This is a genomic window from Rhodococcus sp. T7 (genome assembly GCF_009872365.1).
Classification (GTDB): Bacteria; Actinomycetota; Actinomycetes; order Mycobacteriales; family Mycobacteriaceae; genus Rhodococcus_F.
The window spans coordinates 1-97863 of sequence record NZ_WXYH01000132.1 but is presented as its reverse complement, the minus strand read 5'-3'; the positions used below and the strand labels follow the sequence as shown (position 1 = coordinate 97863).

General features: G+C 69.3%; 93 protein-coding genes. 71 read left to right on the top strand and 22 right to left on the bottom strand.

The window, feature by feature from the left end; translation table 11 throughout:
- Positions 1–503 precede the first annotated feature (503 nt).
- The 22 genes from mraZ (at position 504) to MLGJGCBP_RS15790 (ending at position 26478) form a co-directional block, all read left to right on the top strand.
- Complete coding sequence (gene mraZ / locus MLGJGCBP_RS15895; RefSeq protein WP_005247637.1) at positions 504–935, top strand: division/cell wall cluster transcriptional repressor MraZ; 432 nt, start codon at positions 504–506, stop codon at positions 933–935.
- 197 nt (positions 936–1132) lie between these two features.
- A complete protein-coding gene (rsmH, locus tag MLGJGCBP_RS15890) occupies positions 1133–2149 on the top strand; it encodes a 16S rRNA (cytosine(1402)-N(4))-methyltransferase RsmH (protein ID WP_160096767.1) in 1017 nt (338 codons plus the stop codon).
- Positions 2146–2823 (top strand): hypothetical protein, encoded by a 678-nt coding sequence (locus MLGJGCBP_RS15885; protein WP_160096765.1) that lies wholly within the window; start codon positions 2146–2148, stop codon positions 2821–2823. The genes rsmH and MLGJGCBP_RS15885 overlap by 4 nt, the downstream gene beginning before the upstream one ends.
- On the top strand, positions 2820–4670 hold the full coding sequence (locus MLGJGCBP_RS15880) for a peptidoglycan D,D-transpeptidase FtsI family protein (protein ID WP_160096763.1): 1851 nt from the start codon (positions 2820–2822) through the stop codon (positions 4668–4670). Before MLGJGCBP_RS15885 ends, MLGJGCBP_RS15880 begins: the two co-directional genes overlap by 4 nt.
- A gap of 170 nt (positions 4671–4840) precedes the next feature.
- Positions 4841–6451 carry a UDP-N-acetylmuramoyl-L-alanyl-D-glutamate--2,6-diaminopimelate ligase gene (locus MLGJGCBP_RS15875; RefSeq protein WP_160096761.1) on the top strand — a complete coding sequence of 537 codons (1611 nt, stop codon included), beginning with the start codon at positions 4841–4843 and terminating at the stop codon, positions 6449–6451.
- A complete protein-coding gene (locus MLGJGCBP_RS15870) occupies positions 6448–7962 on the top strand; it encodes a UDP-N-acetylmuramoyl-tripeptide--D-alanyl-D-alanine ligase (RefSeq protein ID WP_160096759.1) in 1515 nt (504 codons plus the stop codon). Before MLGJGCBP_RS15875 ends, MLGJGCBP_RS15870 begins: the two co-directional genes overlap by 4 nt.
- Complete coding sequence (mraY, locus tag MLGJGCBP_RS15865) at positions 7959–9038, top strand: phospho-N-acetylmuramoyl-pentapeptide-transferase (protein WP_072945365.1); 1080 nt, start codon at positions 7959–7961, stop codon at positions 9036–9038. Before MLGJGCBP_RS15870 ends, mraY begins: the two co-directional genes overlap by 4 nt.
- 4 nt (positions 9039–9042) lie before the next feature.
- The gene (murD, locus tag MLGJGCBP_RS15860) at positions 9043–10542 is read left to right on the top strand and encodes a UDP-N-acetylmuramoyl-L-alanine--D-glutamate ligase (RefSeq protein ID WP_160096758.1); all 1500 of its coding nucleotides are present in this window, start codon (positions 9043–9045) and stop codon (positions 10540–10542) included.
- A complete protein-coding gene (gene ftsW / locus MLGJGCBP_RS15855; RefSeq protein WP_160096756.1) occupies positions 10539–12074 on the top strand; it encodes a putative lipid II flippase FtsW in 1536 nt (511 codons plus the stop codon). Before murD ends, ftsW begins: the two co-directional genes overlap by 4 nt.
- Positions 12071–13219 carry an undecaprenyldiphospho-muramoylpentapeptide beta-N-acetylglucosaminyltransferase gene (gene murG / locus MLGJGCBP_RS15850; RefSeq protein ID WP_160096754.1) on the top strand — a complete coding sequence of 383 codons (1149 nt, stop codon included), beginning with the start codon at positions 12071–12073 and terminating at the stop codon, positions 13217–13219. Before ftsW ends, murG begins: the two co-directional genes overlap by 4 nt.
- Positions 13216–14727, top strand: coding sequence for a UDP-N-acetylmuramate--L-alanine ligase (gene murC / locus MLGJGCBP_RS15845; RefSeq protein WP_160096752.1), 1512 nt, complete (start codon positions 13216–13218; stop codon positions 14725–14727). Before murG ends, murC begins: the two co-directional genes overlap by 4 nt.
- Positions 14724–15608 (top strand): cell division protein FtsQ/DivIB, encoded by an 885-nt coding sequence (locus MLGJGCBP_RS15840; protein WP_236581115.1) that lies wholly within the window; start codon positions 14724–14726, stop codon positions 15606–15608. The genes murC and MLGJGCBP_RS15840 overlap by 4 nt, the downstream gene beginning before the upstream one ends.
- Before the next feature lie 217 nt (positions 15609–15825).
- Positions 15826–17025 carry a cell division protein FtsZ gene (gene ftsZ / locus MLGJGCBP_RS15835; protein ID WP_087556247.1) on the top strand — a complete coding sequence of 400 codons (1200 nt, stop codon included), beginning with the start codon at positions 15826–15828 and terminating at the stop codon, positions 17023–17025.
- Positions 17022–17765 carry a peptidoglycan editing factor PgeF gene (pgeF, locus tag MLGJGCBP_RS15830; protein WP_087556248.1) on the top strand — a complete coding sequence of 248 codons (744 nt, stop codon included), beginning with the start codon at positions 17022–17024 and terminating at the stop codon, positions 17763–17765. The genes ftsZ and pgeF overlap by 4 nt, the downstream gene beginning before the upstream one ends.
- Positions 17766–17837: 72 nt before the next feature.
- Positions 17838–18563 (top strand): YggS family pyridoxal phosphate-dependent enzyme, encoded by a 726-nt coding sequence (locus MLGJGCBP_RS15825; RefSeq protein WP_201453079.1) that lies wholly within the window; start codon positions 17838–17840, stop codon positions 18561–18563.
- Between the two features lie 85 nt (positions 18564–18648).
- Positions 18649–19326, top strand: a complete 678-nt coding sequence (locus MLGJGCBP_RS15820) for a cell division protein SepF (protein WP_072945350.1) — start codon at positions 18649–18651, stop codon at positions 19324–19326.
- Between the two features lie 133 nt (positions 19327–19459).
- The gene (locus MLGJGCBP_RS15815) at positions 19460–19762 is read left to right on the top strand and encodes a YggT family protein (RefSeq protein ID WP_012688051.1); all 303 of its coding nucleotides are present in this window, start codon (positions 19460–19462) and stop codon (positions 19760–19762) included.
- 102 nt (positions 19763–19864) lie between these two features.
- Positions 19865–20716, top strand: a complete 852-nt coding sequence (gene wag31, locus MLGJGCBP_RS15810) for a DivIVA-like cell division protein Wag31 (protein WP_160096750.1) — start codon at positions 19865–19867, stop codon at positions 20714–20716.
- A gap of 49 nt (positions 20717–20765) precedes the next feature.
- Positions 20766–21017 (top strand): hypothetical protein, encoded by a 252-nt coding sequence (locus tag MLGJGCBP_RS15805; RefSeq protein WP_087556250.1) that lies wholly within the window; start codon positions 20766–20768, stop codon positions 21015–21017.
- Positions 21018–21278: 261 nt separating this feature from the next.
- A complete protein-coding gene (gene ileS, locus MLGJGCBP_RS15800; protein WP_160096748.1) occupies positions 21279–24446 on the top strand; it encodes an isoleucine--tRNA ligase in 3168 nt (1055 codons plus the stop codon).
- 31 nt (positions 24447–24477) lie between these two features.
- The gene (locus MLGJGCBP_RS15795; protein WP_442972103.1) at positions 24478–25827 is read left to right on the top strand and encodes a DNA polymerase IV; all 1350 of its coding nucleotides are present in this window, start codon (positions 24478–24480) and stop codon (positions 25825–25827) included.
- 150 nt (positions 25828–25977) lie between these two features.
- Positions 25978–26478, top strand: a complete 501-nt coding sequence (locus MLGJGCBP_RS15790; protein ID WP_087556253.1) for a hypothetical protein — start codon at positions 25978–25980, stop codon at positions 26476–26478.
- Between the two features lie 98 nt (positions 26479–26576).
- Here MLGJGCBP_RS15790 and MLGJGCBP_RS15785 read toward each other — a convergent pair whose 3' ends face one another.
- Positions 26577–27329, bottom strand: coding sequence for a sensor domain-containing protein (locus tag MLGJGCBP_RS15785; RefSeq protein WP_160096746.1), 753 nt, complete (start codon positions 27327–27329; stop codon positions 26577–26579).
- Positions 27329–28282, bottom strand: a complete 954-nt coding sequence (locus MLGJGCBP_RS15780) for a hypothetical protein (RefSeq protein ID WP_160096745.1) — start codon at positions 28280–28282, stop codon at positions 27329–27331. The genes MLGJGCBP_RS15785 and MLGJGCBP_RS15780 overlap by 1 nt, the downstream gene beginning before the upstream one ends.
- Positions 28283–28333: 51 nt before the next feature.
- Between MLGJGCBP_RS15780 and lspA the strand changes: the two genes are divergently transcribed.
- From lspA to dnaE, 5 genes are all read left to right on the top strand, one after another.
- Positions 28334–28930, top strand: coding sequence for a signal peptidase II (gene lspA, locus MLGJGCBP_RS15775; protein WP_179220138.1), 597 nt, complete (start codon positions 28334–28336; stop codon positions 28928–28930).
- Positions 28927–29853, top strand: a complete 927-nt coding sequence (locus tag MLGJGCBP_RS15770) for an RluA family pseudouridine synthase (RefSeq protein ID WP_005260233.1) — start codon at positions 28927–28929, stop codon at positions 29851–29853. The genes lspA and MLGJGCBP_RS15770 overlap by 4 nt, the downstream gene beginning before the upstream one ends.
- 1 nt (position 29854) lies before the next feature.
- Positions 29855–30532, top strand: coding sequence for a hypothetical protein (locus MLGJGCBP_RS15765; protein ID WP_160096744.1), 678 nt, complete (start codon positions 29855–29857; stop codon positions 30530–30532).
- Positions 30529–31446, top strand: a complete 918-nt coding sequence (rarD, locus tag MLGJGCBP_RS15760) for an EamA family transporter RarD (protein WP_160096743.1) — start codon at positions 30529–30531, stop codon at positions 31444–31446. The genes MLGJGCBP_RS15765 and rarD overlap by 4 nt, the downstream gene beginning before the upstream one ends.
- 98 nt (positions 31447–31544) lie before the next feature.
- Positions 31545–35081 carry a DNA polymerase III subunit alpha gene (gene dnaE, locus MLGJGCBP_RS15755; RefSeq protein WP_160096742.1) on the top strand — a complete coding sequence of 1179 codons (3537 nt, stop codon included), beginning with the start codon at positions 31545–31547 and terminating at the stop codon, positions 35079–35081.
- A gap of 18 nt (positions 35082–35099) precedes the next feature.
- Here the strand turns inward: dnaE and MLGJGCBP_RS15750 are convergent, their stop codons facing one another.
- Positions 35100–35336 (bottom strand): hypothetical protein, encoded by a 237-nt coding sequence (locus MLGJGCBP_RS15750; protein ID WP_160096741.1) that lies wholly within the window; start codon positions 35334–35336, stop codon positions 35100–35102.
- 170 nt (positions 35337–35506) lie between these two features.
- On the opposite strand from MLGJGCBP_RS15750, the gene MLGJGCBP_RS15745 reads away from it, so the two are divergent.
- The 3 genes from MLGJGCBP_RS15745 to ilvA are packed head-to-tail and all read left to right on the top strand — an operon-like array spanning position 35507 to position 39166.
- Positions 35507–35947 (top strand): nitroreductase family deazaflavin-dependent oxidoreductase, encoded by a 441-nt coding sequence (locus MLGJGCBP_RS15745; RefSeq protein WP_160096740.1) that lies wholly within the window; start codon positions 35507–35509, stop codon positions 35945–35947.
- A gap of 47 nt (positions 35948–35994) precedes the next feature.
- Complete coding sequence (locus MLGJGCBP_RS15740; protein ID WP_160096738.1) at positions 35995–37770, top strand: pyruvate dehydrogenase; 1776 nt, start codon at positions 35995–35997, stop codon at positions 37768–37770.
- 43 nt (positions 37771–37813) lie between these two features.
- Positions 37814–39166 (top strand): threonine ammonia-lyase IlvA, encoded by a 1353-nt coding sequence (gene ilvA / locus MLGJGCBP_RS15735; RefSeq protein WP_087556394.1) that lies wholly within the window; start codon positions 37814–37816, stop codon positions 39164–39166.
- A 4-nt stretch (positions 39167–39170) separates the two neighbouring features.
- Here ilvA and MLGJGCBP_RS15730 read toward each other — a convergent pair whose 3' ends face one another.
- On the bottom strand, positions 39171–39695 hold the full coding sequence (locus tag MLGJGCBP_RS15730; RefSeq protein ID WP_087556262.1) for a TetR/AcrR family transcriptional regulator: 525 nt from the start codon (positions 39693–39695) through the stop codon (positions 39171–39173).
- Between the two features lie 123 nt (positions 39696–39818).
- Here MLGJGCBP_RS15730 and MLGJGCBP_RS15725 point away from each other — a divergent pair, with 123 nt between their 5' ends.
- On the top strand, positions 39819–41384 hold the full coding sequence (locus MLGJGCBP_RS15725; protein ID WP_160096736.1) for an MFS transporter: 1566 nt from the start codon (positions 39819–39821) through the stop codon (positions 41382–41384).
- Here the strand turns inward: MLGJGCBP_RS15725 and treZ are convergent.
- On the bottom strand, positions 41351–43084 hold the full coding sequence (gene treZ / locus MLGJGCBP_RS15720; RefSeq protein WP_160096734.1) for a malto-oligosyltrehalose trehalohydrolase: 1734 nt from the start codon (positions 43082–43084) through the stop codon (positions 41351–41353). The genes MLGJGCBP_RS15725 and treZ overlap by 34 nt on opposite strands.
- A gap of 40 nt (positions 43085–43124) precedes the next feature.
- Positions 43125–43274 carry a hypothetical protein gene (locus MLGJGCBP_RS50515; RefSeq protein ID WP_179220139.1) on the bottom strand — a complete coding sequence of 50 codons (150 nt, stop codon included), beginning with the start codon at positions 43272–43274 and terminating at the stop codon, positions 43125–43127.
- Between the two features lie 109 nt (positions 43275–43383).
- On the opposite strand from MLGJGCBP_RS50515, the gene MLGJGCBP_RS15715 reads away from it, so the two are divergent.
- Together MLGJGCBP_RS15715 and MLGJGCBP_RS15710 are read left to right on the top strand one after the other, a co-directional pair.
- A complete protein-coding gene (locus MLGJGCBP_RS15715; protein ID WP_005247576.1) occupies positions 43384–43572 on the top strand; it encodes a DUF1918 domain-containing protein in 189 nt (62 codons plus the stop codon).
- 92 nt (positions 43573–43664) lie between these two features.
- Positions 43665–44294: a TetR/AcrR family transcriptional regulator gene (locus MLGJGCBP_RS15710; RefSeq protein ID WP_160096732.1), complete on the top strand. Its 630-nt coding sequence runs from the start codon at positions 43665–43667 to the stop codon at positions 44292–44294.
- 16 nt (positions 44295–44310) lie between these two features.
- Here the strand turns inward: MLGJGCBP_RS15710 and MLGJGCBP_RS15705 are convergent, their stop codons facing one another.
- The 4 genes from MLGJGCBP_RS15705 to MLGJGCBP_RS15690 are packed head-to-tail and all read right to left on the bottom strand — an operon-like array spanning position 44311 to position 51295.
- Positions 44311–45249, bottom strand: coding sequence for an NADP-dependent oxidoreductase (locus tag MLGJGCBP_RS15705; protein WP_160096730.1), 939 nt, complete (start codon positions 45247–45249; stop codon positions 44311–44313).
- A 54-nt stretch (positions 45250–45303) separates the two neighbouring features.
- Positions 45304–47661: a malto-oligosyltrehalose synthase gene (gene treY, locus MLGJGCBP_RS15700; protein ID WP_160096728.1), complete on the bottom strand. Its 2358-nt coding sequence runs from the start codon at positions 47659–47661 to the stop codon at positions 45304–45306.
- 13 nt (positions 47662–47674) lie between these two features.
- Positions 47675–49948, bottom strand: a complete 2274-nt coding sequence (glgX, locus tag MLGJGCBP_RS15695) for a glycogen debranching protein GlgX (RefSeq protein ID WP_160096726.1) — start codon at positions 49946–49948, stop codon at positions 47675–47677.
- 54 nt (positions 49949–50002) lie between these two features.
- Positions 50003–51295, bottom strand: coding sequence for an adenosylmethionine--8-amino-7-oxononanoate transaminase (locus MLGJGCBP_RS15690; protein WP_160096725.1), 1293 nt, complete (start codon positions 51293–51295; stop codon positions 50003–50005).
- Positions 51296–51360: 65 nt separating this feature from the next.
- Here MLGJGCBP_RS15690 and MLGJGCBP_RS15685 point away from each other — a divergent pair, with 65 nt between their 5' ends.
- Both MLGJGCBP_RS15685 and bioD read left to right on the top strand, forming a co-directional pair.
- The gene (locus MLGJGCBP_RS15685; RefSeq protein WP_160096724.1) at positions 51361–52515 is read left to right on the top strand and encodes an 8-amino-7-oxononanoate synthase; all 1155 of its coding nucleotides are present in this window, start codon (positions 51361–51363) and stop codon (positions 52513–52515) included.
- Entirely contained in the window at positions 52512–53207 is a 696-nt protein-coding gene (bioD, locus tag MLGJGCBP_RS15680; RefSeq protein WP_160096723.1) for a dethiobiotin synthase, read from the top strand. Before MLGJGCBP_RS15685 ends, bioD begins: the two co-directional genes overlap by 4 nt.
- 9 nt (positions 53208–53216) lie before the next feature.
- Here the strand turns inward: bioD and MLGJGCBP_RS15675 are convergent, their stop codons facing one another.
- Together MLGJGCBP_RS15675 and MLGJGCBP_RS15670 are read right to left on the bottom strand one after the other, a co-directional pair.
- Positions 53217–53591 (bottom strand): VOC family protein, encoded by a 375-nt coding sequence (locus MLGJGCBP_RS15675; RefSeq protein WP_160096722.1) that lies wholly within the window; start codon positions 53589–53591, stop codon positions 53217–53219.
- Between the two features lie 25 nt (positions 53592–53616).
- A complete protein-coding gene (locus tag MLGJGCBP_RS15670) occupies positions 53617–54003 on the bottom strand; it encodes a VOC family protein (protein WP_160096720.1) in 387 nt (128 codons plus the stop codon).
- A 171-nt stretch (positions 54004–54174) separates the two neighbouring features.
- Between MLGJGCBP_RS15670 and MLGJGCBP_RS15665 the strand changes: the two genes are divergently transcribed.
- From MLGJGCBP_RS15665 to MLGJGCBP_RS15650, 4 genes are read left to right on the top strand one after another with little or no spacing between them, the layout of a single operon-like run.
- Positions 54175–54459 carry a hypothetical protein gene (locus MLGJGCBP_RS15665; RefSeq protein WP_072945279.1) on the top strand — a complete coding sequence of 95 codons (285 nt, stop codon included), beginning with the start codon at positions 54175–54177 and terminating at the stop codon, positions 54457–54459.
- Complete coding sequence (locus tag MLGJGCBP_RS15660; protein WP_160096718.1) at positions 54456–55280, top strand: hypothetical protein; 825 nt, start codon at positions 54456–54458, stop codon at positions 55278–55280. Before MLGJGCBP_RS15665 ends, MLGJGCBP_RS15660 begins: the two co-directional genes overlap by 4 nt.
- A gap of 21 nt (positions 55281–55301) precedes the next feature.
- Positions 55302–57236: a fumarate reductase/succinate dehydrogenase flavoprotein subunit gene (locus MLGJGCBP_RS15655; RefSeq protein ID WP_087556273.1), complete on the top strand. Its 1935-nt coding sequence runs from the start codon at positions 55302–55304 to the stop codon at positions 57234–57236.
- A gap of 1 nt (position 57237) precedes the next feature.
- Positions 57238–57990 (top strand): succinate dehydrogenase/fumarate reductase iron-sulfur subunit, encoded by a 753-nt coding sequence (locus MLGJGCBP_RS15650; RefSeq protein WP_160096716.1) that lies wholly within the window; start codon positions 57238–57240, stop codon positions 57988–57990.
- 43 nt (positions 57991–58033) lie between these two features.
- On the opposite strand, the gene MLGJGCBP_RS15645 is transcribed toward MLGJGCBP_RS15650, so the two are convergent.
- From MLGJGCBP_RS15645 to MLGJGCBP_RS15630, 4 genes are all read right to left on the bottom strand, one after another.
- Positions 58034–58705 (bottom strand): sterol desaturase family protein, encoded by a 672-nt coding sequence (locus MLGJGCBP_RS15645; RefSeq protein WP_087556275.1) that lies wholly within the window; start codon positions 58703–58705, stop codon positions 58034–58036.
- On the bottom strand, positions 58702–59439 hold the full coding sequence (locus MLGJGCBP_RS15640; protein WP_160096714.1) for a FadR/GntR family transcriptional regulator: 738 nt from the start codon (positions 59437–59439) through the stop codon (positions 58702–58704). Before MLGJGCBP_RS15640 ends, MLGJGCBP_RS15645 begins: the two co-directional genes overlap by 4 nt.
- 56 nt (positions 59440–59495) lie before the next feature.
- Positions 59496–60626 (bottom strand): lipase family protein, encoded by a 1131-nt coding sequence (locus MLGJGCBP_RS15635; protein WP_160096712.1) that lies wholly within the window; start codon positions 60624–60626, stop codon positions 59496–59498.
- 77 nt (positions 60627–60703) lie between these two features.
- The gene (locus MLGJGCBP_RS15630) at positions 60704–61333 is read right to left on the bottom strand and encodes a TetR/AcrR family transcriptional regulator C-terminal domain-containing protein (protein ID WP_087556278.1); all 630 of its coding nucleotides are present in this window, start codon (positions 61331–61333) and stop codon (positions 60704–60706) included.
- 154 nt (positions 61334–61487) lie between these two features.
- Here MLGJGCBP_RS15630 and bioB point away from each other — a divergent pair, with 154 nt between their 5' ends.
- The 3 genes from bioB to MLGJGCBP_RS15615 are packed head-to-tail and all read left to right on the top strand — an operon-like array spanning position 61488 to position 63314.
- On the top strand, positions 61488–62501 hold the full coding sequence (gene bioB / locus MLGJGCBP_RS15625; protein ID WP_087556279.1) for a biotin synthase BioB: 1014 nt from the start codon (positions 61488–61490) through the stop codon (positions 62499–62501).
- Positions 62502–62506: 5 nt separating this feature from the next.
- Positions 62507–62746 (top strand): biotin synthase auxiliary protein BsaP, encoded by a 240-nt coding sequence (gene bsaP, locus MLGJGCBP_RS15620; protein ID WP_160096769.1) that lies wholly within the window; start codon positions 62507–62509, stop codon positions 62744–62746.
- 10 nt (positions 62747–62756) lie between these two features.
- On the top strand, positions 62757–63314 hold the full coding sequence (locus tag MLGJGCBP_RS15615) for a DUF2567 domain-containing protein (RefSeq protein WP_160096710.1): 558 nt from the start codon (positions 62757–62759) through the stop codon (positions 63312–63314).
- Between the two features lie 3 nt (positions 63315–63317).
- Here MLGJGCBP_RS15615 and MLGJGCBP_RS15610 read toward each other — a convergent pair whose 3' ends face one another.
- Positions 63318–64130: an SDR family NAD(P)-dependent oxidoreductase gene (locus MLGJGCBP_RS15610; protein ID WP_160096708.1), complete on the bottom strand. Its 813-nt coding sequence runs from the start codon at positions 64128–64130 to the stop codon at positions 63318–63320.
- An 83-nt stretch (positions 64131–64213) separates the two neighbouring features.
- On the opposite strand from MLGJGCBP_RS15610, the gene MLGJGCBP_RS15605 reads away from it, so the two are divergent.
- Together MLGJGCBP_RS15605 and MLGJGCBP_RS51750 are read left to right on the top strand one after the other, a co-directional pair.
- On the top strand, positions 64214–64813 hold the full coding sequence (locus MLGJGCBP_RS15605) for a TetR/AcrR family transcriptional regulator (protein ID WP_072945261.1): 600 nt from the start codon (positions 64214–64216) through the stop codon (positions 64811–64813).
- Positions 64814–65060: 247 nt separating this feature from the next.
- Positions 65061–65252, top strand: coding sequence for a hypothetical protein (locus tag MLGJGCBP_RS51750; protein ID WP_236581114.1), 192 nt, complete (start codon positions 65061–65063; stop codon positions 65250–65252).
- Between the two features lie 9 nt (positions 65253–65261).
- Here the strand turns inward: MLGJGCBP_RS51750 and MLGJGCBP_RS15595 are convergent, their stop codons facing one another.
- Positions 65262–65996, bottom strand: coding sequence for an NUDIX hydrolase (locus MLGJGCBP_RS15595; protein WP_087556283.1), 735 nt, complete (start codon positions 65994–65996; stop codon positions 65262–65264).
- A gap of 78 nt (positions 65997–66074) precedes the next feature.
- On the opposite strand from MLGJGCBP_RS15595, the gene nadA reads away from it, so the two are divergent.
- Genes nadA through nadC form a run of 3 tightly spaced genes read left to right on the top strand, consistent with a single transcriptional unit; the run spans position 66075 to position 69546 of the window.
- Positions 66075–67112 carry a quinolinate synthase NadA gene (gene nadA, locus MLGJGCBP_RS15590; protein ID WP_160096706.1) on the top strand — a complete coding sequence of 346 codons (1038 nt, stop codon included), beginning with the start codon at positions 66075–66077 and terminating at the stop codon, positions 67110–67112.
- On the top strand, positions 67109–68677 hold the full coding sequence (locus tag MLGJGCBP_RS15585) for an L-aspartate oxidase (RefSeq protein WP_160096704.1): 1569 nt from the start codon (positions 67109–67111) through the stop codon (positions 68675–68677). The genes nadA and MLGJGCBP_RS15585 overlap by 4 nt, the downstream gene beginning before the upstream one ends.
- Complete coding sequence (gene nadC, locus MLGJGCBP_RS15580; protein WP_160096702.1) at positions 68677–69546, top strand: carboxylating nicotinate-nucleotide diphosphorylase; 870 nt, start codon at positions 68677–68679, stop codon at positions 69544–69546. Before MLGJGCBP_RS15585 ends, nadC begins: the two co-directional genes overlap by 1 nt.
- Before the next feature lie 51 nt (positions 69547–69597).
- On the opposite strand, the gene MLGJGCBP_RS15575 is transcribed toward nadC, so the two are convergent.
- Complete coding sequence (locus MLGJGCBP_RS15575) at positions 69598–70227, bottom strand: LysE family transporter (protein WP_160096700.1); 630 nt, start codon at positions 70225–70227, stop codon at positions 69598–69600.
- A gap of 35 nt (positions 70228–70262) precedes the next feature.
- On the bottom strand, positions 70263–71540 hold the full coding sequence (locus MLGJGCBP_RS15570; RefSeq protein ID WP_160096698.1) for a glycoside hydrolase family 1 protein: 1278 nt from the start codon (positions 71538–71540) through the stop codon (positions 70263–70265).
- Positions 71541–71627: 87 nt separating this feature from the next.
- Here MLGJGCBP_RS15570 and MLGJGCBP_RS15565 point away from each other — a divergent pair, with 87 nt between their 5' ends.
- The 13 genes from MLGJGCBP_RS15565 (at position 71628) to MLGJGCBP_RS15510 (ending at position 82085) form a co-directional block, all read left to right on the top strand.
- Positions 71628–73571: an acyl-CoA dehydrogenase family protein gene (locus MLGJGCBP_RS15565; RefSeq protein WP_160096696.1), complete on the top strand. Its 1944-nt coding sequence runs from the start codon at positions 71628–71630 to the stop codon at positions 73569–73571.
- Between the two features lie 226 nt (positions 73572–73797).
- The gene (gene hisD, locus MLGJGCBP_RS15560) at positions 73798–75126 is read left to right on the top strand and encodes a histidinol dehydrogenase (RefSeq protein ID WP_160096694.1); all 1329 of its coding nucleotides are present in this window, start codon (positions 73798–73800) and stop codon (positions 75124–75126) included.
- Entirely contained in the window at positions 75123–76265 is a 1143-nt protein-coding gene (locus MLGJGCBP_RS15555; RefSeq protein ID WP_160096692.1) for a histidinol-phosphate transaminase, read from the top strand. The genes hisD and MLGJGCBP_RS15555 overlap by 4 nt, the downstream gene beginning before the upstream one ends.
- Positions 76262–76876 (top strand): imidazoleglycerol-phosphate dehydratase HisB, encoded by a 615-nt coding sequence (hisB, locus tag MLGJGCBP_RS15550; RefSeq protein ID WP_005247522.1) that lies wholly within the window; start codon positions 76262–76264, stop codon positions 76874–76876. The genes MLGJGCBP_RS15555 and hisB overlap by 4 nt, the downstream gene beginning before the upstream one ends.
- A 13-nt stretch (positions 76877–76889) precedes the next feature.
- Entirely contained in the window at positions 76890–77042 is a 153-nt protein-coding gene (locus MLGJGCBP_RS50510) for a hypothetical protein (protein WP_007297398.1), read from the top strand.
- Positions 77042–78223, top strand: a complete 1182-nt coding sequence (locus tag MLGJGCBP_RS15545; protein WP_160096691.1) for an MFS transporter — start codon at positions 77042–77044, stop codon at positions 78221–78223. Before MLGJGCBP_RS50510 ends, MLGJGCBP_RS15545 begins: the two co-directional genes overlap by 1 nt.
- Before the next feature lie 9 nt (positions 78224–78232).
- Positions 78233–78868, top strand: coding sequence for an imidazole glycerol phosphate synthase subunit HisH (hisH, locus tag MLGJGCBP_RS15540; RefSeq protein ID WP_072945244.1), 636 nt, complete (start codon positions 78233–78235; stop codon positions 78866–78868).
- On the top strand, positions 78865–79122 hold the full coding sequence (locus MLGJGCBP_RS15535; protein ID WP_087556294.1) for a hypothetical protein: 258 nt from the start codon (positions 78865–78867) through the stop codon (positions 79120–79122). The genes hisH and MLGJGCBP_RS15535 overlap by 4 nt, the downstream gene beginning before the upstream one ends.
- Before the next feature lie 19 nt (positions 79123–79141).
- Positions 79142–79876, top strand: a complete 735-nt coding sequence (priA, locus tag MLGJGCBP_RS15530) for a bifunctional 1-(5-phosphoribosyl)-5-((5-phosphoribosylamino)methylideneamino)imidazole-4-carboxamide isomerase/phosphoribosylanthranilate isomerase PriA (RefSeq protein WP_012687996.1) — start codon at positions 79142–79144, stop codon at positions 79874–79876.
- Positions 79877–79885: 9 nt separating this feature from the next.
- The gene (locus MLGJGCBP_RS15525; RefSeq protein WP_160096689.1) at positions 79886–80719 is read left to right on the top strand and encodes an inositol monophosphatase family protein; all 834 of its coding nucleotides are present in this window, start codon (positions 79886–79888) and stop codon (positions 80717–80719) included.
- Positions 80716–81489 carry an imidazole glycerol phosphate synthase subunit HisF gene (hisF, locus tag MLGJGCBP_RS15520; protein WP_160096687.1) on the top strand — a complete coding sequence of 258 codons (774 nt, stop codon included), beginning with the start codon at positions 80716–80718 and terminating at the stop codon, positions 81487–81489. The genes MLGJGCBP_RS15525 and hisF overlap by 4 nt, the downstream gene beginning before the upstream one ends.
- Positions 81486–81830 carry a phosphoribosyl-AMP cyclohydrolase gene (gene hisI, locus MLGJGCBP_RS15515; RefSeq protein ID WP_087556296.1) on the top strand — a complete coding sequence of 115 codons (345 nt, stop codon included), beginning with the start codon at positions 81486–81488 and terminating at the stop codon, positions 81828–81830. Before hisF ends, hisI begins: the two co-directional genes overlap by 4 nt.
- Positions 81831–81905: 75 nt before the next feature.
- Entirely contained in the window at positions 81906–82085 is a 180-nt protein-coding gene (locus MLGJGCBP_RS15510) for a tautomerase family protein (RefSeq protein ID WP_005247502.1), read from the top strand.
- Between the two features lie 26 nt (positions 82086–82111).
- Here MLGJGCBP_RS15510 and MLGJGCBP_RS15505 read toward each other — a convergent pair whose 3' ends face one another.
- Positions 82112–82621: a MarR family winged helix-turn-helix transcriptional regulator gene (locus MLGJGCBP_RS15505; protein WP_087556297.1), complete on the bottom strand. Its 510-nt coding sequence runs from the start codon at positions 82619–82621 to the stop codon at positions 82112–82114.
- Between the two features lie 202 nt (positions 82622–82823).
- On the opposite strand from MLGJGCBP_RS15505, the gene MLGJGCBP_RS15500 reads away from it, so the two are divergent.
- Positions 82824–83603 (top strand): dioxygenase family protein, encoded by a 780-nt coding sequence (locus MLGJGCBP_RS15500; protein WP_160096685.1) that lies wholly within the window; start codon positions 82824–82826, stop codon positions 83601–83603.
- Here MLGJGCBP_RS15500 and MLGJGCBP_RS15495 read toward each other — a convergent pair.
- Positions 83591–84055 carry a peroxiredoxin gene (locus tag MLGJGCBP_RS15495; protein WP_160096683.1) on the bottom strand — a complete coding sequence of 155 codons (465 nt, stop codon included), beginning with the start codon at positions 84053–84055 and terminating at the stop codon, positions 83591–83593. The genes MLGJGCBP_RS15500 and MLGJGCBP_RS15495 overlap by 13 nt on opposite strands.
- Positions 84056–84114: 59 nt before the next feature.
- Here MLGJGCBP_RS15495 and MLGJGCBP_RS15490 point away from each other — a divergent pair, with 59 nt between their 5' ends.
- From MLGJGCBP_RS15490 to MLGJGCBP_RS51745, 10 genes are all read left to right on the top strand, one after another.
- A complete protein-coding gene (locus tag MLGJGCBP_RS15490) occupies positions 84115–85701 on the top strand; it encodes an anthranilate synthase component I (protein ID WP_201453078.1) in 1587 nt (528 codons plus the stop codon).
- Positions 85698–86402 (top strand): TIGR02234 family membrane protein, encoded by a 705-nt coding sequence (locus MLGJGCBP_RS15485; RefSeq protein ID WP_087556301.1) that lies wholly within the window; start codon positions 85698–85700, stop codon positions 86400–86402. Before MLGJGCBP_RS15490 ends, MLGJGCBP_RS15485 begins: the two co-directional genes overlap by 4 nt.
- An 86-nt stretch (positions 86403–86488) precedes the next feature.
- Positions 86489–87298, top strand: a complete 810-nt coding sequence (trpC, locus tag MLGJGCBP_RS15480; protein ID WP_012687986.1) for an indole-3-glycerol phosphate synthase TrpC — start codon at positions 86489–86491, stop codon at positions 87296–87298.
- Positions 87299–87360: 62 nt separating this feature from the next.
- Positions 87361–88680, top strand: coding sequence for a tryptophan synthase subunit beta (gene trpB, locus MLGJGCBP_RS15475; RefSeq protein WP_087556303.1), 1320 nt, complete (start codon positions 87361–87363; stop codon positions 88678–88680).
- Positions 88677–89480: a tryptophan synthase subunit alpha gene (trpA, locus tag MLGJGCBP_RS15470; RefSeq protein ID WP_160096679.1), complete on the top strand. Its 804-nt coding sequence runs from the start codon at positions 88677–88679 to the stop codon at positions 89478–89480. The genes trpB and trpA overlap by 4 nt, the downstream gene beginning before the upstream one ends.
- Positions 89477–90559 (top strand): prolipoprotein diacylglyceryl transferase, encoded by a 1083-nt coding sequence (gene lgt, locus MLGJGCBP_RS15465; protein ID WP_160096677.1) that lies wholly within the window; start codon positions 89477–89479, stop codon positions 90557–90559. Before trpA ends, lgt begins: the two co-directional genes overlap by 4 nt.
- Entirely contained in the window at positions 90552–91391 is an 840-nt protein-coding gene (locus MLGJGCBP_RS15460) for a TM2 domain-containing protein (RefSeq protein ID WP_160096675.1), read from the top strand. The genes lgt and MLGJGCBP_RS15460 overlap by 8 nt, the downstream gene beginning before the upstream one ends.
- A 274-nt stretch (positions 91392–91665) precedes the next feature.
- Positions 91666–96249, top strand: coding sequence for a glutamate synthase large subunit (gene gltB, locus MLGJGCBP_RS15455; RefSeq protein ID WP_160096673.1), 4584 nt, complete (start codon positions 91666–91668; stop codon positions 96247–96249).
- Positions 96242–97744 carry a glutamate synthase subunit beta gene (locus tag MLGJGCBP_RS15450; protein ID WP_160096671.1) on the top strand — a complete coding sequence of 501 codons (1503 nt, stop codon included), beginning with the start codon at positions 96242–96244 and terminating at the stop codon, positions 97742–97744. Before gltB ends, MLGJGCBP_RS15450 begins: the two co-directional genes overlap by 8 nt.
- A 37-nt stretch (positions 97745–97781) precedes the next feature.
- Positions 97782–97863 (top strand): pyruvate kinase (locus MLGJGCBP_RS51745; protein ID WP_236581116.1); only part of this gene is annotated, 82 nt, incomplete at its 3' end.

Below are 97863 nucleotides of genomic sequence, written 5' to 3'. Positions count from 1 at the left end.
GTGTAGTACAACCCCCTCGGCCGTGCAGGGGGGGCGGGGCAGGTGATGCCTCGCCGCCACTGCTGTCTCCGGGGCCGGCACCCGGTCACCCGGCGCCCATTCGCCCCGGTTGTGCCCGGCAGGTGGGGCCAGTGAACGCTCCCGCCCACGAATCCCCACCCTCACCCACCCCGTTTCCCCACTTTCCCCCCTCCGGCCCGCGACGAGCCGTGGAGCAGGGGTAACGCACCCTCTCTACGCGCTCTCACCTGGGCCTTTCGGATGCGTCGCGCCGCTGTGTTTCGGAGCGCGATCGACGGTGCCCGTGTCGGTGATCACGTCGGGAATTTTCCCCCACCAACTCCAATTCGCGTTGACCAGCAAGTATTGGGCAAATTGGGTGGCAACACGCCGTTATCTACCTTGTGGGTGGGGGAAAGTGGGGTACTGTGGTGCGCAGCGGGGAGCGAAGGTGAACCGCCCGGGCATGCGGCGTTCGATACGAACGCGGTGGGAGGTGTCGAGTGTTTCTCGGTACCTACACGCCGAAGCTCGACGACAAGGGGCGGCTCACGTTGCCCGCAAAGTTCCGGGACGCGCTGGCGGGAGGGTTGATGGTCACCAAGGGTCAGGATCACAGCCTCGCGGTATATCCCCGGGAAGAATTCACCGCTCTCGCACGCAAGGCCGCGGCCGCGTCGAGAAGTGATCCGGAGGCGCGAGCCTTCGTTCGCGGACTGGCGGCAGGTACCGACGAGCAGCACGCAGATGCCCAGGGGCGCATCACCCTCTCGGCAGATCACCGTCGTTACGCGGGTCTCTCCAAGGACTGCGTAGTGATCGGTTCGGTCGACTTCCTCGAAATCTGGGATGCGCAAGCATGGCAGACCTATGTCGAGGCGAACGAGGAGAACTACTCGCAGGCAACAGGAGTCGCGCTCGGCGAAATCGTCTGAGCGTGAACACGTCCCCGCGAATGCCGCGAGGCCTCTGTCCGACGGAACCCTGACGCACTTCCCCAGCGCCAGGTTTTCATTTCGGGCAGGGACCTCGAAGCATTCGCCTCGGCCACTGGCCGACACGAGAAGTTCGAGCAGTGAACCCCGGCACCGGGCACGTTCACCCGCACCGCAGAGCAGGAGCCGGAGGGATCATGGTGGATCACGAGGGGGAAGATTCCTCGCCCGCCGATGGTTTCGGTCACATCCCGGTACTGCTTCACCGCGCAGACGAACTGCTGGGCCCTGCCCTCACCGTGAACGACCCGCAGGGCGGGGGCGCCGTCATGATCGACGCGACCCTCGGGCTCGGCGGGCATTCCGAGCACTTCCTGCGGACCTACCCCCAGCTGAGGCTCGTCGCCCTCGACCGTGATCCGCACGCACTGGAGATCGCGGGTGGCCGGCTCGCCCCGTTCGCGGACCGAATCACATTCGTGCACACCCGCTATGACGGCATCGAGGATGCGCTCACCCAGGCGGGTCTCGACCCGCAGGAGTCGGTGCACGGCATCCTCTTCGATCTGGGTGTCTCTTCGATGCAGCTCGACGAATCGGATCGGGGGTTCGCGTACTCGATCGACGCGCCCCTGGACATGCGGATGGACCCGACCACCGGCATCACCGCGGCCGAGGTCCTCAATACGTACAGCCACGGAGATCTCGCTCGCATCCTCAGCACGTACGGCGAGGAGCGCTTCGCGGGCAAGATCGCGTCGGAGGTGGTCCGGCAACGCGCGAAGGAGCCGTTCACGACCAGCGCAGCACTGGTCGAACTGTTGTACCGCACCATTCCTGCGGCTACCCGCCGTACCGGGGGACATCCCGCGAAGCGGACGTTCCAGGCCCTTCGAGTGGAGGTCAACGGCGAGCTCGATTCACTGCGCGCCGCGGTACCGGCTGCACTCGACGCGTTGACCGTCGGGGGACGCGTCGTGTTCATGTCGTACCAATCCCTGGAAGACCGGGTCGTCAAGCAGGAAATCACTCCGAGGTCGAAGTCGAAGAGCCCGGAGGGGCTTCCTGTCGAACTGCCCGGGACGGGACCGGAATTCCGGATCCTCACACGAGGGGCGGAGCGCGCGTCCGAACAGGAAATCGAAGAGAACCCACGATCAGCCCCGGTGCGTTTGCGCGCTGCAGAAAGAATTGCCAGGAGGTCGGCGGCATGACGGTTCAGGTGAGTTCCACCGAGATGCGGCCCGCACGGGCGGACAACCGGTCGGGCGCGGCTGAGCGGGCGTACAAGAAGCGCACCCAGCGCGCGGCCGTGCACAACGGATCCGCGATCGCCGTCTCCGGCAAGAACCGCACCGGCACTCTCACCGCCCGCATCCCGTTCGTGGCGACGATCCTCGTTCTGCTCGCGACGGGCCTGGCCGTCACACTGCTCCTCACGACCCGGTCCGCGGAGGACTCGTACCAGCTGAGCGCCGCCCGCGCCCACAACCAGTCGCTCGAAGAGGAGAAGGCAGCGCTCCAGCGTGACGTCGAGACCGCCAACTCCGCCCCGAAACTGGCGGAGGAAGCGGCCAAGCTCGGCATGGTCCCCGCGAACGACCCGGCTCGGCTCGTCGTCCACCCCGACGGCAGCGTCGAGGTCGTCGGAAAGCCGGCTCCGGCGTCGGGTGCGCCCGTGCCTCCGCTCGACGCGGCCGCCCCGAACACCCTGCGTGGCAACTCCGTGGCTACCGCCCCGAACCGGGGGAGTACCACGCAGTCTCCCCGCGCCACGCCGCAGCCCGGCAATGGCGCAGAGATCCAGGCACAGGGTGAACAATTGGTTCCCGTGATCCCATCGGCCGCCGCACCGACGACTGCTCCACCCTCCGGTGGTCGCCGGTGAGTCGAAGCGCACCGAGAAATCGTCCCCGGCGCCCCACGGGCGCCGGGACCGCGTCTTTTCCGTTCAGGCAAAAGATCGGACGCGGTCTGATGTTCTTGGCGCTCGGCCTCGCCGCCGTGCAGCTTCTGTGGATCCAGGTCATCGACGCACCGCAGCTGTCCGCGGAGGCGGCGAACCAGCGCACGACCACCGAGGTGGATCCGGCGCTGCGCGGGTCGATCACCGACCGCAACTCCAATCCCATCGCCTTCACCATGGAAGCGAAGGCGCTGACGTTTCAGCCCGCGCGGGTGCGGAAGGAACTCGAGGAGGCGAAGGGCAAGAGCGATACCGCCCCCGACGTCGATTCGCGACTCGACGCGATCGCGAAGGAGATCCACGACCGGCTCGGCGACGCCGCACCGGAGAAGGATCTGAAGGAGAAACTGCACGGCGACGAGACGTTCGTCTATCTGGCGCGCAGCGTAGACCCGAACATCGCCGCGCAGATCAGCGACAAGTTCCCGGAGGTCGGCCTCGAACGCCAGGACATCCGCGAGTACCCGGGCGGGTCGCTTGCCGCCAACCTCGTCGGCGCCACCGGCTGGGACGGCCACGGACTGCTCGGCCTCGAGGACTCGCTCGACTCCACCCTCGCCGGGACCGACGGCTCCCAGACGTACGACCGCGGTTCCGACGGCGCGGTGATTCCCGGCAGCTGGCGCGACAAGCAACCGGCGGTCGACGGATCCAGCGTCGAACTCACCATCGACTCCGACCTGCAGTACTACGTCCAGCAGCAGGTGCAGATGGCCAAGGACAAGTCCGGCGCGAAGGACGCGTCGGCGGTCGTGCTCGACTCGCACACCGGTGAGGTGCTCGCGATGTCGAACGACAGCACGTTCAATCCGGCGATCGGGGTGGGCAACAACCCGCGAACGGTGGAGATGGGCAACCTGCCGGTGAGCACGCCGTTCGAGCCGGGATCGGTCAACAAGATCGTCACCGCGGCGGCCGCGATCGAGTACGGGCTGACCACACCCGACGAGGTACTCGAGGTTCCCGGCAGCATTCAGATGTCGGGGGTGTCGGTGAAGGACGCGTGGGATCACGGGGTCGCGCCGTACACGGCCACGGGGGTGTTCGGTAAGTCCTCGAACGTGGGCACCCTGATGCTCGCCCAGCGTGTGGGCGAGGACCGTTACGCGGACATGCTGTCCAGGTTCGGCCTGGGCCAGCGTACCGACGTCGGGCTTCCCGGTGAGAGCGCCGGCAACGTCCCCAGCCGGGACCAGTGGTCGGGGGGCACGTTCGCGAACCTGCCGATCGGGCAGGGCCTGTCGATGACCCTGCTGCAGATGACCGGCATGTACCAGGCGATCGCCAACGACGGTGTCCGGATCCCGCCGCGCATCGTCAAGGCGACGGTCGACGCGTCCGGCAACCGGACGGAGACCGAGGCGCCCGAGGAGGTGACGGTCGTCAGCCCGCAGACCGCGGCCACCGTCCGCGACATGTTCCGGTCCGTCACCCAGAACGACACGGGAAACCAGCGCGGTACCGGGGTGCAGGCCGCCGTCGACGGGTACCAGATCAGTGGTAAGACGGGCACCGCCCAGCAGGTCGACCCCGCCTGTAAGTGCTACTCGAACTCGAACTACTGGATCACGTTCGCCGGGATCGCTCCGGCCGACAACCCGCGGTACGTCGTCGGAATCATGCTCAACGCGCCGACACGCAGTGCGGACGGCTCCGGTGGGCAGTCCGCTGCCCCGCTGTTCCACAACATCGCGTCGTGGATGTTGCAGCGCGACAGCGTGCCGATGTCGCCGGACCCCGGACGCAGGCTGGTGCTGCAGGCCGATTGAGCGAAGGTCGGCCGAATCGGGTTCCGGGAGCGCTCACGGTAATCTGACACGTCGGCCGTTCAGTGGACACGCGCATTTGCCGTGGACACAAGGAACTGCCGAGGTAGCACGCTGTATCGAACCGTGCACTACGCCGTTGTCAGTGAGAGTCGACATACGAGAGGAGCCCGGTGCCTGTTCCGTCCCGCCCGCAGTCGGCGTCAGTGGAGGTGAAGGTCACAGACGGTCTTCGCCCCGCCCAGCCGGTCCGTACCACGGTGAGCGCTCTGGCCGCGCTCGCCGGAGCGAGGGTCGAGGCACCCACCGGAACCGCCGAGCACGTGATCGTCACCGGAGTCGATCTCCGCGCCCAGGGGATCGTGGAGGGCGATCTGTTCGCGGCCCTTCCCGGGGCCCGCGCGCACGGCGCGGAGTTCGCTGCCGACGCTCTCGAACGCGGAGCGACCGCGATCCTCACCGACGAGGCCGGATTTGCACTGGTGTCCGCGCTGGGCACCGACGCCCCGGTGCTCGTCCACGACGACCCGCGCGGCGTGCTCGGTGAGCTGTCGGCCACCATCTACGGCCGACCCTCGGAGAAGATGCAGGTCATCGGCATCACGGGGACATCGGGAAAGACCACCACCTCGTATCTCGTGGAAGGCGCGCTCAACGCGGCCGGCCGGACGACCGGTCTCGTGGGCACCATCGAGACCCGGATGAGCGGCCGCCGGGTGCCGAGCGCCCTGACGACCCCCGAGGCGCCGCAACTCCACGCGCTGTTCGCCGTGATGCTCGAGCAGGGGATCGACACCGTCGTCATGGAGGTGTCCAGCCACGCGCTGTCCCTCGGCCGCGTGGACGGAGTCCGCTTCGACGTGGGCGCTTTCACGAACCTCTCCCAGGACCACCTGGACTTCCACCGCGACTTCGAGGACTACTTCGCCGCCAAGGCGCGGCTGTTCGCGGCCGAGTCGTCCGTGCACGCGCAGTACGCCGTCGTTTGTGTGGACGACGTGTGGGGCCGGCGCATGGCCGAGGTCGCGCGCGGCGCCCATTCCATCGTGACGACGGTCGCGACGACGCCGGAGACGGACGCGGTGTGGACGGCGGGCCCGGCGACCGTGTCGGCATCCGGCTCGCAGACGTTCGCGCTCACCACGGCCGAGGGCACGGCTCTCGACGTGGAACTCCGGCTGCCGGGCCAGTACAACGTCGCGAATGCGTCGCTCGCCGTCGCACTGTGCGCCGCGCTGGGCGTCGATCCGCGCGACGCCGTCGCGGGTATCGCCGGGGTCGACGTGCCGGGCCGGGTGCAGCGGATCGACCGGGGGCAGGACTTCCTCGCCGTCGTCGACTACGCGCACAAGCCCGCAGCGGTGGAGGCCGTGATCGCGACGCTGCGCGAGCAGGTACGCGGCCGCGTCGCCGTCGTCGTGGGTGCCGGGGGCGATCGCGACGCGGGCAAGCGGCCGCTGATGGGCGCTGCGGCCGCGCGGGGAGCCGACCTGCTCGTCATCACGGACGACAACCCGCGTACCGAGGATCCGGCGAAAATCAGGGCCGCGATCCGCGAGGGCGCCCTCGGGGTGCCCGAATCGGAGCGGGGACAGGTGTGGGAAGTAGCGGACCGAGCGAAGGCGATCGCCGACGCCGTCGGCTGGGCGCAGGCAGGCGACGTGGTTCTGGTCGCAGGCAAGGGACACGAGATCGGTCAGGAGATACACGGGGTGAAGTACCCATTTGACGACCGCGACGTACTGGGCGACGCGATCGAGCGACAGGTCGGAGGAACGCGATGATCCCGATGACACTGGCTCGGATCGCCGAGATCGTGGGCGGCGAACTGCACGACGTCGCCGACCCGTCGGCCGAGGTGACGGGAACGGTCGAGTTCGACTCGCGCAAGGTCACCGGCGGCGGACTGTTCCTCGCCCTGCCCGGCGCCCGCGTCGACGGACACGATCATGCGGCGGCGGCGGTCGAGGCCGGCGCGGTCGCGGTTCTGGCCGCGCGCCCGGTCGGGGTCCCCGCCGTGGTCGTCACCCCGACGCCCGGCGACGGTCCGAGCAGGGCGATGGCGCTCGAACACGACACCGACGGATCGGGCGCCGCCGTGCTCGCGGCCCTCGCGAAGCTCGCGCGCGCGTCCGTCGACGACCTCACCGCGAAGGGTCTCACCGTCGTCGGCGTCACCGGTTCGGCAGGCAAGACGTCGACCAAGGATCTGCTCGCCGCCGTCCTGCGCCCCCTCGGTTCCGTCGTCGCGCCGCCCGGATCGTTCAACAACGAACTCGGCCACCCGTGGACCGCGCTCCGCGCGGACGCCGGAACGGGATTCCTGGTTCTGGAGATGTCGGCCCGCGACCGCGGCCACATCGCGTCCCTCGCCGCGATCGCGCCCCCGAAGATCGGGGTGGTCCTCAACGTGGGAACGGCGCACCTCGGCGAGTTCGGTTCGCGGGACGCGATCGCCGCGGCCAAGGGCGAACTCCCGGAGTCGCTGCCCTCGGCGGCCGACGGTGGCGTCGCGATCCTCAACGCGGACGACCCGCTGGTGGTGGCGATGGCCCCGCGCACGTCCGCGCGGGTGGTACTCGTCGGCCGGTCGGAGTCCGCGCACGTGCGGGCCACCGACATCGTGCTCGACGAGAGGGCAAGGGCGCGTTTCACTCTCACGACGGCGGCGGGCAGCGTCCCGGTCGAACTCGCCGTGCACGGTGAGCACCAGGTCGGCAACGCTCTCGCCGCAGCCGCGGTGGCGCTCGAATGCGGAGCGGACCTCGACCAGATCGCGCAGGCGCTTTCCGGTGCCGCCGCCGTCTCGGGGCGCCGGATGGACGTCCGCGACCGGCCGGACGGTGTGACCGTCGTCAACGATTCGTACAACGCGAACCCCGACTCGATGCGGGCAGCCATCAAAGCGCTGGTGTCGATGGCCAGGTCGGGCAGGGGGGCGGCGCGCCGGAGTTGGGCGGTGCTCGGAGAAATGGCCGAGCTGGGTCCAGAATCAGTGGTCGAACACGACGCCATCGGCAGATTCGCGGTCCGGCTCGATGTCAGCAGGCTGATTGTCGTCGGAACCGGCAGGCCCGCCCGCGCCATGCATCAGGGTGCGGTCATGGAAGGTTCGTGGGGTGAGGAGTCGATCCTCGTCCCCGACATCGCCGGTGCGGTCGCACTGCTCGAGAAGGAACTGGCGCCGGGAGATCTGGTGCTGGTCAAGGCGTCGCAGTCCATCGGATTGTGGGAGGTCGCGGACACGGTGTTGGCGGGAAGCACGGGACAGAAGGGTTCGGAGGCTACGCGGTGAGACAGATCCTCTTCGCGGCGGGCATCGCGCTCGCCGTCTCGATTCTGCTGACCCCCGTTCTCATCAAGGCCTTCTCCCGTCAGGGGTTCGGCCAGGAGATCCGTGTCGAAGGTCCGGCGAGTCACCAGTCGAAGCGCGGCACCCCGACGATGGGCGGCGTCGCCATCCTCGCCGGACTCTGGGCCGGCTACTGGGGTTCGCACATGATCGGCATCGGCTACGACGCGGACGGTCCGTCGGCGTCGGGGCTCCTCGTGCTCGGGCTCACGACGGCGCTCGGCGGTGTCGGGTTCCTCGACGACTTCATCAAGATCCGCAAGCAGCGGAACCTCGGGCTGAACAAGACGGCGAAGCTCGTCGGACAGCTCATCGCGGCGGTGGCGTTCGGCATCCTCGCGCTCCAGTTCAGGGGCGCGAACGACCTCACCCCCGGCAGTGAGCACCTGTCCTACGTGCGGGACATCGCGACGGTCACGATGGGCTCCGTCGTGTTCGTCGCCTTCTGCTACCTGCTGGTGAGTGCGTGGTCGAACGCGGTCAACCTCACCGACGGCCTCGACGGTCTCGCCGCCGGGTCCATGAGCCTGGTGCTCGGCGCGTACGTGATCATCACGTTCTGGCAGTACCGCAACGCGTGCGAGACGAGCCCCGGCAAGGGCTGCTACGACGTCCGCGATCCGCTCGACCTGGCCCTGATCTGCGCGGCCGGCGCCGGTGCGTGCATCGGATTCCTGTGGTGGAACGCGGCACCCGCGAAGATCTTCATGGGCGACACCGGTTCGCTGGCACTCGGCGGCATGCTCGCCGGACTGTCGATCACGACGCGCACCGAACTGCTGATGGTCGTGATCGGCGCGCTGTTCGTCGCCGAGGCGGCGTCGGTGGTGATCCAGGTGGCGGTGTTCCGGTCGAGCCGAAGACGCGTGTTCCGGATGGCCCCGTTCCACCACCACTTCGAACTCGCCGGGTGGGCGGAAACCACGGTGATCATCCGTTTCTGGTTGCTGGCCGCCATCGCCTCCGCGATCGGGCTCGCGCTGTTCTACAGCGAGTACCTGGCAGCGATCGGGGGCTGACGCCATGACAGAGGAACACGGCGGGCTCGACTGGTTGCGGGGCCGCGGTGTCCTCGTCGCCGGTGCGGGGGTGTCCGGCCGCGCCACCATCGAACCTCTTCGCGACCTTGGAGCCCACGTCACCGTCACCGACGCGAACGTCGACGCCCTCGCCGAGTGCGCGCGACTGGGGGCGGCGACCGTCCCGATCGACGATCTGCTCGCCGAACGCGAGCGGGTCGCCGAGTTCGCGCTGGTCGTGACGAGCCCGGGGTTCCGCCCGGACGCGCCGCTGCTCTCGATCGCCGCCGGCGACGGGGTGCCCATCTGGGGCGACATCGAATTCTCCTGGCACGTGGACCGGGCCGGGCTCTACGGTCCGCCGCGGCGGTGGCTGGTGGTCACCGGCACCAACGGCAAGACCACGACGACCTCCATGCTGCACTCGATTCTCGAGGCGGCCGCGCTGCCGAGCCTCGCGTGCGGCAACATCGGGCTCCCGGTGCTCGACGCACTGCGGCAGACCGAACCGCAGGCGGAGGTGCTGGCGGTCGAACTGTCGTCGTTCCAGCTGCACTGGGCGCCGTCGGTCCGGCCGACTGCGGGCGCGATCCTCAACATCGCCGAGGATCACCTGGACTGGCACGGCGGCATGCAGCCGTACATCGACGCGAAGGCCCGCGCCCTGACCGGTGAGGTCGCGCTGCTGGGCCTCGACGACGACGTCGCGTCCTCTCTCTTCTCCTCGTCCCTCGCAGTGCGCACCCTGGGTTTCCGGCTGGGAGTGCCCGCGCCGGGCGAACTGGGTGTCGAGGACGGGTATCTCGTCGATCGCGCGTTCGCGGACGCCGAGCGGCTGGCCCCGGCCGACGGGATCACCCCGCCCGGGCCCGCCGGACTGCTGGATGCGCTGGCAGCGGCGGCTCTCGCCCGGGCGATCGGGGTTCCGCCGACCGCGGTCGCAGCAGGCCTGGCCGCCCACGTGGTGGGCCCGCACCGGGCGGCGCACGTCGCCGACGTCGGGGGAGTGACGTTCGTCGACGACTCCAAGGCGACCAACCCGCACGCGGCCCGCCCGTCGATCCTCGCCCACGACCGGGTGGTGTGGATCGCCGGTGGTCTGCTGAAGGGGGCGCGGGTCGACGACCTCGTCCGGGAGGTGGCCGGCCGCCTCACGGGCGCTGTCCTCCTGGGCCGTGATGCGAGGCAGATCGCAGAGTCGCTTGCGCGACACGCCCCCGAGGTTCCCGTGGTCACCGTCGAAACGGGAGACGATGCAGGTGTGAGTGCAGTCCCGCAGTCCGCGGCGCACCGGGTGGTGCTGCCCGCGGACACCGACAGCGACGCCGTGATGGGTGTCGTCGTGCGGGAGGCGGCTGCGCTGGCAACGGCAGGCGATGCCGTCGTCCTGGCGCCCGCGGCGGCGTCGCTCGACATGTTCGACAGTTACGGGCACCGGGGGCGCAGCTTCGCGGACGCCGTCGGCAGGCTCGACGAATCGGACATCTCCAGGACGCTGCGATGACCTCCGCCGGAGCCCGCACCCGCCGCGTCCCCGAAGGACAGCGGTCCCCGGCCCGCACCGCCGCCGCACCCGGGGTGGCCAAGCGCGCACCGTCGGGTCCGCGCACGCGGACGGTCCCTCCCCGCAGTCCGCGCACCCGGATCGGGGCGTGGCTGTCGAGGCCGCTGGCGTCGTTCCACCTCGTGGTGACCATCGCGTTTCTGCTGACGGTCCTCGGCCTGGTGATGGTGCTGTCGTCCTCTAGCGTCGAGGCCTACGCCACCGACGGCTCGGCCTACACCCTCTTCACCCGACAGGCACTGTTCGCGGCCCTCGGACTCGGCCTGTTCTACGCGGCGCTGCAGATCCCCGTCCGGGTGATGCGCGCGCTGTCGTTCCCGGCGTTCGCGGTCACGATCATCCTGCTGGTCCTGGTCCTCATCCCCGGCATCGGCACCGTGTCCCAGGGCACCCGCGGCTGGTTCGTGGTCGCCGGGTTCTCGTTGCAGCCCGCCGAACTGACCAAGATCGCGCTGGCAGTGTGGGGTGCGCACATCCTGGCGTCGCGCCGCAGCGACATCTCCAGCGTCCGCGACATGCTGGTGCCGCTGGTTCCGGCCGCTCTCGTCGCGTTCGTCCTGATCATCCTGCAGCCCGACCTGGGCACCACGGTCTCGCTGGCCATCATCCTGATGGCGCTGCTGTGGTTTGCGGGGCTGCCGCTGAAGCTGTTCGTCGCCATCGTCGGCACCGGCGTCGCGGGAATCGTGATCCTCGCACTCACCGCCGGCTACCGGTCCGCTCGCGTGCGCGAGTTCCTCAACCCCGGCTCCGACCCGCAGGGCATCGGATACCAGTCGCGGCAGGCGATGTACTCGCTCGCGGACGGCGGGATCCTCGGACGAGGGCTCGGGCAGAGCCGCGCGAAGTGGAGCTACCTGCCGAACGCGCACAACGACTTCATCTTCGCGATTATCGGCGAGGAACTCGGATATCTCGGCGGCGCCGCCGTCCTCGGCCTGTTCGGACTGTTCGTGTACACGGGCCTGCGCATCGCGGCCCGATCCGCCGACCCGTTCCTGCGGTTGCTCACCGGAACGGCGACGGTGTGGATCACCGGGCAGGCGTTCATCAACGTGGGATATGTCATCGGGCTGCTCCCCGTCACCGGTCTGCAGTTGCCGCTGGTGTCCGCGGGCGGAACGTCGACGGCCACCACACTGTTCATGTTCGGTCTCGTCGCCAACGCGGCGCGGCACGAACCGGAGGCGGTCGCGGCGCTGCACTCCGGGCAGGACGGCCCGTTCGGTCGGCTGCTGCGGCTCCGCAAACCGGAGGCGTATTCACCGGTGCGGGCGGACGCGGCGCGCGCCGAGGCGGTGCGCCGGGCCGAGGCCCGTCGCCGGGCCGGTCGCGAGATGGCCCCGCGGACCCGCAGCATCACATACGAGAAGGGCCGCCCCGAACGCGGCAAGGGCCGCACCCCCGAACGCGGTGCACGTCAACAGCGAAGCTCGGGTGGCCGAGCAGGAGAGCGAGGATTTCGTAGGTGAACGGCGACAAGTCCACCCTGTCGGTGATCGTGGCCGGCGGTGGTACCGCCGGGCACATCGAACCGGCCCTGGCCGTGGCCGACGCGATCAAGGCGATCGACGACACCGCGGTGGTGACCGCTCTCGGCACGGCGCGCGGCCTCGAAACCACGCTGGTTCCCGAGCGGGGCTACCCCCTCGAACTCGTGCCGCCGGTGCCGCTGCCCCGTAAACCCACGCTCGATCTGCTGCGGCTACCCGGGCGCGTGCGCGCATCGGTGCGCCGCACCCGCGAGGTGCTCGACGCGACCGGCGCCGACGTCGTCGTCGGTTTCGGCGGATACGTCGCGCTGCCCGCGTACCTCGCGGCGGGCCCCGGTCTGCTCCGCCGCCGTCGTCGCATTCCGATCGTCGTGCACGAGGCGAACGCCAGCGCCGGGATCGCGAACAAGATCGGTGCCCGCCGCGCCGCCCGCGTCCTGGCCGCGGTCGCCGGTTCCGGAGTGTCGGCGCGGGGGCGCTCGGACGCCGAGATCCTCGGTATCCCGGTGCGGGCGTCGATCACCGGTCTCGACCGGGCCGCGCTGCGCGCGGAGGCGCGCGCACACTTCGGCCTCCCCGCAGACGGCCCGGTGCTGCTCGTGTTCGGCGGTTCCCAGGGCGCGCGGTCGCTGAACGAGGCCGTGTCGGGTGCGGCCGAGTCGCTCGCGGCGGCCGGGGTGGCCGTCCTGCACGCGCACGGACCGAAGAACACCCTCGACGTTCCCGCGACCCCGGGCGGCCCGCCGTACGTGGCCGTTCCCTACCTGTCGCGGATGGACCTCGCATATTCGGCTGCGGACGCCGTGATCTGCCGGTCGGGTGCGATGACGGTGGCGGAAGTGTCGGCGGTCGGCCTTCCCGCGGTGTACGTGCCACTGCCACACGGCAACGGTGAGCAGGAACTGAACGCGCGGCCGGTCGTCGCCGCCGGAGGTGGAATGATTGTGGCCGACGGAGACCTGTCCGCCGGATTCGTCGTGGAGACCGTGATCCCTCTGCTGCGCGACCCCGCACAGCTCGAGGACATGGGGCGACGCGCGGCCGGAGCGGGTCACCGCAGCGCAGCCGCCGAGGTTGCGCGCATCGTGATCGACGTGGCCGCGCAGACGAGGGGAACCCGATGACCGACCTGCCCGCGCAGTTGGAACGTGTCCACATGGTCGGGATCGGCGGCGCCGGAATGTCCGGAATCGCGAGGATCCTGCTGGCCAGGGGTGGCCAGGTGTCCGGTTCGGACGCCAAGGAGAGCCGCGGCGTCCTCGCGTTGCGTGCCCGCGGCGCGCAGGTCCGCATCGGCCACGACGCCTCCGCCCTCGACCTGCTGCCCGGCGGCCCGACCGTCGTGGTCACCACCCACGCCGCCATCCCCAAGGACAACCCGGAACTCGTGGAGGCGGCCCGGCGCGGGATTCCCGTGATCCTGCGGCCCGCGGTGCTGGCCTCGCTGATGCAGGGGCACCGCACCCTGCTGGTGTCGGGCACCCACGGCAAGACGTCGACGACGTCCATGCTGGTGGTGGCGCTGCAACACTGCGGGTTCGATCCGTCGTTCGCGGTCGGCGGCGAACTCAACGAGGCCGGAACCAACGCCCACCACGGCAGCGGCGACGTGTTCGTCGCCGAGGCCGACGAGAGCGACGGTTCGCTGCTCCAGTACGACCCGGACGTCGTCGTCGTCACGAACGTCGAGGCCGATCACCTCGACTACTTCGGCAGCCCCGAGGCCTACATCCAGGTATTCGACGATTTCGCGGCCCGGCTGTCGCGCGGCGGGCTGCTCGTCGCCTGCCTCGACGATCCGGGGTCCGCGGCACTCGCGCAGCGGGTGGCGGCACGCGGACTGCCCGGCGTGCGGGTGCTCGGTTACGGCAGCGCCGAGAACGCGGACGGGGCCTTCGCACCGATCGACGGCGTCGAGGTCGGCGCGCGCCTGCTGAGTTTCGAGGCCAGGGACGTCGGCGGGGTACTGCAGTTCCAGCTGGCCGGGGAGCAGGCACCGAGAACGATCCGGATGAACGTGCCGGGCAGGCACATGGCACTCAACGCGCTGGCCGCGCTCCTCGCAGCCCGGGAGGCCGGCGCCGACGTGGACGAGATCCTCGAGGGCATCGCCGGTTTCGGGGGAGTGCACCGCCGGTTCCAGTTCACCGGCCGCGAGCACGGGGTCCGCGTGTTCGACGACTACGCGCACCACCCGACGGAGGTGCGGGCGGTGCTCGGCGCCGCCGCCGATCTGGTGCGCCAGCCCCACGAGGCCGACCGCCGCGAATCCGAGGACTCGGTGCGCAGCGGGAAGGTCATCGTGGTCTTCCAGCCGCACCTGTATTCCCGCACAGCAACATTCGCGGAGGAATTCGGGCACGCACTCGACCTCGCCGACGAGGTCGTCGTCCTCGACGTGTACGGCGCGCGGGAAGAACCGCTCCCGGGCGTCAGCGGCGCCCTGGTCGCGCTGTCGGTGTCGAAGCCGGTGCACTACCAGCCGGACCTGTCGCAGGCGCCGCGTCAGGTCGCGGCACTCGCGTCCCCGGGTGACGTGGTCATCACCATGGGTGCAGGCGACGTGACGATGCTCGGGAACCAGATCCTCGACGCTCTGCGTGCGGCTCCGCACCACCACCCGTCGCGATGACGCGGGAGCGCCGCGGCCGGTCCGAGCGGCCGGACCGCCCTGTCCGCCGCGACGCCGCGCGCAGTCCGCGACCGGGCACGTCCGGCGCACGCGCGACGGCGGGCGACCGGACGTCCTCGCGTCGGCGCGGCGCGACCGCTACCGACCCCGGCCCGCGGCGCACCCGCGAATCGGCTTCGGCGGCACGGAAGTCCGCGGCGGTGGAGACACCGCGGCGTCCGTGGTACAGGCGGCCGGCGGTGATGGGCGCCGTCGGCGTCGTGGTGGTCGTGGCGCTCGGTCTCGTCGCGTGGTTCACGCCGCTGCTGTCGGTGCGTCAGACGGACGTCGCGGGGGCGACGTCGATTTCCGAGGAGCAGATTCGCCAGGCGCTGGCGGTGCCGCAGGGGCAGCCGCTGCTCCGCGTCGACACCGAGGGCGCGGCCCTGCGGGTCGCCGCGATCCCGAAGGTGGCGTCCGCCCGCGTGCAGCGGGTGTACCCGTCCACCATCCGCGTCACGGTAACCGAGCGGGTGCCCGTCGTGTTCGTCGACAGCCCCGGCGGCACCCATCTCCTCGACTCGGAGGCCGTGGATTACGAGATCGCCCCGCCGCCGCCCGGGGTGCCGAGACTGGTGACCGAGAAGCCGGGGTGGGGTGACCCGTCGACGGAGGCGGCGATCGAGGTGCTGGAGTCGATGCCGCCCCAGCTGCGCGCTCAGGTGGGACAGGTTGCCGCGAAGTCGATTTCGGATATCGCGGTGACGTTGCTCGACGGCCGGATCGTGGTGTGGGGCGGCACGGAGAAGTCCGAGCGCAAGGCCGCGGTCACGCTGCCGCTGCTCACCCAGCCCGGGCAGACGTACGACGTGTCCAGTCCCGACCTGCCGACGGTGCGGTGAGGGGTCGTGACCGGGATGCGAGAGAGTTGCGGGCGAGTTCGTCAAATAACTCGGCGCGTCTCGGCGCGCCTAATGGCGTATCCGTATGGCGGTGCATAGCGTTTCGCTCTAGTCGAGCAGCACTTGACATAACCGTAACCCTATGGTTGAGGTTGAGGGTTCAGGCTGGGCTGATCTGTACGAAAGCGTGATACACACTCATGGAAGGCGAGAGCCGATGACGCCCCCGCACAACTACCTCGCCGTAATAAAGGTCGTCGGCATCGGCGGCGGCGGCGTGAACGCAGTCAACCGGATGATCGAGCAGGGACTCAAGGGAGTCGAGTTCATTGCCGTCAACACCGACGCGCAAGCGCTGCTGATGAGTGACGCCGACGTCAAGCTCGACGTCGGCCGGGAACTCACCCGCGGGCTCGGCGCCGGTGCGGATCCCGAAGTCGGCCGCAAGGCCGCAGAAGACCACAAGGACGAGATCGAGGAAGTCCTCAAGGGCGCCGACATGGTGTTCGTGACCGCAGGCGAGGGCGGCGGCACCGGCACCGGTGGCGCGCCGGTCGTGGCGAGTATCGCGCGCAAGCTCGGAGCCCTCACCGTCGGCGTCGTCACGCGCCCCTTCTCCTTCGAGGGCAAGCGCCGCGGCGGCCAGGCCGACACCGGCATCCAGTCGCTGCGCGAATCGTGCGACACCCTCATCGTGATCCCCAACGACCGTCTCCTCCAGCTCGGCGACGCCGCGGTCAGCCTCATGGACGCGTTCCGCAGCGCCGACGAGGTCCTGCTCAACGGTGTCCAGGGCATCACCGACCTCATCACCACTCCCGGACTGATCAACGTCGACTTCGCCGACGTCAAGGGAGTCATGTCCGGCGCGGGTAGCGCGCTGATGGGCATCGGATCCTCGCGCGGCGAGGGCCGGGCCATCAAGGCCGCGGAATCGGCGATCAACTCCCCGCTGCTCGAGGCGTCGATGGAGGGTGCGCGCGGCGTGCTGCTCTCGATCGCCGGTGGCAGCGACCTCGGTCTGTTCGAGATCAACGAGGCTGCCTCGCTGGTGCAGGAAGCCGCTCACATCGACGCCAACATCATCTTCGGCACCGTCATCGACGATTCGCTCGGCGACGAGGTGCGGGTCACCGTCATCGCCGCCGGGTTCGACGGCGGCACCCCCACCCGCAGGCCGGTCGAGTCGGGTGCTGCCGGTCGCAGCGCCATCGGCGCCGGACGGGCGGGCGAGGTCGGGCAGTCCGCCGAGCAGCAGAACAGCGAGCCGATGTCGGTGACCCGCGAGACGATCAGCTCCCACCAGAGCCCGAGCAGTCTGCCGCCGCTTCCCGGAAACGGGCAGCCCCGCGCGGTGCCGGTGTCCGACGAGGAGGGTGAAGACGAAGTCGACGTGCCCTCCTTCATGCGTCGTTGAGTTCGCCGTCCGCCCCCGAGTTCAGGGTTCGCCGGGTCGTCACCACCCGTGCCGGAGGACACTCCGCCGCACCGTACGACACGTTCAATCTCGGTGATCACGTCGGCGACGATCCGGCTGCGGTGGAGGCGAACCGGCGCCGGCTCGCAAGCGAGATCGGCGTGCCGTTCGACCACCTGGTGTGGATGGAGCAGATCCACAGCCGCAACGTGACCGTCGTCGACGGGCCCACCGACACGCCGGTGCCCGCGACGGACGCGCTCGTGACGACGGTGCGGGGGCTCGCGCTCGCGACCCTCAGTGCCGACTGCGTCCCGGTGCTGCTGTCCGACGACGAGGCCGGGGTGATCGCCGCCGTCCACGCCGGCCGGATCGGCGCCCGCATCGGCATCGTTCCGCGGGTGCTCGACGTCATGGTCGAGCAGGGAGCGCGGATCGACCGGATCGGCGCGTTCCTGGGTCCTGCCGCGAGCGGCAGGCAGTACGAGGTGCCCGCGGCGATGCAGGCGGACGTCGAGAAGTTCCTTCCCGGCAGCGCTGTACGCACCGTCAAGGGGACCCCCGGTCTCGACCTGCGGGCGGGTCTGCGGAAGCAACTGCTCGACGCGGGTGTCGCCGGAGTGGCGGAGGATCCACGCTGCACCATCGAGGATCAGACGCTGTTCAGTCATCGCCGCCAGGCCCCGACCGGTCGGCTCGCGGCGGTGATCTGGATGGATACTGGGCAGGACAGCGTGTGACAACTGCCGGCGGTGCCGGCGGTGGCAACTGCCGGCGTCGCCGGCGAGAGATTCGGTGTGGGAGTGGAAACGATGAGCAGGGTCGGGGACATCGAGGCTGCGCTCGGCGCCGTGCGCGCACGGCTCGACGCGGCGTGCCGGGACGCCGGTCGCGACCCCTCGGAGGTGTCGCTCCTGCCCGTCACGAAGTTCTTCCCCGAATCGGACGCGCGGATCCTGTACGACCTCGGATGCCGTGAATTCGGGGAGTCGCGGGAGCAGGAGGCCACGGCGAAGATCGCGGAGTTTCGCACCGCGGTGCCGGATCCGTCGGTGCGGTGGCACATGATCGGGCATCTCCAGCGCAACAAGGCGAAGGCCGTCGCGCACTGGGCGTATGCGATCCACTCGGTGGACAGCGAACGACTCGTCGGCGCCCTCGGCCGCGCGGCGACCGCGGCCCTGGAGGCGGGGGAGCGGCCCGCGCCTCTTCGGGTGCTGCTGCAGGTCAGTCTGGACGGTGACCCGCAGCGCGGCGGCGCCGCGATCGCCGACCTCGATCGCCTTGCCGCGCAGGTGCAGTCGTCGCCGGGACTCGAGTACCGCGGACTGATGGCGGTTCCGCCGATCGAGGCAGACCCGGACGCGGCGTTCGAGGAACTGCACAACATACACGCGCGGCTGCAGCGCGACCATCCGGATGCGACGGAACTCTCGGCGGGCATGACGAATGATCTCGAGCACGCCGTTCGACACGGGTCCACCTGCGTGCGTGTCGGAACCGCGCTGTTGGGTTCGAGGCCTATAACCTCGAAATAGATCGCTCAGGTGATCGCCAACCCGTCCACACCGCTGCGACCGGTCGCAGTTGGATCCTGTCCGCCGCGCCAAGGAAGGTCGATCAATGAGCAGTCTGCACAAGTTCAAGGCTTACTTCGGCATGGTTCCCCTCGACGACTACGAGGACGAGTACCTGGACGAGCCGGAACCTGCGCGCAGGCCCGCTCGACCGGCCCGCGACAGTGGACGCGATCCGTATCTCGACCGTGACGACCGCGATTTCGCCGAACCAGCCTTCAGTAAGGCTGCCTACGCGCCCGGTCGCCGGGACGATCTGGACGACGACTTCGACCGGTACGAGAGCCCCCGGCACTCGTCCCGGGTGGAACCCGTGGCCGTCCGGTCGGCACGTCCCAGCGCGAGCGGTGCTGTGCGCGGCAGCACCCGCGGCGCGCTCGCCGTCGACACGCGATCCGACCGGGTCGAGAGCCGTCGCGGACCCCTCTTCGACGAAGGTGGCCCCCTGTCCAAGATCACCACGCTCCGCCCCCGCGACTACGGGGAGGCCCGCACCATCGGTGAGCGGTTCCGGGACGGCACCCCCGTCATCATGGACCTGGTCGAGATGAGCAACGCCGACGCCAAGCGCCTCGTGGATTTCGCCGCCGGTCTGGCGTTCGCACTGCGCGGGTCGTTCGACAAGGTGGCCACGAAGGTGTTCTTGCTCTCACCTGCAGACATCGACGTGTCCGCCGAGGAGCGTCGCCGCATCGCGGAAACCGGTTTCTACAGCCAGAAGTAAGCCGGGGAGCGGGGGAAACGACCATCGGGATCCGAACGTCCGACACGACGCGAGCCGCGACGGCTGTGGCGCAGAACGCCCTGGCCACGCGGCTCGTTTTGATCGGCCGGACATTCTCAGGCAGAGTGAAGGTGTGGCCTTGTTCTCGGTGATCTACTTGATACTGTTTGTCTTTTGGCTGCTTCTCATCGGCAGAATCATTGTCGAGTTCGTACGGACCTTCGCACGAGACTGGCGGCCAACCGGCGTCGTGGTCGTCATTCTCGAAGCGATTTTTACGGTCACCGATCCACCGGTCAAACTGCTTCGGCGGTTGATCCCCCCGATCAATCTCGGTGGGGTGCGGTTGGATCTATCCATCATGGTCTTGCTGTTCATCGTCTTCATCCTGATGTCGATCGTTCAGGGACAAGCGCGTGCCACGGGAGTGGTGTGACAGAATGGACCCCATTGATCCAGTCTTGTTTCACCGTTACGTAGACTGCGCTGTAACTGAATGCTTGCTAGACCGCCAAATGACGCGTGAAGGGATCCTTCCATGCCGCTGACTCCCGCTGATGTGCACAATGTCGCGTTCAGCAAGCCACCGATCGGTAAGCGGGGCTACAACGAAGACGAAGTCGATGCGTTTCTCGACCTCGTCGAGCAAGAGTTGTCGCGCCTGATCGAGGAGAACGCCGACCTTCGGCAGCGAGTAGGGGAGCTCGACAAGGAGCTCGCCGATGCGAAGAAGGCTCCCCGCTCCACGTCTGCAGCACCGACTCCTGCCCCCAAGGCGGAGCCCGCTCGCGTCGCCGAGCAGCCCAAGGCGCCGGCTCCGGCGCCCGCCCCGGCCCCGGCCGCTGCGGCTGCGCCGGCTCCCGCTCAGGGCGCCGACGCTCACATGCAGGCCGCCAAGGTCCTGGGTCTCGCCCAGGAGATGGCAGACCGTCTCACGAGCGACGCGAAGACCGAGTCCGAGCAGTTGCTCGGCAACGCACGCACCAACTCGGAGCAGCTGGTCAGCGACGCGCGGAACCGGTCCGAGACGATGATCTCGGACGCACGCCAGAAGTCGGAAGCACTGATCACCGACGCGCAGACCCGTTCCGAGACCCAGCTGCGCCAGGCCAAGGAGAAGGCCGACGCGCTGCAGGCGGATGCGGAGAAGAAGCACACCGAGATCATGGCGACGATCAATCAGCAGCGTTCGGTGCTGGAGGGTCGAATCGAGCAGCTGAAGACGTTCGAGCGCGAATACCGTGTGCGCCTGAAGTCGTACCTGGAGTCGCAGCTCGAGGAACTGGAGCAGCGGGGATCCGCGGTTCCGGTGGACGGCGGTCAGGATTCGTTCGCGCAGGGTGGATCGCAGTCCAATTACAGCCAGTCCTACGCCAAGGGCAATAGCTGACTGAGCGCGCGGTAGTTGCCCAGCCAGCGGCCCGGATAGAGGTTGAGCCGTGCTGGTCGTGACACTCGCTCTTGCAGCGGTGGGGTTCGCTCTCCTGGTGGTGGCTCTCATGACCGGTTCGGTCGTGTGGGCCTGGGGATGCATCGTGGTATGCGTCGCCGGAGCGGTCCTGCTGCTCGTCAGCGCCCTCGCGGGCAAGAAGGCCGCGGTCGTGCCGAGGCAACCCGCGAGCGGCGTCCCCGGTGACCGCGGTCCCGCAGCGGATACGGACACGACGCCCGGATCCGACGAGACCGACTGAGCTGCCGTCCGGCGGTGGCGGCTAGACTGCATTCAGCGAATAATTCAGTAACCGAGTTTCGTGGCGACGATCCGGCCATCACCGGGGAGCCTTCGGAAGAACGGCCGGCACACCGGCTCAGTAGAACCGAACGGGTGGGCCCGTCACAGCCCGGCACCGAGAGGCGCCCTCCGGGGTGCAAGCGGGGTGGTACCGCGGTGGTGACGCAGGAGGCGTCCCCGTCGTCCCCGTGCCGAGTACGTCAGGCACGAGGAGATCGCGGTGACCGACACCAGCAACGTGACCAGCAGCAACGAGTCGTACCCCAAGGTCGATTACGGCGTCTCCCAGGACGCCGGCGTCCGGTTCCCCCAGATCGAGCAGCGGGTGCTGGCCGGCTGGGACGAGGACGACACGTTCCGGGCCTCGGTCACCCAGCGTGACGACGCCCCCGAGTTCGTGTTCTACGACGGCCCGCCGTTCGCGAACGGTCTCCCGCACTACGGCCACCTCCTCACGGGGTACGTCAAGGACCTGGTCCCGCGGTTCCAGACCATGCGCGGGAAGAAGGTCGAGCGCCGATTCGGCTGGGACTGTCACGGGCTGCCCGCCGAACTCGAGGCTGAGAAGCAACTCGGCATCAAGGACAAGTCCGAGATCGACGTCATGGGTCTCGAGAAGTTCAACGAGTACTGCAAGTCGTCGGTGCTGCGTTACACGGACGAGTGGCGCGACTACGTCACCCGGCAGGCCCGGTGGGTCGACTTCGACAACGACTACAAGACCCTGGACCTCGACTTCATGGAGTCGGTCATGTGGGCGTTCAAGGAACTGTTCGACAAGGGCCTGATCTATCAGGGTTTCCGCGTGCTGCCGTACAGCTGGTACGAGCAGACGCCGCTGTCGAACCAGGAGACGCGGCTCGACGACGCGTACAAGATGCGCCAGGACCCGGCCGTCACGGTCGACATGCCACTGCGCGGTGAGGGTCCGCTCGACGGCGCCAACGCCATCATCTGGACCACCACCCCTTGGACGCTGCCGTCCAACCTCGCCGTCGCGGTCCATCCGGACATCGACTACGTGCAGGTCGCGGGTGGCGACGGGAAGCGCTACGTACTGGCGAAGGACCGGCTGGGTCACTATTCCCGCGAACTCGGCGAGGCGCCCGAGGTGCTGTCCGAGCACAAGGGTTCCGAGCTCGTCGGGCTCAGCTACGACCCGCCGTTCGATTTCTTCGCCGGCCACGACAACGCGCACCGGGTGCTGTCCGCCGACTACGTGACCACCGAGTCAGGCACCGGAATCGTGCACATGGCACCGGCTTTCGGTGAAGAGGACTACGACTACTGCGTCCGCAACGGGATCGAACTGGTGCAGCCGCTCGACCCGGGCGGCAAGTTCACGGCGATGGTGCCGCCGTACGAGGGTCTCCTGGTGTTCGACGCGAACCCGGTCATCATCAAGGACCTCAAGGCTGCTGGAAAGTTGCTGCGGCACGAGACGATCGAGCACTCGTACCCGCACAGCTGGCGCAGCGGGCAGCCGCTGATCTATATGGCGGTCCCGTCGTGGTTCGTCGCCGTCACCAAGTTCCGCGACCGCATGGTGGAGCTGAACCAGGACATCACCTGGGTGCCCGAGCACATCCGCGACGGTCAGTTCGGCAAGTGGCTCGAGGGTGCCCGCGACTGGAACATCAGCCGCAACCGGTACTGGGGCAGCCCGATTCCGGTGTGGGTGTCCGACGATCCGGCGTACCCGCGTACCGACGTGTACGGCTCCCTCGACGAACTCGAGCGTGACTTCGGGGTGCGGCCGACGGATCTGCACCGCCCGATGATCGACGACCTGGTGCGTCCGAACCCGGACGACCCGACCGGGAAGTCGATGATGCGGCGCGTGCCGGAGGTCCTCGACTGCTGGTTCGAGTCCGGGTCGATGCCGTACGCGCAGGTGCACTACCCGTTCGAGAACCGGGAATGGTTCGACTCCCATTTCCCGGGCGATTTCATCGTGGAGTACAACGGGCAGACCCGCGGGTGGTTCTACACGCTGCACGTGCTGGCGACGGCGTTGTTCGATCGTCCCGCGTTCAAGACCGTTGCGGCCCACGGCATCGTCCTGGGTGAGGACGGCCTGAAGATGAGCAAGTCCAAGGGCAACTACCCGGACGTGAAGGAGGTGTTCGAACGCGACGGCTCCGACGCCATGCGCTGGTTCCTCATGTCGTCGCCGATCCTGCGCGGCGGAAACCTCGTCGTCACCGAGCAGGGCATCCGCGAGGGTGTCCGGCAGGCGCTGCTGCCGCTGTGGAACGCGTGGAGTTTCCTGCAGTTGTACGCGCCGACGTCCGGTGAGTGGCGCACGGATTCGACGAACGTCCTGGACCGGTACATCCTCGCGAAGCTGGCGGGCACCCGGGACGTCATCACCGACGCGCTCGAGACGAACGACATCGCCGGGGCGTGCGACGAACTGCGCACGTTCTGCGACGCGTTGACGAACTGGTATGTGCGGCGGTCGCGTTCGCGCTTCTGGGACGAGGACGCCGAGGCAGTCGACACCCTGCACACCGTGCTCGAGGTGGTCACCCGGCTCGCCGCTCCGCTGCTGCCGCTGATCAGTGAGGTGATCTGGCGGGGGCTGACCGGCGGACGGTCGGTGCATCTCGCGGACTGGCCCGCGGGAGCGGAGCCTGCGGAGCGACCCGGAAGCTCTGTGGGGGAGCTGCCTGCGGATCCGGAGCTGGTGTCGGCGATGGACGAGGTCCGGTCGGTGTGCTCGACGGTGCTGGGTCTGCGCAAGGCGCAGAACCTGCGGGTGCGGCTGCCGTTGCCCGAGGTGACGGTCGCGGCCGAGGACGCGGAGCGGCTGCGCCCGTACCTCGGCCTGATCGCCGACGAGGTCAACGTCAAGAAGGTCGACCTCACCACCGACGTGGACGTGCACGGCCGGTTCGAGCTCGTCGTCAACGCGCGCGCCGCGGGGCCGCGGCTTGGCAAGGACGTGCAGACCGTCATCAAGGCCGTGAAGGCCGGTGACTGGTCGGAGAATTCGGACGGCGTCGTCGTCGCGGCGGGGATCGAGTTGCTGCCGGAGGAGTACACGCAGCGGCTGGTCGCCGCCGAACCGGAGTCGACGGCGGCCCTGCCCGACGGTGCCGGTCTGGTCGTCCTGGACTCGGCGGTCACCGAGGAACTGGAAGCCGAGGGCTGGGCGAAGGACCGGATCCGCGAGTTGCAGGACGCGCGCCGCGCGGCCGGGCTCGAGGTGTCCGATCGGATCACCGTTGTCCTCGACGTGCCGGCGGAACGGCGGGACTGGGCGCTCGCGCACCGGGACCTGATCGCGGGCGAGATCCTCGCCGTCGAACTGGAACTGGCCGAGGCGCCGGGCGATGCCGTCGAACTCGGTGAGGGTGTGCGGGCGGCGATCACGAAGGCGTGACCTGTCGGACCGGGCGGGTATTTTGCACCAGGTGAGTCGTCGGTGGGTGCTGCACCTCGACATGGACGCGTTCTTCGCGTCGGTCGAGCAGCTCACCCGGCCGACGCTCCGCGGCCGCCCGGTTCTCGTCGGTGGTCTCGGCGGACGCGGTGTCGTCGCCGGGGCCAGTTACGAGGCTCGGGTGTTCGGCGCGCGGTCGGCCATGCCGATGCATCAGGCCCGGAGGCTGGTGGGCCCGGGTGCGGTGGTGCTGCCGCCGCGGGGCCGGCTGTACGGCATGCTGAGCAAGTCCGTGTTCGACGCGCTTCGCGGGCCGATGCCGGTGCTCGAGCAACTGTCGATGGACGAGGCGTTCGGTGAACCCGTGGAACTGGCCGGAGCGGATGCGGCCACGGTGCAACGCTATTGCGAGGGACTGCGGGCCCTGGTTCTCGAGGAGACGGGGCTCGTCGCGTCCATCGGGGCCGGATCGGGGAAGCAGGTGGCCAAGATCGCGTCCGGTCTGGCCAAACCCGACGGGATCACGGTGATTTCGCCGGACCGGCAGCACGCGGTGCTGGACGAGCTTCCGGTGCGGAAGCTGTGGGGTATCGGCCCGGTCGCGGAGGAGAAACTGAAGCGGCTCGGCATCGAGACCATCGGCGGTTTCGCGCGGACGCCCGAATCGGAGGTCGCGTCGATTCTGGGCACCACGATCGGACCGGGCCTGCACCGGTTGGCGCAGGGCATCGACAATCGGCCCGTCGCCGAACGCGCGGAGTCGAAACAGGTCAGTGCGGAGACGACTTTCGCCACCGACATCGTCACGATGGCGGAGTTGCGGGGTGCCGTCGAGTCGAGCGCGGCGTCGGCGTTCGTGCGGCTGCAGAAGGATGGCCGGGCCGCGCGCACGGTGGTGCTGAAGCTGAAGAAGGCGGACATGAGCATCGTGACGCGCTCGGTCACGATGCCCTACGCGACCCTCGACCGTCAGATTCTGGTCGCGGCCGCGCAGCGTCAGGTGATCGACCCGATCGAACTCGGACCGGTGCGTCTGGTCGGGGTGGGATTCGCCGGACTGTCGACGGTGCGTCAGGGCTCGCTGTTCCCCGAACTGGACCTGGACGTCCCGGGCTACCAGGAGTCGAAGATCACGGAGGCGAGCGGTGACGACGGCCTGTCCGCGGCAGTCCCCGCACCCGCCCGGGCAATCGACACGCGGTGGCATCCCGGCCTCGACGTGACGCACCCGGACTTCGGCCACGGCTGGGTGCAGGGTGCCGGGCACGGTGTCGTGACCGTCCGATTCGAAACGCGCACAACGGGTCCGGGAAAGGCGCGCACCTTCAAGGAGGACGACGGGCAACTCGAGACGGCCGATGTGGAAGGCTCGCTCGCGTGACCGGACCCGCCGCCCGGACGAGGGAGTGGAGACCGGCTCCGCGAGAAGGTAGCCTCGGGCGCTGATGCTTACCCTTGGGTAATGTCGCCCGGGTAGCGAACGTGCTCAGATCGTCCGAGAACGAACACCGAGAATGAAGAGGTTATTGAGTTGAAGCTTCGTAAGATCACGGTTGCCGGAGTAGCAATCGCCGCAGCCCTCACGATGTCCGCGTGTGGCTCCGACGACGGCGACACGGCGGCCAAGACCACGACGACGACTTCCGCAGCTGCCGAGACCTCGGAAGCCATCGAGGTGCCCACCGCGGCCGATCTCAACGCGCTTCTGGTGCAGGGCCTCGACCCGGCCACCCCGCTCGAGGTCAAGTCCGCGATGGTCGAGGGCTCGGAACAGGATCCGGAGCTCATCAACCAGGTCGCCGCCGCCGCCAAGGCCAACAACGCCCAGGTCACCGTTCTCGACCCGGTCATCGACAACGGTGACGGCACCGCCAGCGGCCAGCTGCAGCTGACCGTCAACGGCCAGGTCCAGCAGGGTGGCGTTCCGGCCATCTTCGTTCCCGGCGAGAACGGCACGTGGAAGCTGTCGAAAATCACCGCATGCCAGATCGTGTCGCTCGCGCAGCTGACCTCGCCTGCATGTCCTGCCTGATTCCAGGCCGAACCGTGCGGTCCTGACGGATCGCCGCGTTCTCGCACCGATGCCGGTGTCCCCTCGGGGACATCGGCATCGGTCGTTCCGGGGTCGGCTCAGCCGGCGGGTGCGGGCGCGAGCTTCGCCACGGCGGTGCTCGTCAGGTCGCCGAAGACGCCGGCGTCGATCGGATCCTGTCCCGTCGCGACCAGTTGAGTGACGGTGCTGCCGACGACGACCACCACCACGTCCGAGACGAGACTGACACCCTCGCTGGTGGTGACGAGCCGGAACGCCGTCGACGCGTCGCCCGCGGGCTGCTGCTCGCGGCCCCCGATCCGGTACTGCACCTGCACGCCGTCGGCGTCCGTGCCGCTGTATTGGGTGCATCCCGCCAGCCGGTCCTGCACCGCGGCGAAGGCCTGGGCCGCGTCGGCTCCGGTGGCGTAGCTCGCCGCGTCCTGGTCGATGGTCGCGAAGCCCGGGCCGGTGAACCAGCCGGACGCGGACGCCGGCGCTCCCGGGCGCTGGTCCGCGACCGGTGACAGCACCGCGCCGCAGTCCGCGGGATCCGTGCTCGACTTGTCGGAATCCGCCGACTCCGACGCCGGCGGCAACCCCAGATCCTCCTCGGGATCGGGCACCGGGGTGAATCCGACCGGAAGGTCGCCGACGTCGAGGAGCGCCGCCTTCAGCGCGGCCCGATCGGTGAACGGTGTGCCTGCCGCGTCCGGCGCGGCGGTCACGACCGGACCGAGCGGCTCCAGCGATCCGGCGTCGCCTGCGTCGCCGGACGCGTTCGACGAGCAGGCCGACAGTGCGAGCACGGCCAGCAGGGAGCAGGAGACGGCGACGGGTCCGCGGCGCATCAGGACCCCCACCGGACCGAGTTCGACGTGGTCTGGTGCAGGCGGGTGGCGCCGTCGGGGTCGCTGTACTCCTGGTCACCGCCCACGGTCACGGTCCCGGACACCGGCAGCGGAAGGCCCAGGTCGACGGTCATGGTGCCCGAGCCCTGCATCACGTACTGGTCGACGTTCAGCGTGCCTGCCTCTCCGGGCAGTTCCCACACGGGGGACTTCGGCTTCTGGTCGATCGTGTAGTCGACGGTGAGGCGGTTGCCGTCCCGCGCGGTCAGGGTGGCGACGGTCGTCTGGTCGAGCGCGATGCCGCTCATCACCTGCTGGCGGATCGTCCACTGGGCTCCCACACCGACCGGTTCCTCCGGAAACGGGACCGTGCGGTACACGGCCTGGTAGAAGGCCTGCTCGATCGCGGAGCGGGCGATGTCCTGAGCGTCGGCGTCCGGTCGCAGTCGCAGCGCGGTGATCGCACCGGTGGGATCGACGGTGAAGCCGGCGCCGGAACCGGCACTGGCCTCGAGTGCGCTGCCGAGGCGGTCGTCGGGGCTGGTGACGTCGCCGAGCGTGAGGTCGACGGTGGTGCTGCCGTCCGCGTCCTCGGTCGCCCGGCCGACGGCGGCGGTGAGAGGGAGCGTCACCTGGGGGGAGGAGAAGTCCTGGGCGGGCTGGTCGTCGATCTGCTGGAACACCTGCGCGTCCGTGGTCAGCTGGACGTCCTGCGTGACCCCTGCCGGCGGTCTGCGTGAGATCACCTCCCGCGGTTCCTCGCCGGGCTGGATCAGTTCGACGGTGGTGGCGGAGATCGGGACGGTCACTTCGGCGGGAGTGGACGTGGACCCTGCGGGGCTCGACTCCGAGGAGTCGCCGTCACCTCCGCACCCGGCGGTCAGAGCGACCAGGGAGAGGGTTGCGGCGAGTAGGCAGAATCCGGGTCGCAGAGCATTCGAGAACAGTGGCACGCCCCCAGGCTAGTGCGCGCGGGAGCGCGTGAACGGAGGCTTGCCTCCGTAGTGGATGATGAACGGGTGAGTCAAGACCCCACGGCAGAGAACGAGACCGACGCCGAAGACCGGAACGACGGTGACACGTCCCGCGCCGTAGCCCCCCGGCCGGCGAAGCATCAGCGCAGGCTGCTGCTGTTCGCGATCGCAGGGACGATCCTCGCGACCGACCTGCTGACGAAGATCCTCGCCGTCGCCAACATCGAGCCCGGCCGTCCGGTCTGGCTGATCGGGGACCTCGTCTCGCTACGGCTCGTGCGGAACCCGGGCGCGGCGTTCTCCATGGCCACCGGCATGACGTGGCTGCTGACCCTCGTCGCCGTGGGTGTGGTGATCGGAGTCGTCCGCATCGGCCGGACGCTGCGGTCGCCGTGGTGGGCGCTCGGTCTCGGACTGGTGCTGGGGGGCGCCCTCGGCAATCTCGTCGACCGGTTCTTCCGGGCCCCCGGAGTGATGCAGGGGCACGTCGTCGATTTCGTCTCCGTCGGCTGGTGGCCGGTGTTCAACGTGGCGGACTCCGCGATCGTGTGCGGTGCGATCCTGCTCGTCGTGCTCACCCTGGTGGGGCTGGAACCGGACGGAACACGCAAGGGGGTAGAGAAGTGAGGGAAACACGGTCGATGCCGGTCCCGGACGGGCTCGAAGCGATGCGGGTCGACGCCGGCCTCGCGCGACTGCTCGGCCTGTCGCGCACCGCGGTCGCGCAGCTCACCGAGGAAGGCTCGGTGCTCGTCGACGGCGCACCCGTGGGCAAGTCCGACCGGCTGTCCGCAGGCACCTGGCTCGAGGTGGAACTGCCGGAACCGCCGCGACCGCTGACCATCGAGGCGGAACCCGTCGAGGGCATGGAGATCCTGTACGCCGACGACGACGTGGTCGCCGTCGACAAACCGGTCGGGGTCGCGGCCCACGCCAGCGTGGGGTGGACCGGTCCGACGGTGATCGGCGGCCTCGCCGCCGCCGGCTTCCGGATCTCGACGTCCGGTGCGCACGAGCGCCAGGGCATCGTGCACCGGCTGGACGTCGGTACGTCCGGAGTGATGGTGGTGGCCACGTCGGAGCGCGCCTACACACTTCTCAAGCGCGCGTTCAAGCAGCGGACCATCGACAAGCGGTACCACGCACTGGTGCAGGGGCACCCGGATCCGAGCAGCGGAACCATCGACGCCCCCATCGGCAGGCACCGCAGCAACGACTGGAAGTTCGCCGTCACCGCGGACGGTAAACCCAGCATCACCCACTACGACACGGTCGAAGCATTCCAGGCGGCGAGCCTGCTCGACATCCACCTGGAGACGGGCCGGACCCATCAGATCCGCGTCCACTTCGCCGCGCTGCGGCACCCGTGCTGCGGCGACCTCACGTACGGGGCCGACCCGCGGCTGGCGGAACGCCTCGGTCTGGAGCGTCAGTGGCTGCACGCCCGGTCGCTCGGTTTCGCGCATCCCGCGGACGGGCGGTGGGTCGAGATCACGTCCAAGTACCCGAAGGATCTCGAGGACGCTCTCGGGGTTCTGCGGGCGAGCTGAGGTGCGGCTCCCGCGCCCCGGCGGTACCGCGGTGCCGGCAGTGCTCACCGCCGTCGTCCTGATCGCGGTGACGGTCGTGCTCGGGGCACTGAACCCCGTCCGGCGCGCGCCCGTGTCGACGGACACGCTGGGCCCGGACAACGGGGAAGTGGTGGCCGGCTACCTGGCCCGGGCGGACCGATCGCTCGACGAGGCGGACGGTCGCCAGGAGCGCTGGGCGCTGGTCTCGTTCACGCGTCCGGTGACCACGGAGACCGTCCGGGACGCCGCGTCCGGCACTCGGGTGTCGCAGGTGCTCTTCCGCGTGCCGCTCGACCGGGTACAGACCCCCCTCGTGCCTGTGTCCGTCGCGGCAGGCGACGCGGCCCTCGCCCGGGCGAGCGACCTGGCCGCCGGCCGCGCCCAGGCGATGACGGGCGAAACGGCGCGGCAGGCGCAGATCGCGGCGGTCTCGTCGGCGGAACTCGCCCGGAACTGCGCGTGCGTGATCGGCGTCGTCGTCCGCGGCGATCAGGACGCTCTGGCCGCGCTGCGGTCCGAACCGGACGTCCGGGCGGTCGAGGCGCTCGGCGCCGACGCCGTCGCCGGGCGGTTCGCGGTGCGCCCGCTGCTGCCGGAGCAGGTCGAGACCGTCGCGCCCGGCCCCGACGACGGGGTCGTCCCGGGGAGCGGTTCGTGACGGCGCGGAAGGCGGAAACCGTGGGCGCCGCCTGCGGAGTCGGCGCCTACGTGCTGTGGGGCGCGTTCCCGGCGTTCTTCGGCCTGCTCGGCCCGGCCGGGTCGGTGGAGATCCTCGCGCACCGCGTGGTGTGGACGCTCGCCCTGATGTTCGTCGTCCTCGCGGTCTCGGGCCGGCTCCGCTCGCTGCGCGGGCTCAGCGCGCGCACCTGGCTGCTGGTCGCGGCCGCCTCGACGGCCATCGCCGTGAACTGGGGCACCTACATCTACGGGGTCACCTCCGACCGGGTGGTCGAGACGGCGCTCGGGTATTTCATCAACCCGTTGGTGAGCGTGCTGCTCGGGGTCGTGATCTTCCGGGAACGGCTCGTCCCCGCCCAGATCGTCGCGCTCGCTCTCGCCGCCGTCGCGGTGATCGTGATCACCGTCGACTACGGGCATCCGCCGTACATCGCGCTCACCCTCGCCGCCTCGTTCGCGCTGTACGGGCTGTGCAAGAAGGTGATGCCACTCGACCCGCGGACGAGCCTCGCCGCCGAGGGCATCGTGGCCGCACCCGTCGCTGTCGGCTACCTCGTGTTCCTCGCCCTCACCGGAACAGGCACGTTCCTCGGGTTCGGCGTCGGGCACACCCTGCTGCTGATGGCCGCGGGCCCGGTGACCGCCCTGCCGCTGCTGCTGTTCGGCGCGGCGGCGCAACGGGTGCCGTTGCGCACCCTCGGCATGCTGCAGTACCTGACACCCGCGCTGCAGATGGCGTGGGGCGTCGCCGTTCTCCACGAGGACATGCCCGCGTCGCGGTGGATCGGTTTCGCCCTGATCTGGGTGGCGCTCGCGATCTTCAGTACCGATGCGCTGGTACGGGTCCGGCGCGAGCGGCGCAATTCCACCCCGTCCCAGGCGCCCGTCCCGTAACTCGCGTCACGACTTCGGCGACACCTGCCGTCGGCGACCGGAGCTGTCGGTCCGAGGGCCTACACTCGTGAGGCTCCCAGACCTTCAGAGAGGCGCACGTGGCTGACTCGTTCGTACATCTGCACAATCACACCGAGTACTCGATGCTCGACGGTGCGGCCAAGGTCGGACCCCTGTTCGAAGAGGCAGCGCGGCTAGAGATGTCGGCGGTCGGCATGACCGACCACGGCAACATGTACGGCGCCAGCGAGTTCTACAACGTGGCGAAGAAGCAGGGCATCAAGCCGATCATCGGCATCGAGGCGTACGTCGCGCCCGAGTCCCGCTTCAACACCAAGCGGGTGCTGTGGGGCGACCGCAGCCAGAAGTCCGACGACGTCTCCGGTAGCGGCGCGTACACCCACATGACGATGGTCGCGGAGAACGCGACCGGTCTGCGCAACCTGTTCAAGCTGTCCTCCCTCGCGTCGATCGAGGGTCAGCTCGGCAAGTGGGCGCGCATGGACGAAGAGCTCATCGCCACCCACCACGAAGGCATCATCGCGACCACGGGCTGCCCGTCCGGCGAGATCCAGACCCGGCTGCGCCTCGGCCACGACCGCGAGGCGCTCGAGGCGGCCGCCAAGTGGCAGGAAATCTGGGGCAAGGACAACTTCTTCCTCGAACTGATGGACCACGGACTGTCGATCGAGCGACGCGTCCGTGAGGGCCTCCTCGAGATCAGCAAGAAGCTCGAGATTCCGCCGCTCGCCACCAACGACTGCCACTACGTCACGAAGGACGCCGCGGAGAACCACGAGGCGCTTCTGTGCATCCAGACCGGCAAGACGCTGTCCGACCCCACCCGGTTCAAGTTCGACGGTGACGGCTACTTCCTCAAGTCCGCCGCGGAGATGCGGGCCCTGTGGGACGACCAGGTCCCCGGCGCGTGCGACAACACCCTCCTCATCGCCGAGCGCGTCCAGTCGTACGACGACGTGTGGGCGCACCACGACCGGATGCCGATCTTCCCGGTCCCCGAGGGCGAGACGCAGGGCACCTGGCTGCGCAAGGAGGTCATGCGCGGGCTGGACCGCCGGTTCCCCGACGGACCGCCCGAGGAGTACCTGGCCCGCGCCGACTACGAGATCGGCGTCATCCTCGAAATGGGCTTCCCCGCCTACTTCCTCGTCGTCGGCGACCTCATCAACCACGCCCGCGAGGTCGGCATCCGGGTCGGTCCCGGCCGAGGCTCGGCCGCCGGTTCGCTCGTCGCCTACGCGATGGGCATCACCAACATCGACCCCATCCCGCACGGCCTGCTGTTCGAGCGGTTCCTGAACCCCGAGCGCGTGTCGATGCCCGATATCGACATCGACTTCGACGACCGCCGTCGCGGTGAGATGGTGCGCTACGCGACGGACAAGTGGGGCAGCGACCGCGTCGCCCAGGTCATCACGTTCGGAACCATCAAGACGAAGGCGGCGATCAAGGACTCCGCCCGCGTCCAGTTCGGTCAGCCCGGTTTCGCGATCGCCGACCAGATCACCAAGGCGCTGCCGCCGCCGATCATGGCCAAGGACATCTCGGTGTCCGGCATCACCGACCCGAACCACGAGCGGTACAAGGAAGCGGTGGAGGTTCGCGCCCTCATCGATTCCAACCCGGACGTCGCGAAGATCTACCAGACGGCCAAGGGACTCGAGGGCCTGATCCGTAACGCGGGTGTCCACGCCTGCGCGGTGATCATGTCGTCCGAACCGCTGATGGACGCGATTCCTGTGTGGAAGCGCGCCCAGGACGGCGCCATCATCACCGGCTGGGACTACCCGTCGTGCGAGGCCATCGGCCTGCTGAAGATGGACTTCCTCGGACTGCGGAACCTCACCGTCATCGGTGACGCCATCGACAACATCAAGGCGAACCGGGGGATCGAACTCGATCTCGACACCCTTCCGCTCGACGACGCGGCCACGTACGAACTGCTCTCGCGCGGCGACACTCTCGGGGTTTTCCAGCTCGACGGCAGCGCGATGCGCGACCTGCTGCGCCGCATGCAGCCCACCGGCTTCGAGGACATCGTCGCGGTGCTCGCGCTGTACCGGCCCGGTCCGATGGGCATGAACGCGCACAACGACTACGCCGACCGCAAGAACGGGCGGCAAGAGGTCAAACCCATCCACCCCGAGCTCGAGGAGCCCCTGAAGGAGATTCTGGCCGACACGTACGGCCTGATCGTCTACCAGGAGCAGATCATGCAGATCGCGCAGAAGGTGGCCGGGTATTCGCTCGGACAGGCCGACATTCTCCGCCGCGCCATGGGTAAGAAGAAGCTCTCGGTGCTGGAGGAGGCGTACGCCGGTTTCCGCGAGGGCATGCTCGCCAACGAATTCTCCGAACCCGCCATCAAGGCGCTGTGGGACACCATCCTTCCGTTCGCCGGGTATGCGTTCAACAAGTCGCACGCCGCCGGATACGGACTGGTGTCGTTCTGGACCGGGTACCTCAAGGCCAACTATCCGGCCGAATACATGGCCGGTCTGCTCACCTCGGTCGGTGACGACAAGGACAAGGCCGCCGTCTACCTCGCGGACTGCCGCAAGATGGGCATCACCGTGCTGCCGCCGGACGTCAACGAATCGGAGGTCAACTTCGCCTCCGTCGGAGAGGACATCCGGTTCGGCATGGGCGCCGTCCGCAACGTCGGTGCCAACGTGGTGGGCTCGATCATCAAGGCGCGCAAGGAGAAGTCCAAGTTCGTCGATTTCTCCGACTACCTCAACAAGATCGACGCGGCCGCCTGCTCCAAGAAGGTCACCGAATCGCTGATCAAGGCAGGCGGATTCGACTCGCTGGGCCACCCGCGCAAGGGGCTCATGCTCGTTCACGCCGACGCCATCGACGCGGTGATGGGCACCAAGAAGGCGGAGGCGATCGGCCAGTTCGACCTGTTCGGTGGCGACGACGCCGACGAGTCGATCGCCTCGGTATTCAACGTGAAGATCCCCGAGGAGGAGTGGGACTCCAAGCACCGGTTGGCGCTGGAACGGGAAATGCTGGGACTGTACGTTTCCGGGCACCCGCTCAACGGTGTCGAGCACGTGCTGTCGGCGCAGTCCGACACCGCGATTCCGACCATCCTCGAAGGCGACATCAAGGACGGCACCCAGGTCACGGTCGGCGGCATCCTCGCGTCGGTGAACCGGAGGATCAACAAGAACGGTCTCACCTGGGCGTCCGCGCAGCTCGAGGACCTGACCGGTGGCATCGAGGTGCTGTTCTTCCCGCAGGCCTACTCGGTGTACGGGATGGACGTCACGGAGGACTCCGTGGTGCTCGTCAAGGCACGCGTGTCGATTCGCGACGACCGGATCTCGCTCATTGCCAACGACCTTGCGGTGCCGGACCTCTCGGCGGTGGGGGTCGCGAAGCCGCTGGCGGTCAGCCTGCCGCTGCGTCAGTGCACCAAGGACAAGATCGGCGCGCTGCGGCAGGTGCTCACCCGCCATCCGGGCACGTCGGACGTGCACGTGCGGTTGATCGGCGGCACCGAGGTCACGTTGTGGAAGGTGGACGACGTGCTCCGGGTGGAACCGTCGTCGGCGCTGATGGGCGACCTCAAGGCGCTGCTCGGACCGAGCTGCCTGTCCGTGTGATCGCTTCGGTGGGTGCGGCTAGGAGCGCGGCGGGAAGAGCCGCCGCGCCCACCACACCACGACGGCGGCCGCGGCGGCGGTGAGAACGGCCGCCTGCAGCGTCTGGGTGACGACGAGGATCGTGACGAAGACCAGCAGCGCGACTGCCAGGGCTTCCAGCTTGTAGAGGGGCCACTCGGTGCCGGCGAGATCGACGGTCCTCGAGGGGGTGCTGCGGGGCACATCGCGGCGCACCCAAGCGTCGTGTGTCGTCATCGCAGGTCACCTCACTGGAGCGGGTCGGGGGAGCGGACGTCCCCGCGTGCGATCAGGGTACTCGGAATCCGGAGTTCGGCGCAACGAACAAACGGATGTGGCCTTTCGCATGTGCGCTGGTTCGGTGGAATCGGTGGCGGGCTCTCGCGGATCAGGTGTTGACTGGACGCATGCCACTCACAGGTGAATACGAACCCAGTCCGTCCAAGTGGGCAGCGGATCAGGCCGAGTTGATGGAATCCACCGACGGTGCCGAGGGCACGACGCTGGGCGGCAGGCCCGTCGTCCTGTTGACCACCCGTGGAGCGAAATCCGGCAAGATCCGCAAGACGCCGCTGATGCGTGTCGAGCACGACGGAACGTACGCGGTTGTCGCCTCGCTCGGCGGCGCCCCGAAGAACCCGGTCTGGTACTACAACGTGAAGGCCGAACCGCACGTCGAACTCCGCGACGGCTCGGCGACCCACGACATGGTGGCCCGTGAGGTCACGGGCGACGAGAAGGCCACGTGGTGGGAGCGGGCCGTCGCCGCGTTCCCGGACTACGCCGAGTATCAGAAGAAGACCGACCGGGAGATCCCGGTGTTCGTGCTCGAACCCGCCCGAGTCTAGCCCCGCCGCTGTCGTTCGCCGTTCGACCGTCCCCGACCGGAGGCCCGATGAGAGCGAAAACCGTTGCCGATCAACTGGTGCGTCAACTCCAGGACGTCGGCGTCCGGCGAATCTACGGAATCGTGGGCGACAGCCTCAATCCCGTCGTCGATGCCGTCCGGCGGTCGGGCGGCGCGGAGAACGGCGGCATCGACTGGATCCACGTGCGGCACGAGGAGGCCGCCGCCTTCGCCGCGGCCGCGGAGGCGCAGATCACCGGCAAGCTGGCGGTGTGCGCCGGCTCGTGCGGGCCGGGCAATCTGCACCTGATCAACGGACTCTACGACGCGGACCGCTCGGGGGCGCCGGTGCTCGCGATCGCGGCGCAGATTCCGAGCGAGCAGATCGGTCTCGGCTACTTCCAGGAAACCCACCCGGACCGGCTGTTCGTCGAGTGCTCCCGGTACGCGGAGCTGATCGGAACTCCCGCCCAGGCCCCGCGCGTCATGGCGTCCGCCATCGCGCATGCGACCGCGCTGTCCGGTGTCGCGGTGATCACCCTGCCGGGTGATATCGCGGACCGCCCTGCCGTGGGGCGGGCGCCGTCGGTGCCGCGCACCGGTGCCCCGGCGATCGTGCCCGACCAATCCGACGTGCAGGCCCTCGCCGACGCGGTGAACGAGGCAGGCAAGGTCGCGATCTTCGCCGGCGAAGGGGTCCGCGGGGCTCGCGAGGAGTTGCTGGGCCTGGCCGACACGATCGGTGCGCCGATCGGGCACACCCTCCGCGGCAAGGAATGGATCCAGTACGACAACCCCTTCGACGTCGGGATGACGGGGCTGCTGGGGTACGGGGCGGCGCACGACGGGATGCACGGCGCCGACCTCCTGCTGCTCGTCGGAACGGACTTCCCGTACAACCAGTTCCTGCCCGACGGCGTCCGCACCGCGCAGATCGACTGGGCCGCACAGCGAATCGGCCGGAGAACAGACGTCGAGCTGGCGGTGCACGGCGACGTGGGAAGCACGTTGCGTGCGCTCGCCCCGCTGATCCGGCGGAAGGACGACCGCCGCTTCCTCGACGACATGCTCGAGAAGCACCGGACGCTGATGAACAAGGTGGTCGGCGCGTACACGAAACCGGCCAAGCAACGCGTCCCGATCCATCCCGAGTACGCGGCGTCGATCCTCGACGACCTCGCCGCCGAGGACGCGATCTTCACCACGGACACGGGAATGTCGAACGTGTGGACGGCGCGCTACCTGACGCCGAACGGCTCGCGGCGTTTCCTCTCCTCTGCCCTGCACGGATCGATGGCGAACGCCCTGCCGCACGCGATCGGCGCCCAGGTGTGCGCGCCCGGCAGACAGGTGGTGTCCGTGTCGGGCGACGGCGGGCTGTCGATGCTGCTGGGGGAACTGGTGACGGTCGCGATGTACCGGCTCCCGGTCAAGATCGTGGTGTTCAACAATTCCACGCTCGGCATGGTCAAGCTGGAGATGCTGGTGGACGGGCTGCCGGATTTCGGGGTCGACGTCGCACCGGTCGACTACTCGGCGGTGGCCTCCGCGCTGGGCATCTTCGCCCGCCGGATCGAGAATCCGGCCGACATCGAATCGGGTCTGCGGCAGGCGTTCGATCACGACGGACCGGCACTCGTCGATCTCGTCACCGACCCGTTGGCGCTGTCGCTGCCACCGACCATCACGGGTGGGCAGCTCACCGGTTTCGCGTTGGCGCTGTCGAAGATGGTGATGAACGGGGGTGTCGGCGAGGCCGTGAAAATGGCGAAGTCGAACGTCCGGAACGTGCCGCGACCGTCCCAGTTCGATCCGCGCGGCTGAACCCGACTGGTATCCCATGGCCGGAGAGTGGGAACATATCCGGGTGTCCACATCGCCCGATACCGCAGCCCAGAACATCACCTCGCCCCTGACAGTGGGCGACATCGACGCGGCCATCGAGCGAATTTCCCACGTGATCGACGCGACCCCACTGCAGTGGAGCGACCGCCTGTCGACGCTGACGGGCGCGAACGTCTACCTCAAGCGTGAAGACCTGCAGGTCGTCCGCTCCTACAAACTTCGCGGCGCCTACAACCTCATGGCCCAGCTCGATGCCGGCGAGCGCGCGGCCGGAGTCGTGACCGCCAGCGCCGGCAACCATGCGCAGGGCGTCGCGTTCGCCTGCCGCACAATGGAAATCACCGGCCGCATCTACGTCCCGTCGAACACCCCCAAACAGAAGCGTGATCGCATCCGTGCGCACGGCGGTGAGTTCGTCGAGCTGATCCTGACGGGGGAGACGTACGACGCCGCTGCCGCTGCGGCCGCCGCCGACGTGCGGCGGACGGGCGCGACGATGGTTGCGCCGTTCGACGACGCCCGGACCGCGGCCGGTCAGGGCACCATCGCCGCCGAGATCCTCGCCCAGCTCGGCACGGCCCCCGATTCCGTACTGGTGCCGGTCGGCGGCGGCGGGTGCATCGCCGGCATCGCCACGTACCTGCATGCGCACGCACCGCGCACGGCCATCGTCGGCGTGGAGCCGACGGGGGCGGCGTCGATGACGGCGGCCCTGGTGGCCGGTGGTCCCGTGACGCTGACAGAGATCGACCCGTTCGTCGACGGCGCGTCGGTGAAGCGGGTCGGCGACCTGCCCTACGCCGTGGTCTCCGCCCTCGGCGCTGAGGTAGTGACGCACACGTCGTTGGGCCAGGCCGACCGGTCGTCCACGATCCGACTCGATCCGGAGACGTTCGTGATGACCAACCTCGACGAGGGTGCGCTGTGCACCGCGATGCTCGAGCTGTACCAGAACGAGGGCATCATCGCCGAGCCCGCAGGCGCGCTGTCGGTGGCGGCGCTCGCGAACATCACGTTCGAGCCCGGTTCCACGGTGGTGTGCCTGATCTCGGGCGGCAACAACGACGTCTCGCGCTACGGCGAGATCCTGGAACGCTCGCTGGTGAATCTCGGTCTCAAGCACTACTTCCTCGTCGACTTCCCGCAGGAGCCGGGCGCGCTGCGCCGCTTCCTGGACGAGGTGCTCGGTCCCGAGGACGACATCACCCTGTTCGAGTACGTCAAGCGGAACAACCGGGAGACCGGCGCCGCTCTGGTGGGTATCGAACTCGGCAAGGCGGAGGGGCTCGGCGAGCTGCTCGAGCGGATGGAGCAGTCCCGCATGCAGGTGGAACGCCTGGAGCCGGGAAGCCCCGCGTACCGCTACCTCACCTGAGCCGCTACTTCTGCAGCAGCCGCGCGACGACCTTCTTGTACAGCTCGGGCTCGGGCATGGGAAGCCTGAGCAGCGCGGCCAGGTAGATGCCGTCGCCGACGAGGCGCACGATCTCGGCCTGCACAGGATCGTCGATCTCGTCCTGCAGGCCCTCGTCCCAGCTGCGCATGACGTCGGTGACGGCCTTCTGGATCTCGTCGTGCTGACCGTCGACGCTCCGTAGGGCGGCGATGGTCGAACGGTAGAGGGCGAGTTCCTCGGTGGTACTCGCGTCGGGGACCTGCAGGTACCACTCGGACATCGAGGTGCCGCCGGACACGGCGTCGGCGAGCTGGGCGTCGGCCCGCTCGCCGAGCCGGCGCACCATGGCGGCGAGGAGTGCTTCCTTGCTGGGGAAGTGATAGAGCAGTCCGCCCTTGGACACCCCGGCCTCCGCCGCGACGGCTTCGAGGGTCACCTGGGCTATCCCCACGTCGAGCAGCAGCTTCTCGAGGGCGTCGAGTATTCGATCGCGCGTACCGGCAGCCATGGAGAGGGACTGTACCCGGGAAATTACTTTACCGTCCGGACGGTTAACGGTAAGGTTACGAAACTGTACCGGCTGGACGGTTCATCACGGTGCCGGCCCCAATCGAAAGTCGCAGGAAGATAAATGTCTGTCTCCACGGATCGCGGGATCAACGACGCCTACGGCGCTCCAGGTCAGTCCTCCGCATCACGCCGAGACTGGCTCGGATTGGTCGTCCTGGCCTTCGCCGTCCTCCTGATCGCCGTCGACGGCACGGTGCTCGACCTCGCACTGCCGTTCATCAGCGCCGACCTCGAGCCCAGCAGCACTCAACTGCTGTGGATCATCGACGTCTACTCCTTCGTCCTCGCCGGACTGCTCATCACCATGGGCACGCTCGGCGACCGGATCGGACGGCGCCGTCTGCTGCTGATCGGCGCCGCCGGATTCGGTATCGCCTCGCTGATCGCGGCGTGGGCGCCGACACCCGAGATGTTGATCGCGGCCCGTGTGCTGCAGGGAATCTCGGGTGCCACCCTGATGCCCGCGACCCTCGGACTGATCCGCACGATCTTCGTCGACCCGCGACAGCGGACCCTCGCCATCGGCGTGTGGGGCGCGATGGCCGGCGGCGGCACCGCGGCGGGTCCGCTGATCGGCGGCTGGCTGCTCGAGCACTTCTGGTGGGGTTCGGTGTTCCTGATCAACCTCCCCGTGATGCTGGTGCTGATCGCCGTGGGACCGCTCGTGATCCCCGAGTCGAAGGACCCCGCGCCGGGACGGTTCGACCTGCTCAGCGCGGCACTGTCGATGACGACGATGCTGCCGCTGGTGTACGCGGTCAAGGAAACCGTGGTGCACGGCCTCGACCCGGTGCTCCTCGGCGTCAGTCTCGTCGGTGTTCTGTCGGGCGTGGTCTTCGTGCGCAGGCAGAAGTCGATGAAGGACCCGATGATCGACATCGGCCTCTTCGCCAAGCCGGCGTTCTCGACCGCCGTCCTCACCAACCTGCTGTCCATCTTCGCGCTCGCCGGCGTGCTGTTCTTCGGCTCGCAGTACCTGCAGTTGGTGCTCGGCAACACCGCGTTCGAATCGGGTGTGCTGATGCTGCCCGGCATGCTGATGAGCGCGGTCACCGCGCTCGCGGCGGCCTGGATGGTGCGCCGGTGGGCCACCTCGCACGTGCTCGGCGGCGGCCTCGCCGTCGCGGGTGTGGGTGCGGCACTGATGCTCACGCTCGGCGTGGACGGTGCCCCGACGATGTTCGTGGTCGGCTTCGGTCTCGCCGGAGCCGGTGTCGGTATCGCGCTGACGCTGACGTCCGACCTCGTGGTGAGCGCCGTCGAGCCCGAACGGGCCGGCGCCGCCTCCGCGGTGTCCGAGACCGCGTACGAACTCGGCATCGCGCTCGGTGTCGCCGTGCTCGGCAGCGTCGTCATGGCGATCTTCCGCAGCGGCCTCGACACGTCGATGCTGCCGCAGGAACAGATCGAGCCCGCCCAGGGCACGCTCGGTGCCGCGGTCGCGGAGGCTCAGCATCTCCCCGAGGCCGCGCGGACGGTGTTCCTCGAGTCCGCGCAGTCGGCGTTCGTCGACGGCATGCACGTCGCCGCGGGCGCGACCGCCGTGATCCTGTTCGCGACCGCGATCCTCGTCCTGCGGATGCTGCGCGACCGTCAGGGCGAGCTGTCGAGCAGCACGAACGAGTGACCAGGTAGCACCGTCGCCGACCCGGTCTCGTCCTGCGTCGGCGGCTCCCACCACAGTACGGGGGAGCCGCCGACCGGGACGGTCACCGGTTCGGCACTGAGGTTGCAGGCCAGGCGAAGTGCGCCGCGGTGCACCACGATCCACTGCTGCGCCTCGTCGTAGTCGACGGACAGGTTCGCGAGCCACGGGTCCGTCAGCTCGGTACGCTCCCGGCGAAGCCGCAGCAGCGAGCGATAGCACTCCAGCAGCCGCGCATGCGGATCGCGGACCAGTTCGTCCCAGTCGAGCTTGGACCGCTCGAACGTCTCCGGGTCCTGCGGGTCCGGAACGTCGTCGGTGCTCCAGCCGTGCTCCGCGAACTCGGCCTTGCGTCCCTCCGCGGTCGCCCGCGCGAGCTCCGGCTCCGGGTGCGAGGTGAAGAACTGGAAGGGGGTGCTCGCCCCCCACTCCTCGCCCATGAACAGCATCGGCGTGAACGGCGAGCAGAGCACGAGCGCCGCCTTCACGGCGAGCTGCCCGGAATCGAGATACGTGCCGGGGCGGTCGCCGATCGCCCGGTTGCCGATCTGATCGTGCGTGCACGTGTACGTGACCAGCGAACTGGCCGGGATCCGCCGCGTGTCCAGCGGCCTGCCGTGCGTGCGGCCCCGGAACGTCGAGAACGTGCCCGCATGGAACCATCCCTGGCGCAGCGTGTCCGCGAGGCAGGCCATCGAACCGAAATCTCCGTAATAGCCCTGCCTCTCGCCGGAGACCGCCGCGTGGATGGCGTGATGCACGTCGTCGTCCCACTGGGCGTCGAGGCCGAAGCCGCCTGCCGACCGCGACGTGATCAGGCGTGGATCGTTGAGGTCGCTCTCGGCGATCAGCGTCAGCGGCCGCCTCAGGTGCGCGGACAGCCGGCGGGTCTCGACGGCCAGATCCTCGAGAAGGTGGGTGGCGGTGTGGTCGACGAGCGCGTGGACGGCGTCGAGGCGGAGCGCGTCGATGTGGAACTCGCGGAACCACCGCAGCGCGTTGCCGATGATGTAGCGGCGCACCTCGCCGCTGTCCGGTCCGTCCAGGTTGATGCTGCGGCCCCAGGTGTTGGCCCCCTGCGCCAGGTACGGGCCGTACCGGTCGAGGTAGTTCCCCGACGGTCCGAGGTGGTTGTAGACGGCGTCGAGGACCACGCCGAGACCGCGGGCGTGGCACGCGTCGACGAGGGTCTGCAGCCCGTCCGGTCCGCCGTAGCCCTCGTGGACCGTGTACCAGAGGACACCGTCGTATCCCCAGTTGTGGGTTCCGTTGAACCCGTTGACGGGCATCAGTTCCACGAAATCGACGCCGAGTCCGACGAGATGGTCGAGCCGGTCGACCGCGGCGGCGAACGTGCCCTCCGGAGTGAACGTGCCGACGTGCAATTCGTAGACGACGGAGCCGGCGAGCTGCCGCCCGGTCCACTGTGAGTCGGTCCAGAGGCTCTCGTCGAGCGTGTGGAGCTGGGATGCGCTGTGGACACCGTCGGGCTGGCGCGGCGACCGGGGATCGGGAAGCGGGGTGTCGCTGTCGTCGAGGACGAACGCGTACCGCGAGTCCGGTGACGCGTCGATGTCGGCCCGCCACCACCCGTCCGGTGACGGGGTCATGTCATGGCGTTTGCCGTCCACCTCCACGCAAACGGACGTCGGGATCGGGGCCCATACCTCGAATGTGTGCACCCGATCAGCATGCCTCGACCGGGCGGGCCGCGCAGGACAGTCAGCTCTCGGGCGCGGAAGAGTCCTCGACCTCCTCGATGATCTCGGCGCCGAGAACCGACAGCCGGTGTTCCTCGGCGTCCTGCACCGTGCCGAAGTCCTGCTCCTCGAGCACGTTACGGTCCTTGTCGAGGTATCGATACGTAGCCATGCCCCCACGATGGCACACGGCGGCAGAGATGGCGGCGAGTCGGCCCTTTCGCCCCGCATCCGGAAGTAGCAAGCTGAGAGTACGGACTCGAACGTCGCGAGGAGCAGTCATGCACGTAGCAGTGGGAGACCGGTTGCACGTACAAGGCAGGGTGGTCGGGGTGCACGAAACGACCGCCGAGGTCGTGGAGGTACACGGCGAGAACGGCGAACCGCCCTATCTCGTCCGATACGACGACGGCCACGAGGCCCTCGTGTTTCCCGGATCCGATGCCTGGGTGGAACACCCGAAGTCGTAGGCATCGGGCGTTTTCGCCTGGTCCAGGCGCGGCGGATCGCCGTGCCGAATTGGTTGCACGATCGATGAATCGAATGCGTCTATCGTGAGACCGTGCCCGACTCCGCGAAGAGGCCCTACAGTTCGCCGTTGCGTGCCGAATCGGCGCGCCGGACCCGCCTTCTCGTCCGGGATGCCGCGGGCCGATTGTTCGCCGAGCGCGGATACGTCAGCACCACGGTGCGGAACGTGGCCGAGGCGGCCGGGGTGTCGGCCCGCACGGTGTTCACCGCGTACCCGGGCGGCAAGGCGGAACTGTTCCACGAGGTACTGCACGCGGCGATCCAGGGCGACACCGACGCCGCGCCTGCCGCCCGCATACCCCGGGACGGCGACCCGGTGGAGCGGATCCTCGAACAGATGGTGGAGTACAGCACCGACGTCCTGGAACGGGCTGGAACCCTGATGGCGGCGTCGATCGAATCCTCGGGTGCGGACGAGGACATGCGGCGTTTCGCCGACGAGGGGGCGCGGGCGTCCGCCGAGAATGCGATGACCCTCGCCGAGGGACTCGCCGCGCACGAACTGCTGCGCCCCGAGATCTCCGTCCAGCGGGCCGCCGACGTGCTGTTCACGGTCGTGTCCCCGCAGGTGTATTCGATGCTGCGCCTGCAGTGCGGGTGGGATGTCGAGGATTACCGGAACTGGGTGAAGGCGACGATCCGGGCCAGCCTGCTCCGCTGAGGGCCGACAACCCCGCCTAGGGCAGCAGGATGAATTTGCCGGCCGCGTGCGGATTCCGGAGATCGGCGTGAGCGCTCGCCGCCTCCGACAGCGCGTAGGTGCGCGCGATCCGCACCCGCACGTCACCGCTGCCCGCGAGGTCGACGAGGAACCCGCGGGCCCGCTTCCGCGGTTCCATGCCTTCCGGCCCCAGCGCCCCGACGATCCGGAACCCGGCCTCGCCCACCCGTGGTCCGGGGACGGTCGTCACCAACCGCGACGGGTCCCGCACCAGGCCCACGGACACGTCGATGGCCTCGTCGCTGCCCGCGGTGTCGATGACGGCGTCCACCCCGTCCGGTGCCAGGACTCGGATCCGGTTACTCAGGCCGTCCCCGTAGGACACGGGTGTCGCACCGAGCGACCGCACGTAGTCGTGGTTCCCGGGGCGCGCCGTGCCGATGATCGTGGCGCCGCGGGCCCGGGCCAACTGCACGACGAACGACCCCACGCCGCCCGCCGCCCCGTGCACGAGCAGCAGGTCGCCGGTGCCGACGTTCGCCGTGTCGAGGGTGTCGACCGCGGTGGTACCCACCGCGAGAAGTCCGGCGGCCTCGTTCCACGGCAACGACGCCGGTTTCGGGATCACCGAATCACCGGACACCACGAGCCGGTCCGCGTACGCCTCCGACAACGGGTACGCGATCACCTCGTCGCCCACCGCAATGGGGCCGCTCGGTCCCGTGGCGGCGTCACCCACCTCCGCGACGACGCCCGCCGCCTCGCTGCCCAGCTGCATCGGCAGGGCGGCGGGATCGGCGCCGAACGCGCCGCTGTAGAGCTTGTAGTCGCTCGGGTTGACCCCGATCGCGCGGACCTCGATCACCACCTCGCCCGGTGCGGGGCCGACCGGCTCCGCATCGACGACCGCGAGGACCTCCGGCCCTCCGTACGCCCGGGCAACCACACGTCGCATACAAGGGCCAGTACCCCCGTGAGTACTTATTAACCGCCCATGGTTAAGAAGTACTCACGGGGCCAGCAGGGCAATGGGGTAACGGGCGAACAGGGTGGCGACCTCGACGCGGCCGCCGGGGTGCGTCGTCGAGGTGAGCAGGTCGGTCCACGTACCGTCCGGGAGGGTCACCGTGGTGTCGCCCCAGCCGTCCTGCTGCAGCCCGACGCTGTGCCGGGTGGCCAGGGCCACGACGTCCGGCGCCGACCCATGGGGCCCGCGGGTGAATCCGATCAGGTGTTCGGCCGCGGTCCCCGATGCGAAGACCGGCGCGTACGTGCCGCCTGCGAAGCTGCCGGGGCGGTCCCGCCGCAGGCGCAGCGCCGTCCGCACGACGTGCATCTTCGCCGCGCCGGTGGCGTCGATCGGAGGAGTGCCGAGCCCCGCGAGCACGGTCCGCCGCACGTCGTAATCGACGGGTCGGCGGTTGTCGGGGTCGACGAGCGAGTCCTCCCACAGTTCGGTGCCCTGGTACACGTCCGGGATCCCGGGCCCGCACAGCTGGAGGAGCTTCTGGCCGAGCGCATCGGACCAGGCGTGCGGCGCCAGTTGCGTGCACAGCGACCCGAGCGCCTTGCCGACGGTTCCGTCGATCACCGTGTCCAGCCAGCGGTGGAGGTCGCGTTCGAAGTCTTCGTTCACGTCGTTCCACGACGTCCGGGTCCCGGCTTCCCGGACGGCCTTCTCCGCGTACGCGTGGACGCGGTCGCGGAAGTCGGGCACGTCGCCCGCGGCGCGGCCGTCGACCGGCCACACACCGAACAGGTTCTGCCACAGGAACAGTCCGGTGACGGGATCGGGGCTGGGGGCGATGCGCTCCCACTGCTCGACGCATTCCGCCCACAGATCCGGCACCTGCGACAGGATGCCGATCCGGGCGCGGACGTCCTCGCCGCGCTTGGTGTCGTGCGTCGAGAGCGTCGTCATCGCCCGCGGCCACCGGCTGGCGCGCTCGGCCGCGGCGAGGTGGAATTCGGCGGGGGAGACGCCGACGTTCGCGGGGTTGCCGCCCACCTCCTGCAGCGACACCAGCCGGGCCGTGCGGTAGAACAGGCAGTCCTCCACGGATTTCGCCATCACCGCGCCGCAGACCTGCTGGAAGCGGGTGGCCGCCTCCCCGCCGGTGATGAGGGCGGCGGCGAGGGCGGACAGCGCCGCGGACCGCCCCGGTTCGCGCCGCGCGGCGTCGCCGATCACGCGGGTCGCGAGCCCGGCGAGCGGGCTGTAGTCGGAGCGGTACACGGGCATCGCGGCGACGACGTCCACGACGGCGTCGCGCAGGTCCTCGGCGGTGCAGTCGGTGCCGGTCTCGGCGCGGATCGCGCGGACGAGGCGCCGGACCTCCGGGGCGAGGCCGGTGCCGGCGACGTCGCGTTTGATCGCGGTTTCGTGCTCGTGGATCCACGTCGCGTCACCCCGGTCGCCCGTGCGGGACGCCGACAGGGCGGTGAGCACGGGAGCTCCCGACGGGTCGACGAACACGCCGCCGAGTTCGGCCAGTGCGTCGTAGCCCGTGGTGCCCTGGATCGGCAGGTGATCGTCCAGCGGTTCGGAGTGGCCGAGAATCTTCTCGATCACCAGCCAGCGGTCCGCGCCGATCACGCCGCGCAGCCGGTCGAGGTACCCGGCCGGGTCGGACAACCCGTCGGGGTGGTCGATGCGCACGCCGTCGATCAACTCGTCCGCCACCCAGCTCCGCAGTTCGCGGTGCGAGGCCTCGAACACGCGCGGGTCTTCCTGACGGATCCCGGAAAGTTCGCTGACCGCGAAGAATCGGCGGTACCCGATGAGCCCGGAGTTCCACGGGACCAGGCGGTACGACTGCGCGTCGTGCACCGACTCCGGCTCGGTTGCGTCCGTGCCGGGGGCGATGGGGAAGCGGTGCTCGTAGAACGCGAGAAGCGGCTCGGGTCCCGAGCGGTCGACGGTCAGCGACTCGAGGTCGGCGTCCGATCCGAGGACGGGCAGCGCGAGCCGTCCGCCCGCGCCGTTGTCCTCGCTCCAGTCGATGTCGAAGAAGTCGGAGTATTCGGAGCCGAGACCGTGTGTGAGAACATCCCACCACCAGGCATTCTCACGCGGATTCGCGACGCCCACGTGGTTGGGGACCAGGTCGACGACGAGGCCCATGCCGCGGCCCCGCAACTCCCGCGACAACGCGGCCAGCGCCTCCCTGCCACCGAGGGCGGGGGACACGCGGGTCACGTCGGTGACGTCGTACCCGTGGGTCGATCCCGTCGTGGCCGTCAGGATCGGCGACAGGTAGACGTGCGAGATCCCCAGATCGTCCAGATAGTCGGCGACGGCGGCGGCGTCCGCCAGGGTGAAGCAGTCTCCGCGCAGTTGCAGCCGGTAGGTGGCCGTGATCGCCATCGTCGTCCCCGGCTCAGGCGGTCCGGCGCAGCACGACCAGCGACCGGGCCTCGACCTGCAGCGAATTCCCGGCCTTGATCACCGCGTCCTTCGCCCCCGTCGGCACGGCGGTGTCGAGCACGACCGCCCACTCGTCGGCGTAATCGGAGTTCGGCGTGGAGAACTCGATCTCCTCGTCGTGCGCGTTGAAACACAGCAGGAACGAGTCGCCGACCACCCGCTCGCCGCGGTGGTTGGGTTCGGGGATGCCCTCGCCGTTGAGGAATACCGCGAGGGACTTCCCGAAACCGCTGTCCCAGTCCTCGGGGGTCATCTCCTCACCGGACGGCGTGAGCCAGGCGATGTCGCGGGTCTGGTCGCCGCTGCGGATGGGGGTGCCCTCGAAGAACCGGCGGCGGCGGAACACCGGATTCTTCATCCGCAGCGCGATGACCCGTTTGGTGAACTCGACGAGGTCGGCGTTGGTGTCCGCCAGTGACCAGTCCATCCACGACAATTCCGAGTCCTGGCAGTACACGTTGTTGTTGCCCTGCTGGGTGCGGCCCATCTCGTCACCGTGCGCCAGCATCGGCGTCCCCTGGCTGAGCAGGAGTGTGGCCAGGATGTTGCGGCTCTGCCGCCCCCGCAGATCGAGGATCTCCGGATCGTCCGTGGGGCCCTCGACACCGCAGTTCCAGGACCGGTTGTGGCTCTCGCCGTCGTTGTTGTCCTCGCCGTTGGCCTCGTTGTGCTTCTCGTTGTACGACACCAGGTCGTGCAGGGTGAACCCGTCGTGGGCGATGACGAAGTTGATGCTCGCGCCGGGGCGGCGGCCGGTCGCCTCGTAGAGGTCGGAGGACCCGGTGAGCCGGGACGCGAATTCGCCGAGCGTGGCCGGCTCGCCCCGCCAGTAGTCGCGGACGGTGTCCCGATACTTGCCGTTCCACTCCGTCCACAGGCCGGGGAAGTTGCCCACCTGGTAGCCGCCCTCGCCGACGTCCCAGGGTTCGGCGATGAGCTTGACCTGGCTGACGATCGGATCCTGCTGGACGAGGTCGAAGAACGCGGAGAGCCGGTCGACGTCGTGCAGTTCGCGGGCGAGCGTCGACGCGAGGTCGAAGCGGAAGCCGTCGACGTGCATCTCGGTGACCCAGTACCGCAGCGAGTCCATGATCAGCTGCAGCGTGTGCGGGTGCCGGGCGTTGAGGCTGTTCCCGGTGCCCGTGTAGTCCATGTAGTGCTCGGCGTCGCCGTCGACGAGGCGGTAGTAGGCGGCGTTGTCGATGCCGCGGAACGAGATGGTCGGACCGAGATGGTTGCCCTCGGCGGTGTGGTTGTAGACGACGTCGAGGATCACCTCGATGCCCGCCTCGTGGAACGAGCGGACCATCGCCTTGAACTCCGACACCGCGGCGCCCGGCTTCTCCGCCGACGAATACCCGGTGTGCGGGGCCAGGAAGCCGAACGTGTTGTAGCCCCAGTAGTTCCGCAGCCCCTTGTCGAGCAGGGTCTGATCGTGCATGAACTGGTGCACCGGCATCAGTTCGATCGCGGTCACGCCGAGGTCGACGAGGTGGTCGATGATCACCGGATGTGCGAGGCCCGCGTACGTGCCGCGGAGTTCTTCCGGCACACCGGGATGCGTCGCCGTCATGCCCTTGACGTGGGCTTCGTAGATCACGGTGTCGTGGTACGGGTGCTTCGGTGCGCGGTCGGCGGCCCAGTCGAAGAACGGGTTGATCACGACTGTCGTCATCGTGTGGCCGAGCGAATCGTGTCCGGGCAGTCCCGGCGCCGAGTCGTCCTCGGCTTCCGCTTCGAGTGCGTCCTCGGCGTCCTCCGCCTCGATGTCGTCGTCGGTGTCGACGATCAGGGCGGCGTCCTCGTTTTCGTCGTCCCCGGCGTCCTCGGGGGCGGCCTCAGTGGACGCGTCGATGTCGTAGGAGAACAGGGACCGGTCGCCGTCGAATTCGCCGTCGAACGCCTTGCCGTAGGGGTCGAGGAGCAGCTTGCTGGGGTCGCAGCGGTGCCCGGCGGAGGGGTCCCACGGTCCGTGGATCCGGTACCCGTACCGCTGCCCGGGCACGACGGTCGGCAGGTAGGCGTGCCACACGTAGCCGTCGACCTCGTCGAGACGCACCCGCGTCTCCGTGCCGTCCTTCGCGATCAGGCACAGATCGACCGCCTCGGCGACCTCGGAAAACAGGGAGAAGTTCGTCCCGGCCCCGTCGTAGGTGGCGCCCAGTGGGTAGGCGCTGCCGGGCCACACGGGAATGGGCGTGGTGCCGGTCGACTCGCTCGCTTCCATATCGAGAACATTAGCCCGCGTTCGCGTCGCTCTCAGCCCGACGGGAGCACAGCGTCAGCCCTGGGTGGAGGTCCGTGCGGCAGCAAGCATTCCGGTTGTGATCTTCAGCACGTCCTCGCTGGTGCACACGTACGGCGGCATCGCGTAGATCAGGTTGCGGAAGGGTCGCAACCAGACCCCGGCCGCCACCGCGGCGTCGGTCGCGGCCCGCATGTCGACGGGCTCGGAGAGTTCGATCACTCCGATCGCGCCGAGCACCCGGACGTCCCGGACGCCGGGCAGTTCCCGGGCAGGCGCGAGACCCGATTCGAGCCCGCGGCGCACGTCCTCGACCTCGCCTCGCCAGTCGCGCGACAGCAGGAGTTCGATCGACGCCACCGCGACGGCGCAGGCGAGCGGGTTCGCCATGAACGTGGGTCCGTGCATCAGCCCGCCTGCGTCGCCGGCGCTGATGGTCTCGGCGACGTCGGTGGAACAGAGCGTCGCGGCGAGGGTCAGGTATCCGCCGGTGAGGGCCTTGCCGACGCACATGATGTCGGGGCGGGTCCCGGCGTGCTCCGCGGCGAACAGTTCGCCGGTGCGGCCGAAACCCGTGGCGATCTCGTCGAACACCAGCAGGAGCCCGTGCTCGTCGCAGATGCGGCGCAGCTCCGACAGATACCGGGGGTCGTGGAAGCGCATGCCTCCGGCGCCCTGGACCACCGGCTCCACGATGACGGCCGCGAGTTCGTCCGTGTGCTCGGCCACCAGACGCTCGAACTCCGCGACGTACCGGGGGTCGAACTCGCGCGGCGGCGGTCCCGCGAACACCTGCCGTGCCAGGACGTCCGTCCACAGGGAATGCATGCCGCCGTCCGGGTCGCAGACGCTCATCGGCGCGAACGTGTCGCCGTGATAGCCGCCGCGCCAGGTCAGCAGCCGATGCCGCTCCGGCCTGCCGCGACTGCGCCAGTACTGCAGGCACATCTTGACGGCGACCTCGACGGAAACCGAACCGGAATCGGCGAGGAACACCTTGTCGAGTCCGTCCGGGGTGATCTCCACGAGCAGCTGGGCGAGCCGCGCGGCCGGTTCGTGGGTCAGCCCGCCGAACATCACGTGGCTCATCCTGCCGAGCTGCGCGGTCGCCGCTGCGTCGAGGACGGGATGCCGGTAGCCGTGGACCGCCGCCCACCACGAACTCATGCCGTCGACGAGTTCGCGTCCGTCGGCGAGAGTGAGGCGGGTGCCGCTCGCCTCGGCCACCACGAGCGGGGTGGTCGAGGCGGGGAAGGCGCCGTACGGATGCCAGAGCAGCGAGGCATCGAGGGAGGTGATGTCGTCGGCGGACAGGCTCGGGGAGGTCACGGTCTCGACCCTAGCCATCGGAGGAAAAGTGGGTCCACCCGGGTTGAACACCGTTCAAGTCGCGTATGGTGCCGAGTGTGAGTACCGACCACACCTTCACCACCTGGCTCGACGACGTCGAGGAGCAGCGGCGCGCCGCGGGACTGCGCCGCGAACTGCGCCCACGCACGTCCGGCAGCGCGCTCATCGACTTGGCGTCCAACGACTACCTCGGGCTCGTGCGGCACCCCGAGGTGCTGCACGGCGCGATGACCGCGCTGCGGCGATGGGGCGCAGGGGCCACCGGCTCGCGACTGGTCACGGGATCGACCACCGAGCACGAACTGCTCGAAACGGAACTCGCCGAGTTCGTCGGCGCCGACGCCGGGTTGGTGTTCTCCTCCGGGTACACCGCGAATCTCGGCGCCGTCACCGCGCTGTCCGGCGCCGGATCGCTGATCGTCTCCGACGCGGGCAGTCACGCCTCGCTCGTCGACGCGTGCCGGCTGTCCCGGGCCCGGGTGGCCGTCGCGCCGCACGCCGATCTCGACTTCGTCCGCAGCGCACTGGCCACCCGGCCGGAGGAACGGGCACTGGTCGTCACCGATTCGGTGTTCAGCGCGGACGGTGATCTCGCACCCCTCGTCGACCTGCACCGGGTATGCCGCGAGTACGGCGCGTTTCTCGTGGTGGACGAGGCCCACGGTGTCGGAGTCCGCGGCGCAGGGGGTCGCGGACTCGTGCACGAGGTGGGACTCGCGGGCGAACCCGACATCGTCGTCACGGCCACGCTGTCGAAGTCGCTGGCCAGCCAGGGCGGTGTGGTGCTGGCGTCGGAGAAGGTCCGTGCACACCTCGTCGACGCCGCGCGCACATTCATCTTCGACACCGGACTGGCCCCGGCGGCCGTCGGGGCGGCCCGGGCCGCCCTCGCCGTTCTGCGGCGTGAACCGCACCGCGCCGACTCCGTCCTGGAGCGCGCCCGGGATCTCGCGCGGTTCACCGGTGCCGCGGCACCCGAGTCCGCCGTGGTCTCGGTGATCCTCGGGGACCCGCAACGCGCCTTCGACGCCGCGGCCGCCTGCCGCGAGCAGGGGCTGCACGTCGGCTGCTTCCGGCCCCCGTCGGTGCCCGAGGGCACGTCGCGGCTGCGGCTCACCGCCCGCGCCACGCTCGATCAGGACGAACTGGCCCGGATCGAGACCGTGCTCACCGACGTCCTTGCGGGGGCGTCGGCATGAGCATCCTGATGGTCACCGGAACGTCGACGGACGTCGGCAAGACTGTGGTCACGGCGGCGCTCGCCGCCGCGGCGCGCGAAGCCGGGCTGTCCGTCGCGGTGTGCAAGCCCGCGCAGACCGGGGTCGCGCCGGGAGAACCGGGCGATCTGGCCGAGGTGACCCGGTTGTCCGGTGTCACCGCGGTGGTGGAACTCGCCCGCTACCCCGAACCGCTCGCCCCCGACACCGCCGCCCGGCGCAGCGGTTTGCCGATGTTGCGGTGCGACGACGTCGTCGACACGGTCCGCGCGCTCGCCGACCGGCACGATCTGGTCCTCGTCGAGGGTGCGGGCGGGCTGCTGGTGCGGATGGGCGCCGAGGGCTTCACCCTCCTCGATCTCGCGCTCGCTCTCGGCGCACCGGCTGTCGTGGTCGCGGCGGCCGGACTCGGCACGCTCAACCACACCGAACTCACGACCCGGGCGCTGGCGGCGGCCGGCGTCGCCTGTGCAGGCACGGTGATCGGGTCGTGGCCGGACGAGCCCGGGCTCGCCGAGCGGTGCAACCTGGACGACCTGCCCGCCGTGACGGGTGTCGACCTGGCCGGCTCGATCCCGGCGGGCGGCGGTCGTCTCGACCCGGCGTCGTTCGCCGCGGCCGCGTCCACGTGGTTCGACGGCACCTGGCTGAAGACGACGATCACGGCTCGCTGAGCGCGACGGTCAGGATTCCGCGAGCACCGACAGCACGTTGCCTGCCGGGTCGGTGAACCAGGCGATGTCCGGCCCGTTGCCGCGCATGATTCCCTTGTCGTCCTGGTCGAAACCGTCGTACCGCACGAACCGGATCCCGCGTTCGGTGAGCGCGTCGACGGCCTTCTCGACGTCGTCGACCGCGAAGTTGAGGATCGTGAACGTCGCAGGCGTGTGATCGGGTTTCGGGTAGATCAGTACCACGGGACCGTGGGGGAGATGCAGGCCCAGCAGGCCCATCTCCTCTTCGGTGACCTCGAGCCCCAGGGTGTCGGTGTAGAAGGATTTGGCCGCGGCGATGTCGTCGACGGCGAATCCGCTGAATGCTCTCGCGTTGTTCAACATGGTTCTGTCTCTTTCCTGCCGGTGGTCAGGACATCTCGGCGCGCGCCTGCGCGCTGAGCTGGATAACCTGAACGTAGTTGCCGTCGGGGTCGACGGCGGTGGCGAACCAGCTGCCGTCACGATCCTCGAGCGGGGACAGCCACGTCGCCCCGAGTTCGTCGAGGCGGCCTGCCGCGGCACGGGCGTCGGCGACCTCCACGTTGAGGAGGACACGCCCGGGTTCGGGATTCGTCTCGCCGACGTCGTCGCGCCGGTCGAGCATGATGTAGAAACCGTCGAAATCGAGGACGTCGTAGCCCGGTTCGCCGGGCGTGCGGTCGACCTTCGGCGAGAACGCGGCCGTGTACCAGTCCCGCAGTCGTTCGGGGTTGGTGCTGGCGAGCAGGATGCTTCCGATCGTGGCGTCGGCCATGATTTCCTCCCGGTGGGGGTTCGGTTTCGGTTGTCCTACAGGTATCGACTCGGCAGCCCGGCGAAATTCATCGCCCCCGGTTTTCCAAGGGCCGAAAGCTGCCCCGGTTTCCCGGAATATCGGTAGTGTGATTCAGGTCACGGCTACACCGGCTGGGTTGGGAGGGGTCACATGTCGACCTCCGAAATGCTCGAATTGAATCGCACCATCGACCGCCTTCGGCGCGCTGTCGGTTCGTTGCGAACGATGTACGGCGATGCCGCATCCGTGCGGCGACTGAGCAATGATCTGGAGCGCCTCGAGATCGACGCGCGCGACCTCGACTCCTCGCCACCGAACGTCGTCCACCGCGAACCGGTGGAGCGAATCAAGGTGTCGGACACCCCGTACGACGCGTCGATGTGGCTCGGTATCGATGACGAGGGGCTGGGCGGGCTCCACTACGAGCGCGGATGAGCGCGCCGCCGAAGAATTCCGATAGTGCCGGTGTGGGGGCGCCGACGCGTGCCCGGATCGCGGAACGCACGCTCCGCACCGACCGGTGGTGGCTGGCGCCGCTGCTGACGGTGCTCGGCCTGTCCGTCTTCGTGGTGTACGCATCGGTCCGGTCGTGGGTCCGGACCGCGTACTTCGTCGAGGAGTACCACTACCTGACCCCGTTCTACTCGCCGTGCCTGAGCGATTCGTGCGTGCCCGGCTCGAGTGACTTCGGGACACCCATCGGCGAGTTGCCGATGATCATCCCGCTCGGATTCCTGGTGCTGCCGTTCCTGCTCGGCTTCCGGCTCACGTGCTACTACTACCGCAAGGCCTACTACCGGTCGGTATGGTTCTCGCCGCCCGCGTGCGCGGTCGCGGAACCGCACGGCAAGTACACGGGGGAGACGCGGCTGCCGCTGATCGTCCAGAACGCGCACCGCTACTTCTTCTACGTCGCGCTCGTCGTGTCGCTGATCAACACGTACGACGCGATGCGCGCGTTCCACGGCGCCGACGGCGGATTCGGAATCGGGCTCGGCACCCTCATCATGGTCGGCAACGTGATCCTGCTCTGGGCGTACACCGTGTCCTGCCATTCCTGCAGGCACGTCACCGGCGGCAGGCTCACCCACTTCTCCCGGCACCCGATCCGATACCGGCTCTGGACCGGGGTCAGCAAACTGAACACGCGGCACATGCAGCTCGCCTGGACCACGCTCGCCACCCTGATCGTCACCGACTTCTACGTGATGCTCGTGGCCAGCGGCACCATCTCCGACCTGCGCCTGATCAACTGACTTCACCGAAGAGGGAGTGGAATGACGGAAGTCGAACGGCACCAGTACGACGTCGTGGTCATCGGTGCCGGGGGCGCCGGACTGCGAGCCGTCATCGAGGCCCGGGAACAGGGCCTGTCCGTGGCCGTCGTCTGCAAGTCGCTGTTCGGCAAGGCGCACACGGTCATGGCGGAGGGCGGCTGCGCCGCCGCGATGGGCAACGCCAACGAGAAGGACACGTGGCAGACCCATTTCCAGGACACGATGCGCGGCGGCAAATTCCTCAACAACTGGCGGATGGCCGAACTGCACGCTCGGGAGGCGCCCGACCGGGTGTGGGAACTCGAAACGTACGGCGCCCTGTTCGACCGGACCCCCGACGGCCGGATCAGCCAGCGCAACTTCGGCGGTCACACGTATCCGCGGCTCGCGCACGTCGGTGACCGCACCGGGCTCGAACTGATCCGCACCATGCAGCAGAAGATCGTGTCGCTGCAGCAGGAAGACTTCGCCGCCACCGGCGACTACGAGGCCCGCATCAAGATCTTCGCCGAGTGCACCGTCTCCGAACTCACCAAGGACGGCGACCGGATCTCGGGCGCCTTCGGATACTGGCGCGAGAGTGGACGTTTCGTCCTGTTCGAGGCGCCCGCCGTGGTGATGGCCACGGGCGGAATCGGCAAGTCGTTCAAGGTGACGTCGAATTCGTGGGAGTACACCGGCGACGGACACGCTCTCGCCCTGCGCGCGGGCGCCAACCTCATCAACATGGAATTCGTGCAGTTCCACCCCACCGGCATGGTGTGGCCGCCCAGCGTCAAGGGCATCCTCGTGACCGAGGGTGTCCGCGGCGACGGCGGGGTCCTGAAGAACTCCGAGGGCGAGCGGTTCATGTTCTCGTACATCCCGCCCGTCTTCAAAGGGCAGTACGCGGAGACCGAGGAAGAGGCCGACGGCTGGTACAAGGATTCCGACAACAACCGCCGCACACCGGACCTGCTGCCCCGCGACGAGGTGGCCCGGGCCATCAACTCCGAGGTCAAGGCGGGACGGCAGACCCCGCACGGCGGCGTGTACCTCGACATCGCCTCGCGGATGCCCGCCGACGAGATCGTCCGGCGCCTGCCGTCGATGTACCACCAGTTCAAGGAACTCGCCGACGTCGACATCACGAAGGAGCAGATGGAGGTCGGACCCACCTGCCACTACGTGATGGGAGGCATAGAGGTCGACCCCGACAGCGGATCGTCCAGCGTCGCCGGGTTGTTCGCCGCGGGCGAGTGCTCGGGCGGGATGCACGGCTCCAACCGGCTCGGCGGCAACTCGCTGTCCGACCTCCTCGTGTTCGGCCGTCGCGCGGGACTCGGGGCCGCGGAATACGTGAAGTCGCTGCAGGAGCGGCCGGTCGTCTCCGCCGACGCGGTGGATGCGGCGGCCCGGATGTTGTTGTCGCCGTTCGATCCGGCGGTCGGGGAGGGCGGCATCACCGAGAATCCGTACACCCTCCACACCGAACTGCAGCAGACCATGAACGACCTCGTCGGCATCATCCGGAAGGAAGACGAGATCGCGCGCGCCCTGGAGAAACTCACCGAGATCAAGGGCCGGATCGGGGGCGTCGAGGTGGAGGGGCACCGCCAGTTCAACCCGGGCTGGCACCTCGCCGTGGATCTGCGGAACATGGTGCTGGTCAGCGAATGCGTCGCGCAGGCAGCCCTGCTGCGCACCGAGAGTCGCGGCGGGCACACCCGCGACGACCACCCGAGCATGGAGGCGGAGTGGCGCAACACCCTGCTGGTGTGCAGCGTCGTCGGCGACATGTCCGCGCATCCCGATTCCGTGGTCCCGGACGTCACGGTCACCCGCGAGCCTCAGCTTCCGATGCGCCCGGAACTGCTGGAGCTGTTCGACATCGACGAACTGGCCAAGTACTACACCGATGCCGAGCTCGCCGAACATCCGGGAAGGAAGGCCTGAGATGGGATACGACGCGCAGTTCCGGGTATGGCGCGGCGACGCCGACGGCGGCGCCCTCGAGGACTACTCCATCCCCGTCAACGATGGTGAGGTGGTGCTCGACATCATCCACCGGTTGCAGGCGACGCAGACCCCGGACCTCGCGGTGCGATGGAACTGCAAGGCGGGCAAGTGCGGGTCGTGCTCCGCGGAGATCAACGGTCAGCCGCGGCTGATGTGCATGACCCGGATGTCGACGTTCACGGAGGACGAGGTGGTGACGGTGACGCCGCTGCGGGCGTTCCCCGTCATCCGCGACCTCGTCACCGATGTGTCGTTCAACTACCAGAAGGCCAGGGAGATCCCGTCGTTCACCCCGCCGCCGGGACTCGGACCGGGCGAGTACCGGATGCAGCAGATCGACGTCGAACGGTCGCAGGAATTCCGGAAGTGCATCGAATGCTTTCTCTGCCAGAACACCTGCCACGTCATCCGTGATCACGACGACAACAAGCCGGCGTTCTCCGGTCCCCGCTTCTTCATCCGCGTCGCCGAACTGGAGATGCATCCGCTCGACACGGCGGACCGTCGTGACGCGGCGCAGGAAGACTTCGGTCTCGGACTGTGCAACATCACCAAGTGCTGCACCGAAGTGTGCCCCGAAGGGATCAAGATCACCGACAACGCCATCATTCCGATGAAGGAACGGGTGGTCGACCGGCGGTACGACCCGATCGTATGGTTGGGCAACAAGCTGCGGCGTCGCCGCCCGTGAGTACTTGTTAACCGCCGGCGGTTAAGAAGTACTCACGGGTGCGTCAGCGCACGGCGTGGAGGTTGCGGGCGGTGGGCGACTTCTCGACCGATTCGGGGTCGGGGTCGGTGCCGAGGATCCGGTCGGCGGTTCCCGAGGTGGTGACGGTGAACCAGTAGTGCTCGTTCTTGTAGTGGTGATGGCGGTGGTTGCGCCAGATCGCGCGGTACAGGCGGGAGTTCGGCTTGTAGTCGCTGTGGATGAGGTAGTGCGTCCATTCGTAGAGGACGCCCAGGACGCTCAGCACCACGAGGAACGTCAGCCCGAGCCCGGTGCGCGGGAACGCGAACAGCGCGAGCGCCACGAGAACCGGGATCAGCCACGTCAGGGTCTGCCACGGAATGAAGACGAGCGGCACGTCGCGGGGATCGACGTGGTGTTCGCGATGCTTGCGTGCAAGCAGCGAATCGACGGTCAGGCCCATGACCTTCCGGGGCTTCCAGTGCAGGATGCAGACGTGGATGACCCATTCGGCGAACGGGAACACCGCCAGCATCACCAGCGGCACGACGGCGTCGGTGACCTGCCAGTCGCCGACGACGAGGCGGGCGACCACGGCGGTGGCAAGCATGCCGCCGATCATCCACGGTGAGGGGTGGCGGCGGAACTGGTCTGCGGCGTCGCGCAGGGTGATCGACCTGCGCTGGCGGCGATCTGTGGGAGGTGTCGTGGTCATGTGTCCTTCTCCGAATCGTGTTGTTGCAGTGTGTCGATCACGGCGGTCACGGCTGTCGTCCCGAGGTCGAGCAGGGTGGCGGCGGTGTGCGCCGCGAGGTCTTCGTCGTGTGCGGAGACGGCCTCCGCAAGCTGGTGGTACAGGTCGGTGCGACCGACCTCCGCGACCATGACGGCGGCCATCGCCGTCATGGTCGGTTCGTACGCGTTGCGGAGGCTGTTGAAGATGAGCCGGAACGCGATGGAATCGGCCGTGTCGACGACGCGCTCCCAGAAGGCCAGCGCAGCGACCTGCTGCGCGACCGGATCGGTCTCGGCAGCAAGGTGATCCACCGCCTCGCCAAGAGCTGCGGCCGACTTCTCGGTAACCCGGTCCGCGGCGAGCCGTGCGACCTGCACGCCGATCATCCGCCGCGCCTCGAGGACGCTGCGGACCACCGCCCAGTCGGGGACGCCGCCGCGGATCAACAGCTGGGACAGCAGTTCGGGTCCGCCGTGCTGCCGGAAGTCGCGGACCGAGGTGGCATCGCCCTGCCGGACCTCGACGAGTCCGGCCTGCGCGAGTTTCTGAATCGCTTCCCGGACCGCGGGCCGGGACACCCCGAACGCCTCGGCCAGGCGCCGCTCGCTGGGCAGGGCCTCGCCTGGGCCGAGGTCGCCGCCGAGTACGCGCGCGGTGATCTGGTCGAAAACTTCGGTGGAGGCGGATTTCCGCGCGATCGGCTCGAACATCATGATTTCGACCCTAGAACGGCTACAGGTAAGAGGTCAAGTGGTCTTACCAGTGAATCTCAGCCGAACAGGCTCCGGACGAAAGCGGTGGTGTCGGGCAGCGACGCGGGCATGGTCGTGAGGTGGCCGGTCGGATACGTCCGGAAGAGGAACTGCTGCCCGTTCGCGGTGAGGTCGGCGGTGAACTTCCAGGTGAGAGGGATGGGGACGACGTCGTCGAACAGTCCCTGACCGATGAACAACGGCCGGTCGTAGCCCTGGACGGGGACTCCGAGCGTGGTGCGCAGGGCCGCCAGGACCGCCGGATCGTCGAGGGGACGCGACATCAATTGTCCAATGGTGATGCCGGCGAGTTGCGGCGCCGCCTCCTCGTAGCAGAGCGTCTCGACGCGATTGAGGACGTCCACGCCGAGCGGGGTGAGGTAGCTGTCGACGTCCAGGTCGGGCCGCGACGCGCGCAGTCCCGCGAGTGCGTACGCCACGAACACCGTGCTCCCGGTGAGGGGAATCTGCGGGAAACCGGGGCCGACGAGCGGCGCGAGGTTCTCCAGATTGGACGGGGCGCCGGTGGCGACGGTGCCGCGGAAGTCGAGGTCGGGTGCGTAGGTGGTGGCCATCGAGGCGGCGACGAGTGCGGCGTGGCCGCCCTGTGATTGACCGATCGCGACCCACCGGTTCGACAGGGACGGCGTGACGGCCCGCGCCGCGCGCACCATGTCGATCACGCTGTGCGCTTCGGTGGGACCGTCCAGGTACGGGTGCACGCCGGGTGTGCCGAGGCCGACGTAATCCGTTGCAGCGATCGCGTATCCCTGGTCGAGCCAGGCCTGAACGTACGGTCCGACGAGTTTCCCCGTCACCGTCGGCGCGCACGCGTCCGCGATGCCGACCGTTCCGTGGGCCCAGGACACCACGGGCCACCCGCCGGGCGGCGCGTCACCGGGTGGCAGCAGGACCGCGCCGGTGCTGAGCGCGGGTTCGTTCATCGGCCCCGTCGTCCAGTACGTGACGTAGGTGGCCTCGGCGACGCCCCGCGGCCGCGCGTCCGGCGCGAACGGCGTCGCGGCGACGACGGCACCGGGATCGCCCTCCGCGGTCTGTGCGGGCGCCGGGGTGGGCGCGCCGAAAAGCGACAGTGCGAGTGCCGCCGCGAGGACCGTTCCGGCGCGGCGGCCGAGTGAAGACGTCATCGCGTCCGTCCCTGGGCCGTCGGAGGCGCCGCGCGGCCCGCGAGTGGCCGGCGCGGCGTCCACTCAATTGTGCCCGCTCAGGGGCGGTGGGCGGAGTCTTTCAGTCGCGCGCGAATTCCGTCCACGAACAGCGACAACCCGAAGTCGAACCGGACCGCCGGATCGCCGTCGAGGAGATCCTCGTCGTACGCCGCGATCGGCGACTGCGGGGCGTCGGGGGAGAGCGCGGCGCGGGTGAGGGCGCCTGCCGATTCCATCTGCGCCCGCGACTGCTCGTCGACCGTGTGGCCTAGGACGTAGTACAGCAGCGAATAGGACGACAGTTCGGCGTGTTCGCGGGACAGACCGGATCGCAGACCCACCGCCGCGAAGCTTTCCCGGACCCGGGAGTTGGTCATGCGGGACGCGTAGGTGGCGGAGACCAGTTCGGCGCCGTCGCGGTGGGCGAGTAGCGCGATGCGTAGCCGGTGCGCCAGTTCGGTGAACTCCGCGTCCCATCCGGGCGCCGTGACCGGGGCGTCGACGTCTTCGAGGATCTTGTCGGCGAGGGCCCCGAGCAACGTCTGCTTGTTGGGGAAATGCCAGTACAGGGCGCCGGGCTGCACGCCGAGGGCCGTTGCGAGTCTGCGCATCGTGAGGTCGGCGAGGCCGAACTCGTCGAGGATGGCCATTGCGCCGTCGAGTACGTCGCCGCGTCGCAATTGCACTGTGTGATCTCCCAATCTCGTCGAAAAACTTGCTCCGGCTTTGACAGTATTCCATCACGGATCTAACGTGAACACCGTTCAACTTGTACGGTGTTCAATTTTTCGGTTCCGTCGACTCACGACACGTGATCGGCCCGTTTTCCAGGAGATACGTGTGACCTCGGCCCCGGTACAGACAGACATCCTCGCCCTCGCGCGTGAGCAGGTTCTCGAGCGCGGCGAAGCGCTGAACGAGAGCCAGGTGCTCGAAGTCCTGCAACTTCCCGACGACCGTCTCGAGGATCTGCTCGCCCTCGCCCACGACGTGCGCATGAAGTGGTGCGGCCCCGAGGTCGAGGTCGAGGGCATCATCAGCCTCAAGACCGGCGGCTGCCCCGAGGACTGCCACTTCTGCTCGCAGTCCGGGCTGTTCCAGTCGCCGGTCCGCGCGGCATGGCTCGACATCCCCTCGCTCGTCGAGGCCGCCAAGCAGACCGCCAAGTCCGGCGCCAGCGAATTCTGCATCGTCGCCGCCGTCCGCGGACCCGACGAGCGGCTGCTCGCCCAGGTCGCCGCCGGTATCGAGGCGATCCGCAACGAGGTCGACATCCAGATCGCCTGCTCGCTGGGCATGCTCACCCAGGAACAGGTCGACCAGCTCGCCGCGATGGGGGTGCACCGCTACAACCACAACCTCGAGACGTCGAAGTCCCACTTCCCGAACGTCGTCACCACCCACACGTGGGACGAACGCTGGAACACCCTCCGCATGGTCCGCGAGGCCGGCATGGAGGTGTGCTGCGGTGGCATCCTCGGCATGGGTGAGAGCCTCGAGCAGCGCGCCGAGTTCGCCGCCAACCTGGCCGAACTCGAACCCGACGAGGTCCCGCTGAACTTCCTCAATCCGCGTCCGGGAACCCCGTTCGGCGACCTCGAGGTGCTGCCGGCGAGCGAGGCCCTCAAGTCGGTGGCAGCCTTCCGGCTCGCGCTGCCCCGCACCATCCTCCGCTTCGCAGGCGGCCGCGAGATCACTCTCGGCGACCTCGGGGCCAAGCAGGGCATCCTCGGCGGCATCAACGCCGTCATCGTCGGCAACTACCTGACGACCCTCGGCCGCCCGGCCGAACAGGACCTCGACCTGCTCGTCGATCTGCAGATGCCGATCAAGGCCCTGAACGACACCCTGTGACGACCATGGAGACGACCGCGGGCGAACCCGGCGGTCTGGAGGAGCGCTACAACCCGTACACCGGCCGCCGCGTGGTGGCCGGTGTGGACGACGCGGTCCCCACCGCCGCGCAACTCGGGCTGGAACCGCCCCGCTTCTGCGAGGCGTGCGGCCGCCGGATGGTGGTGCAGATCAGCCCCGACGGCTGGTGGGCGAAATGTTCCCGCCACGGTGTGTTCGACTCGATCTGCCGCGGACGGCGGTAGCGTCGGACGCGTGACCACGCTCCCGCGCTTCAGGCTTCGATCTGCCGCCGGAATCTTCTGCGGGACGGTGGTGGCGAGCGCACTCGCCGGGGTGCTGTGGGGACTCCTGGCACCACCCGAACATCTGCTGGTGGTCGCCCCCGACCGCGGGGTGTCGCTGACCGGGGAGAGCGTGCACCGGTTCGACGCGATCGGGATGTTCGCGTGTGCCGGCCTGGTCGTCGGCATCCTCACCGCGGTCGCCGCGTGGACGGCGCGGAAAAGTCGCGGACCGGTGGCGCTGGGCGCCGTCCTCGCCGGCAGCGTGGTCGGGGCCTGTGTGATGGCCCTCGGCGGCATCGGTGTCGCGGCCCTGCGTTTTCCCGACCCCGACACCTCGACCGCCGGCACCGTCGTGGCGGTCGCGTCGGGGATCGGGACCCCGCTCGTGCTGATCTTCCAGCCGCTCGTCGCGTGCGTCGTGACGTTGGTGCTCGCCGCGCTCAACCCGTACGACGATCTCGGTGTCGGCGATGGGCCGGTCGAACTCGACGAGCCGGAAGAGCGCGACGCGACGATTACTTCGTGACGATTACCTCGTGACTGTGGCCCGCATTCGCACGTCACCGAGCAGGCGCCCGCTGGCGAGAGCGCCGATGCGGCGAGTTGCGAAACGGGTGCTCACCGACGACACCCAGTTCATCAGCCCGGAGACGACGCTCGGCGGAGTGCTACGCCGGTCGAGGGCCCGCAGCGCCGTCGCGACCACCTGGTCCGCGGTCTGCATGCGGCCGACGGCGGCGTCCTCGGAGCCGACGACGTCGAAGAACTCGGTGCGGGTGGGGCCCGGGCAGACGGCGAGCACGGTGAGGCCGGTGCCTCGCGCCTCCGTCCACAACGCCTCCGTGAAGTTCAGGACGAATGCCTTCGTCGCCCCGTAGACGGCCATGCCCGGAGTCGGCTGGAACGCCGCGGTGCTCGCCACGTTGACGAGTGCGCCGCGCCCCCGGAGCAGGTCGGGCAGGAACGTGTGCGACAACTCGACGAGGGTGGTGACGTTGAGCTGGATCTCGGAGGTCAGCCGCTCCAGGTCGGCGGACGCGAAGTCTCCGTGCGTCCCGAATCCCGCGTTGTTGATCAGTGAGTCGACGCGGATGTCCCGCGCAGCGAGTTCGCTGCGCAACCGCGCGCCTGCGCCGGGTGCCGCGAGGTCGAACGGGAGCACGGTGACCGTCACGGGGTGTGCGGCGCGGAGTTCGGCGGCGAGTTGTTCGAGCCGGTCGGCGCGCCGCGCGACGAGGACGAGGTCGGCGCCGCGACCGGCGAACCGGCGGGCGAATTCGGCACCGAGGCCCGCGCTCGCGCCGGTGATGAGGACGGTGGTTCCGGATGCGTCGAAAGGCATGTCTGCTCCTAGCGGTGGGGTGATTCCGAATGTAGTCAGTGCCATCTATGTAGTCAATGACAACATTTTGCTAGGCTTGCGCCGTGTCCGCCGCCGAACAGCCCTACCACCACGGGAGTCTTCGCCAGGTGCTGCTCGCACGCGCCGAGAGCACCCTCGAGCGGGACGGCGTCGACGGCCTGTCCCTGCGACAGCTCGCCCGCGAGGCCGGGGTCAGTCACGCCGCACCGAGCAAGCACTTCCGCGACCGGCAGGCGCTGCTCGACGCACTCGCCGAATCCGGTTTCCGGCGGCTCACGGCCGCCCTCGAACGCGCGGTCGACCAGGCCGAACCCCATGCCCGGGCTCGCTTCGCGGCGCTCGCCGACGCCTACGTCACCTTCGCGCTCGCGCACCGGGAGTTGCTGGCGCTGATGTACGGCAACAAGCACGCGCCCGGGGCCGCCTCCCAGGTCGTGGAGGCGGGCCACACCTCGATGGACCTGACGGTCCGGATCGTCACCGAGGCCCAGGCCGCGGGCGACATCGGACCCGGGGACGCCTCGCGCATCGCCCTTGTCGCGTTCGCGACGTTCCACGGGATCGCGACCCTCGCCGCCGGTGGGATGCTCGACGACGCGCCGGTGGACGAAGTGGTCACCGCCGCATCCGACACGTTCTGGCGAGGTCTCGCCCGGGCGTGACACGGCTCCCGGCGATCTCACAGCGCGCTCCCGCCGCAGTCTCGAGTACCGGCGCTTACCTGGAATCGAAATGTCGATCCTTTAGGAGGCGAAGATGATGCGTACCGACGAATCCGGCTCGGCCCGTGGTGTCGTGGTGGTGACGGCCGCCGGCAGCGAGCAGGGCAGGCGGACCGCGCAGGAGTTGCTCGATTCGGGCTGATGCGTTGCGGTCACCGCACGCACGGTCGCGGAACTGGCCCGGATCATGCCGGGCATGTCCGGGCACCGGTTGCTCGCGGTCGCCGCCGATCCGGATGATCCCCGCCAGGTCGCGCAGTTGCTCGACCGCGTTCTCGGCCGCTTCGGCCGCATCGATTCGGTGCTCGGCGCGGAGTCGTCGGTCGCGTCGGCGTGGCGGCGGCGCACCTCTCAGGAGGGCGGTGTCGCGGCCGCCTGACGGCCGGATTCAGCTCGGCGGCCGGAGCGCTGCGAACTCGTCCGTCACCCGCAGGGTGGAATCGGTGAACCGGTAGAGCGCGGCCGGGCGACCGCCGGTGCGGCCGGACGGTGCCGTGTTGCCGGTGGGGGTCAGTACCCCGCGCCGTCCGAGGACGCGCTGCAGGTTGGTCGCATCCACCTGGTAACCGAGTGCGGCGCAGTAGATCTCGCGCAGCGTCGACATGGAGAACTCGTCGGGCGCCAGACCGAACGCGATGTTGGTGTAGGAGAGCTTGGCCGCGAGGCGGGTCCGAGCGTGCCGGACGACGGTGCCGTGGTCGAACGCCATCTCGGGGAGCGCGGACACGGGATGCCACGCGGTGTCCGGCGGCAGCTGCGGGTCGGCGGGGAGGGGGACGAGCCCGAGGAACGTCGACGCGATGGTGCGCGGTCCGGGCACCCGCCGCGGATCGCTGAACACCGACAGCTGCTCGAGATGGGAGACCTCCTGCACGTCCACTTTCTCGGCCAGCTGGCGGCGCGCGGACGTCGTGAGGTCCTCGTCCTCGTGGAGGAGTCCGCCGGGCAGCGACCACGCGCCGGCCTGTGGATCGAGGGCCCGTTGCCACAGCAGCACGGCGAGCTCTCCGGTGCCCCCCGCGTGACGCATATCACCGCTGTGACCTGCGTCGATATAGCCGGGGAAGTGGCGAACCTGGAACACCGCGGTAAGCACTTCATGCGTGGTGTTACTATTGGGCATGTTTTCGATCCTAAGTCGAAAACCTCGATTTCGGAAATTCGGGCCAGCCCGCCCGAGTTCACGGTGAAGGAGCAAGCCATGACGACCACGACGTTGTGGACGGGTACCAACCCGCAGATTCAGGACGGTCCCGGCGGTTACGCGGGCGTCGAGGCGAGCGAAGAGTGGGCTGCCGAGATCAAACGGCTGGCACGCGAGCGGGGAGCGACGCTCCTCGCGCACAACTACCAGCTGCCCGCCATCCAGGACGTGGCCGACCACGTCGGCGACTCGCTGGCGCTCTCGCGCATCGCGGCGGAGGCCCAGGAGGACACGATCGTGTTCTGCGGCGTGCACTTCATGGCCGAGACCGCGAAGATCCTCAGCCCCGCCAAGACGGTGCTGATCCCGGACGAGCGCGCGGGATGCTCGCTGGCAGACTCGATCACCGCCGATCAGCTGCGTGAGTGGAAGGCCGAATTCCCCGACGCCGTCGTCGTGTCGTACGTCAACACCACCGCCGAGGTGAAGGGTCTGACGGACATCTGCTGCACGTCGTCCAACGCCGTCGACGTGGTCGCGTCGATCGACCCCGACCGCGAGGTCCTGTTCCTGCCCGACCAGTTCCTCGGCGCCCACGTCAAGCGCGTCACCGGACGCAAGAACATGCAGATCTGGGCCGGCGAGTGCCACGTCCACGCCGGCATCAACGGCGACGAGCTCACCGCGCAGGCCAAGGCGCACCCCGGTGCCGAACTGTACGTCCACCCCGAATGCGGTTGCGCCACCTCCGCCCTCTACCTCGCCGGTGAGGGATTCGTGCCCGAGGACAAGGTGAAGATCCTGTCGACGGGCGGCATGCTCGACGCCGCCCGCGCCACCGGGGCCAAGCAGGTTCTCGTGGCCACCGAGGTCGGGATGCTGCACCAGCTGCGCAAGGCCGCGCCGGAGGTCGACTTCCAGCCCGTCAACGACCGCGCATCCTGCCCGTACATGAAGATGATCACCCCCGCGGCCCTGCTCCGCTGCCTGCTCGAGGGCAAGGACGAGGTTCACGTCGATCTCGCGACCGCCGAGCGTGCCCGCAAGTCGGTGCAGCGGATGATCGAGATCGGAAACCCGGGCGGCGGCGAGTGAGCAGCCCGGCCCGGGGGATTTCCTGGGAAGAGCACGCCGACCTCGTCGTGGTGGGTGGTGGTGTGGCCGGACTGACGGCTGCACGCACCGCCTCGCTGCGCGGGCTGACCGTGCTCACCGTCAGCAAGGGTGGGGCGACGGACACCGCGACGCAGTACGCGCAGGGCGGCATCGCCGTTGTCGGTGACGCCGTCACCGATTCGGTGGCCTCGCACGTGGCCGACACGTGCGAGGCCGGCGTCGGCCTGTGCGACGAGGACGCCGTGCGGTCGATCGTGGCCGGCGGCCGCGACGCCGTGGCCGCGTTGACCGATCTGGGCGCGGTGTTCGACCGCGGCCGCGACGGTGCCGTGTCACGCACCCGCGAGGGCGGGCACAGCACCCGGCGGATCATCCACGCCGGCGGCGACGCCACCGGTGCGGAGGTCCAGCGCGCACTGGGTGCGGCCGGCCTTCCGGTCCTGTTCGACAGTTCCGCCGTCCGCGTGCTCACCGATGCGCGCGGCGTCACCGGGGTGCTCGTCGACTCCCCGCGCGGACTCGGCGTGATCCACACACCCGCCGTCCTCCTGGCGACCGGCGGACTCGGGCAGCTGTACGCCTGCAGCACCAACCCGCCCGGCGCCACCGCGGACGGCATCGCCCTCGCACTCGACGCCGGTGCGGCCGTCGCCGATCTCGAGTTCGTGCAGTTCCACCCGACCGTGCTGTTCACTCCCGGCGGTCTCGGGCGGCGTCCGCTGATCAGCGAGGCCGTCCGCGGCGAGGGCGCGATCCTCGTCGACGCCAACGGCGATTCGGTGACCCACGGCGTCCATCCGCGCGGCGACCTGGCACCCCGCGACGTCGTGTCGCGGGCCATCGCGTCGCGGCTGCGGGAACTCGGACACGACCACGTCTACCTCGACGCCCGTCGGCTGCCCGGGTTCGCGCAGCGGTTCCCGACCGTGACGGCGTCCTGCCTGGAAGCTGGGATCGACCCGCGCGAACAGCTGATTCCGGTCGCCCCCGCCGCGCACTACTCGTGCGGCGGTGTGGTCACCGACGTGGACGGACGCACCGCCGTCCCCGGCCTCTACGCGGCGGGCGAGGTGGCCCGCACCGGGCTGCACGGCGCGAACCGGCTGGCCTCCAACAGCCTCCTCGAAGGCCTGGTGGTCGGCGAACGGGCCGGCGCCGCGGCCGTCGAACGCGCCGATCTGCGCGTCGAGGCGGCCGACCCTGAGCGCCGCGCACTGCCGTCCGCGCCGCGGGAACTGGTGCAGCAGTTGATGACCGGCAACGCCTCCGTCGTCCGAGACGGCGCAGGTCTCGAGGCGGTCGCCGCCGCCCTGGCCGCCGCGCCGCGCACGGTGCCCGAGGGGGAGACCGCGCTCGAAGACGCCGCGCTGACCCTCACGGCGGCAGCGCTCGTGCTCGCCGCAGGCGCGCGCACCGAAAGTCGTGGATGCCACACGCGCAGCGACTACCCGGAGACGTCCGGCGGGTGGCGTCGCAGCACACGCGTGCGCCTGCACGACGGCGAACTCGAGCTTCTCCAACCCCAACTGACAGGAGTGCTGTGATGGCCGACCACGTCCTTCCCGACGGTCTGGACGCGGACGAGGTCCGCACGCTCGTGCGCCTCGCGCTGGACGAGGACCTGCGGTACGGACCCGACGTGACGTCTGCGGCCACGGTCCCGGCCGACGCGGTCGCCAAGGCATCCGTGGTCTCCCGCGCGCACGGCACCGTCGCCGGCCTCGACGTGGGACTGCTGGTGCTCGACGAGGTGATCGGGGCCGGCCGCTACGAGGTCCTCGACCGGGTCGCCGACGGCACCCGCATCGTGCCCGGCCAGGCCGTGCTGACGGTCTCCGCGCCCACGCAGGGACTGCTCACCGCGGAACGGACGATGCTCAACCTGGTCTGCCACCTGTCCGGCATCGCCACCGCGACGTCCGCGTGGGTCGATGCAGTCGAGGGCACCGCGGCGAAGATCCGCGACAGCCGCAAGACGCTGCCGGGACTGCGGTCGCTGCAGAAGTACGCCGTCCGGGTGGGCGGCGGCGTCAACCACCGCATGGGTCTCGGCGACGCCGCGCTGATCAAGGACAACCACGTCGCGGCCGCCGGGTCGGTGGTGGCGGCGCTGCGGGCCGTGCGCGCCGCGGCACCGGATATCGAATGCGAGGTGGAGGTCGACAGCCTCGCGCAACTCGACGAGGTGCTCGCGGAGAACGTGGAACTGGTGCTGCTCGACAACTTCCCGCTGTGGCAGACCCAGATCGCGGTACAGCGCCGCGACGCGAACGCTCCCGCCACCAAGCTCGAATCGTCGGGCGGTCTCACGCTGGACGTCGCGGCCGAGTACGCCGCGACCGGCGTCGACTACCTCGCGGTCGGTGCGCTCACCCACTCGGTGACCGTGCTGGATCTGGGCCTCGACATGTGACCCCACCCGTGAGTACTTCTTAACCGCCGGCGGTTAACAAGTACTCACGGGTCAGACGGCACGGCGAATCGTCGCCAGGAACGTGGCCGCGACGAAGAACAGCCCGGAGAACGTCCGGTTGGTGGTCCGCTGCTGGCGCGGTGAGCGCATCAGCCGCAAAACCTTCGACGCCAGCCCGGTGTAGCCGGTCATGACGACGACGTCGACCGCGACCATGGTGGCGGCGATGATCAGGTACTGGGGGAGCAGCGGCGCCGACGGGGTGATGAACTGCGGGAGCACCGCCAGCATGAAGACGACGGCCTTGGGGTTGCTGGCGTTGACGAGGAAACCGCGCAGCGTCATCGCCGGCCCGCTGGTCTCGGCGACCTCGCCGTCGACCCCGGACACGTCGGTCGCATTCGCCCGCCACTGCCGGACGCCGAGATACACCAGGTACGCGACGCCGAACCACTTGATCACCGTGAACGCGAGGGTCGAGTTCGCGAGCAGCGCCCCGAGCCCGGCGGCGACAACCGCGATCTGCAGCAGCAATCCCAGTTGGAGACCGGCGATGTTCCAGTAGCCGCGCCGCAACCCGAACCGCATCCCGGTGGCCATCGACGCGATCGCACCGGCGCCCGGCGACAGACTGATCACACACGACGCCCCGAGCACTGCACACCACATCTGCCACGACACGAGCTGATCGTACGTCGCGTCCCCCCGTGGTCCGGTTACGGGGGATTCGTGCAGCTGAGGGGCGGATCGACGAGGGAGCAGACCCCGGCGCGACGGCCGGGTTCGTAGCCTTGTGGGAGCCCGTTCGCGACGAGGTCCCGGTAGGTGGCCACCGCATCGGTCGGCCGGCGGGTGAGGGTGGGATCGGTCAGCGCGTCGACGGTGAACAGGCCGAACCGGGGGCGGAACGTGCCCCACTCGTAGTTGTCGGTGATCGACCAGTAGTTGTATCCGATCACCGGTGCGCCGTCGGCCCGCGCCCGCTCCACCCAGTAGAGATGGTCACGGAGATGATCGGACCGGGTGTAGCCGTCCGGGCGCGGCTTCCCGTCGTCGGTGGGCATGCCGTTCTCCACGAGGTACAGCGGCAGTCCCGGGAACTTGCGGGTGTACCGCATCAGGGCGTGGTAGATGCCGTCCGGCTGGGGACTGATGTCGTAGAAGGCGTCGGTGACCGCGTTCGCCGCGGTGAGGTTGTCGAGGGAGAGGCCGTAGTAGTAGTCGACGCCGAGGAAGTCGAGCTTGTCGCGGACGCGGTCGACGAACGTGGCGTCGAGCGCGTCCATGGCGGCCGGAATGTAAGCGAGGTTGCTGCTGACCCGGGCGCCCGGATCGTTTTCGTGGATCAGGTCGTACGCGCGGCGGTGGACCTCGACGAGCCGGTCGAGCATCTGCGGCACCCGGTCGGGGCCGATGCCGCCGAACGTCAGCTCCTTCTGCACGTACACGGTCGGCTCGTTGATCGTGATCCAGAGCGCGCCCACACCGGCATAGCGCTCGACCACTTTCTGCGCGTTCGCGAGCCAGTCGTCGACGATCTCCGGGTTCGCCCACCCGCCCCGGTCCGCGACCCATCCGGGGTACACCCAGTGGTCGAGCGTGATCATCGGGGTCATGCCGTGGCCCGTGATCTCGCGGACGACGTCGTCGTAGTACCGCAGCTCGGTCTCGTCCCACACGCCCGGCGCGGGCTGCAGTCGCGCCCATTCGACGCCGAACCGGAACACGTCGACACCCAGATCTGCGGCGCGGGTGATGTCCTCGGTGTACCGGTGCCGGAAGTCGACGGAGTCGCCGATCGCGTCGTGGGTGCGGCCGGAGTCGGAATACCGCCGCCAGTTGCTGTCGGGGGAGGAACCCTCCGATTGGAACCCGGAGGTCGCCACGCCCCACAGGAAGTCGCCGGGGAGAGGGTCGGCGTGCACCGCGGCGGCGGGGCTCAGCAAGCACAGTAGAACCGCGCCGGCACCCAGGAGTCGCGAGGGAGTCCGCACCGGCCGAACAGTATCGGAAACGCTGTCCCGAGTGCGCAGATTGGGGGATACTGGCGAGTAGGACTACCCGCCAGTAGGAGGCGCGTCATGGTCGACACCTCAGCTCCGAAGGTCACCGAAGAAGAAGCACGAGCAGTCGCGGAGGAGGCGAGGGAATCCGGCTGGGACAAACCCTCCTTCGCGAAAGAACTGTTTCTCGGACGGTTCCGGCTGGATCTGGTTCATCCCTTCCCACGGCCGGCTGCCGAAGACGCCGCCAAGGCCGAAGAATTCCTCGTCCGCCTCCGCGCATACTGCGAGGAGATGGACGGCAGCGTCATCGAAACGCAGTCCCGCATTCCCGACGAATACGTCCGCGGCCTCGCCGACCTCGGATGCTTCGGCCTCAAGATCTCGGAGGAGTACGGCGGCCTTGGACTCTCGCAGGTCGCGTATAACCGGGCGCTGATGCTCGTCGCGTCGGTGCACCCGAGCCTCGGCGCGCTGCTGTCGGCCCATCAGTCGATCGGCGTCCCCGAACCACTCAAACTGGCAGGCACCCCCGAGCAGAAGGCCGAGTTCCTGCCGCGCTGTGCGCGCGGCGCCATCTCCGCCTTCCTTCTCACCGAACCCGACGTCGGTTCCGACCCGGCGCGGCTGGCGTCCTCGGCGGTCCCCATCGAGGGCGGTGCCGCGTATGAACTGGATGGCGTGAAGCTGTGGACGACCAACGGCGTCGTCGCGGAACTGCTCGTCGTCATGGCGCGGGTACCGAAGAGCGAAGGCCATCGCGGCGGCATCTCCGCGTTCGTCGTCGAGGCGGACACCCCGGGCATCACCGTGGAACGGCGCAATGCGTTCATGGGACTGCACGGAATCGAGAACGGCGTCACCCGCATGTACAAGGTGCGCGTTCCGCGGGAGAACCTGATCGGGCGGGAGGGCGACGGACTCAAGATCGCGCTCACCACCCTCAACGCAGGCCGGCTGGCGATTCCGGCGATGTGTGCGGGCGCAGGCAAGTGGTCGCTGAAGATCGCGCGCGAATGGTCCGGCGTCCGCGTCCAGTGGGGCAAAGCGATCGCCGAGCATGCGGCCGTCGCCAACAAGCTGTCGTTCATGGCCGCGACGACCTACGCGCTCGAGGCCGTGGTGGACCTGTCGGCGCAGATGAACGACGAGGGTCGCAACGACATCCGGATCGAGGCGGCACTCGCCAAGCTGTGGTCGTCCGAGATGGCCTGCGTCATCTCCGACGAGCTGATCCAGGTCCGCGGCGGTCGCGGATACGAGACGGCGGCGTCGCTGGCCGCCCGTGGTGAACGGGCGGTGCCGGTGGAACAGCTGGACCGCGACCTGCGCATCAACCGGATATTCGAGGGGTCGAGCGAGATCATGCGGTTGCTGGTCGCGCGCGAGGCCGTGGATGCGCACCTCACGGCGGCGGGCGATCTCGCCGATCCGCACGCCGACACCGGTGCGAAGGCGCGGGCGGCGGCCAAGGCGAGCGGTTTCTACGCGAAGTGGCTGCCGCAACTCGTGGCGGGCAAGGGGCAGGTGCCGACGTCGTTCGGCGAATTCGGCGTCCTGGCCAAGCACCTGCGGTTCGTCGAACGGCACTCCCGGAAGCTGGCCCGCTCCACGTTCTACGGGATGGCCCGGTGGCAGGCTGCCCTGGAGAAGCAGCAGGGCTTCCTCGGCCGGGTCGTGGACATCGGCGCCGAACTGTTCGCGATGTCCGCCACGTGCGTCAAGGCGGAGATGCAGCGGCAGGAGAACGAGGCCGAGGGCGCCGCGGCCTACGAACTCGCCGACGTGTTCTGCCGGCAGGCGGCGCTGCGGGTCGAGAAGTTGTTCGACGGTCTGTGGCACAACACCGACGACGTCGACAAGCAGGTCGCGCACTCGATCCTCGAGGGACGGTACGCGTGGCTGGAGCGGGGCGTGGTCGACCCCAGCGAAGGCACCGGCCCGTGGATCACCGAGTGGACGCCCGGCGCGTCGACCGAGGAGAACCTGGCGAGGAGGTTCCTGCACTCGACCCGGCTCTAGACAGTCGGGTTCCCCCGCGGCCGGGGCAGCACAACGCGGCACCCCTCGGCGTCACGGCGCCGGGGGGTGCCTGTATGCACGGCGGCCCCGGCCGAAACCCGGTCGGCGGCCGGGTGGTGAAAACGGGGTGCGCCTATCCTGGATAATCGGTGTCGAGCCCTGTTCTCCGCAGAACAGTCCGCTCGTCCGGCACTCCGTGTCCCGACAGTCGCAGAGAGGACCTCTCATGCTCGCCCGCACCGACCTTCGTGGTCGTACCCCTTCCACGGCCGAACTTCGCGCCGCACTTCCTCGAGGTGGAGTGGATGTGGACGCGGTCCTGCATCAGGTTCGCCCCGTCGTCGAGGCGGTCCGTGAGCGCGGCGCCGCCGCGGCCCTCGAATTCAGCGAGAAGTTCGACGGCGTCCGCCCCGCGCAGGTGCGGGTGCCGCAGGCCGAGCTGGACCGCGCCCTCCACGAATTGGACCCGGCCGTCCGGGCCGCCCTAGAGGTCGCGATCGAACGCACCCGCAAGGTGCACGCCGACCAGCGCCGCACCGACACCACCACCGAGGTCGTCCCCGGCGGCACCGTCACCGAACGGTGGGTGCCCGTCGACCGCGTCGGTCTGTACGTTCCGGGCGGCAACGCCGTCTACCCGTCCAGCGTCGTGATGAACGTGGTGCCCGCACAGGCCGCCGGCGTCCGCTCGCTCGTGGTGGCGTCGCCGCCGCAGTCCGAGTTCGGCGGTCTGCCGCACCCGACCATTCTCGCGGCGGCGGCCCTGCTGGGTGTCGAAGAGGTATGGGCCGTCGGCGGCGGTCAGGCCGTCGCGCTGCTCACCTACGGCGGCAACGACGTCACCCCGGACGGCGCCGAACTCACCCCCGTCGACCTCATCACCGGTCCCGGCAACATCTACGTCACCGCCGCGAAGCGTCTCTGCCGCGGCCTCGTCGGCATCGACGCCGAGGCGGGCCCCACCGAGATCGCGATCCTCGCCGACCACACCGCCGACCCGGTGCACGTCGCCGCCGACATGATCAGCCAGGCCGAGCACGACGTGATGGCCGCGAGCGTGCTCGTCACGTCCAGCGTCGAACTCGCCGACGCCGTCGACATCGCGCTGGCCGCGCAGCTCGAGATCACCAAGCACAAGGAGCGTGTCACCGCCGCGCTGTCCGGCACCCAGTCGGGCACGGTCCTGGTCTCCGACGTGGAGGCCGGGCTGCGGGTGGTCAACGCGTACGCCGCCGAGCACCTCGAGATCCAGACCGAGAACGCCACCGCCGTCGCCGCGAAGGTGACCAGTGCGGGCGCGGTGTTCGTCGGCCCGTGGGCGCCGGTCAGCCTCGGCGACTACTGCGCCGGATCCAACCACGTGCTGCCCACCGCGGGCTGCGCCCGGCACTCCTCCGGACTGAGCGTCCAGACGTTCCTGCGCGGCATCCACGTGGTCGACTACTCCGAATCCGCGCTGAAGGAGGTCTCCGGCCACGTCATCACCCTGGCGAACGCCGAGGACCTGCCCGCACACGGTGAGGCCGTGCGGCTGCGGTTCGAGGCGCTGCGGTGACCGCCGCGAACGTGCCCGGTTCGTCGATCGGGGTCGACGCCCTGCCGATCCGGGAGAATCTGCGCGGTAAGTCGGCGTACGGGGCGCCGCAGCTGACGGTCCCGGTTCAGCTGAACACCAACGAGAACCCGCACCCGCCGACGAAGGCGCTCGTCGACGACGTCGCGGAGTCCGTGCGCGAGGCCGCACGCGAACTGCATCGCTACCCGGACCGCGACGCGGTTGCCCTGCGCACCGACCTCGCCGCGTACCTCGTCCGCCAGACCGGGGTGCCGGTCACGGTCGACAACGTGTGGGCGGCCAACGGGTCCAACGAGATCCTGCAGCAGCTGCTGCAGGCGTTCGGCGGTCCCGGTCGCAGCGCGATGGGCTTCGTGCCGTCGTACTCGATGCACCCGATCATCGCGGACGGCACCGAGACGGAGTGGCTGCCGATCTTCCGGCGCGCCGACTTCGCGCTCGACGTGGATGCCGCGACCGCCGCGATCGCCGAACGCAGCCCCGACGTCGTGTTCGTCACGAGCCCCAACAACCCGACCGGGCACAGCGTCGGCATCGCGGAACTGCGCCGGGTCCTCGACGCCGCGCCGGGCATCGTGATCGTCGACGAGGCGTACGCCGAATTCTCCGACGCACCGAGCGCCCTGACGTTGATCGACGAGTACCCGTCGAAGCTCGTGGTGTCGCGGACGATGAGCAAGGCATTCGCGTTCGCCGGCGGCAGGCTCGGATACCTCGCGGCCGCACCGGCATTCATCGAGGCGCTGCTCCTGGTCCGGCTGCCGTACCACCTGTCGGTGGTCACGCAGGCCGCTGCCCGCGCGGCGCTGCGGCACGCGAACGAGACACTCGGTAGCGTGCACGCCCTCGCCGCGGAGCGCGTACGGGTGTCGAAGGCATTGGAGGACACGGGGTTCCACGTCGTCCCCAGCGACGCGAACTTCATCCTGTTCGGTGAGTTCACCGACAGCGCCCGCGCGTGGCAGGCCTACCTCGACCGCGGGGTGCTGATCCGGGACGTCGGGATCCCCGGATACCTGCGGGCCACCGTCGGGCTGGCCTCCGAGAACGACGCCTTCATCGTGGCGAGCGACGAGATCGCCGCTACCGAACTCACCAGCTCAGGAGACCGAGGATGACCGACCGCATCGCCCGCGTGGAACGCACCACCAAGGAATCGAGCATCACCGTCGAACTGAACCTCGACGGCACCGGCATCGTCGACGTCTCCACCGGGGTTCCGTTCTTCGACCACATGCTGACCGCGCTCGGCTCCCACGCGAGTTTCGACCTCACCGTCCACGCGAAGGGCGACATCGAGATCGAGGCGCACCACACGGTCGAGGACACGTCGATCGTGCTCGGCCAGGCGCTGGGTCAGGCGCTCGGCGACAAGAAGGGCATCCGCCGGTTCGGTGACGCGTTCATCCCGATGGACGAGACGCTCGCCCACGCGTCGGTCGACGTGTCGGGGCGTCCCTACTGCGTCCACACCGGCGAACCGGAACACCTGCTGCACGCCGTCATCGGCGGGTACCCGGGGGTGCCGTACGCGACGGTGATCAACCGGCACGTGTTCGAGTCGATCGCACTCAACGCGCGCATCGCCCTGCACGTGCGCGTGCTCTACGGGCGCGATCAGCACCACATCACCGAGGCCGAGTTCAAGGCCGTGGCCCGCGCCCTGCGGGAGGCCGTCGAACCCGACCCCCGCGTCACGGGCGTGCCGTCCACCAAGGGCAGCCTGTGAACCGGACGCACTCGTGAGCGTCGTCCTCGTCTACGTCCTGTTCATCGCCGCGGGTATCGCGGCGGGCGGCGCATACTCCATGTGGAAGTTCAACAAACTGGCCTCGGGCGTGCTGCTGGCACTGGCGGTGCTGGCAGCCGTGGCGGGCGTTCTCAGGCTGATGTAGTGCCGGTCGCAGTGGAGGCGCGCCGCGGCCTGCTTCGTACCCGCGGTCTGCCCACCGCGACGGTGATGGGCGCCGCGGCGTTCGGCGGCTGGGCGGTGCTGCTGCCGGTGGTTCCGCTGATCGTCTCGCTGTCCGGCGGCTCGGACACTCTCGCCGGCAGCGTGACGGCCGTGTTCATGGCCGCGACCGTCGCCACCCAACTCGGCGTGCCCCGGCTCCTGCGCAGATGGGGGCACCGGTGGGTGCTCGCTGCGGGCTGCATGCTGCTGGGGCCGCCGTCGCTTCTCCTCCTGCTCTCCACCGAGGCGATCCCGGTGCTGGCGGTGTCGGCCGTCCGCGGATCGGGGTTCGGCATGCTCACCGTCGCGAGCAGTGCGCTGGTCGCGGAACTCGTTCCGCGGCAGATGCTCGGCCGCGCGACGGGTGCGCAGGGAATCGCGGTGGCCGCCGCGCAGATGGTCGGGTTGCCCGCGGGTCTCGCGATCATGCAGCACTGGTCCGCGACCCCCGTCTTCGTGATCGGCGCTCTCATTCCCGCGCTCGCGGTCGTCGCGGTCACTCGGCTCCCCGCGATCGACGCCCCCGCGGATCGCGCGTCGCGCGGCCGCATCCCGCTCGCCGCCGTGCTGACCCCGTGGCTGTCGATCGCGATCGTGGCGGCTGCGTTCGGCGGTCTGTCCAGCCTGCTGCCGATCGCGATCTCGGAGCGGGCGTCGCTCGCCGGGGTGATCCTCGCTGTGTCGAGCGGCGCGACGCTGATCGGGCGGTATGCCGCGGGATCGTTCTCCGACCGGCTCGGGGTGGGCCGTGCCCTGATTCCCGCCCTCACGTTCGTGTGCCTCGGCCTGGTCCTGTTCGCCGTCGCCGCGGCGACGGGGGCGCCCGTGCCGCTCCTGGTGTGCGCGGCGCTGGCATTCGGATTCGGGTTCGGCGCGGTGCAGAACGAGTCGCTCGTCATGATCTTCACCGCCGCGGGGCCGACCCGCTTCGGCTCGGCGAGCGCCGGATGGAACATCGGGTTCGACGCGGGCACCGGGTTCGGTTCCCTCGCACTCGGAGCCGTCGCGTCTGCGGCCGGGTATTCCTGGGTGTTCGGGGCCGCGGCGACAGCGGTCGCGGCGGTCCCGGCCGCCGGAACGGTCGTCGGCCGCGCCCTCCGGCGTCGTTCGGCCGCCGGATAAGGTTGTGTCATGACCGTCTCCACGATTGCCGTCCTCGACTACGGCTCCGGCAACCTGCATTCGGCCACCCGCGCTCTGGCCCGGACCGGCGCGCGCGTCGAGGTCACGTCCGATCACAAGGTCGCACTCGCGGCCGACGGTCTCGTCGTTCCCGGCGTCGGCGCCTTCGCAGCGTGCATGGAGGGTCTCCGCGCGGTGCGGGGGGAACGGATCATCGGCCAGCGCCTGGCCGGCGGGCGGCCGGTCCTCGGGATCTGCGTCGGCATGCAGATCCTCTTCGAACGCGGCGTCGAGTTCGGCGTCGAGGCGGAAGGCTGCGGCGAATGGCCCGGCACCGTCGAACGCCTGCAGGCCGATGTGCTGCCGCACATGGGGTGGAACACCGTCGAGGCGCCGGGCAACAGCACGCTGTTCGCGGGCATCGATCCCGACACGCGCTTCTACTTCGTCCACTCGTACGCGGCCCAGACCTGGGAGCTGCCGACGCCGGAGCGGCTCGCGCCCCCCGCCCTGACCTGGGCAGACCACGGCGGCAAATTCCTCGCCGCCGTCGAGAACGGCGCGCTGTCCGCTACCCAGTTCCACCCCGAGAAGTCCGGCGACGCGGGCGCGGAACTGCTCCGCAACTGGGTTCGCAGTCTGTGACCGAACCCGGGGACGGGCGCGGTGACCTGTCGATCGGCAGGCTCGCCGTGTACGCGATGGGCGCCGCCACCGTGGTCCTGGTCCTCGCGACCGCGATCATTCTGGTACTGAAACCGGGCCCCGTCCTCGGGCTGATCGTCGGGTTGCTCGGCGTCGCCGGCGCGATCGCCGCCATGGGCTACGTGTCGAAACGCATGACCCGCAACGCCTACGGCCGCGACCCCGAGGACCCGAAGCCGGGTTCCGACCGTTGAGCGACTAGGGTTGTCGCACGTGAGCCTGGTCCTTTTGCCTGCTGTAGATGTCGTCAACGGTGAAGCTGTTCGCCTCGTCCAGGGGGAGGCGGGAAGCGAGACCGGATACGGCTCGCCTCGTGATGCCGCCCTCGCATGGCAGAACGACGGTGCCGAGTGGGTCCACATCGTCGACCTCGACGCCGCATTCGGTCGCGGCTCGAACCGTGAGCTCCTCGCCGACGTGGTGGGAGAGCTCGACGTCCAGGTGGAACTGTCCGGCGGAATCCGCGACGACGCATCGCTCGAGGCCGCACTGGCCACCGGATGCGGTCGCGTCAACCTCGGCACCGCCGCCATCGAGAACCCGGAGTGGTGTGCCCGCGCCATCGCCAAGTACGGCGAGAAGATCGCCGTCGGTCTGGACGTGCGCCTCGTCGACGGTGAGTACCAGCTCCGCGGTCGCGGCTGGGTCACCGAGGGTGGCAACCTGTGGGAGACCCTCGCCCGGCTCGACAAGGACGGCTGCTCCCGCTACGTCGTCACCGACGTGAGCAAGGACGGCACTCTCACCGGCCCCAATCTCGAACTCCTCGCGCAGGTCTGCGCGGCCACCGACGCCCCCGTCGTCGCCTCGGGGGGCGTGTCCACCATCGACGACCTCCGGGCGATCGCCGGACTCGTCGACCGGGGCGTCGAGGGATCCATCGTCGGCAAGGCGCTGTACGCGGGGCGGTTCACCCTCCCCGAGGCGCTCGCCGCGGTCTCGGGCTGAGTTCCCGCCATGGCCCTGTCCCACGATCCCCGGGAACTCCTCGCCGTCGCCAGTGAGCTGCTCGACGGAGTGCACGACCGGTTCGTCTCGGGGGTGGGTGCGCCCAGCGCCGTCCACAAGGGTCCCGACGACTTCGCGACCGCTGTCGACCTCGAACTCGAGAAGCGGCTGACCGGCGAACTGCGCGACCGGACGGGCATCGACGTCCACGGCGAGGAGTTCGGCGGGCCCGACCTCGACAGCGGACCGGTCTGGGTGCTCGACCCCATCGACGGCACGTTCAACTATTCGGCCGGTCTGCCCACCGCGGGCACGCTGCTCGCGCTCCTCGACGACGGCGTTCCCGTTCTCGGTCTCACGTGGCTGCCGCTAGTCGGGCGACGCTACGCGGCCGTCGCGGACGGCCCGCTGCTCGAGGGCGGTCAGCCGCTGCCGCGACTCGGCCGCACGTCGCTGGCGTCGTCGATCGTGGGCTTGGGGGCGCTGAACATCGACAGTCGCGGACGGATCCCCGGCGCGTACCGGCTGCAGGTCCTCGCGCAGCTCAGCCGGGTGTCCTCGCGGATCCGGATCCACGGATCCACCGGTGTCGACCTCGCGTTCACCGCGGCCGGAATACTCGGCGGTGCGGTCGTGTTCGGCCACAATGCGTGGGACAACGCGGCCGGTGTCGCGCTGGTGCGCGCCGCGGGCGGTGTGGTGACCGATCTGGGTGGCAAGCCCTGGACCGTGACGTCCGACTCGGTCCTCGCCGGAGCGCCCGGGGTGCACGGCGAAATTCTCGATATCCTCGGATCACTGGGTGATCCCCGTTCCGAGCCTTCAGGAGGGCGTACGCAATGACTCTGGCGGTTCGAGTGATCCCGTGTCTGGACGTCGATGCCGGACGCGTCGTCAAGGGCGTCAACTTCGAGAACCTGCGGGACGCGGGCGACCCCGTCGAACTGGCGGCCGCGTACGACGCCCAGGGCGCCGACGAGCTCACGTTCCTCGACGTCACCGCGTCGACCGCAGACCGGGGCACCATGCTCGACGTGGTCAGCCGGACGGCGGAACAGGTGTTCATCCCGCTCACGGTCGGCGGCGGTGTCCGCACCGTCGAGGACGTCGACCGGTTGCTGCGCGCCGGCGCCGACAAGGTGAGCGTCAACACCGCCGCGATCGCGCGGCCCGAGTTGCTCCGCGAACTGAGCGAACGTTTCGGCTCCCAGTGCATCGTGCTGTCGGTGGACGCGCGCACAGTGCCGCAGGGCCAGCCGGACACCCCGTCGGGGTGGGAGGTCACGACCCACGGCGGCAAGCGCAGCACCGGCATCGACGCGGTCGAGTGGGCGGTCCGCGGCGCCGAACTGGGCGTCGGGGAAATTCTGCTCAACTCGATGGACGCGGACGGCACGAAGGCCGGTTTCGACCTGCCGATGATCCGCGCGGTCCGCGCCGCCGTGCACGTGCCGGTGATCGCCAGTGGGGGAGCGGGCGCCGTCGAGCACTTCGCGCCCGCCGTCGGGGCAGGCGCGGACGCCGTCCTCGCCGCCAGTGTCTTCCACTTCGGCGACATGACGATCGGCGACGTCAAGAAGTCCATGCGTGCAGAAGGGATCATCGTCCGATGAGTCTCGACCCGGCGATCGCGTCACGGCTCAAGCGCAACGAGGCGGGACTGTTCAGCGCCGTCGCGCAGGAGCGTTCGACGGGCAACGTCCTGATGGTGGCGTGGATGGACGACGAGGCCCTCGCGCGCACTCTCGACACCCGCAAGGGCACGTACTATTCCCGTTCCCGTCAGCAGTACTGGGTGAAGGGCGAGACGTCCGGTCATACGCAGTACGTCCACGAGGTGCGGCTCGACTGCGACGGCGACACCGTGCTTCTCGTCGTCGACCAGGAGGGGGCGGCGTGCCACACGGGCACGCACACCTGCTTCGACTCGGACGTGCTGCTCGCCGCCGACTAGCGGAGCGGCCCTCGGGCGGAACGCGCGCATGCCCTCGGGCAGGATGTCCGCATGCCACTCGGGCAGGATGTCCGCATGCCACTCATTCAGATCAGTCAGACGCCGGGGCTCACGGCGGAGCAGAAGCGCGCCACGATCGAGGCCGTCACGAAGGCCTACGCCGACGCGACGGGCAAGGATCCCGCGAAGGTGTGGGTGACGATCACCGAGGTGCCGCGCGACAGCTGGGGTGTCGGCGGGACGCCGCTGGGGTGAGCTGACGTTGCTGGGGTGACCGGCGGTCAGGCCTTGCCGGTTCCCGCGGCGATGCTCTTGTCGAGTTGGGTGAGCATGGCGCCGGACAGTTCGGACAGTTGACGGACCTGGTCGGCGGAGAGGCCGTCGAAGATCAGTGACCGCACGGATTCGACGTGCGGCGGTGCGGCCTCGACGACCTTGGCCATGCCTTCGTCGGTGAGGACGGCGTCTGAGCCGCGGCTGCCGCGGATGCTTTCGCGCCGCACCCAGCCGGCTTTCTCCATCTTGGTGACGACGTGGGACAGCCGCGACAGCGACGCGTTGGCGCGCTGGGCGAGCAGGGACAGCTGCAGGCGCCGGTTCGCCTCGCCGGAGAGCGAGGCGAGGACGAAGTACTCGAAGTGGGTGAGTGCCGAGTCGCGTTGGAGTTGGGTGTCGAGTGCGGCGGGGAGCCGGGTGACCAGTGCGATGAGGGTGAGCCAGGCCTCCTGCTGCTCTGCGTCGAGCCATCGGGTGCCGGGCTGGTCCGGCGTGCCCTCGTCGTTGCCACTCATCGGTGGTGTCCTCCGTCCGTACGTTGATCCACGCGTGTGCAGCGTGCCCTCAATAGTTAGCACGCCGCGAGGCCGATTCGTGCCCGGGGAATAGTTGCCGCGCCTGCATGTTGACTCCTATAGTAACTTGAAGGTTCAACATCGCGGTCGGTGACGGGTTCACTTGTTCGTCGGTGCCGGACCTCGATCCGAAGGAGTCGCGATGACCAACGCCATGCCCGCCCTGTTCCTCAGCCATGGTGCGCCGCCGCTGGTGGACAGCGACCTCTGGGTGTCGCAGCTGGCGAAGTGGGCGGGTGAGCTGCCACGGCCGAAGGCCATTCTCATGGTGTCGGCGCATTGGGAATCGGCGCCGCTCACGATCGGATCCACCACCACCGGCACGCCCCTCGTCTACGACTTCGGGGGCTTCCCCGAGCGGTTCTACCGGACCACGTACGAGTCGCCCGGCGCCCCCGACCTCGCCGCACAGGTCGTGGCCTTGATGCCGGACGACGAGGCCGTGTCGCACCAGCCGCATCGCGGCCTCGACCACGGCGCCTACGTGCCGTTGACGGTCATGTACCCCGACGCCGACATCCCGGTCCTCCAGATCTCGTTGCCGACCCTCGACCCGCAGCGGCTGCTGCACCTCGGCGAGCGGCTGCGTCCCCTGCGCGAGCAGGGCGTGCTGATCGTCGGTTCCGGATTCACCACACACGGACTGCCGTTCCTGCGCGACCCGTCACCCGACGCGAAGGCGCCCGGCTGGTCCGCGGAGTTCGACGCCTGGGCGGACGAACGTCTCGCCGCGGGTGACGTGGATTCGCTGATCGACTTCCGCTCGCTCGCGCCGGGCATGCCGTACGCACACCCGACGATCGAGCACTTCGCGCCGCTCTTCGTCACGCTCGGCGCGTCGAGCGACCCGGAGCAGATTCCCTGGCAGGTGATCGACGGTTTCTGGATGGGGCTGGCCAAGCGGTCGATTCAGGTGGCCTGACGCGTCCGGAGGAAGGCCAGCGCCTGATCGCCGTGCGTGTTGGCGCGGAACTCGCTCGAGATGACCTCGAGCACCGTGCGGTCGGTGTCGATGACGAACGTCGACCGCTTGACCGGGGCGAGTTTGCCGAGCAGTCCGCGGCGGACACCGAACTTCTCCGCGACGGCTCCGTCGGCGTCCGACAGCAGTGGGTAGTCGAAGGACTGCGCCTGCGCGAACGACGCCTGCTTCGCCACCGCGTCGGTGCTGATCCCGGCGCGCGACGCGCCCACCGCGGAGAACTCCGTTCCGAGGTCCCGGAAATGGCAGGCCTCTGCGGTGCAGACCGGCGTCGACGCCGCGGGGTAGAAGAACAGCACCAGGGGGCCGTCCTCGAGGAGACTCGACAGCGATCGTGCGATGCCGTCCTGATCGGGCAGGGTGAATTCCGGTGCGAGCTGACCTGGCTTCATGGGTGCCGAGGCTACCCGCGCACGCAGACAGTACGAGTGCGCCTGGGATGATGGTCGGCATGCACGGCGAGCCCATTACGATTCCCGCACCCGAGTCCGCCGCCACCCCGGCCGACGGCGGGTCCGACTCGACCACCACACGTGAGCAGTTCCACGCTCTCGCCGCCGAACACCGGGTCGTCCCGGTGACGCGCAAGGTGCTGGCGGACGCGGAAACTCCGCTGTCCGCGTACACCAAGCTGGCGGCGAACCGGCCCGGCACCTTCCTGCTCGAGTCGGCGGAGAACGGCCGATCGTGGTCGCGATGGTCGTTCATCGGCGCGGGCAGCCCCGCCGCGCTGACCGTCGTCGACGGGGAAGCCGCCTGGTACGGCAACGTTCCCGCGGGCGCACCGTCCGGCGGCGATCCGATCGCGGCCCTCGGGCAGACCCTCGAACTGCTCCGCAGCGAACGGCTACCCGACCTGCCGCCGCTGACCGGCGGCATGGTCGGCTTCCTCGGATACGACGCGGTGCGGCGCATCGAGCGCATCGGCGAGCACGCCACCGACGACCTGCAGATCCCCGAGATGGTGATGCTGCTGGCGACGGACCTCGCGGCCGTCGACCACCACGAGGGCGCCATCACCCTGATCGCCAACGCCGTCAACTGGGACGGCACGGACGAACGCGTCGACGAGGCCTACGACTCCGCGGTCGAGCGGCTGGACCGGATGACGCGCGCCCTGTCGGCCCCGGCGTCGTCGACCGTGTCCACGTTCGCGAAACCCGCCCCCGACTACCGCCGTCAGCGCACCACCGAGGGGTTCGGCGCCGACGTGCAGAAACTCGTCGGCGACATCGAGGCCGGCGAGGCCTTCCAGGTGGTGCTGTCGCAGCGCTTCGAGATCGACTGCACCGCCGACCCGATCGACGTCTACCGGATGCTGCGCGCGTCCAACCCCAGCCCCTACATGTACCTCCTCAATGTGCCGAACGGCGACGACGAGACCGCGTTCTCGATCGTCGGATCGAGCCCGGAGGCGCTGGTGACCGTGTCGGAAGGCGTCGCCACCACACACCCGATCGCGGGCACCCGGTGGCGCGGGCACACCGAGGAGGAGGACATCCTGCTCGAGAAGGACCTGCTCGCCGACGAGAAGGAGAACGCGGAGCACCTGATGCTCGTGGACCTGGGCCGTAACGACCTCGGACGCGTCTGCGAACCGGGAACGGTGAAGGTCCACGACTACCGCCACATCGAGCGGTACAGCCACGTGATGCACCTCGTCTCCACCGTCACCGGTCACCTCGCCGAGGGCAAGCAGGCCCTCGACGCCGTCACCGCCTGCTTCCCGGCGGGCACCCTGTCGGGCGCGCCGAAGGTCCGGGCGATGCAGTTGATCGAGGAACTCGAACCCACCCGGCGGGGCATCTACGGCGGCATCATCGGGTACCTCGACTTCGCCGGCGACGCCGACACGGCCATCGCGATCCGCACCGCGTTGATCAAGGACGGCATCGGGTACGTCCAGGCGGGCGCGGGCGTCGTCGCCGACTCGAACCCCGAGTACGAGGACACCGAGGCACGGAACAAGGCGATGGCGGTGCTCAGCGCGATCGCGGCGGCGCACACGCTGAAGACCCTGGGAGGCGACACGCAGTGAGCGACGCGTCGGAGCCGGCCCGGGACCCCGCGCGGGCGGGGCGTCGCCGATCGATGATCGCGGTGCTGCTCCTCGCGGTCGCCGCAGTGTGCCTGTGGGGCGCGTCACGGATGACGTGGGTGGAGGTCACCTCCTCCGACGGACTCGGTGAGGAACGCACGTCGGTGCTCGTGGGCGGCACGTGGGCGGCGGCGCTCACACCGCTGGCGCTGACCCTGGTGGCCGCGATCGCCGCGTCGTTCGCGGTGAAGGGCTGGGCCCTGCGCGTGCTGGGTGTGCTCGTCGCGGTGGTGGCCGTCGCGGCCGCGGTCCCGGCGATGGGTTTGCTCGTGTCCGGCGCCTCCGACGACGAAGCGGCGCGGCTGGCCGAGTTGCCGGGCCGGGCCGACGTCCAGTCGGTGTCCGTGCACGCCGGACCTGCCGTTCTCGTGCTGGTGGGGGCCCTGGCGGCGCTCGCCGCCGCGGTGGAACTGATCCGCAGGCCGCGGGTGCGGGCGGGGCTGTCCTCCAAGTACGACAGCCCCGGTGCGCGACGCGACGCGGCGAAGAAGGCCGGTGCCGATTCCGCCGACGGTCCCGTCACCCAGCGCATGCTCTGGGACGCCCTGGACGCGGGGGAGGACCCCACGGTGGAAGACAGGAAAGCCGAACCTGTCGACCAAGTTGACGGTTCGGAGGAAGACCCGGGTACCCGGACGTAGACACAATCAGAGTGCCATCTAGGCTGGCTTCACCCCTGATGATGTTCCTCACATCGGGTTTCTGCCCAGAAAGGACTCGGGCCACGATGACCGTTCTCGACTCGATTCTCGACGGGGTGCGCGCCGACGTCGCCGCCCGCGAAGCCGTCCTCGACTTCGCCGCAGTCAAGGCCGCCGCCGCCGCCGCACCGCCGGCCCTCGATGCCGCGGCCGCCCTGCTCGAGCCGGGCATCGGAGTCATCGCCGAGGTCAAGCGCGCCAGCCCCTCGAAGGGTGCGCTCGCCGACATCGCCGATCCCGCCGAACTGGCCGCCGCCTACCAGGCCGGTGGCGCCCGCGTGATCAGCGTGCTCACCGAGGAGCGCCGGTTCCAGGGGTCCCTCGCGGACCTCGACGCCGTCCGCCGCGCGGTGAGCATTCCGATCCTCCGCAAGGACTTCATCGTCGGGCCGTACCAGATCCACGAGGCCCGCGCGCACGGCGCCGACATGGTGCTGCTCATCGTCGCCGCCCTCGAGCAGGACGCGCTCGCGTCGTTGATCGACCGGACGGAGTCGCTGGGCATGACGGCCCTCGTCGAGGTCCACACCGAGGAAGAAGCGAACCGGGCGATCGAAGCGGGCGCCAAGGTCATCGGTGTCAACGCGCGCAACCTCAAGACGCTCGAGGTCGACAAGAACACGTTCGGCGAGATCGCTCCCGGACTGCCCACCGAGATCATCAAGATCGCGGAGTCCGGGGTGCGCGGCACGGCCGACCTGCTGGCGTACGCCGGTGCGGGAGCCGACGCGGTCTTGGTCGGCGAAGGCCTCGTCACCAGCGGTGATCCGCGCAAGGCGGTGGCCGATCTGGTCAACGCGGGCGCGCACCCGTCCTGCCCCAAGCCGTCGCGCTGACCCCGCCCCGGCGGACCTGACCCGGACGGCGGCGGAACCCGGCCTCGAGGCAGACTGGACCTGTGACTTCACGTAATCAGGAAACCGTCTTCAAGGGTGGCAATCTGCCGACTGCCAGCGCCGGAATCGCCGAGCGTACGACGCACGACCCCGATGCCGGAGGGCACTTCGGCGTGTACGGCGGACGGCATGTGCCGGAGGCCCTGATGGCGGTGATCGAGGAGGTCACCGCCGAGTACGAGAAGGCGCGCGGCGACGAGTCGTTCCTGAACGAACTCGACCGACTCCAGCGCGACTACACCGGTCGTCCGTCCCCGATCTTCGAGGCGACGCGGATGAGCGAGTTCGCCGGTGGGGCGCGGCTGATCCTCAAGCGCGAAGACCTCAACCACACCGGCTCGCACAAGATCAACAACGTGCTCGGGCAGGTGCTGCTCGCCAAGCGCATGGGCAAGACCCGCATCATCGCGGAAACCGGTGCCGGCCAGCACGGTGTCGCCACCGCCACCGCCTGCGCGCTGCTCGGTCTGGAATGCATCATCTACATGGGCGCCGTCGACACCGAGCGGCAGGCACTGAACGTCGCCCGCATGCGGCTGCTCGGATCGGCGGTCGTATCCGTCGAATCGGGGTCGAGGACCCTGAAGGACGCGATCAACGAGGCGCTGCGCGACTGGGTCACCAACGCCCACAACACCTACTATTGCTTCGGCACCGCCGCCGGACCGCACCCGTTCCCGACCATCGTCCGCGACTTCCAGCGCGTCGTCGGTCTGGAGACGCGGGTCCAGGTGCAGGCGCTGACGGGCCGACTGCCCGACGCCGTGACGGCGTGCGTCGGCGGCGGGTCCAACGCCATCGGCATCTTCCACGCATTCCTCGACGACCCGTCCGTGCGGCTGGTCGGGTACGAGGCCGCCGGTGACGGCGTCGAGACCGGAAGGCACGCCGCGACGTTCGCGGGTGGCACCCCGGGCGCGTTCCAGGGCGCGTACTCGTACCTGCTGCAGGACGAGGACGGCCAGACCATCGAGTCGCACTCGATCTCCGCGGGCCTCGACTACCCCGGGGTCGGCCCGGAACACGCACTGCTCAAGGACATCGGCCGCGCCACCTACGAGCCGGTCACCGACTCGGAGGCCATGGACGCGCTCCGACTGCTGTCCGAGCGCGAGGGAATCATCCCGGCCATCGAGTCCGCCCACGCCGTCGCCGGTGCGCTGCGACTGGGCCGCGAACTGGGGGAGGGCGCGATCATCGTCGTCAGCCTGTCCGGGCGCGGCGACAAGGACATGGACACGGCGGCCAAGTGGTTCGGACTGTTCGATCCGGACGACTCGACGGAGACCACCACGACTGACAAGGAAGGTTCGGCCAAGTGAGCGAACGACTCTCGCGCCTCGCCCCGACGTTCGCGCAGTGCCGCGAGGAGAAGCGTGCCGCGCTCGTCGGGTATCTCCCGGCCGGGTTCCCGACCGTGCAGGAATCCATCGACGTGTTCAAGGCGATGGTCGAAAGCGGTTGCGACATCGTAGAGGTCGGCATCGCCTATTCCGACCCGGTGATGGACGGACCCACCATTCAGGCGGCAGCCGAGACGGCGCTGCAGAACGGTGTCCGGGTGCGCGACGTGTTCACCGTCATCGAGGCGATCGCCTCCGTCGGCGGCAAGGCCGTCGTGATGACGTACTGGAACCCCGTTCTGCAGTATGGGGTCGACAAGTTCGCCCGCGATCTGGCGAGCGCAGGCGGCCTCGGGCTGATCACCCCCGACCTCATCCCGGAGGAAGCCGGCCAGTGGATCGCCGCGTCGAAGGAACACGACCTCGACCGGATCTTCCTCGTCGCGCCGTCGTCGACCGAGGAGCGTCTCGCGATCACCCTCGACGCCAGCAGCGGGTTCGTCTACGCCGCGTCCACGATGGGTGTCACCGGCGCACGTGACGCCGTGTCGTCGATGGCACCCGAACTGACGGCCCGCATCCGCGCCCACTCGGACATTCCGGTGGGTGTCGGACTGGGGGTCCGCTCCGGCGCGCAGGCCGCCGAGATCGCCGCCTACGCCGACGCGGTCATCGTCGGATCTGCGCTGGTCACCGCGGTGGAGAGCGGTCTGGACGCGGTGCGCTCGCTGACGGAGGAACTCGCCGAGGGCGTTCGCTCCGCTACCGTGGCGTCGTGACTTCCACTGTGGACGTACTGGCCTACATTCCGAGTCCGCCCCAAGGTGTCTGGTATGTCGGACCGGTGGCCCTGCGCGCGTACGCGCTGTTCATCATCGCCGGGATCGTCGTCGCGATCGTGTGGGGTGACCGTCGCTGGGTGGCCCGCGGCGGCGAGAAGGGCACCGTCCTCGACATCGCCATCTGGGCGGTGCCGTTCGGTCTGATCGGCGGCCGCCTCTACCACGTGATGACCGACTGGCCGACGTACTTCGGGGAGGGCGGCGATCCCGTCGACGCCCTGAAGGTGTGGCAGGGCGGCCTCGGCATCTGGGGCGCCGTGGCGCTCGGCGGTGTCGGCGCCTGGATCGGTTGCCGGCGCCGCGGCATCCCGCTGCCGGCACTCGGCGACGCGGTCGCACCGGCCATCCTGCTCGCGCAGGCGATCGGACGGATCGGAAACTACTTCAACCAGGAACTCTACGGTCGCGAGACGGACGTTCCGTGGGGGCTCGAGATCTTCGAGCGCCGCAACGACGTCGGCCAGGTGTCTCCGCAGCTGATCGACGGGGTGTCCACCGGCGAGGTCGCGTTCGTGGTGCATCCGACGTTCCTGTACGAGGCGCTGTGGAACGTACTGATCGTGATCCTGCTCGTGTGGGTCGATCGCCGATTCCGCATCGGGCACGGCCGTCTCTTCGCCCTGTACGTGGCCGGGTACTGCGCCGGGCGTTTCTGGATCGAACTGATGCGCAGCGACCACGCGAGCCTCATCGCCGGTGTCCGCGTCAACTCGTTCACCTCCGCCCTGGTGTTCGTCGCGGCCGTAGTGTATTTCTTCGCCGCCACGAAGGGGCGCGAGGATCCGGCGGAACTGCGGCCTGCCGACGGCGAACCGGTCGCGGACGAGACCGCACAGGCGGAGCCGGACGATTCCGCACCGGCCGAGGGGGAGAAGAAGGTCGAGGGCAAGGACGAGGACGGGAAGGCGTCTGCATCGGAGTCGGTATCGGACGACAAGGCCGCGAGCACTGCGAGTGCCGGCGGCGATGCGGGCACGAAGACCATCGACAGCAAGAAGGATGACGCGAATGACTGAACCGGGGAAAGCATCCGACGATTCCGGCACGGGTGCATCCGAGGACGCACACAAGGTCGACCTGGGAAAGAGCAGCGACGGCACCGAGAACAGCAACGACGCGAGCGTGCCGCCCGAATTCGGCTCCCCGTTCGACTACGACGCCACCGCCGAGGCTTCGCTGTCCCAGCCGCCCGCCACGTCCGACGCGACGCCGTCACCGGGTTCGTCCGGGACGGGACCGGGCTGGGACACGTATTCGGGTGTCGGCAACGGCCCGGGCTGGGGGTCGACGCCCACCTACCCGTCGCCGGGCGGAACCGAGCCGACGGCCCCGTTCCCGAACGTGGGCGAGCCGACTTCGCCGACCGCGCCCTACTCCGGGTACGAGAAGCCCCAGCAGCCGGACGGTCCGACCTACGGGGCACCGGATCCGAATTACGGCGCGCAATACGGGGCGGCTCCGCAGTCGCCGCAGGACTACCAGCAGCCCGGGTATCAGCAGCCGGGTTACGGACAGCAGCAGGGTTACCCCCAGCAGGGGTACCCGCCGCCCGGGTACGCCCCCGGCTACAACGCGTACGCCGATCCGTCGGCGCCGTTCGGCAGGCACCCGCTGACGGGTGAGCCGTACTCCGACAAGTCCAAGTTGACCGCCGGACTGCTGCAGATCTTCCTCGGCGCGTTCGGCGTCGGGCGGTTCTACCTGAACCAGCCCGGCATCGCCGTGGCGCAGATCGCCGTCACGTGGCTCACGTGTGGAATCGGCGGCATCTGGCCGCTGGTCGACGGGATCATGATGCTGACCGGCAGCGTGAAGGACCAGTACGGACGGCCCCTGCGGGACCAGTGACGATCCCCGGAAAACGTGTGGCCCGTGTTGCTGATGCGACACGGGCCACCGTCCGTTCCGGGCCCGATTCGGCATATCTTGCCGGGTATCGGTCCTGGTAAGCTGAGCGCGCCGGGTGTATGTCCGGTAACAACCTTCACGGGCCGATGCTGTCCCGGTAGACCCCCGAAAAGCAGTTAGCGCCCGTCGTGGCGACCCCGCTAGCGGAGGCCGCCGACAGCACGTGCGGAGCGCACACACTGGTGGTCTTCCCGGCCGATGTGGAGGTATATCGGTGCTGTTCTCTCAGTTGCCCGGTCCCCAGGGCTTGTACGACCCGGACCAGGAAGTCGATTCCTGCGGCGTCGCCATGGTCGCGGACGTGCACGGCCGCCGCTCCCACTCCATCGTCTCCGACGGACTTCTCGCTCTCGAGAATCTCGAGCATCGCGGCGCGGCGGGCTCGGAACCGAACAGCGGCGACGGCGCAGGAATCCTGCTCCAGCTCCCCACCGAATTCTTCGGGGCTCTCGCCCCGTTCGACCTTCCCGCGCCCCTGGACGACGGCAGCAGCACGTACGCGGCGGGCATCTGTTTCCTCCCGCAGGACCCGCAGGCGCGGGCGGCCGCGCAACGACGCGTGTCCGACCTCGCGGACGAGGAGGGACTCCAGATCCTCGGCTGGCGTCCGGTGCCCGTCGAGCCGGACGGCGCGGACGTCGGCTCCACGGCCCGCGCCTGCGCACCGCACATGAGCCAGTTGTTCGTCGCCGCACCCGCCGTCGGCGGAATCCGGCCCGGCGGGCTCGCCCTCGACCGCCTGGTCTACCCGCTGCGGAAACGGGCCGAACAGGTCACCCCCGACGTCGAGTCGGAGGGCAGCGGCGTGTACTTCCCGTCGCTGTCGAGCCGGACGATCGTCTACAAGGGGATGCTGACCACGTCCCAGTTGGCGCGGTACTTCCCGGACCTGCGCGACCCGCGGATGGCGAGCGCGATCGCGATCGTGCACAGCCGGTTCTCGACCAACACGTTCCCGTCCTGGCCGCTCGCGCACCCGTTCCGGTTCGTCGCGCACAACGGGGAGATCAACACGGTCCGCGGCAACCGGAACCGCATGCGGGCCCGCGAGGCACTGCTGTCGAGTGCGGTGATCCCGGGCGACCTGCGCAGGGTGTATCCGATCTGCACCCCCGACGCGTCGGATTCGGCGTCGTTCGACGAGGTGCTCGAACTGCTGCACCTCGCCGGCCGCAGCGTGCCGCACGCGGTGATGATGATGGTGCCGGAGGCGTGGGAGAACGACACGTCGATGTGCCCGGACCGGCGGGCGTTCTACCAGTTCCACGCGTCGCTGATGGAGGCGTGGGACGGGCCTGCGTGTGTGACGTTCACCGACGGGACCGTGGTCGGCGCCGTGCTGGACCGCAACGGCCTGCGCCCGGGGCGCTGGTGGCAGACCGTCGACGGGCGGGTGGTCCTCGCGAGCGAGAGCGGTGTCCTCGACGTCCCGCAGTCGGAGGTCGTGGCCAAGGGCCGCCTCGAGCCGGGGCAGATGTTCCTGGTCGACACGTCCGAGGGCCGCATCGTGCCCGACGAGGAGATCAAGATGCGGCTCGCGGCGGAGCGGCCTTACGCCGAGTGGCTGTACGCCGGTCTGCTGGAACTGAAGACGCTGCCGGATCGTCCGCACGCGCAGCACAACCACGAGTCGGTGGTGCGGCGGCAGGTGGCGTTCGGGTACACCGAGGAGGATCTGCGCATCCTGCTCGCCCCGATGGCCACGTCCGGCGGCGAGCCCCTCGGTTCGATGGGGACGGACACGCCGATCGCCGTCATGTCGCAGCGGTCGCGGCTGCTCTACGACTACTTCGTCGAACTGTTCGCGCAGGTCACGAACCCGCCGCTCGACGCGATCCGCGAGGAGATCGTGACGTCGCTGTCGCGGGTCATGGGTCCGGAGCAGAATCTGCTCGAACCGACCGCGGCGTCGTGCAGGCAGATCGTGCTGCCGTGGCCGGTGCTCGACAACGAAGAGCTGAACAAGATCATCCACGTGAACGCGGACGGCAACCATCCCGGGCTCGCCGCGGCGGTGCTGCGCGCGCTGTACGACGTGGAGCGCGGCGGTGCGGGGATGGCCGAGGCGATCGAGGAGTTGCGGGCGCAGGCGAGCGCCGCGATCGCGGACGGCTACCGGACGCTGGTGATCTCGGACCGAGACTCCGACCACACGCGGGCGCCGATCCCGTCGCTGCTCGCGGTGGCTGCGGTGCACCACCACCTGGTGCGGACCAAGGAACGCACCAAGGTGGCGCTGGTCGTCGAATCCGGTGACGCCCGCGAGGTCCACCACCTGGCGTTGCTCATCGGGTACGGCGCCGCCGCCGTCAACCCGTACCTCGCGATGGAGTCGATCGAGGACCTCGTGTCCGAGGGCGAACTCACCGGGGTCGAGCACACGATCGCCGTGCGGAACTACCTCACGGCGCTGGGCAAGGGTGTGCTCAAGGTGATGTCGAAGATGGGCATCTCCACCGTCGGCTCGTACACCGCGGCGCAGGTGTTCGAGGCGATCGGCCTGGACCGCGACCTCGTCCACGAATACTTCACGGGCACGGTCAGCAAACTGGGCGGCGCCGGTCTCGACGAGATCGCCCGCGAGGTCACCGTCCGCCACCGGCAGGCGTACCCGGACAACCCGGCCGAGTTCGCCCACCGGCGGCTCGAGGACGGCGGCGAGTACCAGTTCCGCCGCGACGGCGAACTGCACCTGTTCACCCCGGAGACGGTGTTCCTACTGCAGCACGCCACCCGCACCGGTCAGCACGAGGTGTTCGCCAAGTACAGCGAGGAGGTGAACCGGCTCGCCGAGGCCGGTGGCGCCCTGCGCGGCCTGTTCACGTTCCGCGAGGGTGCGCGGCCGCCGGTGCCGCTGGACGAGGTGGAACCGGTGGAGCGGATCGTCACCCGGTTCAACACGGGCGCGATGAGTTACGGTTCCATCTCCGCCGAGGCGCACGAGACGATGGCCGTCGCGATGAACAATCTCGGCGGGCGCTCCAACACCGGGGAGGGCGGCGAGAACGTCGACCGGCTCTACGATCCGTCGCGGCGCAGCGCCGTCAAGCAGGTGGCGAGCGGGCGGTTCGGCGTCACCAGCGACTACCTGGTCAACGCCAGCGACATCCAGATCAAGATGGCGCAGGGCGCCAAGCCCGGTGAGGGCGGCCAGTTGCCGGCGTACAAGGTGTACCCGTGGGTCGCGGAGACCCGGCACTCGACGCCGGGGGTCGGGCTGATCTCGCCGCCACCGCACCACGACATCTACTCGATCGAGGATCTCGCGCAGCTGATCCACGACCTGAAGAACGCCAACGATCAGGCCCGGGTCCACGTCAAGCTGGTCAGCTCGGTGGGGGTGGGAACCGTCGCCGCAGGCGTCAGCAAGGCGCACGCCGACGTGGTCCTCATCTCCGGCAACGACGGCGGCACCGGCGCCACCCCGCTGACGTCGATGAAGCACGCCGGGGCGCCGTGGGAGATTGGGCTGGCCGACGCCCAGCAGACGCTCGTGCTCAACGGTCTCCGCGACCGCATCACCGTCCAGTGCGACGGCGGGATGCGCACCGGACGGGACGTCGTGGTCGCGGCGCTGCTGGGTGCGGAGGAGTTCGGGTTCTCCACGGCCCCGCTGATCGTGGCGGGCTGCATCATGATGCGGGTGTGCCACCTCGACACCTGCCCGGTCGGTGTCGCCACCCAGAACCCGGAGCTGCGCAAGCGGTACACCGGCAAACCGGAGTTCGTGGAGGAGTTCTTCCGGTTCGTCGCCGAGGACGTGCGCCGGTACCTGGCGGATCTCGGGTTCCGCAGTATCGACGAGGCCGTCGGTCACGCCGACGTCCTCGAGACCGCGCAGGGGATCGCCCACTGGAAGAACCGCGGACTCGACCTCACCCCGATCTTCGCCGTGCCCACCGGGCCGGACGGGGAGCCGCTGCCGCAGCGGCGCCGGGACCGCGATCAGGACCACGGACTGGACCGGGCACTGGACCGCACGCTGATCCAGTTGGCGGAGGGCGCCCTCGAGGACGCGCACGCCGTGGAGATCGAGATGCCGGTGCGCAACGTCAACCGGACCGTCGGCACGCTGCTCGGCGCGGAGGTCACCCGCCGCTACGGCGCCGCCGGATTGCCGGACGACACGATCCGGCTCACGTTCACCGGTTCGGCCGGGCAGTCGCTCGGCGCGTTCCTGCCGCCGGGCATCACCATCGACCTGACCGGGGACGCCAACGACTACGTCGGCAAGGGGTTGTCGGGTGGGCGGATCGTGGTCCGGCCCGCCGCCGACGTCCTGTTCGTCCCGGAGACCCAGGTGATCGCGGGCAACACCCTGCTCTACGGCGCCACCTCCGGGGAGATCTACCTCCGGGGACGCGTCGGGGAACGCTTCTCGGTGCGCAATTCCGGTGCGTCGGCCGTCGTGGAGGGTGTCGGCGACCACGCCTGCGAATACATGACGGGCGGGCGGGTCGTGATCCTCGGACCGACGGGACGGAACATGGCGGCCGGCATGTCCGGCGGCATCGCGTACGTCCTCGACCTGGACCCGGAGGACGTGAACCCGGCGATGGTGAAGCTGATGCAACCCGACCCGGACGATCTGGACTGGTTGCGCGGCGCCGTCACCCGGCACCACCGGTGGACGGGTTCCGCGGTCGCGGCGTCCGTGCTCGCCGACTGGCCGCGGCGGTCTGCACTCTTCACCAAGGTGATGCCGGTGGACTACCAGCGGGTGCTGGACGCGACCCGGATGGCGAAGGCCGAGGGACTCGACGTCGACACTGCGATCATGGAGGCGGCACGTGGCTGATCCCCAGGGCTTTCTGCACATCGCGAAGAAAGAGGCGCGCAAGCGTCCGGTCGCGGAGCGGGTGCACGACTGGAACGAGGTGTACGCGCCGCAGAGTTCCGCGGAGCGGGCCGCCGAGGTGTCCGAGCAGGCGGCGCGGTGCATGGACTGCGGAATCCCGTTCTGCCACTCGGGAAGTGCGGGCTGCCCGCTGGGCAACCTGATCCCGGAGTGGAACGACCTCGTGCGGCGCGGCCGCTGGTCGGCGGCGAGCGAGCGGCTGCACGCCACCAACAACTTCCCGGAGTTCACGGGCCGGGTGTGCCCGGCCCCGTGCGAGTCGGCGTGTGTGCTCTCGCTCGCCGACACGCACACGACGGGCAGTGTCACGATCAAGCGGATCGAACAGGCCATCGCGGACGTCGCGTGGGACTCCGGCACGGTGGTCCCCAAACCACCGATGATCGCCACGGGACGGAAGGTCGCGGTGGTCGGTTCCGGCCCGGCCGGTCTGGCGGCGGCTCAGCAACTGACCCGGGCGGGGCACGACGTCACCGTCTACGAGCGCGACGACCGGCTCGGGGGACTGCTGCGGTACGGCATCCCGGAATTCAAGATGGAGAAGGCCATTCTCGATCAGCGCCTGATGCAGATGCGCGCCGAGGGAACCCACTTCGTCACCGACTGCGAGGTCGGCGTCGACCTCACCGTGGAGCAGATGAGCGGGAACTTCGACGCGGTCGTGCTCGCGATCGGTGCGCTGCGGGCCCGCGACAACACCACCGTCGAGGGCCGGGAGTTGAACGGGATCCATCTCGCGATGGAACATCTCGTCACCTCGAACAAGGAATGCGAGGGCGACGGTCCCGCGGACATCACCGCCAAGGGTAAACACGTCGTCATCATCGGCGGCGGCGACACCGGCGCCGACTGCCTCGGAACGGCGCACCGCCAGGGCGCGCTGTCGGTGACCCAACTGGACTACAACCCGGAGTTGCCGACGAAGCGAGACGAGGCCGCGACGCCGTGGCCGGCCTGGCCGATGGTGCTGCGCACGTCGCCCGCGCACGCCGAGGGCGGTGTCCGCCGGTACCAGGTCGCGGTGCAGCGGTTCCTCGGCGACGCGAACGGGAACGTCCGGTCTATGGTGCTCGCCGAGGTCGAGGTCACCCGCGAAGAGGGCAAACGCATCATCACGCCGGTCGGCGAGGAGATCGAATTGCCCTGCGAACTGGCACTTTTCGCGATCGGCTTCGAGGGCGTCGACCTCGGTCCGCTGCTCGACGACTACGGGTTGTCGCCGACCCGGCGCGGAGCCCTCGCCTGCGGACCGGACTGGCAGACCACCGCCCCCGGGGTCTTCGTCTGCGGGGACGCGCACCGCGGCGCGTCGCTCGTCGTGTGGGCGATCGCGGAGGGCCGGTCCGCGGCGCACGCCGTCGATGTGTACCTCACCGGGGCGTCGGACCTCCCGTCGCCAGTGCATCCGACAGCGCTTCCGCTGGCAGTCGTCTAAATGGAGAAGGGCGCGCGGGACGACTAGGCTCGAGGCCGTGAACCGACGCACGAAGATCGTATGCACACTTGGACCTGCTACCGCCACCGGTGACCGTATTCGCGAGCTCGTCGAAAGCG

Bases quoted from the DNA above. Each gene is read 5' to 3' on its own strand.
- MLGJGCBP_RS15745 (WP_160096740.1), top strand. From the start codon at position 35,507: ATGCCACTCACAGGTGAATACGAACCCAGTCCGTCCAAGTGGGCAGCG.
- treY (WP_160096728.1), bottom strand. From the start codon at position 47,661: ATGGCGATCACGGCCACCTACCGGCTGCAACTGCGCGGAGACTGCTTC.
- MLGJGCBP_RS15490 (WP_201453078.1), top strand. From the start codon at position 84,115: ATGCACGGCGAGCCCATTACGATTCCCGCACCCGAGTCCGCCGCCACC.
- MLGJGCBP_RS15635 (WP_160096712.1), bottom strand. From the start codon at position 60,626: ATGACGTCTTCACTCGGCCGCCGCGCCGGAACGGTCCTCGCGGCGGCA.
- MLGJGCBP_RS15885 (WP_160096765.1), top strand. From the start codon at position 2,146: ATGACGGTTCAGGTGAGTTCCACCGAGATGCGGCCCGCACGGGCGGAC.
- glgX (WP_160096726.1), bottom strand. From the start codon at position 49,948: ATGGAAGCGAGCGAGTCGACCGGCACCACGCCCATTCCCGTGTGGCCC.
- MLGJGCBP_RS15495 (WP_160096683.1), bottom strand. From the start codon at position 84,055: ATGAAGCCAGGTCAGCTCGCACCGGAATTCACCCTGCCCGATCAGGAC.
- MLGJGCBP_RS15640 (WP_160096714.1), bottom strand. From the start codon at position 59,439: ATGATGTTCGAGCCGATCGCGCGGAAATCCGCCTCCACCGAAGTTTTC.
- nadA (WP_160096706.1), top strand. From the start codon at position 66,075: ATGACGACCACGACGTTGTGGACGGGTACCAACCCGCAGATTCAGGAC.
- hisD (WP_160096694.1), top strand. From the start codon at position 73,798: ATGCTCGCCCGCACCGACCTTCGTGGTCGTACCCCTTCCACGGCCGAA.
- MLGJGCBP_RS15825 (WP_201453079.1), top strand. From the start codon at position 17,838: ATGAGCAGGGTCGGGGACATCGAGGCTGCGCTCGGCGCCGTGCGCGCA.
- MLGJGCBP_RS15820 (WP_072945350.1), top strand. From the start codon at position 18,649: ATGAGCAGTCTGCACAAGTTCAAGGCTTACTTCGGCATGGTTCCCCTC.
- murD (WP_160096758.1), top strand. From the start codon at position 9,043: ATGACAGAGGAACACGGCGGGCTCGACTGGTTGCGGGGCCGCGGTGTC.
- nadC (WP_160096702.1), top strand. From the start codon at position 68,677: ATGGCCGACCACGTCCTTCCCGACGGTCTGGACGCGGACGAGGTCCGC.
- ftsZ (WP_087556247.1), top strand. From the start codon at position 15,826: ATGACGCCCCCGCACAACTACCTCGCCGTAATAAAGGTCGTCGGCATC.
- rsmH (WP_160096767.1), top strand. From the start codon at position 1,133: ATGGTGGATCACGAGGGGGAAGATTCCTCGCCCGCCGATGGTTTCGGT.
- MLGJGCBP_RS15650 (WP_160096716.1), top strand. From the start codon at position 57,238: ATGGGATACGACGCGCAGTTCCGGGTATGGCGCGGCGACGCCGACGGC.
- MLGJGCBP_RS15655 (WP_087556273.1), top strand. From the start codon at position 55,302: ATGACGGAAGTCGAACGGCACCAGTACGACGTCGTGGTCATCGGTGCC.
- wag31 (WP_160096750.1), top strand. From the start codon at position 19,865: ATGCCGCTGACTCCCGCTGATGTGCACAATGTCGCGTTCAGCAAGCCA.
- MLGJGCBP_RS15785 (WP_160096746.1), bottom strand. From the start codon at position 27,329: ATGCGCCGCGGACCCGTCGCCGTCTCCTGCTCCCTGCTGGCCGTGCTC.
- MLGJGCBP_RS15670 (WP_160096720.1), bottom strand. From the start codon at position 54,003: ATGGCCGACGCCACGATCGGAAGCATCCTGCTCGCCAGCACCAACCCC.
- bioD (WP_160096723.1), top strand. From the start codon at position 52,512: ATGAGCATCCTGATGGTCACCGGAACGTCGACGGACGTCGGCAAGACT.
- MLGJGCBP_RS15705 (WP_160096730.1), bottom strand. From the start codon at position 45,249: ATGCGACGTGTGGTTGCCCGGGCGTACGGAGGGCCGGAGGTCCTCGCG.
- MLGJGCBP_RS15840 (WP_236581115.1), top strand. From the start codon at position 14,724: ATGACGCGGGAGCGCCGCGGCCGGTCCGAGCGGCCGGACCGCCCTGTC.
- MLGJGCBP_RS15525 (WP_160096689.1), top strand. From the start codon at position 79,886: ATGGCCCTGTCCCACGATCCCCGGGAACTCCTCGCCGTCGCCAGTGAG.
- MLGJGCBP_RS51750 (WP_236581114.1), top strand. From the start codon at position 65,061: ATGCCGGGCATGTCCGGGCACCGGTTGCTCGCGGTCGCCGCCGATCCG.
- ftsW (WP_160096756.1), top strand. From the start codon at position 10,539: ATGACCTCCGCCGGAGCCCGCACCCGCCGCGTCCCCGAAGGACAGCGG.
- MLGJGCBP_RS15500 (WP_160096685.1), top strand. From the start codon at position 82,824: ATGACCAACGCCATGCCCGCCCTGTTCCTCAGCCATGGTGCGCCGCCG.
- MLGJGCBP_RS15510 (WP_005247502.1), top strand. From the start codon at position 81,906: ATGCCACTCATTCAGATCAGTCAGACGCCGGGGCTCACGGCGGAGCAG.
- MLGJGCBP_RS15645 (WP_087556275.1), bottom strand. From the start codon at position 58,705: ATGACCACGACACCTCCCACAGATCGCCGCCAGCGCAGGTCGATCACC.
- MLGJGCBP_RS15660 (WP_160096718.1), top strand. From the start codon at position 54,456: ATGAGCGCGCCGCCGAAGAATTCCGATAGTGCCGGTGTGGGGGCGCCG.
- MLGJGCBP_RS15740 (WP_160096738.1), top strand. From the start codon at position 35,995: ATGAGAGCGAAAACCGTTGCCGATCAACTGGTGCGTCAACTCCAGGAC.
- MLGJGCBP_RS15460 (WP_160096675.1), top strand. From the start codon at position 90,552: ATGACTGAACCGGGGAAAGCATCCGACGATTCCGGCACGGGTGCATCC.
- MLGJGCBP_RS15610 (WP_160096708.1), bottom strand. From the start codon at position 64,130: ATGCCTTTCGACGCATCCGGAACCACCGTCCTCATCACCGGCGCGAGC.
- MLGJGCBP_RS15595 (WP_087556283.1), bottom strand. From the start codon at position 65,996: ATGCCCAATAGTAACACCACGCATGAAGTGCTTACCGCGGTGTTCCAG.
- hisI (WP_087556296.1), top strand. From the start codon at position 81,486: ATGAGTCTCGACCCGGCGATCGCGTCACGGCTCAAGCGCAACGAGGCG.
- MLGJGCBP_RS15685 (WP_160096724.1), top strand. From the start codon at position 51,361: ATGGTGCCGAGTGTGAGTACCGACCACACCTTCACCACCTGGCTCGAC.
- MLGJGCBP_RS15725 (WP_160096736.1), top strand. From the start codon at position 39,819: ATGTCTGTCTCCACGGATCGCGGGATCAACGACGCCTACGGCGCTCCA.
- MLGJGCBP_RS15715 (WP_005247576.1), top strand. From the start codon at position 43,384: ATGCACGTAGCAGTGGGAGACCGGTTGCACGTACAAGGCAGGGTGGTC.
- MLGJGCBP_RS15870 (WP_160096759.1), top strand. From the start codon at position 6,448: ATGATCCCGATGACACTGGCTCGGATCGCCGAGATCGTGGGCGGCGAA.
- hisF (WP_160096687.1), top strand. From the start codon at position 80,716: ATGACTCTGGCGGTTCGAGTGATCCCGTGTCTGGACGTCGATGCCGGA.
- trpC (WP_012687986.1), top strand. From the start codon at position 86,489: ATGACCGTTCTCGACTCGATTCTCGACGGGGTGCGCGCCGACGTCGCC.
- MLGJGCBP_RS15565 (WP_160096696.1), top strand. From the start codon at position 71,628: ATGGTCGACACCTCAGCTCCGAAGGTCACCGAAGAAGAAGCACGAGCA.
- MLGJGCBP_RS50515 (WP_179220139.1), bottom strand. From the start codon at position 43,274: ATGGCTACGTATCGATACCTCGACAAGGACCGTAACGTGCTCGAGGAG.
- MLGJGCBP_RS15675 (WP_160096722.1), bottom strand. From the start codon at position 53,591: ATGTTGAACAACGCGAGAGCATTCAGCGGATTCGCCGTCGACGACATC.
- bsaP (WP_160096769.1), top strand. From the start codon at position 62,507: ATGGAGACGACCGCGGGCGAACCCGGCGGTCTGGAGGAGCGCTACAAC.
- hisH (WP_072945244.1), top strand. From the start codon at position 78,233: ATGACCGTCTCCACGATTGCCGTCCTCGACTACGGCTCCGGCAACCTG.
- hisB (WP_005247522.1), top strand. From the start codon at position 76,262: ATGACCGACCGCATCGCCCGCGTGGAACGCACCACCAAGGAATCGAGC.
- MLGJGCBP_RS15730 (WP_087556262.1), bottom strand. From the start codon at position 39,695: ATGGCTGCCGGTACGCGCGATCGAATACTCGACGCCCTCGAGAAGCTG.
- MLGJGCBP_RS15665 (WP_072945279.1), top strand. From the start codon at position 54,175: ATGTCGACCTCCGAAATGCTCGAATTGAATCGCACCATCGACCGCCTT.
- murC (WP_160096752.1), top strand. From the start codon at position 13,216: ATGACCGACCTGCCCGCGCAGTTGGAACGTGTCCACATGGTCGGGATC.
- MLGJGCBP_RS15505 (WP_087556297.1), bottom strand. From the start codon at position 82,621: ATGAGTGGCAACGACGAGGGCACGCCGGACCAGCCCGGCACCCGATGG.
- MLGJGCBP_RS15750 (WP_160096741.1), bottom strand. From the start codon at position 35,336: ATGACGACACACGACGCTTGGGTGCGCCGCGATGTGCCCCGCAGCACC.